Origin of the sequence: Kitasatospora sp. NPDC059160, from assembly GCF_042755465.1 — a bacterium.
Classification (GTDB): domain Bacteria; phylum Actinomycetota; class Actinomycetes; order Streptomycetales; family Streptomycetaceae; genus Kitasatospora.
Genome location: NZ_JBHZCN010000005.1, coordinates 1 through 114,282, shown reverse-complemented (window position 1 = coordinate 114,282; position 114,282 = coordinate 1). Strand labels below are relative to the sequence as shown.

Sequence of the window (114,282 nt, the reverse complement as noted above, 5' to 3'; positions counted from 1 at the left end):
TCCGGGGTGGTCGGCGTGCCGGTCTCCTGCTTGAGGACGGCGCGGGACAGCGACTGCACCCACATGGCGCGCGGGCGGCGGCGCGCCTCCCAGGCGGTGAGGGCGGCCGGGACGTCGGACGCCGCGTCGAGGCTCTCGGCGAGGACGAGGGCGTCCTCGACGGCCATCGCGGCGCCCTGGGCGAGGTGCGGGGTGGAGGCGTGGGCGGCGTCGCCGGCGAGGACGACGCGGCCGACGTGCCAGGGCTCCTCGACGGTGACCTGGGAGATCCGGGAGTAGACCACGGCGGCCGGGTCGGTGACCTGGGCGAGGGCCTCGGCGATGGGGCCGCCGAAGCCGGCCAGCCGCTCGTGGAGCTGCTCGTGGGCGCGCTCCGGGTCCGGGCGGAAGTCCTCGGCCTCGGCGAACACCGAGCCCAGGTACATGAGTTCCTCGCTGATCGGGGTGAGCAGCGCCTTGGCCTTCAGGTTGCCGGCGGACATCACCACGCCCTTGACCTCGGGCGAACGCGGCAGGGTGACGCGCCAGTTGGCGAAGCCGGTGTACTCGGGGGCGTACCGGTCGCCGTACAGGTGCCGGCGCAGCGGCGAGCCGATGCCGTCGAAGCCGACGACCAGGTCGTAGCGGCCGCCGTGGCCGTCGGTGAGGGTGACGTCGACCCCGGTGCCGTCGTCGGTGAGCTCCGAGATCGTGGTCCCGAAGCGGACCTCGGCGCCGGCCGAGGTGGCGGCGGCGGCCAGTACCCGGGCCAGGGCGGGGCGCGGTATGCCGTTGTTGGAGGGGGCGTCGCCCATCCGGGGCTGGGGGATCTGCGCGAGGGTGGTGCCGGCCGGGTCGCAGATGGTCAGCACCTCCCACTCGAAGCCGACGGCGAGGCACTCGTCCAGCACGCCGATCTCGCGCATCACGTGCAGGGCGTTGGACGGCTGGATGATGCCGACGCCCAGGGCCTCCAGCCCGTCGCGCAGTTCGGCGACGTCGACGTGGTGGCCGCGCCGGGCGAGGGCGGTGGCGAGGGTGAGGCCGCCGATGCCGCCGCCGTGGACGAGGACGCGCAGGGGTGTGGTCATGGAAGGGTGCTCCAGAGTACGGGGCTCGAGCGGGGGCTCGAACGGGCTCAGCCGACGGGGGTGGCGGCGAGGTCCATCAGGTGGTCGACCAGGGCGAGCAGCAGGTCGCGGCCGAAGCCGCGCTCGCGTACGTCGCCGATCAGCATCGGGACCTGCGGGTCGAGGTCGAGGGCGGCCCGGATCTCCTCCGGGGTGCGGGTGTTGTGGCTGTGGAAGCAGTTGATGGCGACCACGAACGGGATGCCGCGGCTCTCGAAGAAGTCGATCGAGGCGAAGCTGGTGTCGAGCCGCCGGGTGTCGGCGATGACGATGCCGCCGAGGGCGCCGTTGACCAGGTCGTTCCACATGAACCAGAAGCGCTCCTGGCCGGGCGTGCCGAACAGGTAGACCACCAGCTCGGGGCTGACGGTGATCCGGCCGAAGTCGAGGGCGACGGTGGTGGTGTCCTTCTGGTCGACGCCGTCCAGGTCGTCGACGCCGACGCTGGCCGTGGTCAGGTACTCCTCGGTGCGCAGCGGGGTGACCTCGCTGACCGAGCCGACCAGGGTGGTCTTGCCGACGCCGAAGCCGCCCGCGATCAGGATCTTGACCGCGGCGGGGGCGGCGGGGGCGGCGGGGGCCGCGGAGGCGGCAACGGGTGCGGGGGAGTGGGGTGTTGCCATGGTTCAGAGTCTCCGGAGTCCTTCGCGTACGGCCGTGAGCAGGCCGAGGTCCACGCCCCCGGCGGCGCGGGCGACCGAGAGGGGTGCCCGGGCCTTCAGCAGGCCCTGGGCGACGAGGTCGCCCAGCAGGATCTTGGTGACCGAGACCGGGAGGTCCAGGCCGGCCGCGACCTCGGCGACGGCGGCCGGGCGGCGGCAGCGGTCGAGGATCAGCCGGTGTTCGGGCTGGAGGCCGCGGGCGCCGGTGCGGCTGCCCCGCGCCAGGGCCGCGTCGGCCTCCTCCTCGGCCGTGGTGAGCACGGTGATCAGGGTGAGGTCGTCGCGCTCGGGCGCGGTCCGGCCGCGGGTGATGGTGTACGGGCGGACCATGACGCCGGTCTCGTCCTCGGCGTACGGTTCCTCCAGCTCGCTCCAGTGCGGCGTCCGGCCGCGGGCCCGCGGGTCCTCCTCGCCGGTGTGCGGCCCCACCCCGGTCAGCCCCGGGTCCGGGAGGCGAAGACGTCGAAGGACGCGGGGGCGCCCTCGGCGCGGGCCGGGGTGGTGAGCTTCTGGCCGACCTGCTGCACCAGGGTGTGCATGGCGACGGACATCACCTCGGCGTCGACCTCCTGGGAGGCGACCACGGCCAGGTGGGTGCCCTGGGCGGCGGCGATGACGAACAGCCAGCACTCGGCGAGCTCGACGATCACCTGGTGTACCGGCCCGCCGTCGAAGAGCTGGCCGACGCCCCGGGCGAGCGACTGCTGGCCGGTGGCCACGGCGGCGAGGCGCTCGGCGTCGGCGCGCTCGATGGTGCGGGAGTGGCTGACCACGAGGCCGTCGTCGGAGAGCAGGACGGCGTTGCGGGTCCCGGGCACCGAGTCGACGAGTCCGTCCAGCAGCCAGTCCAGGTCCTGGTGGGTGGCGATCGTGCGGTTCATCACTGGTCATCCGTTCGTGTGGTTCGGGGGTCCGCGGCCGGCAGGGCCCAGGGGGAGGGCGCCGACGCGGGGGCGGGGGGACCGGCGGGCGGAGCGGGGGGAGCCGGCGGGGTGGGGCGGGCGGGCAGCGGGTGTTCGCCGCTGTCCTGGGAGCGGGCGGCGCGGGACTGCCGCTGGAAGGCGCCGATGGTGGCGCCGGAACGGCGGACGGGCCGTTCGGCGCGCTCGGGGTACTCGGGACGCTCGGCGCCCTGGGGGTGCTCGGACGGGGCGGCGGCGGGCTGCCCGGCGCCGGGCAGCCCGGCCGCCGGGTCGACCCACTCCTGCCGGGTCGGCGGGGGCACCCGCAGCTCGGCGGCCAGGCTGGCCTGGCGGACGCGCTGGGGCAGCGGCGGCTGGCCGCCCTCGACCTGGCTCACCGGCACGGCGGAGGGGTACTCGCGGTGCCGGCGCCGCTCGGCCAGCCGGTAGTGGTCGGCCGGGCGGTACTGCTCGTCGGCGTACGGGGCCTCGGCCTCGGTGACCCGGGCGTAGGCGATGTCCGGGTAGGCGGGGGCCTCCGGCGCGGGGGTGGCGGTGCCGGTGGCGGGCTGCGCCCCGGCCGGTGCGGCGGCGTAGGCCGGGGCCGGGTCGACGGGGGAGCTGTGCTGGATCGGCTGCTCGTACGACGGCGCCTGCTCGTACGGCTGCGGCGACGCCTGCTGATGGGACTGCGCCGGGAACGGGGCCTCCGGGAACGGCGCTTCCGAGAACGGCGCTTCCGGGAATGCCGCTTCCGAGAACGGTGGTTCCGGGAGCGGGGCTTCCAGTGGCCCCGGCTCCTGGAAGGCCGGGGCGACGCACTGCGCCGGAGCGGCGGTCGCGACCGGTGCGCCGACGCCGGCCCCGAGGCCGACCCCGCCGACCCCGACCGGCAGCTGCTCGAAGGAATCCACCGGTGCGACCGGCGGCCCGACCGCCACGGCCGGCTGGGCCGCCTCGTCGGAGGCGGAGCGCACCGCCCGGCGGGAGCGCCGGACCAGCGGGATGGGTTCGACGGGGGCGGCGTCCGGGAGTCCGGCGTCGCCGTCGATGACCAGCTCGTCGGGGACGAGCACGACCACCCTGGTGCCGCCGAAGGCGGACGGCCGGAACTCGATCCTGAGTCCGGTGAGCGAGGCGAGCCGGGCGACGACGTGGAAGCCGAGCCGGATGTCGTCGGCCCGGGCGAGCACGTCGGTGCGCGGCGGGCGGCTCATCAGCTCGTTGGCCGCGTCGTACTGTTCCGGGTCCATGCCGAGGCCGCGGTCCTCGATCTCGACCGCGAGGCCGCGGCCGACCATGGCGGCCCGGACCTCGACCGGGGTGGGCGGCTTGGAGAAGGTGGTGGCGTTCTCCATCAGCTCGGCGAGCACGTGGGCGACCGGCCCGACGGCCCGTTCGGAGAGCCAGGGGTGGCCCTCGACGTCGATCATGATCCGCCGGTAGTCCTGCACCTCGCCCTGGGCGGAGCGCAGCACGTCCAGCAGCGGGACGGGCTTGCGCCAGCGCCGCTGGGGCTGGCCGCCGGCCATGATGACGAGGTTCTCCTCGTAGCGGCGCAGGCGGGCGGTGAGGTGGTCGAGGTCGAACAGGCCCTCCAGGACCTCCGGGTCCTCGTGCTTGCGCTCCAGTTCGTCGAGCTTGCGCAGCTGGCGCCCGATCAGCAGCTGGGTGCGGCGGGCGATGCGCTGGAGCAGTCGCTCGAAGCCGCGGTGCTGGTCGGCCTGCCGGACGGCGGCCTCCAGGGCGGCGGAGCGGGCCAGGTTGAGGGCCTGGCCGAGGCGGGCGAGTTCGTCGGTGCCGTTGCCGTGCTCGCCGGTGGTGACGGCGCGGCTCGCGGCCTCGGTGTCGACCTGTTCGCCGCGGCCGAGGCGGTCGACCACCTCGGGCAGGGTGCGCTCCATCTCCTCGGCCTGGGTGTGGAGTTCCTTGATGCGGCGGCGCAGCGAGCGGCTGAGCCGCCAGGAGGCGATGACCACCGCGATGACGGTGATCAGGCCGACCACGGCGGTCAGCACGACGCGGGTGAGCAGGCCGAGGATGGTGCCCTTGCCGACCTCGACGATGGCGCCGGTGCGGGCCTCGATGGCCTTGACCAGCTGGGGGTTGAGCTGGTCGACGGCCTGGCGCCACTGGTCCTGGGCGGCGGGCAGTTTGACGGTGCCGTTGGACTCGGCGGCGGTGGGCCGGGTGAGCTGCTGCTCGACGGCGGTCTTGGCCTGCCAGGCGGGGCTGTTCATCAGGTCGTGCCAGGCGGCGGCCTCGCCGTCCGGGACGTACGGGACGACCTGGACGGTGAACAGGTGGTCCTGGGCGCCGATCAGCTGCTGGACCTGCTGGTAGTCGGCGGTGCTGAGCCGGCCGGTGGGCCAGCCGCGGGCCAGGACGGCGTCCTCGCGGGCCAGCATCTCCTTGGCCCAGAAGGAGTTGACCAGGGTCTTGGACACCCAGGTGACCTCGCCCGCGTCGACGTGGCTGAGCGCGGTGAACAGCCGCAGGTCGACGGCGATGAGGTCGGTGTAGTACGTGAAGACGGCCTGCTGGTCGAGGGCGCCCTTGTCGACGGCGGCCCGTTCCTCGGCCAGTTTGCCCATGGCCTGCCGGGCTTCGGCGACGGCGGTGCGGACGTCGTCGGGGGCGTTGTCGGCGGTCTCGCCGGACAGCGCCTGGAACTGGCGCACCGCGTCGTCGGTCAGCTGCCGCTGGTGGCGCAGCTGGTCGGCGTTGCTGCCGGGCCGGGCGAGCGCCTCGGCGCTGAGCCGGCGCTCCTCCTGGAGGTTGTAGTAGACGATGTTGGACGGCTGGCCGGCCTTCTGGGCGAGCATGCCCTGGGCGGCCTGGCGCTGGAAGTCGAAGACGGTCTCACCGCTGGTCACCGCCCAGAGGGCGACCAGGGCCAGGCTGGGGACGACGGCCAGGACGAGCAGCGCCGTCCGCAGGGACAGGCGTGGACGCCTGCGGGGGGTCTTCGGCGTCGGGGGCCGCCGATTCGCACGCGCGCGCAGAGCAGACTCCTTGGGACTGGCGGCCGGCCGGTGAGGGGCGGGCCGTCCGGGCACGGGCTTTTGACGAAGCGATACTAGCCATATCGTGTGATTGGAGTGAAAGCCCGTGTGCCACCTGCGTGGTGCTTGTGCACCAGCCGGACACAATGTCACCCCCGCGTTGACCGTCTGTGTCCGAAGCAGCCGGGTTTGCTCCTGCCTGACACAGTGTCGTCCCCACTCCGGGCCGTTGGGTGGCCGCGGTGTGAAAACTGTGTGACGCCCCCTCCGGAAGACGGCCCGCGCCCTCCGGTGGGTTCAGCGAGGGCCGCCCGCCGGTGACTTCGAGGGGAGCATCCGCCGGTGGGTTCAACGGGGCCGCCCGCCGCTGGGTTCAGTGCGGGCTGAGCAGCCGCGAGCGCGTCGACTCCAGCTCCGCCGCCAGCACCCGCCCCGCCGCCGCCGGATCGCCCTCGTGCAGCGCCCGCACCAGCTCCGCGTGCGAGTCGTACCCCTGGTTCGGATCCCCCTCGCGCAGACCGAACAGTCCGACCAGGGCCACCAGGTGCTCCCGCAGCACCGGCGCGAACTGGGCGAAGAGGTCGTCCAGGACGGGGTTGTGGGCGGCGGCGACGATCGCCGTGTGCAGCGCGATGTCGGCGTCCACGAAGACCGCGTCGTCCGCGCCGCCGGCCGCCAGGCGTGCGGCCAGTGCGGCGTCCACGGCGGCCAGGTCGGTCTCCGTGCGGCGCTCGGCGGCCAGTCGGGCGGCCTGCACCTCGACCATCGTCCGCACCTCGTAGACGTGCGCCAGCTCGGCGGCCCGCAGCCGGGTGGCCCAGTCCCCGGCGGTCGGGCGGTCGGCCGTCACGAACACCCCGGCGCCCTGGCGGGCGTGCACCATCCCGGCCGCGGCGAGGGTGCGCAGCGCCTCCCGGACGGTGGAGCGGCCGACGCCCAGCTCCTTGGCGAGCGCGACCTCGCCGGGCAGTCGGCCGCCGACCGGCCACTCGCCCGACCGGATCCGCCGCTCGATCAGTTCGGCGGCCTGGGCGGCGAGGTGGGAGGGGCGGAGCGGGGGCATCGTCGTCACCTGTCAGGTTGTCTGAGGACTTCGGTCATGGTTACCCTACCCGGCATGCAGCCGTGGAGCGCTCTCCTTCTTGGTGGCCGCAGCGGGGCGTGACCTGACCGGCACCCCGCTGCGGGGCGCCGTCCTGCCGGTCCCCGGAACCAGAGCGCGGGAATCCGATCCCGGTCCGATCCCGATGATCCGGGCGCGATCCCGATGATCCGATCGTGATCCCGATCCCCGATGATCCGATCCCGCTGCCCGGCTCCGGCACCCGAGTCGAGGACCCCCGAGGACGCCCGATGCGATTCCCGACCCTGCACGCCCCCGCCGGCCCCACCCCGGCCGACGCCCCCGCCTGGAACCCCCAGCGCGGCGGCGCCATGCCCTCCCACCGCTACCGCCCCGCCCACGAGCGGGTCCAGGTGCCCGCCCTGCTGCGCCGCTGGCCCGGCCGCCGGACCGAGCGGGCCCCGCTCTGGGTGCCCGTCGACCTGCGCGACGGCAACCAGGCGCTCGCCGAGCCGATGGACCCGGCGCGCAAGCAGCGGATGTTCGACCTCTTCCTGGCCATGGGCTTCAAGGAGATCGAGGTCGGCTACCCCTCCGCCAGCCGCACCGACTTCGCGTTCGTGCGCCGGCTCGCCGAGACGCCCGGGGCGGTGCCGGAGGACGTCACCGTGGTCGTCTTCACCGCCGCCCGGGCCGACCTGATCGACCGCACCTTCGAGGCCGTCGAGGGCCTGCCGCGCGTCCTCGTCCACCTCTACACCGCCACCGCCCCGCTGTGGCGGGACGTCGTCCTCGGCAAGGACCGGGCCGAGCTGCGGGCGCTGATCACCGCCGCCGCCGAACGGATGGCCCGGCTCGGGGGCGACCGGGACGGCGTGCGGTTCCAGTTCTCGCCCGAGGTGTTCAACCTGACCGAACCGGACTACGTGCTGGAGGTCTGCAACGGCCTGACCGAGCTGTGGGACGCGAGTCCCGACCGGCCGGTGGTCCACAACCTGCCAGCCACCGTCGAGATCGCCACCCCCAACGTCTACGCCGACCAGATCGAGTACCTCGACCGCCACCTGGTCCGGCGCGACAGCGTGATCCTCTCCGTCCACCCCCACAACGACCGGGGCACCGGCGTCGCCTGCGCCGAACTGGCCGTGCTGGCCGGCGCCCAGCGGGTCGAGGGCTGCCTGTTCGGCAACGGCGAGCGCACCGGCAACGTCGACCTGGTCACCCTGGCGCTCAACCTGCACACCCAGGGCGTCGACCCGATGCTCGACCTGTCCGACATCGACACGATCCGCCGCACCGTCGAACACTGCAACCGGCTGCCCGTGCACGAACGCCACCCCTACGCGGGGGACCTGGTGCACACCGCCTTCTCCGGCACCCACCAGGACGCCATCAAGAAGGGCTTCGCCCGGCACGCGCGGACCGCCGCCGAACTCGGCCTGCCCGAACGGGAGGCGCCCTGGTCGGTGCCGTACCTGCCGATCGACCCGGCCGACCTCGGGCGCGACTACGAGGCGGTGATCCGGGTCAACAGCCAGTCCGGCAAGGGCGGCATCGCCTACCTGCTGCAGAGCGCCGCCGGACTGGAGCTGCCCCGGCGGCTGCAGATCGAGTTCGCCCGGGTCGTCCAGGAGGCCGCCGACGACAGCGGGCGGGAGGTGACCGGCGAGGAGCTGTACGCGCTGTTCCGGGGCGAGTACCTGGACGCCGGTGCCGCCCGCGCCTGGCGGGTCGACGGCGGCCGGGCCGAGGTGGACGGCCACCCGGGCCGCGGCGCCGGTCCGGTGGACGCCGTCGCGGACGCGGTGGGGGTGGAGGTGCTCTCCTTCACCGAGCACAAGGTCGGGGGCAGCCCGGACGCGATCGCCTACGTCGAGGCCCGGGCGGGCGACGGCGCGGTGGTCTGGGGCGTCGGACGCGACGCCTCGGTGCTCACGGCCGGCGTACGGGCGGTGCTCAGTGCCGCCGCCCGCGCGGCCGCCCGCGCGGCGTCCGGAACGGCGTCCGGGATGGCGTCCGGGGTGGCTTCCGGACGCGGAAAGGCATGATGGGGCGATGAGTTCACCCCTTCCCGCACGAAGCGTCGCGGTCGCCGAGGCACTGGCGGCCGCCGGCGTCACCGGTGAGATCCTCGTCCTGCCCGACTCCGCCCGCACCGCGGCCGAGGCCGCCGCCGCCCTCGGCTGCGAGGTCGGGGCGATCGCCAACAGCCTGGTGTTCACCTGCGACGGCGAACCCCTGCTGGTGATGACCAGCGGCGCCCACCGGGTCGACACCGCCCACCTGGCGGCGGAGTTGGGCGCGGGCCGGATCACCCGGGCCTCCGCCGACCAGGTCCGCGAGGCCACCGGCCAGGCCATCGGCGGCGTCGCCCCCACCGGGCACCCGGCGCCGCTGCGGACCGTCGTCGACACCGCGCTGCGGCAGTACGAGGTGCTGTGGGCGGCGGCCGGGCACCCGCACACCGTGGTGCCGATGACGTACCAGGAGCTGCTGCGGGTCACCGGCGGCGCGGCGACGGCCGTGGTGCCGCCGTCGGAGCCGAGCGCGGCGGCCGACGGCTGACGGCCGGTAGCCGGGCTCGCAACGGCCCACCGCCGTCCCGGCGGTGGGCCGTCGCCGTGCGGCGCGTCCCTGGGACGCCCGGGACGCCGGGGGCACCCGGGCCGCAGAGCGGTCCCGGGGCGGACGGCGTCCCAGGGACGGGGAAGCGCTAGCGGGACGCCGTCGGCGGCTCCTAGCGTCTCCCCACGGCGGCCGGTCGCGGCCGACGGCCGTCCGGCGCCGCCGATCCCCTCTCCTGCGCTCCGCGCTCAGTCAGTCAGTGAGGAACCGTCATGAAACGCATCTCGGCCATCGTCGCCGCGATGTTCGCCGCGCTGCTCGCGGCCGTGCTCGTCGCTCCGGCCGCCCAGGCCGCGAGCTGGCCGCTGGTCCGCAGCGGTGACCGCGGTGACAACGTCACCACCGTCCAGTACCTGCTGTCCGCCCGCGGCTTCGCGACCGGCGTCGACGGCGACTTCGGCCCCGGCACCGAGGGCAAGGTCAAGGCCTTCCAGCAGTCCGCCGGCCTGAACCCGGTCGACGGCATCGTCGGCGGCGACACCTGGTCCAAGCTGATCGTCACGGTCCGCAACGGCGACAACGGCGACGCCGTCAAGGCCCTCCAGGTCCAGCTGAACGCCCACGGCGCCGGCCTCGCCGTCGACGGTGCCTTCGGCCCCGGCACCGACGGCAAGGTGCGCGCCTTCCAGCAGAGCGCCGGCCTGAACCCGGTCGACGGCATCGTCGGCCCGGCGACCTGGGGCGCCCTGCTCGGCGGTGGCGGCAGCACCGGCGGTTCCGGTGGCGGCAGCGGTGACAAGCTCACCCAGTCGCAGGCCGCCTCGATCTTCTCGTCCGCCGGCATCACCTGGTCGTCCTCGGGCGGCTGCTCGGACCGCAACAACAGCAGCTGCACCTCCTTCGACGGCCTGCGCCGCGCCTCGGCCGACGGCGCCGTCAACTTCAAGCGGGCCAGCAACTGCGCGGTGAACATCACCGGTGGCACCGAGGCCGGCCACGCCAGCGGCACCTACAGCCACGGCACCGGCTACAAGCTGGACTTCGGCATCACGAGCTGCATCACCAACTACATCCACGGCAACTTCTCGCACAGCGGCACCCGCGGCGACGGCGCCGACCTGTGGACCGCCCCCTCCGGCAACATCTTCGCCAACGAGGGCAGCCACTGGGACGTCACCTTCATGAACTGACGCCTGCGGAGCGCTTCCTGAGCGGCGCACCCTGCTGGGGCAGGGCCACCGGAAACCCTCCGGTGGCCCTGCCCCGTCGCGTTGGGGGCGGCCTGGTACCCGGGCGCGGCCCGCCGGACCCCGCCCGCAGGGCGCCGTCCGCGACGGGGACACTGGGGTACGGGCCGTCCACCGGGCCGGCCCCTTCGCAGAGTTGACGAGGAGCCGACGTGCCCGCCCTGCTCATCCTGAACTACGACGTCACCGACCCTGAGCGCCTGGAGGCCTACCGCCAGGGCGCCGCTGCCGTCCTGCTGGGCCCCGCGGAGCTGGTCGCCAGCACCGACCGGACGGTCCACCTGGGCGAGGGCGGTCGCCCGCCCGGTGGCAGCCACACCGTGGTGCTGCGCTTCGCCGACGCCGAACAGGCCCACGCCGCTTACGCGTCGGACGCCTACCGGGGCCTGCTGGAGGAGCGCCTGGCGGCCACCGTCCCGTTCACGGCGATGATCGTGCCCGCCCTCTGACCCCGCCCCCCGACCCCTCCCTCCGTCGGGCACCGCACCGGGCACCGCGTCCGGTTACCGCACCCGGCGGACGACGGTGAAGCCGTCCCAGCCCTTGGCACCGACCGTCTGGAGCGCCGTGGCCTCCAGGCGGTCGTCCGCGGCGATGTCCGCGAGGACGGTGCGCACGCCCCGGACCCGGTCGTCGTCGCTGTCCGGGTCCGTGACGGCGCCGTTGCGCACCACGTTGTCGATGACGATCACGCTGCCGGGGCGGGTCAGCGCCAGGGAGGCCCTCAAGTAGGCCGGGTTGCTGGGCTTGTCGGCGTCGATGAAGACGAAGTCGTACGGCTCGGTGCCGGCCTCGACCAGCTGCTCGGCCGACTTGAGCGCGGGGCCGGTGCGGAGGTCGACCCGCTCGGCGACGCCCGCCCGGTGCAGGTTGTCGGCCGCGACCGCGGCGTTCTGCGGCTCCAGCTCCAGGGTGGTGACGTGGCCGTCCCGGCCGACGGCGCGGGCCAGCCAGATGGTGCTGTACCCGGCCAGCGTGCCGAACTCCAGCACCCGCCGGGCGCCGCTCATCCCGCACAGCAGGGCCAGCAGCTTCCCCTGGTTCGCCGCGACCTCGGCCTGCGGCATCGTCGTCGCCCCGCCGGACCGCCGGGCGTGCACCAGCGCCTCGTCCTCGGGGACGAGGGTGTCGACGAAGTAGGCGTCGACCTCGCGCCAGGCCTGTTCGGATGCGTACATGCCGTCGTTCCTCCCCAGCGGTGGTCCCGGCCGCTCGGGTCAGTCGGCGAGCCAGGCGAAGTCCTCAGGATGGCGCATCTGGTGCAGGCAGACCAACAGCCCGTTCCTCTCGTCGAGGTCCTCGACGGCGTCCAGCCAGGGGACGGCGGTGAGGAGTTCCACCAGGTCGTCGGTGACGGCGGTGTCGAGGAAGGCGTCGAGGTCGGCGGGTATCGGGTCGTCGGTCAGGCAGAGCCAGGCGAGGGCGGCGCCGACCCGGACCTCCGGCGGGCGGGCCTCGTCCCGCCACCAGGCGTGCAGGAGCGCGGTGGTGGCCGGATCGCCCGCTTCCCAGGCGAGTTGACCGAGCGCCAGGACGAGGGAGGCGCGCACTGCCGGGTCCTCCTCGACGGCGAGGCGCCCGTGCAGCACGGCCGCGACCACGGGCGCCGGGGGCGGTACGACCGCCGCGGCCTGGGCGACGGCGTGGCGGATCTCCGGGTCCGGGTCGTCCAGCAGGTGGAGCAGCAGCGCCGCGTCCGCGGCCACGGCCGAACGGGCCGCCTCGATCGACCGGTTGGCCAGGCTGCCGTCCTGCTCGTACCGGGGCCGGTCCGCCGGGAGGCCGACGCGCAGCAGGCCGCCACGCGTCCCGTCGCCCCACGGCATCCGGTGGGCCACCGACGCCGTCAGCCGCACCAGCGAAGCGCGGTGCCGGGGGTGCGCGAAGGCGATGCGCAGCAGGAAGGGGACGGCCAGGGCGCCGGCCGTGGAGGTGCCGCCCTGGTGGGCGAGGCGGTTCCACAGCGTGGCGAGGGCTCCCTCGGAGGCCCTCGCGTCACCCAGGCGGACGGTCTCCAGCAGGGCGGGGACGTCCTGGGCCGAGCCGTAGGCATGGTCGAACCGGGCCCAGGGCACCGCGTCGTAGCGCAGGTCGTCCTTGACCACCCGCGGTATCGCGGCCACGACCGGGCGCACGTCCTCACGCTCGGGCAGCGTGCCCGCCCAGCCCCTCGCGGCCGGTGCCGACGTCTCGGTCCCGATCCACCCCACAGCAGTTCCCCGTCCCGCAGACCAGTTGGTGCACACCCTTCCTCACATGTGCCACCGACAACCCGAAGGGCTGCCGGTGGCGAAGGTGGTGATGCTGGGGGATCGGGCGGCGTCAGGGCGCGGGCACCGGCTCCCGGTCGGTGGCCGGGGCGGTGCGCGGCGCCGGGGTCCGGGGCGGCGCCGGGCGGAGCAGGACGGCGCAGGCGAGGGCGGCCAGCAGGGCGAGCGAGGCCGCGACGACCAGGCAGAGCCGCAGGCCGTCCAGGAAGGAGCCGCTGAGCGCCGTCAGGGCCTGGCCGGTGGCCGGGCCGAGGTCCAGTCCGGCGACGGCGCCGAGGCCCTGCTCGCGGGCGACGTCGACGACGTGGCCGACAGTCGCGGCCGGCACCCCGGCGTCCGTGAGCCGGCCGGGCAGGGCGTCCACGGCCCGGGTGGTCAGCAGGGCGCCGAGCACGGCCGGGCCGAGGGCGCCGCCGACCTGGCGGAAGGCGTTGTTGCCGGCCGCGGCCATGCCCGCCAGGTGGTGCGGGACGGCGGAGACGGCGGTGGCGGTCATCGGGGTGAGCACGGCGCCCAGGCCGAGCCCGAGCAGCAGCAGCCGCCAGGCGATCGAGCCGAAGGAGGTGTGGGCGTCGAGGTTCGTCAGCGACAGCAGCGAGCCCGCCGTGACGACCAGGCCGGAGGTGATCAGGACCCGGGCGGACACCCGGTGCATCAGGCGCCCGACGGGCAGGCTGGCGGCCAGCGACGCCCCGGTCACCATGACCATCCGCAGGGCCGCCTGGAGGGTGGTCAGGTGCTGCACCAGGCCGAAGTACAGGCTGAGCGCGAAGAAGAAGCCGATCAGACCCAGGAAACTGATCATGGCGACCAGCGAGGTGGCGGTGAAGGCCGGGCTGCGGAACAGGGCGGGGTCGATCATCGGACTCGCGCTGCGCCGCTCCACGGCGACGAAGACGACCGCGGCGAGCGCACCCAGCACCAGGGCGGCCACCGTGGCGGGCTCGCCGAAGCCGTTCCCGCCGCCCTCGATGACGCCGTAGACCACGGCGGTGACGGCCACGGCCGCGCTGATCTGTCCCGGCCAGTCGAGCCGACGGCCGTGCGGGGCGCGCGAGTCGGGCAGCAGGAACGCGGCGACGGCCAGCACGACCAGCGACACCGGGACGGGCAGCAGGAAGATCCAGCGCCAGGCGACGTGGTCCAGCAGCACGCCCGCGATCAGCGGACCCACGGCCAGCGAGGCCAGCATGGACATCGCCCACAGCCCGATGAACCTCCCGCGCTCCCGGTGGTCGGGCACCGCGTGGCTGATCAGCGCCAGCGTGGTCGGCAGCAGCGCCGCCGCGCCGAGGCCGGAGGCGGCCTGCCCGGCCCACAGCACCTGGACGGAGCCGGAGCCCAGCGAGACCGCCGCGCCCACCGCGCACAGCGCCATGCCCGCCTGGAACACCCGCTTGCGGCCGTGGACGTCGCCGACCACGCCGGTGGTCAGGATCAGCGCGGCCATCGGCAGCACGAACGCGTCCGACACCCAGGACAGTTGGGCCGTGGTGGCGCCGAGCGCCCGCTGGATCGCGGGCAGGCTGACCGACACGGTGGTCACGGGCAGGTAGGCGACGAAGACGCCCAGGCAGGCCATGACGAGGGTGACGCCCCGTCCGGTCCTGGGGCCTTGCATCGTTGCGGAGTTCACGGAGGTCGTCCTTCGGGTGCGGAGGGTGCGGAGGGTGCGGAGTCGCCGACCAGCTTCACCCCGGCGGGTTCGGGATCCCCGAACGATCTCGGAGGACGTTCCGGAACATCCATTCCGGTGCCGACTGTGTGATGATTCCGCCATGCCCGACGCCCTGGACCGCACGATCATCCACGGACTCCACTACGGCCCGCGGGTCCCCTTCCGCCGCCTCGCCGAGGTCATCGGGGTGTCCGAGCAGACCGTGGCGCGCCGCTACACCGCGCTGCGCCGCAGCGGGGTCCTGCGCGTCGTCGGCCTGAGCTCCGCCGCCGCCCACGGCCGGGCCGAGTGGATCGCCCGCCTGCGCTGCCGACCCGACGCCGTGGGGCCGCTCGCCGACTCCCTCGCCCGCAGGCCCGACGTCGCCTACGTCGGCATCGCCTCCGGCGGTTCGGAGATCAACTGCATCATCCGCTCACCGGCCGGCACCGGCCGCGACGACGTCCTGCTGCGGCAGCTCCCCAAGGCGGCCTCCGTCCTCGACATGAGCGTCGACCTGCTCATCCACCCCTTCGGCCCCGAGCGCGCGGGCGGCTGGACCGGCGGCGAGGGCTCCCTCACCGAGGAGCAGGTCCGCCGGCTCGCCGGGGAGCGCCCCGCCCCCGTCGGCCCCCCGCTCACCCCGACCGACGAGGACCTCCCCCTGCTGGCCGCCCTGGCCGAGGACGGCCGCGCCTCCCACACCCGCCTCGCCGAGGTCACCGGCTGGTCCAAGCCCCGCGTCGCCCGCCGGATGGAGGCCCTGGAGTCCTCCGGCTCGCTGGTCTTCGACATCGACACCATGCCGGAGCGGCTCGGCTACGAACTCAACGCCACCCTCTGGCTCCAGGTCGACCTGTCCGGGCTGCACCGCATCGGCGAGGAGATCAGCCGGCACGACGAGGTCGCCTTCGCCGCGGCCGTCAGCGGCCGGCACAACATCATGGCCGTCGTGTTCTGCAAGGACACCCCGGACTTCTACCGCTACCTGAGCACCCGCCTCGCCCGCATCGAGGGCATCCGCGGCTACGAGATCAGCGTCCGCGTGCGCCGCCTCAAGCAGGCCGCCTCCCTGATCCACCACGGCCGGCTGATCCACCCGGCCCTGGCCTGACGGGCGGCCGGGAAGCAGGCAGTCGGAGTCGGGAGCCAGGGGCTGTCCGTGGCGCCTCCTAGGGTGCGCCGGTGAACGTTGATGATCTTCAGTGGCAGCTGAGCCACCACGGCGGCGTACCGCGGGAGCTCGTGGCGGCCCTGCTCGAACGGGGCTGTACGGAGCTGGTGGCGGCGGCGGCGCGGGAGCGCGGGGACTGGTGCTGCGCCGAGGGCGTGGTGCGGGAACTGTGCGCGGCCGGGGAGTTCGGGCGGGCCTGGGAGGTCGTCGAGCCGTTCGCGGCGACCGGGTGGCAGCCCGCGGTACGGGTGGGCGCGGACGTCCTGCTGCGGTGGGGGCGGATCGGGCGGGCGCTGGAGCTGGCCTGCCCCGCCGAGCCGGCCGGGGACGGGTTCGACGAGGCCCGGGCCTGGCGGGACTACGCCGAGGTGCTGGTCCGGGCCGGCGGATCGACGAGTTGCGCGAACACGCCGGCACGGACACCTTCGCCGCGCTGCGCCCGTACGTGCGGGGCTTGGAGGAGGCGGGCAGCCCCGGGGAGGCGGAGGCGTACCTGCGCGGCCGGATCGCCACCTCGACCTACGCGGGGCACTACGGGAACGCGCTGCTGGAACTCCTCGTGCGCCAGGGCCGGTTCGAGGACGCGGTGGCGGCGGTGGCGCACACCTTCGACAACCTTCACGACGGGAACCTGCTCCAGCCAGTGCTGCTTCTGCTGGCCGAACACGGCCTGCACGAGCGGGCGTTGGAGCTCACCGTGGGACGAAGTCCCGAATTCCACGCGGAGAACGACGAGTTCTGGCTCCGGTCCAACCGGTGGTGGCTGATGGGGGAGTCCGGCCGCAGCCGGGAGGCCATCGCCGAGATCGAGGCACTGCCGCCGGCGGAGGTTCACGACCGGGAGTCCACCATCGCCTGGCTGCTCGCCCGGGACGGGCGGCTGGACGAGGCGATCGCCCGGCTGCGCCCGCTGCTGCCCGGGAAGGGGGCCGCGCGGGACCTGGCGGGCCTGCTGGTGCGGCAGGGCCGGTACGCCGAGGCCCTCGCCGTCGTGCCGGGGGTGGCCGCGCAGCGGGAGGAGGCGCGGAACTTCTGGACGCGACGGGGCTGAGCGCGATGGCGCCGGCCTGCCGGTGGGCGCGGCGGGCCGGGGCCGGTCTGCGCTACTTCTCGTAGGCGGTCCACTGCTGGTTCTGGGAACCGACCGACAGCTCGGTGGTCACCCGCTGGTCCTGCCCGTTGGCCTGGAGGACGTAGTCCAGGTACTTCACGCTGGCGATGGCCGTGGCGTCCACGCTCGGTTCGACGATCCACCGCTGGGCGAGGTTGGTCGCGTCGCAGTTCTGCTGGGTGACGGCCTTGCCGGGGCCGGCGGCAGCGAGGCACTTGCCGTAGTGGGTGCCCTTGATGGTGAAGGTGCCGTTGCCGAGCGGAGTGAGGGTCCAGACCTGGTAGGTGAGGTTGGGGTCGCGGGTCCAGACCTCGCCGCCGAGGTACTCGTCCAGGTTGTTGAAGTCGCTCTGGACCTGGAGGGAAGCGGTGACCGGGACAGCGGCCGAGGCCGTTCCGCAGTTCAGGACGGCGCCGCCGGTGAGGGAGGCGGCCGCCACGAGGGTGGCGACGGCCTTCTGGGTGATGCGCACTGCTTCTCCTAGTTCGAGGGGTCGGCGAGCCCGGGGTGGGCCCGCCCGGCCGCGAAACTAGGGGTGCGAGGGAAGTCGTTTGTGGACGACTCGATGAGGGTAGGCCAACTGGTTCAGGCGTTTCGCTGGGACGGCGCAGCGGTGGCGGTCGCGAGGGTGAGGAGGGCGACCTCGACGGTGCGGTACCGGCCCGCCGCTGGGTGGCGGCGGACCGGTACCTGAAAGGGCGTCACTTCAAGTAGGGGGTCCACTGCTGGTTCGTGGTGCCGAGCGACAACTCGGTGGTGACGGGCCTGTCCAGGCCGTTGGCCTGGAGGACGGTGTCCAGGTACTTCGCGCTCGCGATGGCCGTGAAGTCCAGGCCCGGGTCGAGGTACCACCGTTGGGCGAGGTCGTTCGCGTTGCAGGGCTTCTGGGTGACGTTCGCCCCGAGGCCGTTGCTCGCGATGCACTTGCCGTAGTGGGTGCCCTTGATGGTGAAGCTGCCGTCGCCGAGCGGGGTGAGGGTCCAGTTCTGGTACGTGAAGCTGGGGTCGCGGGTCAGCACGGTGGTGCCGAGGTTCTCGTCCAGGTTGGTGCTGTCGCTCTGGACCTGGAGGGAGGCGGTGACCGGGACGGCGGCCGTGGCGGTCCCGGAGTTGAGGACGGTGAGGCCGGAGAAGGAGACGGCCGCCGCGAGGATCGCGACGGCCTTGTGGGTGATGCGCACTGCTGCTCACTCCTAGATCTAGGTAGTCGCGAGCCCGTTCGGTCGGGCCCGCTCAGCCGCGAAGCTAGGTGGGCGGCGGTGCGGTTCGGCCGCAGCTCGGGAGGTGTCGGCCCGAGTGGTCACGGTGTTTCACCTGGATGGGTCAGCCGATGCCGCCGCCCCCCGATGCCACCTGAACCCGGCCATAGCCGGACTCCCGGCAACTCGCACCCGTGAACCGCGAGGAGTGGGAAGTCGACGCTGCCGACTTCCCGTTCCTCCCGCGTGCCAGGGCCGCTACAGCGCGGCGCGGTACGCCTCCAGGCGCTCGGCCAGTTCCTCCGGGTGGCCGAGCATCGGCAGGTGGTCGCCGGGCATCTCGTCCGGCTCGATGCCGAGCCGCTCGACGGCCAGCCGCCGCATGAACTCCACCGGGAAGAACCGGTCACCGGCCGACAGCAGGACCTCGGTCGGCACCTGCGGCCAGGCGTCCAGCGGCCACGGGTCGCCGAACGGCGCAGCTGCTTGCGGTTGTTGGTGATGCGTCATCAGCTCGGCCGCGAGCTCCGCCGGGGTGTCGTGCAGGTAGAGGGTGACCGGGTCCTCCTCGGTGCCCTCGGGGACGCCCCGCCGCCGGTCGGCCTCCTGCCGGGCCCCGCCGTACCCGGTGGTGTCCCACCACGCGCCCGGCGTCTCGCCCTGGGCCGGGATCTGGGCCTGGAGCATGACCAGCAGGTCCACCGGCACCCGCGCGCACACCAGCGGCCCGGTGAAACCGCCGAACGAGTGCGCCACCAGGACGAGTTCGGACCGGTCGCCGATCGCCGCCACCACCGCGTCCGCGTACGCGCCGAGCCCGGCCGACTCGTCCCCGCACGGCAGGTTCGGTGCGATCACCTCGTGGCCCCGGCCGCGCAACTCGGCGGCCAGCGGCCCCCAGTACCACGCGTCCGCCGCCGCGCCGTGGATCAGTACGTACGTCGCCACCGTGCCCCACCTCCGTCTGCTCGGGAACTCGCCGCTCTCCGGCGCCGGGTGACCCCGTCACAAGCTACCCGCCCGCACCGGCCGCCCATCGGTTCCCACGACGGCCGGGCGGACGGCGGAACCTCAGGGCATGCCCGCCGGGCCACGTTCGGCGTCGGTGAGGTCGAGGGCGTTCAATCGTTGACGCCATCCGTCGACGCTTTCGGTCTCGTCCAACGCAGTGGCGAGCTCGATCAGCGTGGTGAGCGTCCGGGCCGTGTCCACGGGCGGTGCGGTGGGCCCGTGCCTACGCAGGGCGGTGGTGAGGACCCGCAGGGCGGCGCGGTCGTCGTTCTTGAACTCGCTGAGGATCCGGGCGTTGTCGAGGGCCCTGGCCAGCCCGGTGAGCTCCTTCGAGCCGCCGTACTCCAGCCCTGCGGGTTCGTCCCGCTGGATGAAGATGACCGAGTTCCCGGACGGGTCGACCATGGTGAACCGGCTTGCCCCCGGCCGGAACCGGGTGATGCGCGGCCTGCCCTTGGCCGGGACCTTCCCGTAGGCGGCGCGCAGGGCTCTGCTGAACTCGGCGTGGTAGGGCGCGACATCGTCGACCAGGATCAGGCAGCCTCCCACCTCCTCCTGGCCCGGGTCGGTGTTCTTCGGCGGTGTTCCGAAGTGCAGGGCGAAACCGCTCCACTCCAGTGCCAGGTAGAGGTAGGGCCGGGTCTGCTGGAAGGTGACCTCGAACCCCAGTGCCCGGTAGAACTCCAGCGTCTCCTCCACCGAAACGCACGGCATCACCGGCACCGTCGTCTCGTTGGCCCGTATCGTCGCTTCCGTCATGCCCGCCGCCTCTCGGTCTCCGCTCGGCACCACCGCTCCGAGCTTGCCGCAGATCGCGTTTTCGCGCCTATGGGGATCCCGGGGCGGCCGACGGGAAAGCCGGGTGCTCGAACGTCCCGGTCCCGCCTACGATCGCCCGCATGGAGCGACACGTGCCCCGTGGCCTCGGCCCCGTGGACAGTCATGCCGCCCGGTGCTGGGAGCGGGGCGACGCCGGGCACGAGCGGAGCATCCGCCTGCACCCGGTGCATCCCGAACGGAACCTCGCGCGGTACGTCGAGCGGATCGAGGCGGCGGGGTGGCGGCTGGTGGAGCGGACGTACCGGGACGACGGGGCCCACCGCCGGTGTTCGATGCGGTTCGCCCGTGGCGCCGGGTGAGCCCGGCCTCAGGTCAGGGTGCCCAGGGCCTGGAGGCCGGTGCGGCTGCTGCGGTAGACGGTGGAGCCGGCGGCGGCCAGCGAGACGTAGGTGTACCCGGTGCCGGAGCGGAGGTCGTCCGGGGCGTCCTGCCAGCGGGGGCTGCCGGTGGTGAGGTCGAAGGCGAACAGCCGGTCGTCGTTGGTGCCGACGTAGGCGACGCCGTTCGCGGTGGTCATCGAGCTCTCGCCGCGGCCCAGCCCCAGGGTCACGGTGGCCGTCCAACGCGGCTCGCCGGTCTCCGTGTCCATCCCGACCAGCTGCGTCCCGCTGAGGAAGCAGACCGTCCCGTCCGCGGCCGACAGCGGGTGGTTGGTCGCGCCGCGCTGCATGCGCTGCCAGCGCACCCGGCCGGTGGCCGCCTCCAGTGAGCCGACCCATGTGGTGGTCGCGGTCCCGCCGGCGTACGTGAGCAGGACGGCGCCCCGGTGGACGACGGGGGTGGTGTTGACGCCGGGGACGGTCTCCTGCACCCAGCGCTGCTCGCCGGTGCGCGCGTCGAAGGCGCGGGCCCCGGCCCCGCCGGTGTACACGGTGTCGCCGTCCGCGGCCAGGAAGTCCCCGGCACCCGACGCCTTGCTCCAGCGCGTTTCGCCGGTGGCCGGGTCGTGGGCGTGCAGTGCGCCCCCGTGGACCGCGAACACGAGGCCGCCGCCGACGGCGACCGGGGTCTGCTCGGCGGGGAGCTCGGCCCACTCCGGCACCGGCACCTGCCAGCGCACCTCGCCGGTGGTGGCGTCCAACGCCTGCAGCCCGGTCGAGATGGCCGTGTACACCGCGCCGTCGCCCACCGCCGACGGGCGGCCGCCCAGGTAGGCGGAGACGGCGTCGGGCGAGTCGACCGCCCGGCTCCAGCGGACGGCGCCGGTGCGGGGGTCGAGCGCGCGCAGGTTGCCGTCGGACCCGGAGACGTAGAGGTCCCGCTGCGGGCCGTCGGTCAGGATGAGCCGCCCGTTCGCGGCCGTCGTGCTCCAGAGCCGGGGGCCGTGCTCGGCGCTCCGGTCCGCCCACCAGCGGGCCCCGCCCGCGACGGCGAGCGCGCCGATACCGCCCGCCGCGCTCAACAGCAGCCGCCTGCGGTTGATCTGGTTGACCTGGGGGCGGGCCGGCGGGTTCTGGGCTGCTGCATCGGGATTCACTCCGTACAGGACTTCGTACCCGCTCGGATGGTTCCCGGCGCGCAACCCGGTGGCGGTCGGCGCGCAACCCGGTGGCGGCCGGCGCGGGAATCGGGGAGGCTCGGGCGCATGGTCTCGGTAGTGCAGAACGTGGCGGTCGACTGTGCGAACGCCTATGAGCTGGCCCGCTTCTGGAGTGAGGTGACGGGCCGACCGCTCGGCCCGGACGACGGGCCCGGCGACGAGGAGGTGGCGGTGATGCTCGCGGAGGGGCCGGTGCTGTACTTCAGTCAGGTGCCCGAGCCGAAAACGGCCAAGAACCGCCTCCACCTGTGCCTGCGCCCGGAGGGCCCGCGCGACCAGGAGGTGGCACGGCTGCTGGAGCTCGGCGCCACCCTCGTCGCCGACCGCCGCGAGCCGGACGGCACCGGGTGGGCGGTGCTCGCGGATCCCGAGGGCAACGAGTTCTGCGTGCTCCGCAGCGCCGCCGAGCGGGCCGCCACGGAGGCGGGGGCCTGAGCCGCCGTTCGACCGCGGCACTACGGGTGTCGTACGGGCGACTACAGGTGCAGTGTCGCCAGTTCCTCGGCCGTCAGCACGAGCCCGGCCGCGGCGGCGGAGTCGCGGACGGAGGCGGGGCGGCGGGCACCGGGGATCGGCAGGACGCCGGGGGACTGGGCGAGGTGCCAGGCCAGGCAGATCTGCTGGGGGCTGACGCCCCGGGCGCGGGCGAGGGCGTGGAACGGGGTGTCGGTCGCCGGTGCGGCGGCGCCCGGGTCGTCGACGGCGCTGGTGGAGATGCCGCCGAGGGGGCTCCAGGGGAGGAAGGCCAGGCCGAGTGCGGTGCACAGGTCGAGGGTGTCGCGGGTGGCGGTGTACGCCGGGGAGAAACGGTTCTGAACGGAGACCAGGTGCGGGCCGAGGATCTCCCGGGCGGTGCGGATCTGCGCGCAGTCCACGTTGGAGATGCCGACCAGCCGTACCGTCCCCGCGTCCACCAGCTCGCGCAGCGCGCCGACCGAGTCGGCGAAGGGCACGGCCGGGTCGGGCTTGTGCAGCTGGTAGAGGCCGATGGCCTCGACGCCCAGCCGCGCGGCCGAGGCCCGGGCGGCCCGGCGCAGGTGGCGCGGGTCGCCGTCGACCGTCCAACTGCCGTCCCCGGGGCGGCCCCGCCCGCCCTTGGTCGCCACCAGGACGTCGTCGGTGCCGCCGCCGTACGTGGCCAGGGCGCGGGCGACCAGGCGCTCGTTGTGGCCCACCTCGTCCGCGTGCCAGTGGTAGGAGTCGGCGGTGTCGATCAGCGTCACGCCCGCGTCCAGGGCGGCGTGGACGGTGGCGACGGCCTGCTCCTCGGCCGGGCGGCCCTCGACCGACAGGGGCATCGCGCCCAGGCCGATCGCGCCGACGCCGAGGCCGCCGATCCGGCGGGTGGCGGGAGTCGTGGGGAGCGTGCTCATGCGTGGGCCTCCTTGACGGCCTGGGGCAGCCAGTCGGTGACGGGGGAGAAGCGGAAGCCCTGGTGGGCCGCCCGGCCGGTGTCCATCGCGTAGCAGTGGTCGAAGGAGAACGGGGAGTGCGGCCCGCCCGCACCGGCGACGGCCAACTCCGGCTCCCGGCCGACCACCTGGCCGACCACGGCGGACAACTCCCGTACGTCCAGGGCCTCCGGGGAGGCCGCGTTGACCGGGCCGGTGAAGTCCGCCTGCGCGGCCCAGGCCAGGAACCGGGCGATCTCCGGCGCGTGGACGAAGGACGCGCGCTGCGGCGACGGGTGCACGGCCACCGGCAGGCCGCGCCCGATCCGCTCCACGTAGTGCGCCAGCCGACCGGTGAAGTCGGCGCCGCCGAGGACGTGCGCGGTGCGGACGGCGACCAGGTCGAAGGGGGCCAGCCGGGTGAGCAGGGCCTCCGCCTGGCGCTTGCCCTCGGCGTAGTTCTCCGACCGGAACTCCTGCTCGGACCAGGGGAGTCGCAGGTCCACCCGCTCGGCCGACAGATCGAGCGCCTGCTCCGGCAGCGGTGCGCCGCCGGGGCGGCCGAGGTGGGCGTAGACCTCGACGGTGGAGGTGAGCAGGTAGCGCGGGGTGCGGTCGGCGAACACCCGCGCGGCGACGGCCGCCTGGACGGGCGTGTAGCAGACCTGGTCCACGACGGCGTCGAAGCGCCGGTCGCCGAGCGCGGCGTTCAGCGCGGCCTCGTCGTTGCGGTCGGCGCGCAGGTGGGTCACGCCGTGCGGGGCGGGGACCGAGCCGCGGTTGACCACCGTCACCGCCGCGCCCGCGTCGCGGAGCTCCTCGATCAACTGCCTGCCGAAGTAGCGGCTCCCGCCGATCACGCACACGTCCATCGTTCGGATCCCCTCTGTCCGGCCCGGTTCCGTACCGTGCCGTCCCATGCCGTGCTGTCCCGCACCGTGCTGTCCCGCACTGTGCCGCCCCGCCCTCTGCGGGTCGGCTTCGGTGGTCAGCCTGCCGCGCACTGGGCGACAGCAGTAGTGTCGAGCTGGAGCCCTCGTCATAAGGAGAACTGTTGATCGACGTCCAGCGGCTGGCCGTACTGCGGGAGGTCGCCCGCCGCGGCAGCTTCAACCAGGCGGCGCAGGCCCTGCACTGCACGCCCTCGGCCGTCTCCCAGCAGGTCGCCGCCCTCGAACGCGGCCTCGGCGCGCCCGTCGTGGAGCGCTCCACCCGGGGTGTCACCCTCACCGACGCGGGCCGCCTCCTGGTCGAGGCGGCCGACGCGATCGCCGCCGAACTCGCCGACACCCGGCAGCGCATCGACCGGCTGACCGCCGAACGGACCGCCCTGACCGTCGCCACCTTCGCCAGCGGCGGCCGCCGCCTGCTGCCCGCGGCGCTCGCCGCCTTCGCCGCCGACCACCCCGAGGTGGAACTCACCGTCCTGGAGGCGGAGCCGGAGGAGAGCCTGCCCGCCGTCCGCGAAGGCCGGGCCGACCTCGCCCTCGCCTACCACCTCGACGGGCCGCCGCCCAGCCGCCCCGGCGACCGCTCCGGCCTGGACTGGACCCCGCTCGGCGCGGACCCGCTGCGGGTCGTCCTGCCCGTCCGGCACCCGGCCGCGATCCGCTACCGGGACCGGCCCGAGCCGCCGCACCTGGCCGAACTCGCCGACCAGCGCTGGATCCTGGGCTGTCGCAAGTCCGCCGGCCAGCTCACCCACCACGCCGCCCTGGCCGGGGTCGAGCTGCGGATCTGCTGCACCGCGACCGACTACGAGTTCGCCCAGTCCCTCGTCCGGGGCGGGATCGGCATCGCCCTCATCCCCGAGATCGGCCTCGCCCCGCACCCCGACCTGGTCGCCCTCCCCCTCGCCGAACCCGGCCCCCGCCGCCACCTCGGCCTCGCCCTCGCCCGCCGCCGCCGGGGTCATCCCGCCCGCCTGGCCGAAGACCTGGCCGCCCACCTGACCGGCCGAGGATCAGGCGGGTCCTGACGCGACGGGCCCTCGCGGCCCGTCGACCCGAGGGAGCCGTTCCCGGCGGCGGGGGCCGTCCACGGCGCAGCCCGCCGGGCTGGAATGCGGTGGCCCGGGGGCGGTGGGCGCGCCAGAATGCCGCCATGCAGGCGATCACCGAGCACATCGAGCACATGGCGGCCCGGCTGGCCGAAGTTCCGGGCGTGGTGGGGGTGATGCTCGGGGGCAGCCGGGCGCGGGGGGAACACCGGCCGGAGTCCGACTGGGACCTCGGGGTGTACTACCGGGGCGAGTTGGACCTCGCCGCCCTGGGGGAGGTGGCGGGCCCCGGGGTCGAGGTCGCCGGGCCCGGCGGCTGGGGGCCGTGGGTGAACGGTGGGGCGTGGCTGCGGGTCGGCGGGGTCGCCGTGGACTGGATCCTGCGGGACCTCGACCGGGTCGAGCGGGTGTGGGCGGACTGCCGCGCGGGCCGCTACGAGGTCGGCGTGCAGGCCGGGCACCCGCTCGGGTTCTGGTCGCCCTGCTACGTCGGGGAGCTCGCGCTCGGTCGCGTACTCGCCGACCCGGCAGGGGAGTTGGCGACCCTGCGGGCGCAGGTCGCGGACTATCCCGAACCGCTGCGGGCGGCCCTGACGGCCGGGGCCTGGGAGGCGGAGTTCCTGGTCGGTGCGGCCGCGAAGGGTGCGGGGCGGGGCGACGTGCTGTACGTGTCGCTCTGCCTGTCCCGGGCGGTCGGCGTGCTGGTGCAGGCGCTGTACGCGCGGGACCGGCGCTGGTGCCTGAACGAGAAGGGCGCGCTGGCCGTCGCCGGTCGACTCGACGGTGTGCCCGTCGACTTCGAGGCCCGGGTGCGTCGACTGCTCGGCTCCGCCGGGGAGACGCCCGAGGCGCTGGCCGCGACGGTGGACCGGGCACGGCAGTTGGTCGGGGAGGTGGTGGCGGTCCTGCGCGGATGACCGCACGCGCTTCCCGCCACTCTCAAGCTATAGCGCACGGGGGGTCTTGCCGCAAGGCCCCGGTCGTGCCGCAGAATCTCCCCCTCCAGGGTCGTCCCTGGGGAGAACGGGAGGAATGTCAGGATGCGTGTGGTGCTCTCCACCTACGGTTCGCGCGGTGACGTCCAGCCGCTGGCGGGACTCGCGGTGAAGCTGCGGGAACTCGGCGTGCCGGTGCGGGTGTGCGCTCCGCCGGACGAGGAGTTCGCCCGGCGGCTGGCCGTCGACGGGGTCGAGCTGGTCCCGGTCGGACCGGACGTGCGGGCAGCGGTGCGGGCGGCCGTGAACGGGGCGCCGCCCGCGCCCGGGGACTTCCCCCGGCGGGTGGCCACGATGGTCGGGCAGTTCCACGAGGCCGTCGCGGCGACCGCCCGGCCGGGGGGCACAGTGGTGGCCACCGGGCTGTACCCGGCGGTGGCCGGCGCCCGGTCGGCGGCCGAGACGGTCGGCGCCCGCTTCCGGTACGTCGCCCTCCAGCCGACCATGCTGCCCTCCCCGCACCACCCGCCGTTCGAGTACCCGGGCCACCCGCACCCGCCGGGGGTGACGGACAACCGGGAGCTGTGGCAGGAGAACATCCGCACCATGGACGCGCTGTTCCGCGAGCCGGTCAACGCCCACCGGGCCTCGGTGGGCCTGCCCACCGTGGACCGTGTGCGCGACCACATCCTCACCGACCGCCCCTGGCTGGCCACCGACCAACTCCTCGGCCCGTGGCCGGAGTTCGCCGGGAGCACGGTCGTGCAGACGGGGGCCTGGCTGCTGCCCGACCACCGCCCGCTGCCCGCTGCCCTGTCCGCCTTCCTGGACGCCGGGGAGGCCCCGGTGTACGTGGGCTTCGGCAGCATGCCGATGCGCGGCGCGCCCGACGCGGCGCGCGACGCGGTGACGGCCGCGCGGGCCCTGGGGCAGCGGACGGTGCTCGCCCGGGGCTGGGCGGAGCTGGCCCTCGCCGACGGCGGGGGCGACTGCTTCGCCGTCGGCGAGGTCAACCAGCAGGCGCTGTTCCCCCGGGTCGCCGCCGTCGTCCACCACGGCGGCGCGGGCACCACCACCGCGGCCGCCCTGGCCGGGGTCCCGCAGGTGGTGGTCCCGCAGATGGTCGACCAGCCCTACTGGGCGGGCCGCGTCGCCGAGTTGGGGATCGGCGTGGCCCACGACGGGGCCGTCCCCACCGTCGATTCGCTGACCACCGCGCTCCGAGCGGCGCGGGCCCCGGAGGTCGCCGCGCGGGCGACGGCGCTCGCACGCGAGATCCGCACGGACGGGGCGGAGGTGGCGGCGGGGCTGCTGCTGGGCTGACGGCCCGGGCGGAGCCAGGAGGCCAGGGGCCAGGGCGCCAGGAGGTCAGGAGGTCAGGAACTGCGACCCCGAGTCCGGGAGCTTGGCGCCGTTCCGGTCGAAGAACTCCCACAGCTTGGCCGTCTTGCCCGCCGGCCGGGCCACCACGGCCTGGCGCAGCGGCAGGTCGCCCACGGTGACGATGGTCGGTTCGGTGACGCTCCCGTCCGTCCAGGTGACCTTCACCCGGGCGATGTCCGGCCCGAGGCTCAGCGCGACGATCTCGCCCGGCGCCACGGTGTCGCCCTTGCCGCGGGCGCCCTGGAGGCCGCCGGCGATGTACGCGCCGCTGCGGGGGTCGAGCTTGCCGGGGGCAGGGGTGATGCCCTCGGAGTCGTGGCTCTGCCGGACCCCGTCGACCGTGAAGTAGGTGTTGATGACGTCGGAGCCGGCGTCGTAGTACTGGTCGACGTACTCCGGGGTGGGCTTGCCGACCGCCGAGTCGTACGGGCTGCGCTCCTGCCACACGGCGAGGGCCTGCTCGTACGCCCGGTCCCTGGGCGCGGTCGGCCACACCGCCTGCCACAGCTTCCACTCCTTGCCGTCCGCCGTGGTGCCCTGCCCGAGCACCACCCGGAGCGGGGTGAACGGGTCCCGCGCGGACGGGGTGGTGGGCGTGCCCGCCGTGGGGGTCGGCGGGCCGCCGGTGCCGGAGCCGTGGCCGGTGCCCGCGGCGACCAGCGGCTGGGAGGCGGCCGGGGCCGGCCGCAGCTGGCTGATCGCCCCGCCCGCCAGCAGCACCGCCGAGGCCAGCGCCACGGCGCCGACCGCCGTCCGGCGACGGCGCCGGATCCGCCGGCCGCCCGCCACGATGTCCGCCACCGGCACCGGTCCGATCCGCGCCGTCGACGCCGCCTCGGCCAGGCCCAGCCCGACCCACAGATCGGTGTCCTTGCCCGCTTCCGGGTTCTCCATGGTCATACCGCCCCTCCGATCTCAGTCCTGTCCATCGTCTCCACCAGCGCCGGGACCAGCCGCAGCTTCGCTATGCCCTTCGCCGCGTGGCTGCGCACCGCGCCCACCGAGCAGCCCATCGCCAGTGCCGTCTGGCTGTCGCTCAGGTCCTCCCAGTGGCGCAGCACCACCGCCTCGCGCTGGCGCGGCGGCAGGGTGGCGAGCGCGGCCAGCAGTGCGCCGCGCTGGTCGGAGCGGGCGAAGCCGTCCTCCGGCCCGGCCGCGTCCGGCACCGCGTCGACCAGCAGCTCCGGCGGCCGGCGGCGCCAGCGGCGGGCGTGCTGGTTCACCAGGATCCGCCGCACGTAGGCGTACGGATCGTCGGCCCGGCGCACCTTCGACCAGGCCGCGCAGGCCTGTTCCGCCGCCGACTGCACCAGGTCCTCGGCCGCGTACTGCTCGCCGGCCAGCAGGAACGCCGTCCGCACCAGCCGTGGCCAGGCCGCGACGATGAACGTCTGGAACTCCTCGTCCCGTGTGTTCTTCGGTTCTCCCATGAGCACCTCCTCGCCCACCAAGAGCCCACCCGGGGCCGGAAGCGCTTACTCCGCGGAGAAAAGGTTCGCGCCCCACCCTTCCCACGGCTACCATCCGCCGCATGATCCTCTCCCATGACGACTCAGGTGCCGGTCCGGCCGTCCTCCTGCTCCACTCCGCGGTGTGCGACCGGCGGATGTGGGACGCGCAGTGGCAGGCCCTGCTCGACGCCGGCCACCGCGTCGTCCGCTGCGACTTCCGCGGCTTCGGCGGGACGCCGCTCGCCGACGGGCCGTACGCCGCCGGCGCCGACGTCCTCGCCCTGCTCGACCACCTGGGCATCGAGTCCACCGCGGTGGTCGGCGCCTCGTACGGCGGGCGGACGGCCCTGACGGTGGCGGCGCTGCGCCCGCAGGCGGTCACCGCCCTGGCCCTGCTCGGCGCCGGCCGGCCGGGCCACCAGCCCTCCGAGGCCCTGCGGGCCTTCGGCGCCGAGGAGGAGGCGCTGGTGGAGGCGGACGACCTCGACGGCGCCGTCGAGCTCAACGTCCGCACCTGGCTGGGCCCGGAGGCCGACGAGGAGACCCGCGCGTTCGTCCGCCGGATGCAGCGCCACGCCTTCGAGGTGCAGTGGGACGCGACGGGCGGTCCGGAGCAGGAGGAGACCGACCTCGCCCGGATCACCGCCCCGACCCTGGCCGTCGCGGGCGCCCACGACCTGCCGGACTACCGCGCGATCGCCGCCGAACTGCCGGGCCTGCTGCCGAACGCCCGGCACGTCCGCCACCTCGAACTGCCCTGGGCCGGCCACCTGCCGAGCCTGGAGCGCCCGGCGGAGGTGACGGCACTGCTGACGGACTTCCTGCGGGAGTCCTCGGCGGCGCGGTAGCAGGGCGCCGGCCGGGCGGTGGCGGCGCGTCGGCGGGGCCGCGGCGGCGCGGCGGCAGTGCGGTGGTGCGTGTGCGGCGGTCCGGGCCGGGGCGGCTCCGGCGAGTATCGGCCAGGGGGTGGAAAGGCCGGACTCGAACGTGCGTCGGGGGCCATCATGGACGGGTGCACTTCACCTCGGAGACCAGCTCGGACGGCGTCCTGGAACGCCCTTTCGTCCTTGACGGCGTACCCGGCGTGCTCTGGCAGCCGGACGGCTCCGGCCCCGACGACGGCCCTCCCGGCCCCGACGGCCCTCCCGGCCCCGACGGCCCTCCCGGCCCTGACGGTACGGGCCCCGGCGCGCGGCCGCTGGTGCTGCTCGGGCACGGGGGCGGGGGCGGGCAGGGCCGCTGGGGGCCGCGGGAGCGGGCGCTGCGCTGCGCGCGGCGGTACGGGTGGGCGACGGTGGCGATCGACGCGCCCGGGCACGGCGAGCGGGCGCGCACCGCGCAGGACGAGCGGTTCGCCACCGAGATCGGGCAGTTGCTGGCGGCCGGGCGTCCGGTCAGCGCGTGGGTGGCCCGGCACACGGCGGCGCTCGCGGAGCGGGCCGTGCCGGAGTGGCGGGCGGTGCTGGACGCCCTGGCGGACGCGACGGGGGAGGGCCTGGGGCCGGTCGGCTACTGGGGGTTGTCGCTCGGCACGGTGATCGGCGTCCCGCTCGCGGCGGTCGAACCCCGCATCGTGGCGGCGGTGTTCGGCCTGGCGGGGAACGCCGCGCTGGCGGAGGCGGCCGGGCGGGTGACCGTGCCGGTGGAGTTCGTCCTCCAGTGGGACGACGAACTCCAGCCGCGCGAGGGCGCGTTGGCGCTGTACGGGGCGCTGGGCTCGCGGGAGAAGACGCTGTACGCCAACGCCGGGGGCCATCTGGCGGTGCCCGACTTCGAGGCGGCGGCCTCGGAGGGCTTCCTGCTGCGCCACCTCGGCGGCGGGGGGCCGGCGGCGGCCTGACCGGAGCCGTGTGCGCCGGCGTCCCGATCCGACCACACTTCCGCCACATCCACCCGGCGCTTCACAGCTTTCCCACAGCTTTCCCATGGTTTCCGCTGTCCGTATTGCCGGGATCGGCGGAATTTGTCAAGAATTACTTGACATGGTCATATTCCGGCGCTTGTCGAGGGCGAGTAAAACTTCGCAAAGAATTGCCCTCCTCAACCACTCTGTCGGACGTTGATTTCAACAGAATGTTGCAGCTCAGCGGCCCTGCCGTCACCCACCGTCGATTTGGCGTGACCCACCGCGCCCATCCCGCTCCGCAATCCGCAGGAGTACGGTTCCCAACGAATCGCCGAACGGGCTCCCGAGTAATCTCCCGAGCCCCCTCGGCCGTACCGGGGAATTGGTGCGCCGCATGGGTCTGCAAAAGGGTGGGGAAGGAGTCCCGGAAGGGGTTCCGCCGGTGGTCCGTCCGCTATCCGTCAAGTTGGTCGTCGAAGTCCTGCGCGGTGTCGCCCAGGTCGATTTCATGCCGTCCGCCGTGTGCGGACTCCTCTTCGTCGTCGCACTGTTCGCCGCCGGCTGGCAGTACGGCGTCTACGGCCTGCTGGGCAGCGCCGTCTCCACCGCCGCCGGGTACGCTCTCCGGCTGCGGCGGGACACCGTCGAGGCGGGGCTGACCGGGTACAACGGGTGCCTGGTGGCGCTCGGTTGCGCGGTGTTCCTCGACCCGGGCGATCCGGCCACGGTCGTGGTCGCGGTGCTCGGCGCGGTGGTCGCCGTGGTGGTGACCGCCGGGCTCGGGGTGCTGCTGGAAGGGCGTGGACTGCCCGCGCTGACCGCGCCGTTCTGCCTGGTCGCGACCGCCGTCACGGTGGCCGCGCCCGGGTTCCGGCGGCTGTGGCCGGAGGGCGGCAGCCCGGCCGCGCTGCCCGCACCGGCCACCGGCGGCACCGGCCTGAGCTGGGAACACCTCTGGCACGGGTTCTTCGCCAACATCGGCCAGGTCTTCCTCATGCCCCAGTGGTACGTCGGCCTGCTGTTCCTGGCCGGGCTGTTCGCGGCCGGCCGGCTCGCCGGGCTGATGGCCTGCGTCGGCAGCGCCACCGCACTGCTCACCGCCCGGGTGTTGGGCGCCCCGGCGGAGGCGGTCGAGCAGGGGCTGCTCGGCTACAGCAGTGTGCTGGTGGCGCTGGCGCTGTGCGGGGTGTTCATCGCCCCGGACGGCTGGAGCGCGGCCTACGCCGTGCTCGGTGCGGCGGCCGCCACCGTGCTGACCCCGGCGCTCGGCGCGGTCACCGCGCCGTTCGGCGGCCACGCCTTCACCTGGCCGTTCGTCCTGACCACCCTGCTGTTCCTGGCGGCGGTGCCGGCGATTCCCCGGCTGCGTCGGATCTGAACCCGTAGTCGCCCTAACCTGGTATTCCGTCGGCCAACTCCCCTGCAATTCCTATGACTTGCATTTCGTCGGATTCTCGGAAAGGAGAAGTGGTTCCGATGAACCTCTCCCCGCGTGAGATGGACAAGCTCTACATCTACGTCGTGGCCGATCTGGCCCGCAAACGCCGCGACCGCGGCGTCAAGCTCAACTACAGCGAGGCCTGCGCGCTGATCAGCGAGGCCATCATGGAGGGGGCCCGGGACGGCCGCACCGTCGCCGAGTGCATGGAGATCGGCAAGCAGGTCGTCAGCAACGCCGAGGTCATGCCCGGCGTCCGCGAGATGCTGCCGCTGCTCCAGGTCGAGGCCGCCTTCCTGGACGGCACCAAGCTGGTCTCCTGTCACGACCCGGTCGGTGCCTGACCCATGACCGCACCACAGTCCGCCACGGTCGTGCTGGCCGGCGGGCACGAGAGCGACGGCGGCCGCGACCTGGCCGCCCTGGTCGGGCAGGGGCGCGGGCAGGGGCACGGGTACGCCGGGCACGCGGCGGCCGCCGCCGGGCGCCCGCTCGCCGAAGCCGTCCGGTCCGCCCTGGCGGCCGGGGACGGGCCGGTGTGCGTCGTCCCGATGACCCTCGGCCGCGACCCGAAACTGATCGCCGACACCGCCCGCGCGCTGCGCTGGCTCGCCGCCGGCGAGGGCCGCGGACGGCTCGCGCTCACCGCACCCTTCGGCGCCGCCGAGCACCTGATCGGCTGGCTGCGCGCCGCCGCGGCCACGGCCGGCGACGGGGACGCCGTCCTGGTCACCGCCCCGGCGGCCGGGCCCTTCGAGGACGCCGAACTGTTCCGGATCGCCCGGCTGGTCCGCCAGTACGGGCGCCACCACCGGGTCGAGGTCGCCTTCACGGGCGGCGACCCCGACCCGGCCGAGGGCGTCGAACGCTGCCGGCTGCTCGGCGCCGGGCGGGTCACGGTCGTCCCGGCCTCCTTCGGCACCGCGCTGCCCCCGGGCCCGACCGGCGAGGGCGTCCGGGACGGCGGCCCGCTGCTGCGCCCGGCCGCGATCGCCGGAGTGGTCGCGGCCCGCACGGCGGCGGCGCTGCACCTGCTCGGCCACGGCGAGGACGGCATCCTGGCCGGCCTCGACGCCGAGCACGGCCACGGCTACGCCCACAGCCACGGCCCGGGCGAGGCGCACCACCACCACGGCCACCCGCACGCCCCCACGCACCCCCACCCCCGAGCACCTGCACACACCCCCCACTGAACCGGCAGAGAGGAAGGCCAGCCATGTCCGGTGGCGCTGCGTACCTGTACGGCGACGACCCGGTGGAGATCAACGCCGGCCGCGCCAAGGCCACGATCACGGTCAGCAACACGGGCGACCGCGCGATCCAGGTCGGTTCCCACTACCACTTCTTCGAGGCCAACCGCGCCCTCGACTTCGACCGCAACGCCGCCTTCGGCAAGCACCTCGACATCCCGGCCGGCACCGCCGTCCGCTTCGAGCCGGGGGACACCAAGGACGTCACCCTGGCCGAGTTCGGCGGGCACCGCCGCCTGGTCGGTTTCAGCAACCTGGTGGACGGCGGCACCACCGCGCGCGACACCCGTGCCCGGGCCATCGACCGGGCCATCGCGCGCGGCTTCAAGGGCACCAACCTCGACCTCAAGGACGACGACCTGCACGGCAGGGACTTCCACACCCGGACCCACTCGGAGGGCGACCGCTGATGGCCATGCTGTCCCGCAAGCAGTACACCGACCTCTTCGGCCCCACCGTCGGTGACCGCTTCCACCTGGCCGACACCAACCTCGTGGTCGAGGTCGAACAGGACTTCAACCAGGGCCACTACGGCGACGAGGCCGTCTACGGCGGCGGCAAGGGCATCCGCGACGGCATGGCCCAGGACCCGGCCGCCACCTCGGCGCAGGGCGCGCTCGACCTGGTGATCACCAACGTCGTCGTGCTGGACCCGGTGCTCGGCGTGGTCAAGGGCGACATCGGCGTCAAGGACGGCTTCATCACCGCCGTCGGCAAGGCCGGCAACCCGCACACCCAGAGCGGGGTGCACCCCAAGCTGGTGATCGGCCCCGGCACCGAGGTGATCTCCGGCGAGCACCTGATCGCCACCGCCGGCGGCATCGACACCCACATCCACTTCATCGCCCCGCAGCAGGCCCAGGAGGCGCTGAGCAACGGCATCACCACCCTGATCGGCGGCGGCACCGGCCCCTCCGACGGTACCAACGGCACCACCTGCACCCCCGGCCCGTGGAACATCGGGCGGATGTACCAGGCGGTCGAGGACCTCCCGGTCAACGTCGGCCTGCTCGGCAAGGGCAACGGCTCGCTGCCGGGCGCGCTGCGCGAGCAGGTCGAGGCCGGGGTGTGCGGGCTCAAGGTGCACGAGGACTGGGGCAGCACCCCGGCGGCCATCGACAGCGCGCTGCGGGTCGCCGACGAGTACGACGTGCAGGTGGCCATCCACACCGACACCCTCAACGAGTCCGGCTTCTTCGAGGACACCCTGTCCGCGATCGACGGCCGCACCATCCACACCTTCCACACCGAGGGCGCGGGCGGCGGCCACGCCCCCGACATCATGCGGATCGCCGGTGAGCCCAACGTGCTGCCGTCCTCCACCAACCCGACCCTGCCCTACACCGTCAACTCGGTGGACGAGCTGCTCGACATGGTGATGGTCTGCCACCACCTCAGCCACGACATCCCCGAGGACGTCTCCTTCGCCGACTCCCGGGTGCGCGCCGAGACCATCGCCGCCGAGACCGTGCTGCACGACGAGGGCGTCATCTCGATCTTCTCCTCCGACTCGCAGGCCATGGGCCGGATCGGGGAGTCCTTCACCCGCGCCTTCCAGACCGCCCACCACTGCAAGGCGCAGCGCGGCAAGCTGGACGGCGACAGCGAGCGCAACGACAACGTCCGGGTGCTGCGCTACCTCGCCAAGCTCACCATCAACCCGGCGATCGCCTCCGGCACGGCCGAGTACATCGGCTCGCTGGAGCCCGGCAAGCTCGCCGACATCGTGCTGTGGCCGATCAACTCCTTCGGCGCCAAGCCCAAGCTGGTCATCAAGGGCGGCCTCATCAACTGGGCGCTGATGGGCGACCCCAACGCCTCGCTGCCCACCCCGCAGCCGGTCTACTACCGGCCCATGTACGGGGCGCTCGGGCGGGCCAGGCAGGCCACCCGGATCACCTTCATGTCCCAGGCCGCCGTCGACCTCGGGGTGCCGAAGGAACTCGGCCTGGACAGCCGGGTGCTGCCGGTGCGGCACTGCCGCTCGGTCGGCAAGCAGCACATGGTGCGCAACGACGCGCTGCCGAGGATCGCGGTCGACCCGGAGACGTACAAGGTCACCCTGGACGGCGAGCCCGCGACCATCGAGCCGGCCCGCGAACTGCCGCTCAACCACCTGTTCTACCTCGCGTGAGCGGCGCCGACCCGGGGCCCGCCGACGCCGGGCTGGACGCCCTGCTGGTCAGCCTCCAGCTGACCGACTCGGCCTTCCCCAGCGGCTTCTACACCCTCTCGCACGGCCTGGAGGGCTACGCCCAGGCCAAGGCCGTCACCGCCGACACCATGCCGGTGCTGCTCGCCGACCTGCTGCGGCACAGCGTCGGACCGGCCGACGCCACGGCGCTCGCCCTGGCCCACCGGGCCGCCGGCGCCGGGGACTGGGCGCTGCTCGCCGAGACCGACCAGCGGCTGCACGCCACCAAGCTCAACCGCGAGCTGAGGCTCGCCGCCACCCGCACCGGGCGCCAACTCCTGGACATCGCCCGGGAGTCGGTGGGCGGCGAGCCGCTGGAGCGGTACGCCGCCCTGGTCGCCGACAAGCGTGCCCCCGGCTGCCAGGCGGTGGCCGCCGGGGTCGCCTACGCCTCGGCCGCCGTCCCCGTCGAACAGGCCGTGGCGGGCGACCTGTTCGCCTTCTGCACCAGCTTCGTCGGCGCCGCGCTGCGGCTGCGGCTGACCGACCACCGCAAGGCGCAGGTGGTGCTGCGGGCCACCGCCCCGGTCATCCGCGAGGTCGTGGCGGCCGCGCTGGAGCGGGAGTCGGCGGAACTCGGCGGCTGCGTACCGGTCGCGGACGCGATGTCCGGACGGCACGAACGGGCCGAGGCCCGGCTCTTCGCGAGCTGAACACCCGCTGAACGCTGGACACCCCTACGAATGGAGGAGGACCCCATGACCGAGAACGTGCTCCGGGTGGGCATCGGCGGCCCGGTCGGCTCCGGCAAGACGGCGCTCATCGAGGCGCTGGTGCCGGTGCTGATCGAGCGCGGCCACCGCCCCGCGGTGATCACCAACGACATCTACACCCAGGAGGACGCCCAGCACGTCCGCCGCACCCTCGCCGGGGTGCTCGACCCGGAACGGGTGGTCGGCGTCGAGACCGGCGCCTGCCCGCACACCGCCGTGCGCGACGACCCGACCATGAACCTGGCCGCCGGGGCCGAGATGCTGGAGCGCTTCCCCGACGTCGACACCCTGCTGTACGAGTCCGGCGGCGACAACCTGACCCTGACGTTCAGCCCGGTGCTGGTCGACCTCTTCCTGTTCGTCCTCGACACCGCCGAGGGCGAGAAGATGCCCCGCAAGCGCGGCCCGGGCATCACCGAGTCGGAGCTGCTGGTCATCAACAAGACCGACCTCGCCCCGTACGTGCGCGCCGACCTCGGCGTCATGGAGTCCGACGCCCACCGGGTCCGCGAGGGCGGGCCGGTGGTGCTCACCAACTGCCTGACGGGGGAGGGGCTGGAGGAGATCGCGACCTTCCTGGAGACCTTCCGCAAGGTCCCGGCGTGACGGTGGCCGCGCGGGCCCCCGAGGGGCGGCGGCCGGTGCCCCGGCTCGACCCCCGGCACTACGAGCCGGCCCGGGTCCCGCAGGCGGTCCGCCGGTACGCCGCGACGCCCGACACCCTCGCGGTCGGGCGCCCCGGCAAGGTCGGGCTGCTGGAGCTGGCCTTCGAGCGGATCGGCGGGCGCACCGAACTCACCGGCCACTACCAGAAGTCGCCGCTGCAGATCATGCGCCCGCTGTACTTCGACCCGGCCCGCCCCGACCTCGCCGTCACCCTGCTGATGTCCACCGGCGGCGGCATCCTCCAGGCCGACCGGCTGCGCACCGACATCCGCTGCGGGGCCGACACGGCGGTCCACCTGACCACCCAGGCGGCCACCAAGGTCTACCGGATGGAGTACGACTACGCGACGCAGCTGGTCAATCTGGAGGCCGGGCCCGGCGCCTACGTGGAGTACCTGCCCGAGCCGGTGATCCCCTTCGTCGACTCGCGCCTCTACCAGCGCACGGTGCTCACCGTGGACCGGGGGGCGACCGTCCTGGCGGGCGAGACCGTCCTCGCCGGCCGCCTCGCCCGGGGTGAGCGCAACGCCTACCAGGTCTTCGCCTCGGACCTCGAAGTTCGGCGCCCCGACGGCGAGTTGGTGGCCCTGGACACCGTCCGGCTGGAGCCCGCCGGGGCCGGCGTCACCGGCCCCGCCGTACTCGGCGGGCACGACGTGATGTCCAGCCTCTACGTGCTCAGCCCGCTCGCCCCCGCCGCCCGGATCGCCGACGCGCTGCACGAGGCCCTGGCCGACCGCGGCCTGCTGTACGGGGTCAGCGTGCTGCCGCAGGACAGCGGTGCCTGGCTGCGGCTGCTCGACTCCGACACCCGCGTCTGCGCCGCCGCCCTGCGGGCCGCCTGGGACGCCGTCCGCCGGCTGCTGATCGGGGCGCCGGCGCCGGAGCTGCGCAAGACCTGACGGGGCCGGGGGCCGGGGGCCTGGTCGGGCGGGGGAGGCCTGGTCGGGCCCGGAGTCCTGGCGTCCCTAGGAGTCCCGGTCGCCCCCGGGGCGCAGGTCCGTGTCGGCGAGGCGGGCGATCTGCCGGTGGCTGAGTTCGACCGTGCGGTTCATGTGCCGGAGCAGGAAGGCCAGCTCGTCCTCGCTGTCCTCGGCGAAGATCGCGGCCCAGTCGCCGCCGAGCTCGCGCCAGACCTCCCCGAAGCGCGCCAGTGCGTCGGGGAGGACGGCGACCAGCACCCGGCGGCGGTCGGCCTCGTCCCGCTGCCGGGCCACCAGGCCCGCCTTCTCCAGGCGGTCGACCAGTCGGGTCGCCGAGCCGCTGGTCAGTCCGGTCAGCTCGGCGACCCGGCCGGTGGTGACGGGGCCGTCCTCCAGGGTGAGCAGGTTGAGGCACTGGACGTCGGTCGGGTGCATGCCGAGGTGGTCCGCGACGGCCTGGTTGAACAGCACGTAGGAGGCCAGGTAGCGGCGCGAGAGCGGCCAGAGCCGGGCCAGCAGTTCGTCGCGGTGGGGGGTCATGGGGCCAGGGTAACCGGCAGGCCGTTAATCATTTGCGTCACGCAGAGATCTCTTCGTATGTTGTCTGCATGACGCAGATAATATCTCGACCCCCCGTCGCCGTCACCGGAGCCACCGGCGCCCAGGGCGGCGCCACCGCCCGGGCCCTGCTCCGGGCCGGCCGCCCGGTCCGGGCCCTCACCCGCGACCCCGGCTCCCCGGCCGCCCGCGAACTCGCCGCCCTCGGCGCCGAGCCGGTCCGTGCCGACTTCGACGACCCGGCCTCGCTCGCCGCCGCCCTCGACGGCGCCGGGAGCCTCTTCGCGATGTCCACCCCGTTCGGGACGGACCTCGACACCGAGGTCCGCCAGGGCATCGCCCTGCTCGACGCCGCCCGCGCCGCCGGCACCGTCCGGCACGTCGTCCTCACCTCCGCCACCAACGCCGACCGCTCCACCGGCATCCCGCACTTCGACTCCAAGCAGCGCATCGAACAGCACCTCGCCGGCCTCGACCTGCCCTGGACGGTCATCGGCCCGGCGGCCTTCCTGGACAACTACGCCAACGACTGGACCCTCGCCTCGCTGCGCGAAGGGGTCTTCCCGCTGCCCATGCCCCCCGGCGTCCCCCTCCCGGTGATCGCCGCCGAGACCATCGGCGACTTCGCCGCCCACGTCCTGGCCCACCCGGACGACTACGCGGGGCGGCGCATCGACATCGCCTCCCAGTGGTGCACCGGCGAACAGATCGCCGCCGCCATCACGGCGGCGGCCGGCCGGCCGGTCCGCTGCCAGGAGGTGCCGCTGTCCGTCGTCGAGACCTACTCCCAGGACCTCGCCGCGATGTTCCGCTACTTCCAGGAGGTCGGCCTGGAGATCGACACCGACACCCTGCACGCCGAGACCCCGGCCGTGCAGTGGCGCACGCTGGAGTCCTGGGCCGCCGGGCAGACCTGGGACCTCTGACCCGCTCCGCCCCGGCGGCGCCGGCCCGCCCCGTCGGCCAGGCCGGTGCGGGACTGCCGGTGTCACCGATGACGGACCGCGCCCCTACGATGACCGTCATGAATTCTGGGGGGCCGGGGCTCCAACTCATCGACGGACGCTTCGAACTGGTGGAGCGGCTGGGCGGCGGCGGCATGGGACTGGTGTGGCGGGCACGCGACACCCTCCTGGAGCGCGAGGTGGCCCTGAAGGAGGTGCGCCCGCCCGACCCGGCCGACCTCGCCGGCGACCCGGGCGCGGCGGCGGTGCTGCGCGAGCGGGTCCTGCGGGAGGCCCGGTCGCTGGCCCGGCTCAACCACCCCCATGTGGTGACGATCCACCACATCGTCGACCGGCCCGAGTACCCGCACCCCTGGCTGGTCATGGAGCTGGTGACCGGCGGCTCGCTGCACGAGCGGCTCGCACGCGGCCCGATGACGCCCCTGGAGGCGGCCCGGCTCGGCCGCGGCGTGCTGTCCGCCCTGAGCGCCGCGCACGCGGCCGGCATCCAGCACCGCGACGTCAAGCCCGGCAACGTCCTGCTGCGCCCGGACGGCACCCCGGTCCTCACCGACTTCGGCATCGCCGCGCTGTCGGAGGCGCCCAGCCTGACCACCACCGGCGCCCTGATCGGCTCGCCCGAGTACATAGCCCCCGAGCGGGTCCGCGGCGAGGAGGGCAACCCGGCCTCCGACCTGTGGTCGCTCGGCCTGATGCTGTACGTCGCGGTGGAGGGGCAGCACCCGCTGCGGCGCGCCACCACCCTCGCCACGCTGGCCGCCGTGCTGGACGAGCCGGTACCGGCCCCGGTGCGGTCCGGGCCGCTGGGCCCGGTGCTCGCCGCCCTGCTGGTGCGGGACACGGCCGCGCGCCCCGACGCCTGGCAGCTCGACCGGCAGCTCGCCGACGCCGAGGTCGCGGCGGCGGCCGAGGCCCAGGCCGGGGCGGTCGGCACGGTCCGCCTGCTCCCGCCCGCGGCCGCCACGGCCACGGCCACCGGCCCGACGGCCACGGCCACCGCCCCGCCGCCGACCGGGTACGCCACGGGGCACCCCACCGGGCAGGCCTACGGCCCGCCGCAGACCCTCGGCCAGGAGCCGCGCGACGCGACGCCCCCGCCCCGGCCCGGCAGGCTGCGCGGCGCGCTGCGCACCGGCTACCTGGTGCTGGTCCCGGTGCTGATGGTGAGCATCGGCTTCGCCGTCCAGCACTTCGCGGCCCGGGGCGGCGACAGCACCGCCACCCCGCCGGCGGCCTACCCGGGCCTGCTGACGCCGACGGGCGCGCGCGGCGCCGTCCAGTCCATGAGCCAGAAGTCGGGCGGCCGCCCCTTCCTGGAGTTCACGCTCCGGCAGGACTCCGGCGACGCCCTCGTCGCGACCGCCGCCAACCCGAACCTCTACGACAGCCTCTCCTACCGCGACGGCAAGTCCACGCCCGGCATCCGCTCCGGCACCGTGGCCTTCGGCGAGAAGCCGCTGGACCTCCGGTCCGTCAACTGGGACGCCCTCCCCGCGCTGCTGCAACGGGCCGACGCCGAACTCGGCATCACCCACCCGACCAGCCACTACGTGTTCCTGCACGACGCCCAGGGGATGGGCGACACCGAACCGTCGCTGCTGGTGTACGTCGCGGACGCCTACGGCGCCGCCTACCTCAGGGCGGACTTCGACGGCACGGTCGTGAAGGCGTACCCGCGCAGCTGAGGACCGGTCAGTCGCCGCAGGACCGGTCAGTCGGTCGAGGGCCGGGCCCAGCGCTCCACGAACTTCCGCTGCCAGGGCGTCTCCACGGCGTGTCGGCCGTAGTGCTCCCGCACGTACCCGACCGCCTCCGCCGCCGGCACGCCGTCCAGCACGGCGATGCAGGCCAGGGCCGTGCCGGTGCGCCCGCGGCCGCCCGCGCAGGCGAGTTCGACCCGCTCGCCGGTGCAGCGCTCCCAGGCCTCCCGGAAGGCGTCGGCGGCGTCCGTGCGGTCGGCGGGCAGCCGGAAGTCGGGCCAGCGCACCCAGCGGCTCTCCCAGGGGAGCGGCTTCGGTTCGCGCCCCAGCAGGTAGATGCCGAAGTCGGGGCGCGGGCCCGGCGGCAGCGGGTTGAGGACGCCGCGGCCGCGCAGCAGCCGCCCGGAGGGCAGGCGCAGCACGCCCGGGGCGTCGGGGGCCCAACTCGTGCGGGGGTGCTCGGTCATGTCGTTGATGTCGCCTTTCAGAGGTCGGCGTGCCCGACGAGCTTCAAGCAGCGCTCCCACAGCTCGGCCCGGGCCCGCAGGTCGTAGGCCTGGCGGTTGGCGCGGGCCTCGCGCAGCCGGTCGTAGTAGCGGCCGGTGGTGCCGGCCAGGGCCGGGTCGGTGACCAGCCGGTGGGTGGCGGTGACGCCGTCCTCCAGGCTGTCGATGCTGTGGCCGATCTCCCGGAGCACCATCTTGGTGGGCATGTACGTCGACGGGTGGAGGCTGTTGACGGTCACTTCGGCGGCCGGCGCCCGGGCGGCGAGCTCCATGCCGCAGGCGATCTGGGCGAGCTTGCTGCGGCAGTACGCGCTGGTGCCGTCGTAGCCGTTCTCCAGCATGAGGTCGTCGAAGTCGATCTCCTGCTGTCCGGCGGAGGCGACGTTGACGATCCGGGCGGGCGCGCAGGCGCGCAGCAGCGGCAGCAGTTCGAGGCTGAGCAGGAAGCCGGCCAAGTGGTTCACGGCGAAGCGCAGTTCGTGGCCGTCGGCGCTGGTGCGGCGGGTGCGGCCGTCAGGTTCGCCGGCGCCTATGCCCGCGTTGTTGACGAGGACGTCGAGCCGGCCGGTGGTGGCGCGGACCTCGGCCGCGAGGGCGCGGACCTGCTCCAGCTCGGCGAGGTCGGCGAGCAGGGTGGCCGGGCGGGCCGTCCCGTGGGCCTCGGCCACCTCCCGGGCGGTGCGGTCGAGCCGGTCCCGGTCGCGGCCGTGCAGCAGGAGGGTGGCGCCCTCGGCGGCCAGGCGGTGGGCGAGGGCGCGGCCGAGGCCGTCGGTGGAGCCGGTGATGAGAACGGTCCGCGGTGGGGTGGGCGTGGTCATCGGGACTCCTGTCAACGGGTGTGGCGGCGGATCCGGTTCAGGATGCCACGTGCAGCCGCGCGCCGCCGGGCATCCCGGCGCGGTGGGCGAGGGCGGCCGCCTCGCCGCGCGAGCCGACACCCAACTTGGCCAGGATGTTGGCGACGTGGAACTTCACCGTGGACTCGCTGATGTGCAGCTCCGCGGCGATGTCCCGGTTGCGGCGGCCCTGGGCGAGCTGGTCGAGCACCTCCAGTTCGCGCGGCTGGAGCCCGTCCAGCGGGTCGGTGACGGCGGTCGGCGAGGGCATGCCGAGCGGCAGCTCCACCGTCACGGTGGTGCCCCAGTTGGGGACGGACTCGACCTCGTAGCGGCCGCCGAGGGCGGTGATCCGGTCGGCGGTGCGGTGGACGGCGAGGGCGTCCGCGGCGAGCACCCCGAGGCCGTCGTCGCGCACCACGGTGCGCAGCGCGCCGTCCGCCGTGAACTGCCAACTCAGGTGCAGCCGACCGGGCTTCTCCTGCTCCATCATCAGCATGACGGCGCACTGCACGGCGGCCCGGGCGGTGTGCGCGGTGTCCGCGGGGATGGACCGGGTGGCGTCGGACGGCGGCGCGAGGTCGAGCCGGACCCCGGTGTGCCGCAGCAGCGGGCGCAGTTCGCGGGCGAGCCGGGCGAACGCGGCGTCGGCGGGCTCCTCGCTGAGCTCGCGGTCCAGGTCCGCGGCCCGGCGCAGGTCGAGCAGGGCGGTGACGGCCAGGTCGGTGGCGGCCCGGCGGGCGGCGCGGTCGTCCAGGTCGGCCGAACGCAGCGGCGCCAGGACGGCGGTCAGCGCGGCGCTGTGGGTGCCGGTGAACTCGGCGATGGTCCGGGCCCGGGTGACGGCCGCGGTACGGGAGATCATCGCCTGACCGGGCGCGGCGTCGGTGGCGCGGTGCTCGGAGTGGGCGATCACCAGCTCGCACACCTGCTGGAGGACGGCGAGCGCACCGGCCGGCACCGGCGCGGCGTCGCCGCGGACCAGGACCAGCAGCACCTCCTTGTCGTCGGCCGGAGCGGCGATCACCACCACCGGCCGGGTCCGGCCCGCCAGTTCGGCCTCGCCCTGCCAGGGGCGGCCGGCCGAGGTCGTCCCGGCGGCCTGCTCGGCGAGCCGGGCCAGCTCCAGCCCGGAGAGGCCGCCGACCAGCTCGCGCGGGCCGTGGGCGTTGGCGGGGGAGTAGGCGCAGACACCGCTCAGGTGGGCGATCGCGACGTGCGGGACGAGCGTGCGGACCACCGCCGACAGCCGCGGCACCACCTCGGGCCGGGGCGCGCGCAGCACCTCGACGGCCCGCGCCAGCGCGTCCTCGGGGCGGCCCCAGTACTCCCGCCAGGCCTCGTCGGGGCCGGGGCCGTCCACCGCGTCCATGCCTTCGTGCGACTCCATGCCTGCGTCCATGCCCTTCACCCTAGTTCCGGGGCCGCCCCCGGCCGCCCCTCCCTTCGGCCAGGTGGAACTGTCCGAACGGCCGGCCGGGGGCCTGCGGCCGGCGCCGCAGGATGGAGCCGTCGGAACGAACAACCCCCGGACGGACAACGCCCGGACGAACCGAGGATCTTCCATGACCAAGGCCATCGCTTTCCCCCGGTACGGCGACGCGGACGTGCTGCGCCCGATCGAGCTCGACCTGCCCGCCCCCGGGCCCGGCCAGGTGCGGGTCGCGGTCCGCGCGGTCGGCGTCAACCCGCTGGACCACAAGGTGCGCAGCGGCGCGTTCGACGGCATCATCCCGGTCACCTTCCCCGCCGTGCCCGGCTACGAGGTCGCCGGGGTGGTGGAGGCGGTCGGCGCGGAGGTCACCGCCTTCGCCCCCGGCGACGAGGTGTTCGGCGCCCTGATGGGCGGCGGCTACGCCGAGCACGCGCTGCTCGACGCCGACCAGGTGGTGGCCAAGCCCGCCACCTTGAGCTGGGAGGAGGCCGCGGCGATCCCGGTCGCCGCCGAGACCGCCGAGCGGGTCCTCGACATCCTGGGCGTGCGCTCCGGGGAGACGCTGCTGGTGCACGGCGCCGCCGGGGCCGTCGGCACCCTGCTGCTCCAGTTCGCCCGGGCCCGCGGCATCACCGTGATCGGCACCGCGAGCGAGGCCAACCACGCCTACCTGCGGGAGCTGGGCGCGATCCCGGTGACGTACGGCGAGGGCCTGGCCGAGCGGGTGCGGGCGGCCGCGCCGGGCGGGGTCGACCGCGTCCTGGACGCGGCGGGCAAGGGAGTGCTGCCGCTCTCCGTCGAACTGGCGGGCAGCGCCGAGCGGGTGCTGACGATCGCCGACATCCCCGGCGCGCAGGAGCACGGCATCCGTTTCAGCGGCGGAGCCGAGGGCGGCGAGTCGTACCACGGGCGCGCCTTCGCGGCCGCCCTCGCCCTGCACCGGGCGGGCACCCTGCGGCTGCCGCTGCACCGGGTGCTCCCGCTGGCGGAGGCGGCGCAGGCGCACCGGATCAGCGAGGACGGGCACGTGCGGGGGAAGATCGTCCTCACGGTCTGAGCGGCCTGAGTGGCCTGAGTGGTCCGAGTGGTCCGAGCGCTGCCGCCGTCCGAGCGCTGCCGCCGTCCGGGCCGGTCCGCCGTCCGGGCCGGTCCGCTGTCGGCCCGGGCCCGTCGGGCGGAAGTCCGGCCCCGCGCCGCCGCGCTCGGTAGAGTCCCGCCATGGTGACTCTGAACGCGGCGGGGCGGCTGGCCGGCCGTTCCTGCGTGGTGACCGGCGCGGCCAGCGGCATCGGCCGGGCCGTCGCGGAACGCTTCGTCCGGGAGGGCGCGTCGGTGGTGGCCACCGACCTGGACGCCGAGGGGCTGGACCGGCTGGCCGGGCGGTTCCCGGAGGCCGTCGGCACGGTGGTCGGTGACGTGTCCGTCGACGCGGACGCCCGCCGGATGGTCGCGGCGGCCGTCGAACGGCACGGGCGGATCGACGTGCTGGTGGCCAACGCCGGGGTGATCCCGCTGATGGACATCACCGAGGCGAGCGCCGAGGACTGGGACCGGGTGATGGCCGTCGACGGCCGCGGCATGTTCCTCACCTGCAAGTACGCGATCGAGGCGATGCTCGCCCAGGAACGGCCGGGCGGCTCGATCGTCTGCCTGTCCTCCATCTCGGGCGAGGCCGGCCAGCGCGGCCAGGCGGTGTACGGGCCCGCCAAGTTCGTCGCCTCCGGGCTGACCAAGCACCTCGCCGTCGAATGGGCGGACCGCGGCATCCGGGTCAACGCCGTCGCCCCCGGCACCATCGGCACCGAGCGGGTCGCCCGGCTGCGGGACGAGCCCGGCGGGCCCGAGTACCTGGCGGCGATCGAGAAGCTGCACCCGATGGGCCGTCTCGGCGACCCGGCCGAGGTCGCCGCCGCCGTCCTCTTCCTCGCCTCCGAGGAGGCCTCGTTCATCACCGGCGCCGTCCTGCCGGTCGACGGCGGCTACCTGGCGCAGTAGCGGGCGGGGCGCGGGGCCGATCAGGCGCCGCCCGCCGTTCCGACGTCGCGGACCCAGACGGGCAACGGCGGGAGGGGCGGCCCCGGGACCCAGTTCCCGTCCGCGGCCAGGACGTCCCCGTCGTTCGGGGGTTCGTCGAGGTCGCCGATGTCCACCAGTTCGGTGCGCAGGACCGTGCCGGGCTCGTCGTCGGCGAGGTGGTCCGCGACGATCGGGCCGAGGTCCGTGGTCGGCAGGTAGTTCCCGCGGAACGGCAGGTCCCGCGGCCCGACCGAGCCGGTCGAGCAGCGCAGTTGCCCGGCCAGCACGTCGTGCCAGACGTAGAAGGTGGCCGGCCCGTGGTGGCCGAGTGCCCGGACCCGCTCCAGGAGCAGGGCGGCGGTGCGCTCGAAGGCGTCCACCACCTGCTGGACGGACAGCGTCCGCCGGTCCTCCTCCTCGGCGGTCATCCACCAGGTGTTGGTCCGCTGCTCCGCCGGACGGTCGTTCGGGTCCAGTATCAGCGGGTCGTCCGCGAGTTCGGCGATCCACGTGAGCAAGGGCATGGCGGCAGTATCCCAGCCGCCGCGCCCGCCCGCGCCGGGCGGGGGCGTTCGTGGGCGGGCCGCAAAAGCGGTGGCGCCCGGCCGTCGCGGCGTGCTGGAGTGGTCGGATGGATCGTGATCATGTACTCGCCCTGTTCGACCAGCGGATCCGGCGCGACGCGCGGCCGGACGGCCCCGACGTCCGGGTCGAGCGCGACGGCGCCGTGGTGCGCCAGGTGGGGGGCGAGCACGCCTGGAACGGCATCGTCTGGTCCGGACTGGACGAGGCCGGGGCGGACGCCGCGATCGCCGCGCAGGTCGCCCACTTCACCGGGCTGGGCCTGGAGTTCGAGTGGAAGACCTACAGCCACGACCGCCCCGCCGACCTCGGCCGGCGGCTGCTCGCGGCCGGGTTCACCGCCGAACCCGACGAGGCGCTGATGATCGCCCGGATCGCGGACCTGCCCACCGACGCGGCCCTGCCCGAGGGCGTCCGGCTGGAGCCGGTGACCGACGAGGCCGGGGTGGACCTCATGGTGACCGCCCACGATCTGGCCTTCGGGGCCGCATCCCCGACCCTGCGCGGGCGCCTGCTCGACCACCTCCGGCACGACTCGGAGACGCTGCTCCTGGTCGTCGCGATGGCCGGCGACCAGCCGGTGAGCGCCGCCCGGACGGAGCTCACCCCGGGCACCGGCTTCGCCGGCCTGTGGGGCGGCGGCACCGTCCCCGGCTGGCGCGGGCGCGGCATCTACCGCGCTCTGGTCGCCCACCGCGCCCGCCAGGCCGCCGCACTCGGCTACGAGTACCTCCAGGTCGACGCGAGCGACCAGAGCCGCCCCATCCTGGAGCGGCTCGGCTTCGCGCGGCTCAGCACCACCACGCCGTACGTGTACCAGCCGTAGGGCCCGGGCGCCGGGGGCGTCACGGCGTGGGCGTGAACCGCCCCGGCAGTGCCTCCCCCGGCTCGCCCGAGAACACCACCTCACCCCGGTGCAGCACGTGCACCGCCGCCGCCCCCGCCAGCGAGCGCGGCAGGGACTGCACGGCCAGCACCACCGTACGGCCCCCGGCCGCCCCGGCCAGCAGCACCGCGTGCAGCCGCGCCGCCACCGCCGGCGCCAGCCCGCGCTCCGGCTCGTCCAGCAGCAGCAGATCGGGCCGCGCCCCCAACGCCCGCCCCACCGCCACCAGTTGGCGCTGACCGCCGGACAGCGTGCCCGCCCGGCGGGGCAGCAGCGCGGACAGCTCCGGGAACGCCTCCAGCACCTCCGCCGGCACCTCCGCCCGCCCCGCACCGCCCAGGCCCAGGTTCTCCGCCACGGTGAGCGAACCGAACACCCCGCGCTCGGCCGGCACCAGCGCCAACCCCAGCCGCACCCGCCGGTGCACCGACAGCCCGGTGACGTCCCGCCCCCGCCAGCACACCCGCCCACCGGACAGCGGTACCACCCCCGCCAGGGCGTGCAGCGCACTGGTGCGCCCCGAACCGTTGCGGCCCAGCAGGACGGTGACGGCGGCGGCCGGAAAGGCGAGGTCCACACCGTGCAGCGCCTCCAGCGGCCCGTACCGGACCCGGACGCCGCACAGGGCCGCGGCTACCGGCATGCGATCACCCCGGCGGCGTCCAAGCAGGGCTTCCCGTAAGGGAGTTCGGCACTCACGGGCGGCCACCCCAGGCCTCGGCCACCCGGGCGTCCGCCAGCACCGCCGCCGTCGGCCCGGCCGCCACCACCCGGCCCTGCGCCATCGCGTAGACGGCATCGGCGAGTTCGGCCACCAGCTCGGCATCGTGCTCGACCAGCAGCAGCGCCATCCCACGCCCCGCGAGAGCGCGCAGTACCGCCACCAGACGGCCCGTCTGGGCGGCATCGAGCCCCGCCGCCGGCTCGTCCAGCAACAGCACCCGGGGCTCGCCCGCCAGCGCCCGCGCCAACTCCACCAGCCGCAGCACCCCGGTGGGCTGCACCCCCGCCGGCTCGTCCGCGACACCCCGCAACCCGAGCAACCCCAGCGCCCGCTCCGTCCGCTCCGCCGCCCCCCTGCCCCCTCGCTGCTCCGCGCCCACCCGCACGTTGTCGGCCACCGAGAGGGTCGGGAAGACGGCGATCTGCTGGAACGTCCGCGCCAACCCGAGCCGCACCCGCCGGTGCGCGGCCACGGCGGTCACGTCCCGCCCGCCCAGCAGCACCTGCCCGGCATCCGGCCGCACCGTCCCCGCCAGACAGTCGAACAGGGTGCTCTTCCCCGCCCCGTTCGGCCCGATCAACGCCGTGATCCGCCCACCCGGAGCCACCAGGTCCACCCCGCCCACCGCCACGATCCCCCCGTACCGCCGCACCACCCCCCGCACGGTCAACCGCGCCGCCGTCACGACGCCCCACCGGGGGGCGTCGTCCAGCTGAACAGGCCTACGGGGAAGGTGAGGTGGCTCGTCGTCCGCCGTCTCCGGCCGGCAGGGGCCTCGGCTCCTGCCCGCGGTCGTAGGGCGTCGGGTCGGGCCGCACCCGGCAGGGTGGTGGCGCGGGGGAGTCGGTGGTGGATCCGGCCGCAGTGTCGGGCGGGGGGCGAGGATCTGTTCAACGGGCCTTCCTTCGCAGGGAGTTCGGGTGGCGCCGGTGCTCCGTTCACGGGCGGCGGTTCAGGGTGGCGCGGAGGCGTCGGCCGGTGGGGGTGAGGCGGCCGGGCGGGAGGTCTGGCGGGGGGTCGCGCCGTGCGGTGGGGAGGGCGGCGAGGCCGCCGGGGAGGCGGCCGATGGCGGCGGCGAGGACGCCGACCGCGACGGCCGAGACGCCGGTGACGGTGCCCGCGTCGAGGCCGATCAGCAGGGCGGCGGCGAGGACGGCGCCGAGGGCGCTGTCGGCGCCGGCGACGACCACGGCGGCGAACCAGAGCAGGCCGCGGACCGGGTCGAAGGACGCCGCGTCGAAGGCGCGGCCCGCGAGGCCCATCAGGCCGCCGCCGAGGGCGGCGAGCGCGGCGCCGACCACGAAGGCGAGGAGTTTGAGGCCCGGTACGTCGACGCCCGCCGCGACCGCACCGGCCTCGTGGTCGCGCATGGCGGTGAGGGCGCGGCCGAGGCGGCCGCGGTGGAGGGCGCGGACGGCGAGCAGACCGAGGCCGAGCAGGAGGAGTTCGGCGAGGTAGAAGGCGCGGTCGCCATCGAGGAGGGCGGGGCGGTCGAGGGTGAGTCCGGTGGTGGCGTAGGGCTGCTGGAAGACGAAGCGGCTCAGCGCGGTGCCGAAGGCGAAGGTGACGAGGGCGAGGGCGAGTCCGCGGCGGCGGATCGCGGGCCGGCCGGTGAGCAGGCCGAGCGGGGCGGTGGCGAGGACGGCGAGCAGCAGTGCGGGGACGGCCGGGAGGGCCGGCAGGCCGGGGACGCGACCGCTCATCAGCAGGGCGGTGCCGAGCGCGCCGAGGCCCGCGTACCCGGCCTGGCCGAGGGAGGTCTGCCCGCCGTAGCCGGTGACGACGACGACGGACAGCAGCACCAGGGCGAGGGCGGGGACGAGCAGGGCGCTGCGCAGGTCGTTGCCGCGGAAGCCGAAGGGCAACAGGAGCAGCACCAGGCAGACCGCGCCGGCCGACCGCCCGCCGCCGCCTCCTCCTCCTCGCCCTCCTCCTCGTCCTCCTCCGGGTCGGTGGCTCCGGGAGGTGAGCGGCGCCCCGCCGTCCGGGGCCCGGCCCCCGGTGATGCCGGGCCCCGCGAGCAGGGCGGCGGCGAGCAGCGCGATCACGAACAGGTTGGACTGCACCGCCTGGACCAGCGGCAGCAGTTGGCCGGACGGGCGGAGCCGGGTGAGTTCGGACTGGGCGATGCCGAGTCCGAGTCCGGTGGCGACGGCGACGGGGATGCTGCGCAGCCGGGCGGCGACGGCGACGGCCATGGTCTCCATGACCAGCAGCGGCAGCCCGTACGGGTCGAGCAGCAGGTAGGGCGCGAGGGCGACGCCGACGAGTCCGGCGGTGAAGGTGCCGAAGGCCCAGCCGAGGGCGGAGACCCGGTCGGCGTCGACGCCGGTGAGGGCGGCGAGCCGGCGGTCGTCGACGACGGCGCGCAGGTGGAGGCCGAGGCGGGTCCAGCGGGTGGTGGCGGCGACGGCGAGGCCGAGGACCAGGATCGCGGCGAGCTGGGCGACGGTGTCGGGGCGCAGGGTGTGGCCGCCGGGCAGCCGGATCGGGGCGCCGCCGAACGGGCTGGGCGCGCCGGCCAGCGGGGCCGGTCCCCACAGCAGGACGGCGACTCCGATGAGCAGCACGAACACGCCGAGCCCGGCGACCATGGTCTCGGCCGGTCCGGCGCCGCGCCGTTGCAGCGGGCGGTGCACGAGGACGTCGAGGAGCACGCCGAGGGCGGGCGCGACCACCAGCAGGCAGCAGGCGAGGGCCGGCCAGACCGGCCAGTGCCGGACGACCACGAGGTCGCGCAGCAGGTAGGCGACGGCCATGGCCTGGGCGCCCTGGGCGATGTTGAGCACGCCGGTGGCGCGGTGGCAGACGACCAGTCCGATGCCGCTGAGCGCGGCGGCACTGCCGACGGTGAGCCCGGCGAGGGCGAGGTCGAGGGTGAGGCCGAACGAGTCGGGCGCGGCGAGCAGGACGGTCATCGGTTCAGCCGCTCGGCGGGGCGGCTTCGCCCGGACGGGTGGCGGGCCTGCTCGGGGCGTCCGGGGTGTTCGGGGGGTTCGGGGTCTCCGGGAGCCCCAGGGCGTCCGGGGCCCCGGGGGCGTCCGGCGAGCAGAGCGGGCAGGGCGTCAGACCCCGCTCCCGTACGGCGGCCGCGTCCACCGGTGCGGCCGTCGCCTTGCCGGTGACCAGTGGGCAGTCCGGCCGGTGGTAGCGGGTGCCCTCGGGGACGGCGAGCGGCCCCGACCGGTGCGCCGGGGCCGGATCAGGCCCCGGCCCCGGCTCGGCCCCGGGCTCCACCAGCAGGTCGTACAGCCGCTCGACCCGCCGGTCGGTCAGTTCCCCCAGGCGCCCGCGCGGGGGCGGCGGCCGCAGCGCGACCAGGACGGCGCCGGCCACGATCAGGGCCGCGCCGGGGACGGTGGCGGAGGCCAGGTAGGGGACCTGCTGCTCGACGAAGCGTTCGCCGGAGACCCCGTACCAGCCGAGCACGCACAGCACGGCCCCGACCGCGAGGAGCAGCCAGCCGGCCCGGTCACGCCCGGCCCGCTCGCGCCCGGCCCGCTCGCGCGCGCTCCGGAGGCTCTGCGGCAGGCGGGCACCGCGCCGGACGGGGGAAACCCTCGGGGCGTTACGGGTGATTTCTCCGTCGGATTGCGATGCGTCCATGGATCCGCCTTCATGGTGTCACCTGAGACGTTTCCAGGATCGGCCTGGAACAGCATCCGGGGATCCGCGACCGGCCGGGCGCAGTCCGGGCGGCGCGGTCGAGAGGGAACACCATGCGCGTGACGCGAAGCGGCACCTCCCGGGGCGGCAGCGCCCTCCTGCGGACGGCGGGCGGGCTGCTCGCCCTGCTGCTGGCGGGCACCGCGGCCGGGTGCGGCAGCACCAAGTCCGGGTCCGGGTCCTCGGCCTCCTCCCCGGCCGCGACCGCGAGCGTCACCGCCGGTGCGAGTGTCACCACCGGCGCCGGCGCCGGCGCCGGCGCCAGTGCCACCGCCCCCGCCGACCCGGCCGCCGCCCAGGCGGAGGTCACCGCCAACTGGGAGAAGTTCTTCGACCCGGCCACCCCGATCGCCGACAAGGCCAAGCTGCTCCAGGGCGGCGACACGCTGCTCCCGGTGCTCCAGGGCTTCTCCCAGGACCCCCGGGTGGGCCAGGTGAAGGCCACGGTGGGCGGGGTCGCGTTCACCGACGCCGCCGACGCGACCGTCACCTACGCGCTCTCCCTCCAGGGCACCGTGGTCGCGCCGGCCGCGACCGGGCAGGCCGTCCTCGACAACGGCACCTGGAAGGTCTCCCGCTCGACCCTGTGCGGGCTGCTCACCCAGGCCGGCGGGGCCAGTGCCACCCCGGTCCCCGGATGCGGCTGACCGCACCTCGGCGGCACCTGACCGCACTGCCGCACGGCCGCGGGCCGACGCCCGTCCTGCGTCCGGTCCTGGTCTCGGTCCTGGCACCGGTCCTGGCCCTGCTCCTGGCCCTGCTGCCGTTGCTCGCCGGCTGCGGCACCCGGCTGCCGGACGGCGCCTTCACCGCCCGCGCCACGCCCGCCCCGGGGGCCGGCGGCAACCCGTCCTTCGACACCGGCGTGTCCGCGACCGCGATCCGGATCGGCATCGTCACCTCCCTGACCAGCCCGGTCGGCAGCGAGGTGTTCAGCGGCCCCCGGTACGGCGCCCAGGCGTTCTTCCAGGCCCTCAACGACCGCGGCGGCCTGCACGGGCGCACGGTCGAGGTGGTGACCTGCGACGACGGCGGCAGCGGCATCGGCAACCAGGACTGCGTGCACCGGCTGGTCGACCAGGCGCACGTCTTCGCCCTCGTCAGCGGCAGCGTCCTGGACTACGCGGGCGCGCCGTACGTGAGCGGCAAGGCGGTGCCGGACGTCGGCGGCCAGCCGATCGGCACGGCGTACGACCGCTGGCCGCACCTGTACGGGATCTACGGCAGCGCCGCCCCGCGCGACGGCCGGGCGGTCGGCTGGAACGGCACCCTGTACCAGAGCACCGAGGTGTTCCGTTTCTTCAAGCAGCGCCTGGGCGCCGACAGCGCCGCCGTGGTCGCCTACAACCAGGCCGACTCGGCCCGCTACGCCGGACAGCTCAAGGCGGGGCTGGAGGCGGAGGGCTACCGGGTGCTGCTCCAGACGGTGGACTTCGCGCTGCCGAACTTCCAGGCGGTGGCCGCGGCCGTGCGCGCCGACGGCTCGCAGCTGCTGTTCGACGCGATGGACTCGCGCGGGAACGCGGCGCTCTGCCGGGCGCTGGACGAGGCCGGGGTGTCGGTCGCGGCGAAGGTGACCACGGTGCAGAACTGGTCGGAGTCGGTGCGCACCGACTACGCCGCCTCGCCGAACTGCCGCAACGCGCTCTGGGCGACGTCCTCCAGCCAGAACTACGAGGACGAGCAGCACCCGGCCGTGCACGACTTCCGCGCCGCGATGGCCCGCTCCTACCCGGACCGGGCCGACCGGCTGTCCGCGTGGGAGCTGGAGGGCTGGGCGGGCGCCCAGTGGCTCGCCGACGCCCTGGACTCCTGCGGCGCCGCACCGACCCGGGTCTGCGTCGAGGCCTTCCTGAACCGCGCCGAGCCCTACGACGCGCACGGGCTGATCCTGCCCGCGTCCTTCGTGCCGCAGCCGCCGCCGAGCGGGCCCACCCGGGCCTGTCTGAACGTCGCCCGCTGGCAGGACTCCGCCGGGGGCGGGCGGGGCGGCTGGGTCACCCAGGTGCCGGCCATGACCACGGACTGCTTCGACGTGCCGCAGCTGCCGTACCGGCCGTGACCGACGGCGGGTCCCGTGGCCGAAGACGGGTCCCGGCGAGGGGCGGACGCGTCCTAAGGGAGCCGCTCCACCATCACCATCGCCGCGTCGTCGTCCAGCCGGCGGCCGACGTGTGCCAGCAGGTCGCGGCGCAGGCGGCTCAGCAGGACGCCGGGGCGCTCGGCCTGCCAGGCGGTGACCCGTTCGGTCAGCGGGTAGAAGCGGCGCTGGGCGTCCCGGGCCTCGATCACCCCGTCGGTGTAGATCAGCAGCCGGTCGCCCGGGTGGAACGGGAAGGTCTGCACCTGGTACGAGACCGGGGCGAGTTCGCCGAGGCCGAGCGGCGGTGCCGGGTTGCGGGTGGTGAGCGTGGTGACGCCGTCCGGGCGCAGCAGCAGCGGGGGCGGGTGGCCGCAGTCGATGAGGTGGACGTGCGAGCCGTCGTCGGGGATGTCGATCAGCACGGCGGTGATGAAGGACTCGCCGCCCTCGTCCGGCGCCTCCTCGGCCGGGCGCTGGTGCCGGGAGCGTTCGGCCCGCCGGGCCTCGGCGAGCTGGGCGAGGTCCCAGCAGACGCTGCCGTCCAGGTACTCGGCCAGGCCCGGCAGGTCGGCGTGCAGGTGGGCGGCGGCGCGGAAGGCGCCGAGCAGCAGGGCCGCGTCGCCGAGCGAGGACAGCCCCTTGCCGCGGACGTCGCCGACCAGCAGCCGGGTGCCGTCGGTGGTCCGGGCGGCCGCGTACAGGTCGCCGCCGACCTGGGCCTCGGCCTCGGCGGCCAGGTAGAAGGAGGCCAGGTGCAGTGGTCCGATCCGCTCCGGCAGCGGGCGCAGCAGGACCCGCTGGGCGGCCTCGGAGACCGAGCGCACCCGGGCGAGCTCGCGTTCGTGCCGGTCGCGCAGCACCCGCAGGCCGACGATCAGCGCCGAGACGACCACCTGGGCGCTCAGCTGGGTCTCGATGTTGGCGCTGGTCAGGCCGTCCCGGACGGCCCCGATGGCGGTGAGCGCGGCGAGGGCCAGCAGGGCGACCCCGGCGGTGGCCCGCGGGCCGGCGAAGGAGGCGGTGAGGGCCGGGGCGACGATCAGCAGCGGGCCGAGGTGGATCGACGGCGGGGAGAGGATGTCGACGACGGTGATCACGACGATCAGTGCGAGCGGCAGTGCCGTCATCACTCGGCGGTCGGGTCGCCAGGAGCGGCGGCGGGCGCGGGGACGGGGGTCATCGGGACGCTGCCGGAGGGGCACCTCTCCTCTGTACACCGTGGGGGCGGTGGGGCGCACCCCGGGGCGGGCGGGGCCGGGGGCGGAGGCGCTGGGGTGAGGAGGGGCCGGCGAGAGGCCGGAGAGGGGGGCCGGCGAGGGGGCCGGGGCGCGGGTGCGGGCCCGGTCAGTCCTCCTGGCCGTAGCGGGCCAGGTACGCGGCGAAGCGGGCGACGTCCTCGTCGGACCATTCGGTGAAGCGGGCGGTGAAGGCCGTCCGGCGCTGCTCGTTGGCGTCCCGCAGCAGGGTGAGGCCGCCCTCGGTGGCGCGCAGGATCTGGCCGCGCTGGTCGTCCGGGTCGGTCTCGCGGCGCAGCAGGCCGAGCTTCTCCAGCGCGGTGACCTGGCGGCTGACGGTGGACTTGTCGAGCATGAAGTACGCGGCCACGTCGGCGGCCCGGCAGCCGCCGCGCTCGGTGATCAGGTCGAGGATGCTGTACGTGACCAGGGAGAGGTCGGGGTGCAGCTGGGAGGCCTTGTGCCGGGCACGGCGGGCGAAGGCGGTCAGCTCGCGCTGGATGGTGTCGATGGACGACTCGCGGCCGGGCACGGCGTTCCTACCTCCTCGGGATTTGTTGCACTATACAACGGATTTACCCCGGGGTCGCGCGTCTCTCCGCCGCCGGGCCGCCGTTCGCGGGGTCCGGCGGGTCCTGCCCTACCCGCCCTGCCTGCCAGGCGCGGGCCGCCGCGATCCGGCGGGTCGCACTCGGGTGAGTGGCGAACAGTAGCTCAAGCAGCCTCGGCGGGTCGACATCCGAGACGTTCACCACCGCCAGTCTGCGCTGCATCGCCACGAACTGCTCGGCGTCCCCGGTCAGTTCGAGGGCGTGCCGGTCCGCCCTGGCCTCGATCCGGCGGCTCACCGCACACTGCACCGGCCCCGACAGCGCGCCGATCAGCGCCGCCGACGCGGCCAGCAGGGGCAGCGCCCGGGGATCCGCCGCGTCCGCGGCTCCGGCCGCCGCCAGCAGCGGCCGCCAGTTCGCCAGCAGGCCCAGCAGTACCACCGCCACTGCGGCACCCAGCGCCCCGAGCGCCGTACCGACCGGCACGTCCCGGTGCTTGACGTGCCCCAGTTCGTGCGCCACCACCAGCTCCACCTCGCGCGGCTCGGCCGCCGTCAGCAGGGTGTCGTACGCGACGATCCGGCGGGTCGCGCCGAACCCGGAGACGTACGCGTTCAGCGCGGTGGTCCGCCGGGAGGCGTCCGCCACCAGGACGTCCCGCACCCGCACGCCGTCCCGCTCGGCCAGCGCCAGCAGTGCCGTCCGCAGCTCGCCCGGCGGCATCGGGGTGAAGCGGTTGAACACCGGCTCGATCAGCAGCGGGTGGAGGAAGGACAGCGCGGCCGTCAGCAGCGCCGCCGCCCCCGCCGCCGGGAGCCACCAGTGCCGCGGGGACCACCCGGTCAGCGCGAACAGCCCGAGCACCAGCGGCAGGACCAGCAGCAGGGTCAGCCCGAGCGAGCGCACGGCGTCCAGCGCCCAGCCCGCCCAGCTCTGGGTCACCAGGCCGAACCGGGCCCGGACGGCCCGCGCCCCCGCCCCGAACGGCAGTTGCAGCGCCTGGCCCAGCACCACCAGGGCAGCCGCGCCTGCCAGCACCCCGGCCGTCCGGGAACCGCCGAACCAGCGGCCGGTGGCGGTCACCAGCGCGGCACCGGCCGGGGTCAGGCCCAGCACCAGGGTCAGCGCCAGGCCCGCCAGGCGGCCGCCGAGTGCCCACGGCAGCTGGGCGCGGCGCAGCGCGCGGCCGCGGGCGCGCTCGGCGGGGGTGAAGTCGGGTGCGGGGGTCGCGCCGGGGGTTGGGGCTGGCGCTGGGGTGGGCTCGGGCGTCGTCATCGGCGGGGTGGCTCCGGCGGGGGTGAGGGTGGGCGGGTCCAGCATGTCCTACCGCAGGCGGCGGGCGCCCACGCGTCGCGCGCGTTCGCGCGGGGTCGTCGCTTGTCGGCCCGCTGGTGTCCTCCTGTGTCCGGAATGTTGTGGATGCGGGCACAAGCGGTGCCGATTCGGTGGCGTAGGCTGACCGCTTGCATCGACCTCGGGGGGAACCACTCATGCGCCGTGCCGCGGCTGCCGTCGCCGTGCTCGTCGGCCTGACCGTCGCCACCGCCTGCGGGCCGGACGACCCGGCACCCGGTTCGGCGTCGACCGCCGCGCCCGCCGCGGCGCCCCCGGCCTCCGCCGCCGCGACCACCGGTACGGCCCCCGCAGCCGCCCCCACCAAGGGCGGCGCGCCCCGCCCGGACGGCACCATCACCGTCGCCTTCGCCGGAGACGTCCACTTCGAGGGCCGGACCGAGCCCCGGCTGTCCGTCCAGCCGCCCGAGCAGGCCCTCGGCCCGATCTCCCGCACCCTCGCCGACGCCGACCTCTCCGTGCTCAACCTGGAGACCGCGATCACCGGGCGCGGCGCACCCGAACCGAAGACCTACACCTTCCGCACCACGCCCAAGGCGCTGTCCGTGCTCAAGGACTCCGGCGTGGACGTCGTCTCGATGGCCAACAACCACGCCGTCGACTTCGGCGCCGACGGCCTCACCGACACCCTGGCCGCCAAGGACTCCTCACCCGTCCCGGTGATCGGCGTCGGGCACAACGCCAAGGAGGCGTACGCCCCGTACGTGACCACCGTGCGCGGGGTGAAGGTCGCGGTGGTCGCCGCCAGCCAGGTCGAGGACATCACCAACCAGAAGTGGCGGGCCGGCGCGAACAAGCCCGGCATCGCCTCCGCCCTGGACGTCCCCGCGCTGGTCGCGGCCGTGCAGGCGGCCAAGCAGCAGGCCCCGGTCGTCCTCGTCTACCTGCACTGGGGCGAGGAGGGCAAGGCCTGCCCGACCGCCGCCCAGACCGCCGTGGCCAAGAAGCTCGCCGCCGTCGGCGCCTCCGCGGTGGTCGGCACCCATGCCCACACCATGGTCGGCTCGGGCATGCTCGGCAACACCTACATCGGGTACGGCTTCGGCAACTTCCTCTGGTACGGCACCTCCAACTACGCCTTCTCCAACGAGACCGGCGTCACCACCCTCACCCTCGCCGCCGACGGCAAGGTCAAGGGCGAGGCCTTCGCCCCGGCCACCATCGACGACAAGGGCATCCCCCAGCCGGTCACCGGCGCCGCCGCCGAGGCCGCCCTCAAGCGCCGCGACGGCCTGCGCGGCTGCGCCGGACTCACCCCGCCCCCGGCCGCCCACTGACGACGGCCGTCCACCGGCGACGGCTGCCCACTGACGACGGCCGCCCACTGACGACGGCCGTCCACTGGCGACGGCCGTCCACCGAGACGGCGGTCCGTACATCAACGGGTGAGCGGTCAAATGGAACTGACCACCCGTAGAGCATCGTTGCGACGCCCGGTCGAGGGCGGCATCGACGCGAACCCCTTAGGGCCCGTGTTCGGACTCCCGCAGACGGGAGTCCGAAGGCGGGCCCTGGAGCCCCTGAGGCCGCTCGTCCCGTCGTCGGGGCGGGCGGCCTCTTCGCGTGCCCGGGCGGATCGGGACGCAGCAGGACGGCCTGGCGGATTGACGACGGCCCAGGTGTCGGAATCTGTCGAACGGGCTATCGGCGTAGGCGAACAAATGTGTTAGGTTAGGCTTGCCTAACATTGCTGGTCGGAGGGGAAGTCCTGTGGAACGGTCCGAATTCGCCGGTGTCGTCGCGATGGTCACCGGGGCCGGACAGGGCATCGGCGCGGCCGTGGCCCGGGCGCTGGTCGCCGAGGGAGCCGTCGTCGCGGCGGTGGACCGGGAGGCCGGCCCGCTCGCCGGGGTCGCGGCGGAATCCGAGGCGCTGCACCCGTACGCCCTGGACGTCTCCGACGCCCGAGCGGTCGACAGCGCAGTGGAATTGATGGAGCGTCAACTCGGCCCGATCGGCGTACTGGTGAACGTCGCCGGAGTGCTGCGCCCCGGCCCGGTCGTCGAACTGTCCGACGCCGACTGGGCGGAGACCTTCGCCGTCAACAGCACCGGGGTGTTCCACACCGGCCGGGCGGTCGGCCGCCGGATGGCCGAGCGGGGGCGGGGCGCCGTCGTCACGGTGGGCTCCAACGCCGCCGGGGTGCCGCGGGCCGGGATGGCCGCCTACGCGGCGTCCAAGGCGGCGGCCACCATGTTCACCCGCTGCCTCGGCCTGGAGCTGGCCCGCTCCGGGGTGCGCTGCAACGTCGTCTCGCCCGGCTCGACCGACACCCGGATGCAGCGCGGGCTGTGGGGTGAGGACGCCGAGGCGGCCGAACAGCGCCTGATCGAGGGCGACTTGGCGTCCTGGCGGGTCGGCATCCCGCTCGGGCGGATCGCCGAGCCCGCCGACATCGCGGAGGCCGTGCTCTTCCTGGCCTCCGACCGGGCCCGGCACATCACCATGCACGACCTGTACGTCGACGGCGGCGCGACCCTGCGCGCCTGAGGCACCCCCGGGCATCCGCCGACCGCAGACCGTAGACCCGTCCCAGACTGGAGAGACCACCGTGACCACGGTGCACCACGCCCCGCCGACCCCCACCGACGGCGGCCCCGACCGAACCGCCATCGGCGCGGCCAGCGGCCTGCTCGGCCAGTACCGGGCCGCCGACGACGAGGCGTTCCTCGCCTCACCGACCCGCACCCTGCTCGCCGCGGGCGTGCACGCCCGGGTGCCGCAGGACGCCCGCCCGCTGCCCGTCCGGGTCGCCGAGACGCTGGCCGGGGCACGCCGCGACGGGGTCGAACGGCCCCTGGTGGTCGGTGCGGTGGCCTTCGACCACGGCGGCCGGGACGAACTCGCCGTCCCCGCCCGGGTCCGGTCCGCCGGGGCGCTGCGCGACGACCCGCTGATCGCGCTGCCCGCACCGCGGGCCGCGCAGGCCGGTTGGCGGATCCGCTCGGTCCCGGAGCCGGAGGCGTACGGTGCGGGCGTCGCGGCGGCCGTCGAGCGGCTGCGCGGCGGGGAGTTGAGCAAGGTGGTGCTGGCTCGCACGCTGGAGCTGACCAGCGACCGGCCGCTCGACCTGCCGGCCGTGCTGCAGCGCCTGGCCCGGCGCGACCCCGGCGGCTACACCTTCGCCGTCCCGGCCGGCGCCGGCAGCACCCTGATCGGCGCCAGCCCCGAACTCCTGCTCTCCCGCCGGGGCACGGCCGTGCTGGCCAACCCGCTGGCCGGCTCGGTGCCGCGCAGCGAGGACCTCGGCGAGGACGTCCGGCGCGCCGCCGCGCTGCTGGAGTCGCCCAAGGACCTGCACGAGCACGCCGTGGTGGTGGACGCGATCCGCGCGGCGCTGGCGCCCTACTGCCGGAACCTGGACGTGCCGGAGCGGCCCACCCTGGTGCGGACGGCGGCGATGTGGCACCTGGCCACCACGATCAGCGGTGAGCTGGCCGACCCGGCCGTCTCCGCCCTGGAGCTGGCCTGCGCGCTGCACCCGACCCCGGCGGTCTGCGGCACGCCGACGGACGTCGCCCGCCGGGTGATCGGCGAGATCGAGCCCTTCGAGCGGGGCCTGTACACCGGCATGGTCGGCTGGGGCGACGAGAGCGGCGACGGCGAGTGGGTGGTGACCATCCGCTGCGCGCAGGCGCAGGACCGCACGCTGCGGGTGTACGCGGGCGCCGGGGTGGTCGAGCAGTCCCGGCCGGAGGCCGAACTCGCCGAGACCAGCGCCAAGTTCCGCACCTTCCTGGAGGCCGCGGGGGTGGCGCTGTGACGCCCCTGGACGAGGTGCTGGACGGATTCACCCCGTACCCGGCCGACTTCGCCGAGCGCTACCGGGCGGCCGGCCACTGGCGCGGCGAGACCTTCGGGCGGATGCTGCGCGAGCGCGCCGCCGCGCACGGCGACCGGATCGCCGTGGTCGACCCCGGCGGCCACTCGGTGGCGGCGGGCGAGCGGCGCTGGACGTACGCCGAACTCGACCGCCGGGCCGACCGGATGGCCGCCGGGCTGCTCGCCCGCGGGCTCCGGGCCGGGGACCGGGTGGTGGTCCAACTGCCCAACGCCGCCGAGTTCTTCGAGGTGGTCTTCGCCCTGTTCCGGATCGGTGCGCTGCCGGTCTTCGCGCTGCCCGCGCACCGCTACGCGGAGATCTCGCACTTCTGCGCGTTCACGGGCGCCGTGGCGTACGTCGTCCCGGGCGTCGAGGGCGGCTTCGACCACCGCGAACTCGCCACCCGGGTACGGGAGGAGAACCCGGACCTGCGGCTGGTGCTGGTGGCCGGCGAGGACCCGGGCGAGCACCTGCGGCTGGCGGACGTGGCCTGCGACGGCCCCGGACCCGCGCGCGAACCCGAGCCCGGGGACGTCGCGTTCCTCCAGCTCTCGGGCGGCAGCACCGGGGTGCCGAAGCTGATCCCGCGCACCCACGACGACTACATCTACTCGCTGCGCGGCTCGGTCGAGCTGTGCGCGCTGGACGGGCGCAGCGTCTACCTGTGCGTGCTGCCCGCCGCCCACAACTTCCCGCTCAGCTCGCCCGGTTCGCTCGGCACGCTGTACGCCGGCGGCCGGGTGGTGCTCTGCCCGCAGCCCAGCCCCGAGACGGCCTTCCCGCTGATGGCGCGCGAGGGCGTCACCGTCACCGGGCTCGTCCCGCCGCTCGCGCTGCTGTGGCTGGACGCCGTGGAGCGCGGCGCCCGCGGCCACGAGAGCCTGGAGGTGCTGCTGGTCGGCGGCGCCAAGTTCAGCGAGGAGGCGGCCCGGCGGGTCGGCCCGGTGCTGGGCTGCACGCTCCAGCAGGTGTTCGGGATGGCCGAGGGTCTGGTCAACTACACCCGGCTGGACGACCCGGAGGAGCTGATCGCCACCACCCAGGGCCGGCCGATCTCCGCCGACGACGAGGTCCGGGTGGTCGACGACCAGGACCGCGACCTGCCCGACGGCACCACCGGGCACCTGCTCACCCGGGGCCCGTACACCATCCGCGGCTACTGGAACGCCCCCGGGCACAACGCGGCCTCCTTCACCGCGGACGGCTACTACCGCACCGGGGACCTGGTCCGCCGGCTCCCCAGCGGCCACCTGGTGGTCGAGGGCCGGGCCAAGGACCAGATCAACCGGGGCGGCGAGAAGGTCGCCGCCGAGGAGATCGAGAACCACCTGCTCGCCCACCCGGCCGTGCACGACGCGGCGGTGGTGTCGATGCCCGACCCGTACCTCGGCGAACGCACCTGCGCGTACGTCGTGCTCCGCGCCGAACACCGCGAACAGCCGCCGAAGGGCGTCGAGTTGAAGCGCTTCGTGCGCGGGCGCGGACTGGCCGAGTACAAGGTGCCGGACCGGGTGGAGTTCGTCGACGCCTTCCCCGCCACCGGGATCGGCAAGGTCAGCAAGAAGGACCTGCGGGCCGCCATCGCGGCCTCCCTCCCCGCATCGTGACAGCCCCCCGTCTACCCCCCATCACCCCCGTGAATCCGAGGAGTTCGACCATCGTGGGCCTGCCCCGCATTCCCTCCTACCCGCTGCCCACCGCCGGGGAGCTGCCCGCCAACCGGGTCTCCTGGACGGTGGACCCGGCCCGCGCCGTGCTGCTGGTGCACGACCTGCAGAACCACTTCCTGGACGCCTTCCCGGGCGACGCCGCGCCCCTGCCCGAACTCCTGGCCAACGTCGCCGCGTTGACCGCCGCGGCCCGCGCGAGCGGGGTGCCGGTCCTCTACTCGGCGCAGCGCGGCGGGCAGAGCCCGGCCGAACGCGGACTCCAGCAGGACTTCTGGGGCCCCGGCATCCCCGACGACCCGCGCGCCACCGCGGTCGCCGACGCCGTCGCCCCGGCCGAGGGCGACACCGTCCTCACCAAGTGGAAGTACAGCGCCTTCGTGCGCACCGAGTTGGAGCAGCTGCTGCGCGAGCAGGGCCGCGACCAGCTGGTGATCACCGGGGTCTACGCCCACATCGGCGTGCAGGCCACAGCCTGCGACGCCTGGATGCGGGACGTCCGGGCCTTCGTGGTGGCCGATGCGGTCGCCGACTTCGGACCGGACGAGCACCGCGCCGCACTGGAGTGGATCGCCGGGCGGTGCGGGGCGGTCACCACCGCGGACGTCGTACGCGCGGCGCTGGAAGGGACGGACGGGAAGTGACGGGCGTGGACGCGACCGGTTTCACGGTGGAACGGATCCGGGGCGAGGTCGCCGACCTGCTCGGGGAGGACCCGGCGGACATCCCGCTGGACGAGAACCTGGCCGACTGGGGGCTGGACTCGATCCGGCTGATGACCCTGGCCGAGCGCTGGCGGGCCGAGGGCGCCGAGGTGGAGTTCGTACGGCTGGCGGAGCGGCCGTCCGTCGAGGCCTGGGCCGAACTGCTGGGCGTGGCCTGATGGAGGCGGTCGTACGGGAGGCGGGCGCGGGCCCGGCCGGCGCGGGGGGCCCTTCCGTGGAGGAGGGCCCGGCCGGGCTGCTCGCGGCGGAGGGGCTGGTCCTGCCGGAACCGGTGCGGTCCGGTCCGGCGGTCGAGTACCCGGCCACCACCGTGGTCGGCCCGGTCGAGGCCCAGGCGGCCCGGATGCCGCAGGCGCCGGCGCTGGTGCTCGCGGACGGCGGGGTGGTGACGTACCGGGAGCTGAACGCCTCGGCCAACCGGCTGGCCCGGGCCCTGGCCCGGCGCGGCGCCCGGCCGGGTGCGGTGGTCGGGCTGACGCCCGCCGGCCGTCCGGAGGAGCAGCTGACGGCGGTGCTCGCGGTGGCCAAGTCCGGGGCGGCGTGGCTGTCGTTGGACCCGGCGGACCCGCCCGGGCGGCGGGACTGGCTGCGCGCCGAGAACGAGCTGGTCTGCGTGCTGGGGGAGGGGACACCGGGTGCACCGGGCGGCCTCGACACCACCGGCGAGCTGGACACCGACCCGCCGCGCGCGCTCACCCCGCAGCACCTGCTCAGCGTCGGGTACGGCCCGGGCGGGCGCCCGGCCGCCGTCCGGCTGACCCACGCCGAGGCGGACCGGCGGGTGCGCGAGCTCCAGGCCGCCCACCCGCTCGGGCCGGGCGACCGGGTGCTGCAACTGCGGCTGCCGCACTGGGGCTTCCTCTGGCCGCTGCGGACGGGCGCGGCGGTGGTGCTGGCGGGCGGCGGCTGACGGATGACTGCGAACAACTTTCAGCGAACAGATGATGAAAGATGAAATCTGTTCGCTGAAAGTTGTCATCTGTTATCTGTCGGCTGTTGTCCGTCAGCTGTCAGTCATCAGCCGTTGGCCGTCAGCTGTCGGCCGCCCCCCGCCGCCAGGTCCATCGCGGTCCATGCCATCGCCACCGCGCCGTCCAGCAGGGCCCGTTCGGCCTCCGCCCCGAGCGCGGCCTCGGCGAAGGCCGCCTCGTGCGGTGCGCAGGAGCCCCCGGTGATGTCCAGGACCGGATGGATGGAGGGCACCACGTGCGAGACGTTCCCCATGTCCGTGCAGGCGAACGGCGCGCGCTCGACCGGTTCCGGCCGGCCCAGCGCCGCCGCGTTGGCGCGCCAGTGGGTGAGCAGGGCCGGGTCGGAGCGCATGTCCAGGTAGTCCGGCTCGGGCCTGGTCAGCTCCACCTCGCAGCCGGTGGCCAGCGCTCCGGCCCGGAAGCAGTCCTCGACCCGCGCCCGCAGGTGGGCGAGGTCCTCGGCCGCCGAGGCGCGGATCTCGTACTCGGCGCTCGCGCTGTCGGGGATCAGGTTCGGGGCCGTCCCGGCCGCGGTGGTGATGCCGTGCACCCGCCACTGGGGCGGGAGTTGCTGCCGCAGCAGCCCGAGCGCGACCTGCGCGACGGTGAGCGCGTCGGCGGCGTTGCGGCCCTCGTGCGGGTTGAGGCTGGGGTGGGCGGCGCGCCCGGTGTAGCGGACGGACAGGGTGCCCAGAGCGAAGGAGCGGAAGTCGGCGACCTCGACCGGGCAGGGGTGCACCATCATCGCCGCGTCCACCCCGTCGAAGGCTCCGGCCTCCAGCAGCAGGGCCTTGCCGGCCCCGCGCTCCTCGGCCGGTGCGCCGATCACCCGTACGGTGAGCCCGAGTTCGTCCGCGTACGGGGCGAGCCCGAGCGCCGCGCCGACGCCGGCGGCGGCGATCAGGTTGTGCCCGCAGGCGTGCCCCAGGCCGGGGAGGGCGTCGTACTCGCAGACCAGCGCGACGGTGACCGGCCCGCTGCCGAGGCTCGCGGTGAACGCGGTGGCCAGGCCGTGGGCGGGTGCGGTGACCGAGTAGCCGTGGGAGCGCAGCAGTTGGGCGCACCAGGCGGCCGCCCGGTGCTCCTCGAAGGCGGTCTCGGGGTGGGCGTGGATGCGGTGGCTGAGCGCCAGCAGGTCGGCCGTGTGCGCGTGGACGCGTTCGCGGACGGCCTGCTTGGCCGCGCTCGGCGCCTGGTTCTCGGGCTGATTCCGAGGCTGGGTCATGGGCGTCTCCGGGATGTCAGGGGCGCGGCCGCACGAGGCCGTTGACCAGATCGTATGAAGTTAGATTAGGCTAACCTAAGTAAGGCGTTCCGGATCCCCCGAGGAGCTCTCCGCACCATGCCCGCCGTCGAAACGCAGCCCGCCGATCAGCAGCCGGCCGATCAGCAGCCCGTCGATCAGCAGCCCACCGGGGCCCGGTCCGCCGACGTCCCGCTGCTCGCCGCCCAGGCCGCCGTCTGGTACGCCCAGTCGCTCGACCCCGCCAGCCCGGTCTACAACACCGGCGACGCCGTCGAGATCACCGGACCGCTCGACGAGGAGGCCTTCGAGGCGGCCCTGCGGCAGACCGTGGACGAGGCCGAGGCCCTCGGCGCGGTCGTCGTCACCGGCCCGGACGGCACCCCGCACCAGCGCCTGACCCCCGGTCACCGCTGGCCGCTGCACCGCCTCGACCTGCGGGCCGCCGAGGAGCCGTCCGCAGAGGCCGAGGCCTGGATGCGCGCCGACCTCGCCCGCCCGGCCGACCTCACCACCGGCCCGCTGTTCACCCAGGCGCTCATCCGGCTCGCCGACGACCAGCGGATCTGGTACCGCCGGATCCACCACCTCGCCGTCGACGCCTACGCGTTGACCCTCCTCGGCGACCGCGTCGCCGCCCACTACACCGCCCGCACCACCGGCGCCGACCCCGGCCCCAGCCCCTTCGCCCGCCTCGCCGAGGCCGCCGCCGAGGAGGCCGCCTACCGCGCGGGCGAGGACTACCGCACCGACCGCGCCCACTGGTCCGCCCACCTTGCCGGCGCCGACGCCCCGGCCGTCCTGCCGGGCACCCCCGCCGTGCATCCCGGGGCCGAGCACTCCGGGGCCGAGCGCTCCGGGCGGCCCGGGGCCGAGTCGACCCCGCTGCGGCTGACCGCCACCCTCCCCGCCGGAACCCGCGAGCGCCTGGAGCGTGCCGCCACCGCGGCCCGCGCCACCTGGGCGGAGCTCCTCCTCGCCGCCACCGCCGGCTACCTGCACCGCCTGACCGGCGCCCAGGACGTCCTGCTCGGCCTCCCGCTCGCCAACCGCCGCGGCCCCGCCGCCCTGCGCACGCCCGTCGCCGCCGCCAACGTGCTGCCGCTGCGCCTGGCCGTCCGCCCCGCCGACACCGCCGAGGACCTGCTGCGCCAGGTGGTCCGCGCCTTGCGCACCGCCCGCCGCCACCAGCGCTACCCGCTGGAGGACCTGCGCCGCGACCTCGGCCGCACCGGCGGACGCCGCGCCCTGTTCGGCCCGATGGTCAACATCAAGGCCTTCGAGGCCGACCTCGACCTGGCCGGCCTGCCCGGCGTGGTCCGCAACCTCGCCGCCGGACCGGTCGACGACCTCGCCGTGAACGTCTCGCCCGGCCCCGACGGCGGCCTGCGCCTGCTCCTCGACGCCGACCCGGCCCGCCACGGCGCCGACTCGCTGGCCGCCCACCGCGACGGCCTGCTGCGCTACCTCGACGCCCTCACCGAGCTGCTGCTCACCGACCCGACGACGCCGATCGCCCGGATCGACCTGCTGGACGCCGACGCCCTGCGCCGCGCCACCGAGGGCCGCACCGAACCCCCGGTCGAGCGGACCGTGCCCGAGCTGTTCTCCGCCCAGGCCGCCCGCACCCCGGCCGCCGTCGCCGTCCGCTGCGGCGAAACCGCCCTCACCTTCGGCGAGTTGGAGAGCCGGTCCGACCGCCTCGCCCACCGGCTGCGCGGCCTCGGCGTCCACGGCGGCGCGCCCGTCGCCCTTGCCCTGCCGCGCAGCGCGGACACCCTGGTCGCGATGCTCGCCGTGCTCAAGGCCGGCGGCGCCTGCGTCAGCCTCGACCTGGCCCACCCCCGGCAGCGGCTCGCCGCCGTGCTGGCCGACGCCCGCCCGGTCTGCGCCGTCGGCACCCCCGAGGCGCTCGCCGACCTCGACCTGCCGCCCGGCCTGCCCACCGTACGGCCGTCCGACGCCGAGGCCCCCGGTGCCACCGCGGCCCCCGGTGCCACCGCGGCCCCTGAGGCCCCCGGGAGCCCCGAGGCGCCCCTGCCGGCCCCGCGCCTCCACGACGCCGCCTACGTGCTGCACACCTCCGGCTCCACCGGCCGCCCCAAGGGCGTGGTCGTCACCCATGCCTCGTTCGCCAACCTGCACGCCGGCCACGGCGAGGACCACATCGCCCCCGCCGTCCGCCGCACCGGCCGCGAGCGCCTGCGCATCGCCCACAGCGCCTCCTTCGCCTTCGACGCCTCCTGGGACCCGGTGCTGTGGATGGTCCACGGCCACGAGCTCCACCTGCTCGACGACGCCACCTACCGCGACCCGGCCGCCCTCGCCGCCCACCTCCACCGCGAGCGCATCGACTACCTCGACCTCACCCCCTCCTACCTCGAAGTCCTCCTCGCCGAAGGCGTGCTGGACGAGGACCGGCACCGCCCCTCGGTGCTCGCGGTCGGCGGCGAGGCCACCCCGCCCGCCCTCTGGCAGCGGCTCGCCGCCGTCCCCGGCCTGCACCCGATCGACCTCTACGGCCCCACCGAGACCACCGTCGACGCCTACGCCTGGACCCCGGGCCCGGACGGCGCCCCGACCGGCAGGGTGGTGCGCGGCTCCCGCGCCTACGTCCTGGACGGCTCGCTGCGCCCCGCGCCCGACGGCGTGACCGGCGAACTGTACGTGGCCGGTGCCTGCCTGGCCCGCGGCTACCTCGGCCGCCCCGACCTCACCGCCGAACGCTTCCTCGCCGACCCCTTCGGCCCGCCCGGCGACCGGATGTACCGCACCGGCGACCTCGCCCGCCGCCGCCCCGACGGCACCCTGGAGTTCCTCGGGCGCGCCGACGACCAGGTGAAGATCCGCGGTTTCCGGGTCGAACCCGGCGAGATCGCCGCCGTCCTCGCCCAACTGCCGGGCGTGGCGCAGGCCGTGGTGATCGCCCGGCCCGGGCCGCAGGGCAAACGACTGCTCGGCTACGTCGTCCCCGCCACCGGTGAACTCCCCGCCATCGGCGACCACCCCACCGGTGCCGTCCCCGACCCCGAGGCCCTGCGCGCCGCGCTCGCCGCCCGCCTGCCCGCCCACATGGTCCCGGCCGCCGTCCTGCTGCTGGACGAACTGCCGCGCACCGCCCACGACAAGCTGGACCACCGCGCCCTCCCGGAGCCCGCCGCCACCACCCCCGGCGCGGCCGCCGCCACCCCGCAGGAGGAACTGGTCTGCGGGCTGTTCGCCGACGTCCTCGGCCTGCCCGCCGCACCCGGCCGGGAGGAGTCCTTCTTCGACCTCGGCGGCCACTCCCTGCTCGCCGGTCGGCTGGCCGCCCGGCTGCGCGAGACCTTCGCCGCACCGGTCGCCTTCGCCGACGTCTTCCGCCACCCGACCCCGGCCGCCCTCGCCGCCCTGGTCCGGCCCGCAGTGCAGGACGGGCCCCCCGAGGCCGGGCCCGCCGAACCCCGCCCGGCCCTGGTGCCCGTGCCCCGCACCGAGCGGATGCCGCTCTCGCCCGCCCAGCGCGGCCTCTGGTTCCTGCACCGGCTCGAAGGCCCCAGCCCCACCTACAACATCCCGCTCGCCCTCACCCTCACCGGCCCGCTCGACCGCGCCGCCCTCACCCTCGCCCTCGGCGACCTCACCGCCCGGCACGAAGTCCTGCGCACCGTCTACGGCGAGGAGCCGGACGGCACGCCGTACCAGCGGATCCTGCCGCCCGCGCCGGTCGAACTCCCGGACGTCGAGGGCGAGCTGTCCGAGGCCGTCCGGTACGCCTTCGACCTCACCGCCGAACCCCCGCTGCGCGCCACGCTGTTCGGCCACGGGCGCGAGCGGCACACCCTGCTCCTGCTGCTCCACCACATCGCCGGCGACGGCGCCTCCACCACCCCGCTGCTGCACGACCTCGCCGCCGCCTACACCGCCCGGCAGGCCGGGCGCGCGCCCGAACTCGCCCCACTGGACGTCCAGTTCGCCGACCACGCGGCCTGGCAGCGACAGCTGCTCGGCACCGTGGACGCACCCACCCCGCTCGCCGTACGGCAGACCGAGCACTGGCGCACCGCCCTGGCCGGCCTGCCCGACCAGCTCGACCTGCCCACCGACCGCCCCCGCCCGCCGCTGGCCGGACACGACGGCGCCACCGTCCCCTTCGCCCTCGGCGCCGAGGCGCACACCGCCCTCGCCGCGCTCGCCCGCGCCACCGGCGGCACCGTGTTCATGGCCGTCCAGGCCGGCCTCGCCGCGCTGCTCACCCGGCACGGCTGCGGCACCGACATCCCCGTCGGCACCCCGCTCGCCGGGCGCGAGGACGAGCGGACCGCCGCCCTGGTCGGCTACTTCGTCAACTCCGCCGTGCTGCGCACCGACACCGCCGGCGACCCGTCCTTCCGGGAGCTGCTCCGGCGCGTGCGCGGCACCGTGCTGGCCGCGCACGAGCACGCCGACCTGCCCTTCGACCGCCTGGTCGAGGAGCTCAACCCGGCCCGCTCGCTCGCCCGCCACCCGCTGTTCCAGGTGATGCTCGCCTGGCAGAGCCGCGCCGACGAACCCCTCGCGCTCGGCGGCGGCCTGACCGTCGAGATCGCCGCGATCCCCAGCGGCACCGCCAAGTTCGACCTCACCCTCAATGCGGGGGAGCGGCCCGGCGGCGGCATCGGCGGCTTCCTGGAGTACCGCACCGACCTCTTCGACCCCGCCACCGCGACCGCCCTCGCGGACCGCCTCACCCGGCTGCTCACCGCCGCCGCCACCGCCCCGGACACCCCGATCGGCCGGCTGCCGCTGATCAGCGCGGAGGAGCGCCGGCGCGCCCTGGTCGAGTGGAACCTCACCCCGTCCGCCGCAGCCGTGCCGACGGCGCCCGTGCCGGCGGCCACCGACCCGACCGCCACCCTGCCCGAGCTCTTCGAGGCCGCGGCCGCCGCCAACCCGCGCGCCGTAGCGGTCAGTTGCGGCGACGACCGACTCGACTACACCGAACTCTCCGCCCGCGCCGACCGCCTGGCCCGCCTGCTGGCCGCCCACGGCATCGGCCCCGGCACCATCGTCGCGCTCGCCCTGCCCCGCTCGGTCGACCTGGTCGTCGCCCTGCTCGCGGTCGCCAAGTCCGGCGCCGCCTACCTCCCGCTCGACCCCGACTACCCGGCCGACCGCCTCGCCTACATGCTGGCCGACGCCACCCCCGCCGCCCTGCTCACCGACCGGGCCACCGCCCCCCGGCTGCCCGTCCACGACGTCCCCCGACTCCTGGTCGACGGGCCGGAGTCGGCGCGGTACCCGGCCACCCCGCTCGCCCAGCACGAACGCACCCGTCCGCTGCGCGCCGAGGACACCGCGTACGTCATCTACACCTCCGGCTCCACCGGCCGGCCCAAGGGCGTGCCCGTCACCCACCGCAACGTCGCCCGGCTGTTCAGCTCCACCGACCACTGGTTCGGCTTCGACGCCCAGGACGTCTGGACGCTCTTCCACTCCTACGCCTTCGACTTCTCGGTCTGGGAACTGTGGGGCGCGCTGCTGTACGGCGGCCGGCTGGTCGTCGTCCCGCACCTGGTCAGCCGCGACCCGGCGGCCTTCCTCGACCTGCTCGCCCGCGAGCGCGTCACCGTGCTCAACCAGACCCCGTCCGCCTTCTACCAGCTCAGCGCCGCCGACCGCGACCGTCCCGGCAGCGAACTCGCCCTGCGCTACGTGGTGTTCGGCGGCGAGGCGCTCGAACTCGGCCGCCTCGACGACTGGTACTCCCGGCACCCGCAGGACGCCCCGACCCTGGTCAACATGTACGGCATCACCGAGACCACCGTGCACGTCTCGTACATCGCCCTCGACCGGGCGAGCGCCGCCGCCACCAGCAGCAGCACCATCGGCGTCAACATCCCCGACCTGCGGGTCTACGTCCTCGACCAGCACCTCCAGCCCGTCCCGCCCGGCGTCACCGGCGAGATGTACGTCGCCGGGGCCGGCCTGGCCCGCGGCTACCTCGGCCGCCCCGAACTCACCGCCACCCGCTTCGTCGCCGACCCGCACGCCGAGCTGTTCGGCGAGCGGGGCACCCGGATGTACCGCTCCGGCGACCTCGCCCGCCGCCGGGCGGACGGCGTGCTGGAGTACTTCGGCCGCGCCGACCAGCAGGTGAAGCTGCGCGGCTTCCGGATCGAACTCGGCGAGATCGAGGCCGTGCTGGCCGCCCACCCGGCCGTCGCCGACGCCGCCGTGGTGGTCCGCGAGGACACCCCCGGCGACAAGCGCCTGGTCGGCTACGTCGTGGGCACTTCCCCCACGGCCCCCACCGCCCCCACTGCCTCCACCGCCCCCACCGCCCCCGCCACCCCCACCACCCCCGCCGCCTCGCCCGAGGACCTGCGCGCCCACGCCGCCGCCGAACTGCCCGCCCACATGGTGCCCTCCGCCGTGGTCCTGGTCGACCGGCTGCCGCTGACCGCCAACGGCAAGCTCGACCGCCGGGCCCTGCCCGCCCCCGAGGCCCCCGCCGCCGGAGCCGGCCGCCCGCCCCGCAGCCCGCGCGAGCAGCAGCTCTGCCAGCTCTTCGCCGAGGTCCTGGGCCTGGAGGCGGTCGGGGTCGAGGACGACTTCTTCGCGCTCGGCGGCCACTCCCTGCTGGTGGTCCGGCTGGCCGGCCGGATCCGCGAGGTGCTCGGCCTGGAGGTCGGCATCGGCGCGCTGTTCCAGGCCTCCAGCGTGGCCGCGCTCGACGCCGCCCTGTCCGAGGGCGCCCCCGGCGCCGACGCCCTGGACGTGCTGCTCCCGCTGCGCCCCACCGCCCCCGGCCGCCGGGCCCCGCTGTTCGCGATCCACCCGGCCGGCGGCCTCAGCTGGTGCTACACCGGCCTGATCCGCCACCTCCCGGCCGACGTCCCCCTCTACGGCCTCCAGGCCCAGGGCGTCGGCGCCGCCACCGTCGGCGAACCGCTGCCCGCGACCATGGAGGAGCTGGCCGCGCACTACGCCGACCGGCTGCGCGAGGTCCAGCCCGAGGGGCCGTACCGGCTGCTCGGCTGGTCCACCGGCGGGATCATCGCCCACGCCGTCGCCGTCCGGCTCCAGGAGCTCGGCCAGCGGGTCGAACTGCTCGCGATCCTGGACGCCTACCCGGCCGAGGGCTTCCGCGAACTGCCCGTCCCGGACCAGGCCGAAGCCCTGGAGGCGCTGCTCACCATGGGCGGCTTCGGGCCCGACGACCTCGCCGGGCAGCCGCTCGAACTCGACTCCGTCATCGAGCTGCTGGGCCGCGAGGGCAGCCCGCTGGCCGGGCTGGACCGGTCCACCGTGACGGCGCTCAACGAGATCTACCTCAACACCAACCACCTGGTGCGCGGCTACGACCACCGCCCCTTCCACGGCGACGTCCGGTTCTTCCGCGCCACCGTCGACACCATCGACGAGACCCTGGTGCCCGAACTCTGGGCCCCCTACGTGACCGGCCGGATCGACAACACCGACGTGGCCTGCTCGCACAAGGACATGACCCTGCCCGCCCCGATCGCGCACATCGCGAGCGTGATCGCCGACCACCTGGAGAACCCCGACCATGAGTGACGCCCCCGCCAACCCCTTCGACGCCGACGGCGAGTTCCTGGCCCTCGTCAACGGCCAGGGCCAGCACTCCCTGTGGCCCGCCTTCGCCGCCGTCCCGCCCGGCTGGGGCGTCGCCCACGGCCCCTGCGCCCGCCCCGACGCCCTCGCCTGGATCACCGCGCACTGGACCGACCTGTGACCCCTCCCGCCGTCGCGTCCCCAGCGCGCCCCCTGCTCGCGGGGCGCGCCGCCGTGGTCGTCGTGTACACCGCCGCGATGTGCATGAACGGCCTCGACTCGACCATCGTCAACCCCGCGCTGTACCGGATCGCCGAGGACTTCGGCCGGCCCGTCCCGGCGGCCAACTCCGTCGAGACCGCCTTCCTGATCGGCCTCGCCCTCGGCCTGCCGGTGGCGGGCTGGCTCGGTGACCGGTACGGCGTGAAGCGGGTCTTCCTCGGCGCGCTCGCCGTCTTCACCCTCGCCTCCGCACTCTGCGCCGCCGCCCCCGGCCTCGGCGCCCTGGCCGCCGCCCGCGCCGTCCAGGGCGTGGCGGGCGGCCTGCTCACCCCGGTCGGCATGACCCTGCTGTTCCGCGCCTTCACGCCGGAGGAGCGCCCGCGCCTGGGCCGGATCCTGATCGTGCCGACCGCCCTGATGCCCGCCCTCGGACCGCCCCTCGGCGGCTTCCTCACCGAACACCTCTCCTGGCACTGGCTGTTCCTGGTCAACCTGCCGGTCGGCATCGCCGCCGTGGCACTCGGCCTGGCCGCCCTGCGGACCGAACCGGAACCCCCGGCCGGCCGCTTCGACACCCGCGGCTTCCTGCTCGCCACCCCGGGCCTCGGCCTGCTCACCTACGCCCTCGGCTTCGGCCCGGCCCACGGCTGGACGGCACCGGCGGTCTGGCTCGGCGGCCTCGCCGGAGCCGCCCTGCTCGGGCTCGCGGTACGCAACCAGCTCCGCTCGCCCGAACCGCTGGTGGACCTGCGGCTGCTCGCCGACCGCTCCTACGGCGCGGCGAGCTGGCTGGCGCTGCTCACCTCGGCCGGTCTGATGGGCGCCCTGTTCGTGCTGCCGCTGCTCTACCAGGCCGCCCGCGGCGCCACCGCCCTGGACGCCGGGCTCAGCGTCTTCCCCGAGGCGATCGGCCTGATGGCCGCCTCCCAGGTGGTCGACCGGCTGCTGCCCAGGCTCGGCCCGCGCCGCCTCGCCCTGCCCGCCCTGCTGCTGGCCGCGGCGATCCTCGCCGCCCTCGGCCTCGCCGAGAACCCCTGGGCCGTACGGGCGTTGATGTTCGCCGTCGGACTGGTGCTGGGCACCGCCGTGCTCACCGTCCAGATCGCCGGCTTCGCCGACGTCCCGCCGCCCGCCATGGGCAGGGCGATGGCCCTGTTCACCATTCTGCGCACCCTCGGCGGCGCCATCGGCATCGCCGCCACCGCCGCCCTGATCGGCGCCCTCGGCGACGGCGCCGACCCCGCCCCCTACCGGCTCGCCCTGGCCCTCACCGCCACCTTGGTCGCCGCCGGAGCCCTCCTCGCCCGCCGCCTCCCGGCCCAGGGCCCACCCCCGCCCCCGGAGGGCTGAGGGGCCCGGAACGCGGCTGCGCCGCAGGTCAGTCCTGGTGCATCATCGGGGGATGACGAACGCTGCCTCCTTCCGCGAGCCCGGCAACTGGCTCGGCGGGTTCTACGAACTGGCCATCGAGGTCGGCCCCACCGGTGACGACGACCGGCTGGCGGCCGCCCTCGCCGCCGTCTGGACCGCAGCGGGCGTCGAGGGCTGCGTCACCGGCCGGGACGCCGAACCCGAGGAGCAGCCGGAGGCCCCGTGCACCCTCGCCTCGCTGGCCGGGACCGGCCATCTCCAGGGCCGGGTCCGGCTGCCGGAGGGGCAGTTGGTGGTGTGCGGGTGCATGGTCGTCCGGGAGGAGGACGGCAGCGACTGGCTCGACTTCTACGTCCCGACCGGCGCCCTGGACGCGGCCGGGGTGCCGGCCCGGGCCGGTCTGATGTCCTACCGGTCGGCCGCCCTCGACGACTGGCTCGCCGCCGTCGCCACCGAGGCCCACCGCACCGTGTCCTTCCCCCTCGCCCTGGTCGGCTGGGAGGTCTCCGGCAGCACCGACGCCGCCACCCTCGCCGGCCGCCCACCGGCCCACCGCACCGTCGGCTACCTCCTCCCGCAGGGCGGCAGCCTCCATTACGCCCAGGCCAACGCCTGACCCCGGTCCGGCTGGAGGCCCGCCCGTCCGCTCGGCCCGCCGCCGTACGGTGGCCGGAAGTCGGTGCTGTCCGCAATCCCGACCTGACCTACCTGCCGGAGGGCGTCATCGACCTGGCAGGCCACACCATTCCGGCCGAGCTCGCGCTGATCGCGGTCGAGGTCGTCTCCCCGTCCAACCCCGAGAACGACTGGACGGGGAGGGTCCGGGACTACCCGCGGATGGGCTTCCCGCTCTATCTGATCATCGACCCGCGTCAGAAGACCGTCACCCTGTTCTCGGAGCCGAACCGCGACCGCTACCACACCCGTACCGAGCGGGAGTTCGGCGAGACGATCCGGATCCCCGAGCCGTTCGGCTTCGAGCTGGACCTGGCGCGGCTGGTCCCGTACCGGGACTGAGAGGCTTCACCCGTTGGCGGGAACTTGGCACGGTGGTGCCGCGCGGCGGGCGGGGTGATACTGCATTGGGCTGACACCTTGCAGGCTGACGCCCGGACCCCGGGCCACCCCTTGGAGGTACCTGATGACCGTTTCGCTTCCCGAGCTCACCGGGGACTACGTCCTCGACCCCGCGCACTCCCGGATCGGCTTCGTCGCCCGGCACGCCATGGTGACCAAGGTGCGGGGCGCGTTCGGGCAGTTCGAGGGCACCGCGCACCTGGACGGTGCCGATCCGACGCGGTCGACCGGCCAGGTGGTGATCAAGGCCGAGAGCATCGACTCCGGAGTCGAGCAGCGCGACCAGCACCTGCGCACCAACGACTTCCTGGACGCCCCCAACTTCCCGGACATCACCTTCCGTTCGACCTCGGTCGAGGCCAAGTCCGACACCGACTACCGGGTCACCGGTGACCTCACCATCAAGGACACCACCCGCCCGGTGGCCATCGACTTCGAGTACACCGGCAACGCGGTGGACCCGTACGGCAACTTGCGGGTGGGCCTGGAGGGTTCGGTGACGATCAGCCGCAAGGAGTTCGGCGTGACCTGGAACGCGGCGCTGGAGGGCGGCGGCGTGCTGGTCGGCGACAAGGTGGTGCTGGAGTTCGACATCTCCGCGATCAAGCAGAGCTAGCGAGGCGGAGAGAGGCGAGGCGAGCCGGCGCTCCCTCCCGAACACCGTCCGGGAGGGAGCGCCGACTCAGTTCCGAGCCGGAGCCGCCGCGGCTTCGGCTCAGCCGAAGAGGGTGTCGTGGACGGTGGCCATCCGCGCCTGGGCGGGGTGCCTCTTGACCCAGTCCGTGATGTTGTTCACCGCGACGTCGGTGTCGGTCTCCTTGCGGTAGTCCGAGAGCCGGGATCCGGCGATCACGCCGTTGACCCCGATCTCGCCGAGCATCCGTGCCGCGCAGTCGGCACCGTCGGGTGAGGAGCCCATGGTCCAGGCGAAGACGCCGGCGATGTTCCCCGCCTCACGGTTGGCGACGCTGTCCCTGAGCCCCGTGACCTTGTCGCCGTTGGTCTTCATGCAGGTCCCGGTCAACGTGGCGAAGACCGCCGAACCGTCGGTGGCGAACCGGTGCCTGGCGGGGATTCCGCCGCCCTCCCTGGAGAAGGTGTCGCGCACCTGCGCGTAGGTGCCGGTCACGGCCGTCGACTCCAGGGGGTCCAGGTTCTGCTTGAGCGCGTTCCAGGCGGCGTCACTGCTCGACGAGTAGGGCACCTCGTACATCACCCTGATCCCGGCGGCCAGCAGTTTGTCGCGGACCAGGCCTCGCAGGGTGCTGATCTGGGCGGGCTGGTCGCCGTCGGTGGACGACTTGATGTCGACCCACACGGCCGCGAGGTTCTTGCCGCTGCGCCGGGCGTTGGCGAGTGCGTCGAATACCGCGCCGGTGCGTTTCCGCTTGATGTTGACCGGGTCGACGCTCTCCGACGCCGGGTTGCCGGGGTCGCAGGAGACCCACTGCCTGGTGCCGCCGCACGCGCCGGAGACGTTGAACGCGGCATCGACCTCGACGCCGTTGTAGCCGGCGGCGAGGGCGTTGTCGACCTGGTCGGCGGAGTTCAGGTTGTGGGCGAAGACGTAGATCGGGCGCGGGGGATGCGGGGCGGCCGGGGCCGAGGTCACGGGCATCGCGGTGAGGAGGACCGCGGTGATGCCGACCGTGGCGTGGCCACCACCCCGGAGGCGGCGCAGGCTGCGGGAGACCCGCTCGGATCGTGCCATGAGAGGACACTCCTTCCTGAGGGGTATACGTCCTGTTCATGTCAAGTTCGGGAGTGAACGGCTCCGCGGGATGTGCTCGGCGGGATGTGACGCAACTATGCCGAGCGGTCGTCAGGCGTGCAAGACCACCGATACGGGCCAGCCGTCAGCACCCGCGCCGGCCCACCTGGGCCGGCGTGACCGCCCGGCCCCTCAGTCGTTGGGGCAGAGGATCAGGTCGTCCAGCGCGTGCCGCCGCGGCCGGTCACCGAGTTCGGCGAGGGCGGCGCGGATGCGGTGCAGGTGGTCGACGGTGAGCTGGAGCGGGGGTTCGTCGGGCTGGTGGGTGGTGCGGATCGGGTAGTCGACGCCGGGTTCGCGGGTCATCTCGATGTGGCAGCCGAGGACGTACGTGACGGGCCGCTCCCGGGTGAACGCGATCAGGCGCTCGATGCTGCGGCCGAAGGCGGGCCAGTCGTCGATGTAGAGCCGGCCGGGGTAGACGGTGTCGCCGGTGAGCAGGAAGCCCGTCCACGGGTCGTAGTAGGTGACGGCGGCCGGGTGGTGGCCGGGGGTGGCCAGGCATTCCAGGACCCGCCCGCCGCCGAGGTCGACGCGGGCGGTGGCCTCCGGGTCGTGGTCGAAGCCGAAGTACGCCCAGGCGGTGGGCCGGTCGGCGCCGACCAGGGCGGTGTCCGGCCGGTCGCCGAACTGCCCGTCACCCGCGACGTGGTCGCCGTGCGGGTGGGTGTGCAGGACCAGCAGCGGGTATTGGTCGCGGGGGTTGCGGGTGAGCCACTGCGCGATCAGCCCGTCGACGGTCGCCCGGAGCGGGAAGTACGCGGGCTCGGCGGTCGCTCCGGTGTCGATGAGGACGGCCCGGTCCGCCCCGAAGAGCAGGAACAGGAACGGCGCCTCGTAGTGCACCGCCTTGTTCTGCCGCAGGATGACGGTGTTCTCGTCGTACGGGTGGACCTGGATCTCCGGGTCCGTGTCGTGCTTCGCGGACGGCGAGCCGTGGATCCACGGCACGTCCAGCGGACGGGCGATCGGTGCGTCGGCGGCGGTCATGACGACTCCCTGGGTGTGCGTCGTCTTGGCGGGCCGGGTACGGCGCACATCTCGTCCGGGGCGGGCGCCGTCGCGCTGCCGTCGGCGACGCTAGCACGGGTCGTTCGCCGACGCCCGGCTCAGCAGGTGCGCCAGTCCGTCGGCGAGGCCGCCGCGCCAGCAGGCGTAGTCGTGGCCGCCGTTGAACTCCTGGTAGTGGAGGTCGTAGCCGCGTGCCGTGAGCACGTCGCGCAGGTGGCGGTTCTGGGTGAGGAGCATCCACTCCTGGAGGCCGACCTCGATCCAGAACCGGGCGTCCCGGTGGGGTTCGGCGGCGAAGCGGCGGGTGAGCCACTCGCTGCCGGCGTCGAACTCGGTCTCGTCGGGCCACCAGAAGGAGCCGGACTGGGAGAGGGCGTTGCCGAAGCGGTCCGGGCGCCGGAAGGCGGCGTAGGCGGCGGTGAGGCCGCCGGCGCTCTGGCCGGCGATGACGGTCCGGCGCGGGTCGTCGGTGGCGTCGAACTCCGCTGCGGCCCAGGGCAGGAGGCGGTCGGCGAGGAGGTCGACGAAGGCCGGGTTGCAGCTCAGGTCGTCGGGGCGGCCGGGGCCCATGGTGTGCACCAGGAGGGCGACGGTGGGCGGGATCGCGCCGTCGGCGGTCAGGTTGTCGAGGGTGTCGCCGACGGAGAGCACCTCGCCCCACATCTCGCCGTCGAGCAGTACCGCGACCGGGTACGGGCCGAGGCCGGGTCCGTACCCGGCGGGGAGGTGGACGTCGACCCGCCGCCCGGCCACCGTACGGGGGAGCGTGCGCCCGCGCGGCACGTCCTCGCGCCGCCGGGCGTAGGGCTGGGCGGGGGCCTGCGGCAGGCTGAGCACGGAGGCGGGGTGGCGGCCGTCGCGGGCGGGCAGGCGGGGTTCGGTGTCGTGGGGGTCGGGGCGGGCGTGGTCGAGGACGTGCAGCCAGTCGGCGCGGGTGGTGCCGGGGGGAGCGCCGTGGAAGGGGTGCAGCTGGTAGGAGGCGCGGTGGTCGGCGCGCAGCCGGTAGGTGATCTCCCAGCGGCCGCCCCGGCGTTCCATCAGGTGGGGGGTCAGGTCGCCGGCGTGCCGGTCCTTGTCGGTGACGGTGTGGACGAGGGCGAGCACGCCGTCGCAGTCCTGTTCGGTGGAGATGAAGGTGACCAGCCGGTACGCGGCGTCGTCCGGGTCGGGTGCGATCAGCGGGAAGGCGTTCAACGTCTGTCTCTCCAGGATCAGTTGGTACGGCGCCCGAGCAGCACCCAGAGCAGGAAGGGGCCGCCGAGCACGGTGGTGACGATGCCGACGGGGATCTCCACCCCGCCGATCAGCACCCGTCCGAGGGTGTCGGCGAGCACGACGAGCAGGGCGCCGGTGAGCGCGGAGCCGAGCACCGGCACCCGGGTCGGTCCGGCGAGCCGGGCGGCGAGTACGGGTGCGGCGAGGGCGACGAAGCCGACCGGCCCGCAGATCCCGACGGCGAGCCCGGCGAGGGCGACGGCGAGCAGCAGGCAGGCGAGCCGGACCCTCCCGGGGTCGACGCCCAGCGAGGCGGCCACGCTGTCGTCGAAGCGCAGCACCGCCAGCCGTCGGGCCACCACCAGGGCGGTCGGCACCAGGACGGCGAGTCCGAGGAGCGCGGGCGTGGCGATGGCGTAGTCCCGGCCGTTGAGGCTGCCGGAGGTCCAGACGTACAGCGAGCCGGCGGAGTTGAGCGAGCGCCGGGCGAGGGCGACCTGGATGACGGCCGAGGCGAGCGCCGACATGGCGAGTCCGACGACCAGCACCCGGTAGCCGCGGGCGCCGAGCCCGCCGGAGACGAGGGTGACGACCAGGACGGCGGCCAGCGCGCCGAGCGGTCCGGCCCACCAGGCGCCGAAGGTGCCGGAGGCGGTGGCGGAGATCAGTACGGCGGCGGTGGCGCCGTCGTTGACGCCGAGGAGTTCGGGGGTGGCGAGCCGGTTGCGGGCCAGGGTCTGGGTGAGGCAGCCGGCGAGTCCGAGGGCGGCTCCGGCGGCGAGTCCGGCGACGATCCGGCCGAGGCGGAACTTCTGCACCAGCAGGACGTCCAGCCGCTCGCCGTAGCCGAACACGGCCTGGAAGGTCTTGCCGAGGCCGAGTTCGCTCTGTCCGGCGTGCGCGGAGACGACCACGACGGCGAGCAGGGCGGTGGCGAGGCCGAGTCCGGCGAGCAGCGGCCGGCGCGGCACCAGCAGGGACCAGGCGCCGTACCGCAGGGCCGGGTCCGGCCGCGCCGGGCGCGGTTCGGCGCGCTGGACGGGCGGGGCCTCGGCGGCGGGGTCGCCGATCGCCAGGGCGGCGGAGCGGCGGGAGCGGACGATGGCGATCAGCGCGGGGGCGCCGACCAGGGCGACGATCACCGAGACCGGCGCCTCGAAGGGCCGGGCGACCACCCGGGCGAGCACGTCCGCGCCGGTGAGCACGGCGGCGCCGAACAGCCCGGCGAACAGGGTGAGTCGGCCGATCCGGGGCCCCGCGAGGGCGCGGGCCAGGAAGCCGGCGAGCAGGCCGAGGAAGGAGATCGGCCCGGCCAGGGCGACGGCCGAGGCGGTGAGCAGGGTGACGGCGGCGGCGACGGCGGCGCGGGTGGCGCCGGGGCGGTGGCCGAGGCCGCGGGCGAGGTCGTCGCCGAGGGCGAGGGCGGTGAGCGGCCGGGTGGTGAGCAGGGCGAGCAGGAAGCCGGCGCCGAGGACGGGGGCGAGTTGGCCCAGGGTCGTCCAGCCTTCCACCCCGGCCAGCGAGCCGAGCACCCAGACCCGGTAACGGTCGTACGCTTCGGGTGAGTTGACGATGAGCACGCCGGTGATGCCGCCGAAGGTCGCGCCGACGGCGGAGCCGCCGAGGACCAGCCGCATGGGGGAGCCGCCGCCCCGGCTGCCGGCGATCAGCAGGACCAGGGTGCTGGCGAGGACGGCGCCGCCGAAGGCGAAGGCGAGGTACCCGTAGGAGGTCTGCACGCCGAGCACGGCGATGCCGAGGACGACGCCGAGCGAGGCGCCCGCGTTGACGCCGAGCAGGCCGGTCTCGGCCAGCGGGTTGCGGGTGACCGACTGGAGCTGGGCGCCGGCGACGCCGAGGGCGGCGCCGACCAGCAGCGCCGTCAGGGTGCGGGGCAGCCGCAACTCGCCGACGACGAGGGCGAGTCGGCTGTCGGCGCGGGCGCCGTCGCGGTCGAGCAGGTAGTCCAGGACCCGTCCCGGCCCGACCTCGCCGGCGCCGACCGAGAGCGAGAGCGCGGTGAGCGCGAGCAGCACCGCGACCGCCCCGGCGGCGACCGGCCAGGCGCTGTCCCGGAGGGGGCGGGCCGGTGGGGGAGGGGCGCCGGGCGCGGTGACGGCGGGCGCTTCGGGGGCGCCCACTTGCGACGATGTCATAAGGTAAGGCTAACCTAATGGCCGGAGCGTCCCGCCGGCACCGCCGTCGTGCCGGGCTGCCCGGACGCCCCCAACTCCCGTACCACCCCCGCCCCGGAGGCACCCATGCCGTACGCCCAGAGCCCGCTCCACCCCGTCCGCCGCCGCGCGGCCCAGGCGCTGGCCGTCACCGGGGCGGCCGCCCTCCTGCTCACCGGGTGCGGCTCCTCCGGGTCCTCGTCCACGTCCGTGGACCCCTCCAACTCCGCGTCCGCCGCCCCGGGCAGCGCGGCGGACGCGGCCGACGGCGGCAAGCGCACCGTCAAGGACGCCACCGGCAAGGCCGTCGAGGTCCCCGCCGAGCCCAAGCGGATCGTCACCCTCACCCAGGAGGACCTCGACGCGGTGCTCGCCCTCGGCCTCAAGCCGGCCGGCATCACCAACGGCCAGGGGCTCAACGAGCCGCCCGCGTACCTCAAGGACAAGGTCCAGGGCGTGCCGGTGGTCGGCAACCTGCTCCAGCCGGTGATGGACAAGGTGATCGCCGCCAAGCCCGACCTCATCCTGGCCGGGGACATGCAGGACGAGCAGGTGCTCAAGCAGCTGCGCGAGATCACCCCCGCCACCCTGGTCACCATGGCGCCCACCGACGACTGGAAGCTCGCCTTCCGGGGCATCGGCAACGCCGTCAACAAGCTCGACCAGGCCACCAAGGTGATCGACGACTACCAGGCCAAGGCCACCAAGGCCGGTGCCGACCTCGGCAAGAACAAGGGCGCCGCCGTCTCCATCGTCCGCTGGAACCCCACCGGCCCCAGCTGGATGGAGAAGAAGCAGTTCGCGAGCGGCGTCGCCCTCGACATGGGCCTCACCCGCCCGGCCGCCCAGGACAAGGACGGCAACGCCCACAGCCCGGCGCTCAGCCTGGAGAAGCTCGCCGAGATCGACGGCGACTGGCTGTTCCTGTCCACCCTCACCGACGACGGCAAGGCCGCCCTCAAGGACGTCCAGTCCAAGCCCGCCTACCAGCAGTTGAACGCGGTGAAGAACAACCACGCCGTCACCGTGGACGGTTCGGTCTGGTCCACCCGGGGCGGCCCGCTGGCGGCCGACGTCGTCATCGGCGACCTCGGCAAGGCCCTGTCCGGTTCCTGAGCGCGCGGAACCGGGGGCTGAGAGATGGAGTTGACGATCCAGGGCGTCACCGCCGGGTACCGCCCCGGCCGCCCGGTGCTCGGCGGCATCGACCTCACCGTGCCCGCCGGGCAGGTGGTGGCGGTGGTCGGCCCGAACGGCTGCGGCAAGTCCACCCTGCTGCGGGCGGTGGCCCGGCTGCACAGGCCGGACGGCGGGCGGATCCTGGTCGGCGGCGAGGACATCTGGCGGTTGAGCCCGCGCCGGGCCGCCCACCGGGTCGCGCTGCTCCCGCAGAGCCCGCAGGCCCCCGAGGCGGTCACCGTGACCGGCCTGGTCCGCTACGGGCGCCACCCGCACCAGGGACTGTTCCGCCAGTGGTCGGCCGACGACGAGCGGCTCACCGCCGAGGCCCTGCGCGCCACCGGCGTCGACGCCCTCGCCGACCGCCGCCTCGACCAGCTCTCCGGCGGCCAGCGGCAGCGCTGCTGGCTCGCCATGGTGCTCGCCCAGGACGCCCCGGTGGTGCTGCTGGACGAGCCGACCAGCGCGCTCGACCTCGGCCACGCGGTGGAGGTGCTGGAACTGGTCCGTACGGTCGCGGCCGGCGGGCGCACGGTGGTGATGGTGCTGCACGACCTCGCGGCCGCTGCCCGCTACGCCGACCTGCTGGTCGCCCTGCGGGACGGCGCGGTGGTGGCCTGCGGGCCGCCCCGGGAGGTGGTGGACGCGCCGCTGGTGCGGGCGCTGTACGACATCGACAGCCACGTCCTGGCGGCCCCGGACGACGGCGCCCCGGTCATCGTCCCGCGGGCGCCGACGGGCTGAGGGGCCGGTCGGCCGTGAAGGCGGCGCCACCCGGACGGGGTGGGGCCGCCATCACGCGGGCGCAGGGCCCCCGGCACTGCGCCCCGGGGGCCCCGCGGGGGGGGGGGGCGGGGCGCCCGTTCCGGGGCCCCCCCCCGGCGGGGGGGGCGCCGCCTTCACGCGTCCGCAGGGCCGCGGATCGGTCCTGCGTACCCGATCGACCACCCGTTCGAGTGGTTTCAACTCGTCCGCTCCCCGGCCGCCTCCCCCCGCCCGTCGCGTTGTCAGTGACCCTCGCTACGTTCCTCGCATCGCTGGTCAGCGGGGCGATCCGAACGACGTTCCCCGGTGGGAGGAGTACGGCTGTGGCATGGGTGGAAACGGGCGCGGGAGGGTACCGCGTCACGCTCGACGGAGAGGGCCGGGTGGTGTGCCGCAACGCGGCGGGCCGCCCCCTCAAGTCCGTCCCGTCGAAGCTCGGTGACGACCCGGTGGTCGCCCAGCTCAAGCAACTCGCCGAATGGCTCGCCGCGCACGAGCGGCGCTGCCAGGAGGACGTCGAGCGGTGGATGGTGCGCTCGCTGCCGGTCCCCGCCGCCGTGCTCGCCGCCGTCTGGCCCGACGAGGCCTGGCAGTCCGTCCTGCGGGACGTCGTGGTCACCGGCGCGGACGGCGCCGTGGCCGGCTTCCTGCGCGACGCCGACGCCGAGCGCGGCCTCGGCCTGGTCGACCTCGACGGCGACACCGTGCGCCTGACCGACGGCCAGGTGCTGATACCCCACCCGGTGCTCCTCCCGGACCTCGACGACCTGCGCGAGTTCGCCGTCGAGCTCGGCGTCTCCCAGCGCGTCCAGCAGCTCTACCGCGAGGTCTGGCACCGCCCCGAGGAGCCGGCCGCGGGCACCGAGGTCCACACCTACGCCGGCGGCCGCTACCGCGAACTGCGCGAGCTGGTCGGGCGCTGCACCCGGCTCGGCTGCCGGGTCCGCGGCGGCTCCGCCGTCCAGCCGATCACCGAGGGCGGCCGCACCGTCGAGGCCCGGGTCTGGGTCGGCGACTACTACGAGTACGACGCCTGCGAGACGGGCGCGCTCAGCTGGGCCGGCCCCGACGGCCGGTCCCTGCCGCTCGCCGAGGTCGGGCCGGTCGCCTGGTCCGAGGGCATGAGGATGGCCGCCGCGCTCCACGCGGGCCGCACGATCGAAGGGGAGGACGCCGCATGACCACCGGCCCGATGACCACCACCGTCCCGCAGCAGCGCGCCGCGGAGCCCGAGGCACTGCTCGACGCCGGCGCCGTCCTGCCGCCCGGCACCCTGGCCGACGCCGGCCGCCCCGACAGTGCCGCCGACGTGCTGACCGCGCGCGGCTACACCCACCCCGCGCTGGACGGCCGCCGGATCGTCCGGCTGGTCCCCGGCGCGCTCGGCCCCGCCGAGGACCTCGCCCTGGACTTCCTCGGCCTCGCCCCCGAGGGCGCGCCCGCCGAGGTCGGCCAGGTCCGCCAGGAGGCGCTCGGCTTCCCGGCCTGGGCACTCGTCCACGACCCGGCCAACGGGCACCACGCGCTCGCCCTGGTCAAGGAGCTGGAGCGGCTGGCCCGCCAGGCCCGGTCCAAGCCCGGCGCCGCCAAGGACGGCTTCGACGAACTCGCCACCCGGCTCGGCCGCGCCGTCCCGCACTTCCTGCCCACCTTCTGCGAGGAGGTCGGCCGGATCTTCCTCACCCACGGCAACCAGACCTACGCCGCCGCCTGGTTCGGCAAGGCCCGCGAGGCCGAGCGCACCCACAACCTGGCCGTCGACGAGGAGCGGCTGCGCGCCGTCTTCCTGGAGTTCGCCCTGGCCGGCGCGCTCACCGTCAAGTCCCTGCGCCAGTACGTCAAGGAGCTCGCCCGGCGGCTCGACCCGCAGACCGCCTGGCTGCGCTTCCGCCAGCTGTGCACCGAGCGCTCCGCGGCCGGCATGGCCCCGTACGCCGGGGTCGCCGAGGACGCCCGCGCGCTGATCCGGGCCGCCGGGCTGGACCGCGCCGCGCACGAACGGGCGCTGCTCGCCGAGCTGCTGGAGTCCCCCGCGGTCAACCGGGCGCCCGCCGCGTTCTGGAAGTCCTGGCACGGCGCCCTGGTCGAGCTCGGCAGCGACGACGCCGCGGTCCGCACCCGGCTGCTGGAACTGCTGCCCGACCCGGCCGCCGGCGGCACCGACGCCGCCGCCCAGGACTCCGCCTGGCTGGCCGTCCTCGCCGCCACCGGCGCCGAGGACCTGCTCACCGGCCCGCGCGCCGAGGGCGCCGAGCCCGCCGCGCAGTGGCTCCAGCGCTGGTGCAACCACCTCGGCCGCGGCTGGCGCAACCGGCCCGGCTGCCCGGCCACCCTCGCGCTGGCCGGCCGGATGGTCGAGCGGCTGCGCGCCGACGCCGTCCCGGTCGACCTCTTCACCGGCATCAGCGGCAGCCTCACCCGGCTCGACCTGCTGGAGCTCCTGCTGGCCGAGGGCGTCCCGGTGGCCGACCCGCCGGCCGGCCTGGGCTTCGACCTGCGCGAGTGGGTCACCCAGAGCCGCCCGGCCGCCGCCGACGCTCCGACCGACGCTCCGACCGGCGCTCCGAGCGCCGCGACCGACGGGGCCAGGACCATCGGCGGCTCGCTCGCCGCCGTCGCCGCCGACGCACGCTTCCGGCCGCTGCTGCGCCGCTCCGCCCCCGGCGCCTGGGCGCAGGCCGTCGAACACCGCTGTGCCGCGCTCCCCCTGCTGAACGAGCTGTTCCGGGAGTGGGCCGAGGAGCGCGCCGAGGAACTCACCGCCGTCCGCGGCCTGGCCGGCGCCGTCGACCTGGTCCGCTCGCTGACCCCGCACCGCACCGCCATCCGCACGGTCGCCCCGGCCGCCGCCGAGAAGATCGCCGCGCTCGACGTCGCCGGGCTGCTCGCCGGCGCCCTCGCCGCCGGGATCCTGGACGAACTCGGCTGGCCCGCCCTGGAGGAGGCGCTCGCCCGGCTCGCCGACCCGCCCGCCGCCGACGCCCTCCCGGACACCGCCCCCGGACACCGCCCCCGCGGCCTGAACGACCTGACCGTCGAGGACGCCTGGCCGTACCTCGTCCTCGCCCGCCACGACCGGGCCCTCGTGGTCGGCCCGGACGCCATCCTGCTGGAGCACACCCTGCGGGTGCCCCCGCTGCCGGGCGTGCGCAACCGGCCCCGGCTGCGCCTGGTCGACGGCGAGCTCCTCGTCGTCTGGTACGAGGGCAACGAGCAGAAGGCCTACTGGTCCGGCCGCCCGGACCAGACCTTCGAACTGACCGGCCGCACCATCGCCGGCTACTACTACGGCGAACGCCACCCGGACGACACCTCCCTCCCGCTGCCCGGCGGCGGCCGCACCACCGGCGCCCGCCCGCTGCACCCCGGCGACACCCGGCTGCCCGAGGAGCACCCCGTCCTCGGCGACGGCACCGGGTACTGGACGCTGCGCCACGCCCCGGACGGCACCCCCGTCCTGCGCGAACTCGACCCGGCCACCGGCACCCTGGGCCGGGCCGCCGAACCGCCGGTGATCGCCGCCACCGCAGCGGCCGGCCGGCTCGTCACCGGCAGCACCGGCCTGCTGCCGCTGCAGCCCGGCCTGGAGGGCACCCCGCTGGGCACCGACGGCACCGTGCTCGGCAGCTGGGTCCGGCACGACCCCGGGCGCGCCGTCACCACCTTCACCGCCGACGGGCAGCGCATCGTCCTGCCGCTGAACGAGCGCACCGACACCCACATCCTCCCGGTCGGCCGGCTCGCCCTGCCCGGTGCGCGGGGCCCGGTGGTCAGCCGCACCGGCGAGTTCCTCGACCTCGGCCTGCCCGACCTGGCCGAGCGCTCCGACCGCACCGCCGACCTGCGCTCCTGCCGGTCGGGCGAACTCTCCGCCGCCGGTACCGCCCTGGTCCCGCCGTACGACCACTGGCACGCCCTGAGGCCCCGTGACGAGGCCGGTTCCCGGGTGCTGCGCGCCCTGACCGCCGAACAGGCCGCCCGGCTGGTGGACCTCGCCTGGCCGGTCGACGCCGAGCCCGTCCCCGCGGACGAGCAGCGCTGGATCACCGTCCAGGGCGTACGGCGCCCGCTCGCCCAGCGCGGCGAGGCCCGCAACAGCCTGCCGGTCGAGGCGGTCGGCGCCGCCCTGCCCGCGATCACCCACCCGCTGCTGCTGGCCGGCGTCGCCGGGTTCGCCCGCACCGCCGCCGACCTGCTCGACCGGATCGCCCGGTTCCTCCCGCAGCCGGAGGCCGAGCGGCCCAGCAAGGCCGAGGCCGCCGAGTGGCGCCCCGAGCACGGCCGCGACCACCAGCTGCGCGACGCCGTCAGCGCCGTCCTGCCCGGAACCCCGGGCCTGGGCAACAACTGGGGCGACTCCGAGCAGTACTGGGTGCTCAACAACCTGCGCGCCGTCACCGCCGCGTTCACGGCCTCGACCGCCTCGACCGCCTCGACCGCCTCGACCGCCCCGACCGCCCCGACCGCTGAGGCTGCCGCGGCCGCTGCGGCCGTCCCGACCGCCGTGGAGGGCGAGGGCTGGACCGCCCAGGGCACCGTCACCCTGCGCGGTGGCGAGGCCCACCACGGCTGGCGCAACCTGCTCGGCCGGGTGGACGTCCTCGCCCACGCCATCGCCGACCCGCTCACCCCGCCGGCGCACCGCTCCACCCTGGTCCTGCTGCTCGGCGAGCTCACCAAGGGCCCGCTCGCCGACCGCGGCGCCACCCTGCGCGAGGTCGTCCTCGGCGAGACGGACGAGCGCGCCAAGGGCCGCCGGCCGGAGGCCTACCGCCAGGGCGAGGTGTTCCGCCGCGGCGACCGCACCGTGGTGATCCTCGACTACCGCCACCAGCAGGAGGACGGAACGGCGCACTGGCGGGCCGTCGACCACGACCCGAGCGGAGAGTTCGGTCCCGTCGCCCACTTCACCACCCTGGAGGAGCGCCGCACCGAGGAGCGGGTGAACACCGCCTGGACCGAGAAGTTCCGGCGGGTCGCCGCCCTGCGCGGCAGCGTCCCCTGGCAGAGCGAGCACGCCGCCGCCTTCGCCGAGCTCACCGGCATCGGCACCGCCCGCGCCACCCTGCTGCTCTGCCCGCCCCCCGGCCTCCTGAACTGGGGCAACGTCGAGGTGCCCGCCGAACACGGCCTCAAGACCGCCGAGGTCAGGGCCGCCCAGGCCTGGCTGCGCAACCACGACCACCACGCGATCGCCGACGTCTGGGGCGCCCTGCTGCCCCTCGACGACCCGAAGCGGCTGTGGACGGAGGGCCCCGACACCGCCGCCGCGGCCGAGGCCTGGATCCGGCACTTCGGACGCCTCGTCACCCTCCCCGAGGACGCCCTGGCCGGCGTCCAGGGCGTGCCCATCGGCACGATCGAGGAACTGCTCAACCCCGGCCGCACGCCCTGGCTCACCCGCACCACCGCCTACCGGCTGACCACCGGCAGCCGGGCCGCGCTCCAGCTGGAGCCCGCGGACGCCACCGCCGCCCCCGGCCCCGGCACCCTCCCGGGGGCGATCGACGCCCTGCGCTGGCTCGGCTACCACCTGCCCGCCGACAGCCCGCTGCGCCCGCTGCTGCCCACGGCCGCCGCCGCGCTGCGCACCCGGCTCGCCGACCCCGAACTGCTGCTCGGATTCGGCCTGGTCAGCACCACCCAGGGCACCTCGGTGTCGACCGTCCTGCGCGCACACTTCGGCCGGCCCGCCGAGGGCGGAGCCGACCCGGACGGCCTGGTCCGCTGCGGTCCGGCCGTCGTCCTCAGCCCCTACCGCACCGAGTACGAGCAGATCTGGCTGCGCCCCGCTGGCCTCACCGGCCCGGACGACCCGCTGATCGACCTGCTCATCGGGCTGACCGACGGCTACTGGTCCGGCTCCGACCTGGCCGCCGTCCGGTCGATCCTGGGCGGCGAACCGGAACGCCTGGCCGCGGGCGCCCCAGCCGTGCCGGCCGCCGACGAGGGCCCGGCCTGGCTGCAGAACCCGCAGCTCAGCGCCCCCGAGCTGGTCGCCGAGGCGGCCCGTACCCACGGCCTGGGCGAGGACGCGGCCGCGCTCTACCTCCAGCTGCTCGCCCTGCCCGACCCGACGGACCGCAACGCCGCCCGCTGGACGGGCTGGAAGCCCGCCCGGCTCAAGCGCGCCCGCGCCGAACTCGCCGCCGGCGCACTGGTGCTGGAGGCCAAGCGGGCCCGGGCCGGCCGCAGCCTCTTCCTGCCCGGCGGCTGGCAGGAGGCCAAGGCCCCCGCCCTGCCGGTGGAGACCTGGAAGGCGGGTCTGTACCAACTGTCCACCCACCGGCCGGTGCTGCCGCACCTGCCCGTGCCCGAACTGTTCGCCCGCGCCTGGCAGCGCACCCTCGACGGCGACACCCCCGGCTACGAAGAGCTCCGGACCAGCAAGCGCAGGAAGGCCCGCCGATGAGCGCCACCGACACCACCGCCACCGGGACCACCGCCACCGGGACCACCGCCACCGACTCCCCGGTACGGCAGATCGTCCCGCCCGAGGAGAAGCACGCCGCCGAACTGGAGTTCCTCGCCGCCCACGACAGCGGCCCGCGCCCGCCCGGCTGGCGCCTCACCCCGCGCGCCGTGGTCACCTTCGTCATGGGCAGCGGCGGCGAGAAGCTCAAGGCCGGACGCCGCAGCCTGGCCGTCGAGCCCAAGTTCGTCGGCGAGCGCGCCCTGGTCGAACGCTGCGTCGTCACCCTCGCCGGGGAGCGCGGCCTGCTCCTCGTCGGCGAACCCGGCACCGCCAAGTCGATGCTCTCCGAACTGCTCGCCGCGGCCGTCTGCGGGACCAGCGCGCTCACCGTCCAGGGCACCGCCGGCACCACCGAGGACCAGCTCAAGTACGGCTGGAACTACGCCCTGCTGCTCGCCAAGGGCCCCAGCCGCGAAGCCCTCGTCCCCTCCCCGGTGCTCACCGCGATGACCACCGGGGCCGTCGCCCGGGTCGAGGAGGTCACCCGCTGCCTGCCCGAGGTACAGGACGCCCTCGTCTCCCTGCTCTCCGAACGGCGCATCGCCGTACCCGAGTTGGCCGGCACCCCGGACGGCCAGCTGCACGCCGCGGCCGGCTTCACCCTGATCGCCACCGCCAACCTGCGGGACAAGGGCGTCAGCGAGATGTCCGCCGCCCTCAAGCGGCGGTTCAACTTCGAGACGGTCGGCCCGATCGGCAGCCTGGCCGCCGAGGTCGAGCTGGTCCGCCGCCAGTCCACCGTCGCCGTCGCCCGGGCCGGCGCCGGCTACGCCGTGGACGACGCCGTCCTGGAGGCCCTGGTCACCGCCTTCCGCGACCTGCGCACCGGCCGCTCCACCGAGGGCTGGGAGGTCGAACGCCCCTCCACGGTGATGAGCACCGCCGAAGCCGTCTCCGTCGCCACCGCACTCGGCGTCACCGCCGCCTACCTGCCGGACGGCGGCGACCTCCTCGGCCGGCTCCCCGGCCAACTCCTCGGCGTGGTCCGCAAGGACGACCCGGCGGACGCGGCCCGGCTGCTCGGCTACTGGGACGGCCCGGTCCGCCGCCGGGCCGAACAGGGCGCCGCCACCTGGCGCACCCTGTGGGACCTCCGCCCGGCGCTGGAGGCCTGACGATGACGAGCAGCGCGGTGAGGACCACCACCCCGGACGACCCGGCCGTCCGCCCCGGCCCCGGCGCCGTATGCGGCCACGGCACCGATCCCGGTGCTGACCTCGGCACGGCCCCCGGTACCGATCCCGGCACCGACCCCGCGGTCCGGGCCGAGACGGCCCGGCTGGCCGGCTCCGGCACCGACCGTCCCGGGCCGTACCTGATCGGTGTGCGCCACCACGCGCCCTCCCTCAGTGCGGTCCTCCCCGCGCTGCTCGACGCCGCCCGGCCCGAGGCCGTCCTGGTCGAACTGCCCGCCGAGTTCCAGCCCTGGCTCGACCACCTCGCCGACGAGGCCACCGAGGCCCCCGTGGCCCTCGCCGCCGCCCCGGCCGGCGGGGACGATGCGGACGGGGACGACGCGGGCGCGGCCCCCGGCGGGCTCGCCTTCTACCCCTTCGCCGACTTCTCCCCGGAGCTCGTCGCCCTGCGCTGGGCCCGGCGCAACGGCGTCGAAGCCATCGCCTGCGACCTCCCGCTCGCCCACCGCACCGGCCCCGTCGGCCCGCGCGGCCGCCGCCCCGTGGCCGGCCCCGACACCCCCGGCGTGGCCGACGCGCTGCGCCACCGCCTCACCGGCCGTGCCACCGACGACGACCTCTGGGACCGCCTCGTCGAGACCGCCGCCCCCGGCTCCGGCCCGGAGGCCGTCCGGCGCGCCGCCCTCCTGGTCGGCTGGGCCCTGCGCCACGACGCCGGAACCGGCCCCGGCGTCGACCCGTACGACCTGCGCCGCGAAGCCTGGATGCGCGCCCGCATCCGGGCCGCCTCGGCGGGCGGACGCCGGACCGCCGTGGTCGTCGGCGCCTTCCACGCCCCCGCCCTGCTCGACGGGCCCACCGCCCCCGAGGAGCCGCCCCGCCCCGACGAACCCGGGCACGTGCTCTCCCTCATCCCGTACACCTACCCGCTGCTCGACGCCCGCTCCGGCTACCCGGCCGGCATCCGCGACCCCGAGTGGCAGCACACCGTCCTCGACGCCGGCGGCGACCCCGAGCGCCTCGACGAGGCGCTCACCACCACCGCCGTCCGGATCTGCGCCGCCCTGCGTGCCCAGGACCACCCCTCCGGTCCCGCGGACGCCCGCGAGATCGTCCGCTTGGCCGGCGACCTCGCCCGACTGCGCGGCCACGCCGCCCCCGGGCGCGGCGAACTCGTCGAAGCCGTCCAGTCCGTGCTCGCCCAAGGCGAGCCCCTCGGCCGCGGCCGGGCCGTCGCGCGCGCCCTCGAACAGGTCCTGGTCGGCACCCGCACCGGGCGCCCCACCCCGGCCGCCCCGCGCAGCGGCCTCGGCCCCGCCGTCGAAACCCTGCTCGCCGACCTGGGCCTCCCCGGCCCCGCCGACCCGGGCCCGCGCGAACTGCGCCTCGACCCGCTGCGCAGCCCCCTCGACCGCCGCCGCGAGATCCTCCTCCACCGCCTCACCGCCTGCGGCGTCCCCTACGCCGACCCCGTCCCCACCACCGGCCCCGGCGGCACCGAAACCCTCGGCACCCGCTGGCGCCTGCACTGGACCCCCACCGTCACCGCCCTGCTCACCGTCGCCGGCACCCGGGGCGTCACCCCCGCCCAAGCCGCCGAGGGCGCCCTCCGCAGCCGCCTCCCCGACGACCCCACCCCGCGCGAGATCATCGACGGCCTCACCGCCGCCGCCTCCTGCGCCCTCCCCATCCTCACCGCCACCCTCCTCACCCGACTCACCGCCACCCTCCCCACCACCGCCACCCTCCCCGACCTCCTCGCCGCCCTCGCCCTCCTCGACCGCCTCACCGCCGGCCACCTCCCGGTCACGGCCCCCGGGGAAGCACCTGCGGGTGCGGCCGGTCCGGCGGAGTCAACGACTCCGTCCTCCAAGGGTGTTGACAGTCGGACCGGCCCCGGACTGCCGCTGCGGGCGGCGATGGACCTGTTGACCGCCGTGGCGGTGCGGCAGGTGGAGGGGTTGGGGGGTTCGGACGATCCCGCGGATGCGCGGGCGTTGGTGGAGCTGGCCCGGCGGGCGGACCAGCTGGGCGGGGTGCGGCTGGGGTACGCGCTGGGGGAACTCGCCGAGCGGGGGAGCCCGTTGGTGCGGGGCGCGGCCGGGGCGGTGCGGGTGCTGCTCGGGCAGGAGTCCGCGCAGGTGTTCGGCGGGCGGGCCGCGTCCTGGGTGGACGGGGCGACCGACGTGCGGGCGCGGCAGGTGCTCGGACGGTTGCTGGTCGGGTTGTTGACCGCTGCCGAGGGCCTGTTCGACAGTGCGCCCGAGGCGCTCGAACCGGTGCTGGAACGGGTCGGTTCGCTCTCGGACGCCGCCTTCCTGGACCGGCTGCCCGCGCTGCGCGGTGGCTTCGACACGCTCAGCCCGGCCGCCCGTGACCGGCTGCTGGTCTCCGTCGAGGACCGCCTGGGCACCCGCCTGGCGGCCCTGCCGGAGCAGACCGACCCCGCTCTGGTGGCCCGTTGGGTCCGCGCGGACCTGGCGGCCCGCCGGGTGCTCGCCGGGAGAGGCCTGCTGCCGGCCGCTCCCCGGACCGCCGACCAGGTGTCCGAGCCCGAGCCCGGGTCCGAGCCCGGGTCTGGGTCCGAGCCCGAACCCGGGCCCACGACGGCGACCGGCCCGGCACCCGCCCCGTCGCCCGCTCCCGGGCGCGTCCTCACGCCCGCCGAGCGCTGGCGCCTGCTGCTGGGCCGCCCGGGCACGGGCGGCCTGTCCGGCCGCAGCGCCCGACTCGCCACCGCGCTGGACGAGTTGTACGGCAGCGGCCACGGCGAGGGCTCCGGCCCCGGCCTGGACGACCGGGGTGGCAGGGGCGGCAGCAGGGGCGGCCGCGAGGCGCCGTTCCCCGGAGTGCGGGAGTGGGCCGAGGAGTTGGAGGCCCTGTTCGGTCCGGGCGTCCGGGAGGAGGTCCTGGCGGCAGCCGTCGCCCAGGGCCGTACGGACGTGCTGGAGGCGATCGACCCGTCCGCCGTCCGCCCGTCGGTGGACCTGCTGCGCGCGGTGCTGGACCACGCGGGCGGTCTGCCCGAGGCCCGGGTGGCCAAGCTGCGTCCGCTGGTGCGCCGCATGGTGGACGAGTTGAGCCGCGAGCTGGCGACCCGGCTGCGCCCGGCGCTGACCGGGATCAGCGTGCCGCGCCCGTCGCGGCGCCCGGGCGGCGGGCTGGACCTCCACCGGACGATCCGGGCGAACCTGGCCACGGCCCGCCCCGGGCCGGACGGTTCGGGCACCGTGATCGTGCCGGAGCGCCCGGTGTTCCGGACCAGGGCGCGGCAGGCCAACGACTGGCGGCTGATCCTGGTGGTGGACGTGTCGGGGTCGATGGAGGCGTCCACGGTCTGGGCGGCGCTCACCGCCTCGATCCTGGCCGGGGTGCCCTCGTTGAGCACCCACTTCGTGGCCTTCTCCACCGAGGTCCTCGACCTGACGGAGCAGGTGGCGGATCCGTTGAGCCTGCTGCTGGAGGTGAGCGTCGGTGGCGGTACCAGCATCGCGACCGGCCTGCGCTACGCCCGGGAGCTGGTGACGGTGCCGTCGCGGACGCTGATCGCGGTGGTCAGCGACTTCGAGGAGGGCGGCCCGGTCAACGCGCTGCTCGCCGAGACCCGGGCCCTGGTGGACTCCGGCGTGCACCTGCTGGGCTGCGCGGCGCTGGACGACTCCGGGACGGCCCGCTATTCGAAGGCGGTCGCCGGCCGACTGGTCGCGGCCGGGATGCCGGTGGCGGCGCTGAGCCCGCTGGAACTGGCCCGCTGGGTGGGGGAGAAGGTGCGATGAACGCCACGACACAGACAGAGCGGGCTTCACAGACCGGGAGCAGCTGGCCGGGGGTCCGGCCGGAGGTGGTCGCCGAGGTGGTGTCGGCGCTGAGCGCCCGCCTGCAGAAGCGGTTGGACGGCGCGGCGGCGAAGCTCGCCGAGCGGCCGCTCAGCCGGGAGGGCGACGAGTGGCGGGTGCAGGTGGACGAGGAGGTCCTGCTCGTCCTGCACGCCCCGGGCGGGGTGGTGGCCGGCCCGTCCGACGTCCGGTGCGGCTGTCTGCTCGCCCCGGCCTGCGTCCACCGGGCCGCCGCCGTCAGCCTCTGCCCGCTGGCCGAGGCCGAGGCCGAGGCCGACGATCCGGGCCTCGGGACCACGCCGGCCGAGGCGCCGGGAACACCTGCCGCGACCACCACCACAACCCCGCCCGAGCCCGGATCCGAACCCCGCCCTGGACCCCGACTCGAACCCGGACCCGAGTCGGGACCGGAACCCGGACCCACCGCCCTCACCCCGTCCGAACGCGGCGCCGCCCGGCACCTCCACCGCGCCGCCTGCGCACTGCTGGCCGCCGGGGTGAGCGGGGCGGGCGCGGTCGCCCAGGCGGAGCTGCTGCGGGCCGGCCACGGGGCGCGGGTCGCGGGGCTGTACCGCCCGGCCGCGGCGGCGGTCGCCGTGGTGACCGGGATCCGGGCGGCGCGTTCCGGTGCGCCCGACCACCGGCTGGCGGACCTGGTGGCGGCGCTCCGCGAGCTGCTCGGCCTCACCACCGCCCTGAACACCCTGACTGCCGTGACCACGCCGACCGCCCCGGTCGCCCCGGTCGGCGCCCCGACCCCGCCCGCCGCCCCGACCCCGCTCGCCGCCCTGCGCGGCACCGCCCGCCAGGCCTACGCCGAGGAGGGCGGCCTGCGGCTGTACGGGCTGTTCGCCGAGCCGGTGCTGACCGCGACCCACGCCGGGGCGGTCAGTTGGGCGGTGGACGCGGGTGGCCGGCTCAGCACGATCGCCGAGGTGACCCCGCACGGCGATGTCACGACCGCCGCCCCGCTGGCCGTCGCGGCGGGCAACCGGACGGTCCGGCTGGGCGATGCGGCGCTGAGCCACCGTGAGTTCAGCCGCGCGGGGCTGGCGGTCCAGGGCGCGACCAGGTCCACCGGCGGGCGGCTGGGCGCGGGTGCCTCGGTGCGGGCGGTCCGCGCGGCGGGCGCGGCCTGGACGGCGGAGCCGGTGGCCCGGCTCTGGGCCGAGCCGCCCGCCGCCCAGGTGGCCCGGGCACTGGCGGCGCAGGAGCTGCCGTACGGGAGTCGCCCGGCGGGGAGCGACCTGTTGTTCCTGGACGTCGTCCTGCTGGGCACGGCCCCGACCGGTCCGGGCGGGGCGCTCCAGCTGCTCGCCCGTCCGGTCGGTGGCGACACGGTGGTCGCGCTGCGCCCGGGGCACGAGCACCCCGATCTGGCCTTCCGGGCCAATCTGGCCCTGCTCGCCACGGCCCCGGGCCTTCGGCTGCGGCTGATCGGACGGTTGGAGCGCGCGGACCGTCCGGAACTGCGGGTGCTGGCGATCGGCACGCCCTGGGACGGCTCCGACCACGACGGCCACGACGGCCACGACCGCCTTGCCCTGCCCGCCGACCGGGCGGACCGGGTCAACCTCGGCCTGGAACGCCTGCAGACCGCTGACCTGCCCGCCGGCCCGTCCACCGGGCCATCCGCCGATCTGCCCGCCGGGCTCCCGGCCGAGCTCCCCACCGCGCCGCCGCTCGGCCCGCCGGTGCACGTGCTCGGCCGCCGGGTGGAGCAGACCGTCACCACCGGCCGGTCCGCGCCGGCGCCCGGCGCGGCCACGGCGGCGGCGGACCGGGCCCTGCTGCGGGCGTCGGGGCTGGCGACCGCCGCCGAGCTGCTGGACGGCCTGCGGGCGGCTGCCGCGGACCAGCGGCGTGACGTGTTCGGCCGGATCGTCGCGGACGACCACGACGCCTTCGCCACCGCCTGGCTGGCGGCCGCCGACTACACCGAGGCGCTGGCGACCGCGCTCTGCTCCGCCTCCTGGGGCGGCGAGCAGGACGACTCGGAGGACGGCCCGGAGGACGGCCCGAAGAACGGGACGGAGGACGGGAAGGAGCTGTGAGCCGATTTATTTGCAGAGACCGATAATCGGCGCCGAATGGCATACTTGTACGAGAGGGGACAGCTCAGGACGCACAGGTGAACGTGAAGGGAAGGCGAGCCATGGCCATCCGCGACGACGCGGCCGAGGTCCGGGCCGGTGGCTGGCGGACGCTCGCCGCCCTGCACGGACTGATCGACGCCGCGCTGGAGAAGGCGCTCCAGGCGGAGCACAAGCTCTCGGTGGTGGAGTACACGGTGCTGGAGGCGCTCTCCCGGCAGGACGGCTGGCACATGCGGATGCAGCAGCTGGCCCGTGCGGCGGCGCTGAGCAGCAGTGCCACCACCCGGCTGGTGAGCCGCCTGGAGGACCGGGGCCTGCTCAGCCGCTACCTCTGCGCGGACGACCGGCGCGGCATCTACACCGAGCTGACCTCCGAGGGCCGCGCCCTGCTGGAGGCCGCCCGCCCGGTGCACGACGCCACCCTGGAGGCGACCCTGGCCCAGGCCGCGGAACTCCCCGAGCTGGCCCCGCTGGTCGACGCGCTCGCCGAGCTCAGCCCGACGAAGGCGTGATCCCGGCCCAGGCGTGACCCGGGCGGCTACCGCCGCCCGGCCGCCTCAGCGCCGCCTGGTCGCCTCACCACCGCCTGGCTGCCTCAGCGCCGCCCGACGGCCAGCGCGTCCCGGTGCACCCGGTCGAGCAGGGCGAGCAGCAACTCCTTGCTGGACGCCCGCTCCCGGACGTCGCACAGCACCACCGGCACCTCCGGCCCGAGGTCGAGGGCCCGGCGGACGTCCTCCGGGGTGGCGTCGCGGCGGCCGTGGAAGCAGTTGACCCCGATGGCGAAGGGGATTCCGCGCTGCTCGAAGAAGTCCACGGCGGCGAAGCTGGATTCGAGCCGCCGGGTGTCGGCGAGGATGATCGCGCCGAGGGCGCCGAGGGCGAGGTCGTCCCACATGAACCAGAAGCGGAACTGCCCGGGCGTGCCGAAGAGGTAGAGCACCAGGTCCTCGCGGACGGTGATCCGCCCGAAGTCCATCGCCACCGTGGTGGTGGACTTGCCCTGGACGCCTTCGAGGCTGTCGACCCCGATGCTGGCGCGGGTCATCCGCTCCTCGGTCTGCAGCGGTTCGATCTCGCTGACCGAGCCGACCATGGTGGTCTTCCCGACGCCGAAGCCGCCGGCGACGAGGATCTTGACCGCGCCCGGCACCAGGCTCTGGGTCGTCAATTCGGGTCTCCTGGGGAGGAACTGTGGGGATGCTGCGGGTGCGATGGATGCGGTGGACGCGACGGGTGCGGCGGATGTCACGGACGCGGCAGCCGGTCAGAGTCTGCGGACGCCTTCGATCACGGCCTGGATCAGGGAGATGTCCGGTGCCTCGGCGAGCTGGACCGGGGCCCGGGTGAGGATCAGCCGGGCCTCCGCCAGGTCGTCCAGCAGCACCTTGACCACGCTCACCGGCAGGTCCATGGTGGCCGCGATCTCGGCCACGGCCAGCGGGCGTTCGCGGCACAGGTCGAGGATCGCGGCCGGTTCGGGGGTCAGCCGGCTGGTGTCGGTGCGCGGGTCGGCGGTGACCACCAGGGTGATCAGCGCGAAGCCGTCACGGACCGGGCCGGTGCGCCCGTTGGTGATCGCGTAGGGGCGGACCAGGTGGCCGGCGTCCTTGTCGTAGAACCAGCCCTCGTCGGCGTCGGCGCTGGTCACGCACCGCCACCCGCGCCGGGTCGGCCCGCGTCGCTGCGCGGCGCCGCGGTGAGGTACTGGCCGACCTGCTTGACCAGCATGTTGATCTCGTAGGCCATCAGTCCGGCGTCCACCTGCTCGCTGGTGAGGACGGCGAGCCGGGCGCCCTGTCCGGCGGTGGTGACGAACAGGAACAGCTGGTCCATCTCGACCACGGTCTGCCGGACCCGTCCGCCGTTGAAGCGGTGTCCGGCGCCGCGGGCCAGGCTCTGCAGGCCGGAGGCGACGGCGGAGAGGTGCTCGGCGTCGGCCCGGTCGAGGCCCTGGGACGTGCCGACCAGCAGTCCGTCCTCGGAGAGGACGATGGCGTGCCGGGTCTCGGGTACCCGCGCCACCAGCTGGTCCAGCAGCCAGTTGAGGTCGCGCTGGGTCTCGGTGTGCTGCGTCATCACTGCTGTTCCTTGGCTTCCTGAACGGCGGGGGCTTCCGCGGTGCCCTCGGGGGCGGAAGGTGCGGCCGGGTGGGGGGCGATGGCGGGCGCGTCCGGTCCGGTACCGGTCGCGCGGGCGCTGCGGGTGCCGCGCTGGATGGCGGCCATGGTGGCGCGGGACCGCGTCGGCGAGGGGTCGTCGGCCTCGCCGAACCGGGGGCCGGCCGGGGCGGGGCGGGCCCCGTACGGCGAGGACGGCGTGGTCGGGGTGGACGGCGGCATCATGGTGCCGGGCGCGTTGGCCTCGCGGAGCTGCTCGGCGAGGCTGGCGTTGCGGACCCGCTGCGGCAGGATGCGCGGGGTGCGCAGTTCGCCGTCCGGGCCGTGCTCCACGCTGTCCTCCTGCGGGCGTTCGTGGGTGGGCGTCGACCGGTCGGCGGGCACCCCGTCGAGACCGCCCGCCGAGTCCACGACGGCCGGATCGACGACCGCAGGATCGACGACGGCCGGGTCCGCCTGAGCCCCGTCCACAGGCCCGGGGGTCGCGCCGGCGCCCGGGTCGAGTGGTGCGGCGAGCTGTGCGGCGAGTTCCGCCGACGGCCCGGTGGGCAGGTCGTACGGGCGCGGCAGCACGGGCCGGGGGACCACCACGGCCCCGGGCAGCCCGGGGATCTCGGCACCGACCGTCAGCCCGGCGTTGTCGAGGACGGGCCCGCCGTCCTCACCGTCCGGTCGGGCGAACTCCTGCGGCCCGAAACCCTGTTGGCCGAACTCCTGCGGCCCGAAGCCCTGTTGGCCGAACTCCTGCGGTCCGAACTCCTGCCGCGCGAGCAGCTCGCCGAGGATCACCCCGCCGTCGGCCCCGCCGCCTGCCGGCTCCGTCGGTGCCGTCGGCACCGCCGGGGAACCGACGCCACCGATCCCGTCGACCCCGCCCGAGGTGTTGCTCGTCAGCCCGTTGAGCACCCCCGCCAGCGCGCCGGACAGCTCGTCGTCGACCACGCCGAAGTCGCCGTCGGACGGCCGCGGTTCAGGCACCGGGGTCCGGGTGACCCGTGCGCCGGACGGCAGCCCGGGCACCGTGGCCGGCTGCTCCGCCTGCTCCAGCAGCACCGAGGGCACCAGCACCACGGCCCGGGTGCCGCCGTACGGCGAGGGCCGCAGGGTGACCTGGATGTCGTGCCGGGCGGCGAGCCGGGCGACGACGAACAGGCCGAGCCGCAGGTCGTCGCCGAGCGCGGAGACGTCCAGCTCGGGCGGGTTGGCCAGGTACTCGTTGAGCCGCTCGTACTCCTCCTCGGTCATGCCGAGGCCGCGGTCCTCGACCTCGACCGCCAGGCCCTTGGGGACCTCCTGGGCCGAGACCTGCACCTGGGTGTACGGCGGGGAGAAGGTGGTGCCGTTCTCGATCAGCTCGGCGATCAGGTGGATCACGTCGGCGACGGCCTGCCCGCTGAGCGAGGCGCGCGGCACGCCCTGGACGACGACCCGGGCGTAGTTCTCGGTCTCGGAGACGGCGCTGCGCAGCACGTTGACCACGGGCACGGCGTTGCGCCAGCGCCGGGCGGGCAGTGCGCCGCCGAGGATGACCAGGTTCTCGGCGTTGCGCCGCATCCGGGTGGCCAGGTGGTCGACGGCGAACAGTTCGCGCAGCAGCTCGGGTTCCTCGTGCTCGCGCTCCAGCGCGTCGAGCATGCTGATCTGCCGGTGGATCAGGATCTGGGTGCGGCGGGCGATGTTGAGGAAGACCTTCTTCGTCCCCTCGCGGCCCTGGGCCTGGTGGACGATGGCGGCGACGGCGGCCTGCCGGACGGCGGCCAGGCCGTCGGAGGTCTGCTGGACCTCGTCGCCGACCCGCCGGGACGGTGCCCAGGTGGGCGGGGTGGGCACCGGCTCCCCGGCGCGCAGCCGGCCGACGATCTCGGGGATCTCGTGCTGGGCGAGCGCGAAGGTGTCGCCGCGCAGTCCGGCGAGCCGGGCGGACAGCGACCGGGCGGCCCGGATGCCGCGGACCAGGCTGACCAGCAGCACCAGCGCGACGGCGGCGGTGCCGGCCAGCAGCGCGGTGCGGTTCGCGGTGTCGCGCAGCAGGTAGGCGGCGTAGCCCCAGGCGGCGGCGAGGCCCAGGCTGGGGACCAGCACGAGGGCGAGGAGCGAGCTGCGGAGGGAGCCGGACCGGCCGGCGCGGTGGCCCGTGCGGGGGGCCGATATGCCTGGCATCTGATTCCTTGTTGCAGGGCCGAGTTGCAGGCCGGGTCTCGGGTCCGGACGGTGGGTCGGCCCGAGCGGACCGGACCGGGCGTCAGGGAGCCGAGGCCCGGGGTCGCCGGACGGGGTGACGCGGTGTCACCGTCCGTGCGGGTGCAGCTCGGCCGCCGACGGCAGGAAACCTATCAGTCCCAGGTGGCCCCATCGCAACATCAACTGACGATATGTGAACGGGCGATGGCAGGAACGGCCAGTTCCGGTCGGAGCGTTCGCCGACGGATCGTCGCAGCTCAGCGCGGTCGGTGCGGAGCGGGGACGGCTCCTCGGGAGGTCGGTGGGCCTCTCGGGGAGCCGTCAGGAGCAGGTCAAATCGTCGTCATACCGAAAGTTCGCCACCATCCGGGCGGCGGCTGCGGATCCGGCGCTCCCGCCGCGCGGCTCGGTCCTCCGCGCGGCTCGGTCCTCCGCGTGGCTCGGTCCTCCGTGCGGATCACCCCGCCGCGCGGCTCACCCCGCCGCGGAGAGCGGCACCACGCGAGCGCTCCGGACGCCCCGGACCCCGCGCGGGCTGTACCCGTACAGCTCCTCCGCCGGGGAGACCCCGGCGGCGCGGGCGGCCCCGGAGGCCCCGGACTCCAGCGCGTTGAGCTCGGTCCACGCCCAGCTCGCCAGGTCGGCCAGCTCGGCCGACCACTGCTTGCCGTAGGTGCCCGTCGCGACCTGTCCGAGCCGCAGCTTCTGCACGTCCGAGGTGCCGGCCGGGGCGTAGATGTGGGTGGCGTCCCGCAGGTAGCGGATGATGTTGTGCTCCTCCTGGGTGCCGCGCGCCGCGAAGATCTCCATCGCCTGACGTGCCGAGTCCATCGCGTTCTCGGTGTTGATCAGCTTGGCGTTCATCAGCTCGGCGTCGCAGGCCTTGCCGTTGTCGAGCAGGTGCGAGGCGTGGTAAGCGGCCAACTTGGCCGTCATCAGCCGGGACTGCATCTCGCCGAGCTTGAGGGCGATGCTGTTCAGCTGGTTGATCGGCTTGCCGTAGAGCACCCGCTCCTCGGCGTAGCGCACCGTGTCCTCCACCACGGCGACGTGGATGCCGAGCGCGACGGCGCCCAGGTTCAGCCGGCCGTACAGGGTGGAGGAGGAGTAGGCGACGTCGAGGCCCTGCCCCTCCTCGGCGAGCCGGTTGCCGACCGGGACGCGGCAGTCCTCGAAGACGAGCTCGCCGAAGCTGAACCCGTGCAGGCCGCCCTGGGTGCCGACGGTGCCGGTGCGGAAGCCGGGCCGGTCGCTCTCGACCAGGAAGGCGGACAGCCCCTTGCTGCCCCGGCCGGTACGGAAGACCACGCCGTGGACGTCGCCGATGTGCGAGTTGCCGACGAACACCTTGCGGCCGTTCAGCACGTACTCGTCACCCTCGCGACGCGCGGTGCCGCCCATGCCGAGCACATGGCCGCCGGACTCCGGCTCGGTGACCGCGATCGTCGGCAGGCACTCCCCGGAGGCGAACTTCGGCAACCACGACCGGCGTTGGGCGTCCGAACCGAAGTGGATGACCTTGGCGACGCCGAGCTGGGAGGCCTGTGCCATCGCGCCCATCGCACCGCTGACCCGCGCCAGCTCCTCGACGATCACGGTCTTGGCGAGGTGTCCCAGGCCCAGGCCGCCGAACTCGCGCGGGATCGTGACGCCGATCCAGCCGCGGCGGGCGATCTCCCGCGAGAGCTCGAACTCGATCTCCCGGTCGGCCTCCATCCGGGCCACCTGAGGACGCACCTCCTTCTCCGCGAACTCACGCACCTCGGCCCGGAGGCTCTCGTGTCGTTCGTCGGTGAAGTAGTCCATCGCCATGCTTGGTCCTCTCATTCCGGTGGGTGTCGTGCCTCCCGTTCATGCCGTAGATGCCGCTCCGGCCGCTCCCCCTGAGGGTTCGGGTGGGGGTGTGGAGGTGTGGCGGTGCCGATCGCTTCCAAGCCATCGGTGCATGCGGACCTGGGGTCCGTCTTCGAACTCCCGTCTGCGGGCCGACGCCGGGGCACGCACCTCGCCGCGTTGTCGTCGGTCGCCAATGCGCTGCATTGGGCTCCCTCCTCCGCCTTGCGATGCACGCACCCCAACGCCGCCCCGCCCGCCCTCCGGGCGGACGACGGGAGTTTGAAGACGGACCCTAGGGGCGGCGCTCCCGTGGGGCCCGGGGAACTACCGTCCGTGTCTTCGGCAGGGCTCATTGTCATATGGGCACATGGGATCCACACATAGTGGATCTTGGAATGGCGGGATTCGGCCCGTCCGCTTCGGGGCGGGTTTTGCCAGGGGGTCGGGAGGGGATTGACCTTCCCCCCTCGGCCGGAGCGCCCGTGGTCGCTCACATGCTGCTTTGACTGTCCATCAGCAACGTCGGTGGCCGGTACCGGTAGCACCGCGGCGCCCGGATGTCTGATTACATGTGCGCCATGACTGATGTGATGAGCACTCAAGGCCAGTTCCCGAGTGCTGCCGGGGAATCCGAGCGGACCCGCAGGCTGCGCAGCCTGGGTCTCAACGAACCCTCCGCGGACGAGGCCTTCGACCGCTTCGCCCACCTGGCAGCCAGCATCACCCGCGCTCCCATCGCGATGGTCAACTTCATCAACGACGAGCGCCAGATGTTCCGGGGGCTCTACATTCCGCCAAATTCCTCCGACCTGGCGGCCGAAGAAGGCGCGTCCTGGGCGGATCGGGGCATCGCCTTCGACCTCCCCACCCGACAGATGCCGATGAGTCACGGTTTCTGCCCGCACGTGGTCGCCCAGCGCTCACCCCTCGCACTGGACGACATCCTCGCCTACCCCCGGTTCGCCGGTAACCCGGTCGTGGACGAACTCGGCGTCCGGGCCTACCTCGGCGCCCCGCTCGTGGACGACACCAACACCGTCATCGGCACCGTCTGCGTCCTCGACCGGGAACCCCGGCAGTGGGGACGCGAGCGGCTGCGCGACATCCAGCACCTCGCCGAGGCGCTGCTCTCCGAGATCCGGCTGCGCGACAACCTGCTCGCCCAGCAGCAGGAGATGTTCGCCGCCTTCGACGGCTCCCCGTTCCCCATCATGCTGACCGACGGCCCCGGCCAGGAGATCCGCTACGCCAACGCCCAGCACGCCGACACCTTCGGCGCCCCGGTGGCGTACGGCTCGATCGGCACCGCCTACCCCCAGCTCGGCGCGGCCGGCCTCCAGCAGGCCGTCGCGGAGGCCTTCCACACCGGACGGGCCACCGTCCTCAACGACGTCCGGATCCAGTCCGGCCGTCCCGAGGCACAGCGCATCCAGCAGATCTTCAGCTTCACCTGCACCCCGCTGCGGACCGCGCGCACCGGCCAGGTCAACGGCGTCCTCACCGTCGGCATGGACGTCACCGCCCAGTCCCGCACCGAGGAGGAACTCGGCACCCTGGCGGCCCTGCTGGTCGATCGGCTCCAGCAGAACGGCGCGGCCACCGCGACCGGCCGACCGGGCATCGCCGGCGGCACCGGACTCGTCCTGCCGAGCTGAGCGGCCGACCGTCGCTCGTGCGCGGCAGCACGGCGCCCGGGCGCAACCGGCCACCGCACCAACCGAACCACTCGCACCACTCGCACCACTCGTATCGACGGCGCCAACCGCGCCAACCGCGCCAACCGCATCAACCGCACCGCCCATCGCACCACCCGCACTGCCCACCACTGTGGCGGGGCGCCTCTCACCCCCGAGGAGAGGCTCCCCGCCACAGTGCTGTCCCGGCCGGACCCGCTGTCCCGGCCGAGACCGCTGTCCCGGTAGGGCCCGCCGTCCCGGCCGGGCCGCAACCAGCGAGCCGCCGTCCGCCGCCGGTCCGCCGGTGGTAGGCATGGGCCGCATGGACTGGATGAACTGGTTCGCCGCCCCCGACTACTGGCTGAGCCGACTGCTCGTCCAACGCCTGCTCGCCGGCCTCTACCTGATCGGATTCCTCAACGCGGCCGCGCAGTTCCGCGCCCTCATCGGCACCGACGGCATGCTCCCGGTGCCCCGCTTCACCGCCCGGGTCCCGTTCCGCCGCTCGCCCGGCCTCTTCCACCTCCACTACAGCGACCGCTTCTTCACCGCCGTCGCCCTGACCGGCGCCGCACTGGCCGCCGCGGTGGCGGCCGGCCTCGGCGACGTCCTCCCGCTCTGGGCCTCGATCCCGGTGTGGGCGGTGCTCTGGGCCCTCTACCTCTCCATCGTCAACGTCGGGCAGACCTGGTACTCCTTCGGCTGGGAGTCGCTGCTGCTCGAAGCGGGCTCGCTCGCCGCCTTCCTCGGCAACGCCGACACCGCCCCGCCCACCCCCGTGCTCTGGCTGATGCGCTGGCTGGTCTTCCGGGTCGAGTTCGGCGCCGGGCTGATCAAGCTGCGCGGGGACAGCTGCTGGCGCGACCTGACCTGCCTGCGCTACCACCACGAGACCCAGCCCATGCCCGGACCGCTCAGCTGGTTCTTCCACCACCTGCCCGACCCGCTGCACCGGGTCGAGGTGGCGGCCAACCACGTCGTCCAACTCCTCGTCCCGATCGGCCTGCTGCTCCCGCAGCCCGTCGCGAGCTACGCCGCCTGCGCCGTGATCGCCACCCAGCTGTGGCTGATCGCCTCCGGCAACTTCGCCTGGCTCAACTGGCTGACCGTCGTGCTCACGCTCGCCGCCGTCGAACCGGCCCGCCTCGGCCTGCCCGTCCGCGCCCACACCGTCCCCGACGCCCCCGTCTGGTACCAGGCGGTGGTCATGGCGGTCACCGCCGCCGTCCTCGTGCTCAGCTACTGGCCGGTGCGCAACCTGCTCTCCCGGGGCCAGGTGATGAACCGCTCCTTCAACCGGCTGCACCTCGTCAACACCTACGGCGCCTTCGGCAGCGTCAACCGCCTGCGCCGGGAGGTCGTCGTCGAGGGCACCGACGAGGCCGTCGTCACCCCGCACACCGTCTGGCGCGAGTACGGCTTCAAGGGCAAACCCGGCGACGTGCGCCGCCTCCCGCGCCAGTACGCCCCCTACCACCTGCGCCTGGACTGGCTGATGTGGTTCGCCGGCATCTCGCCCGCCTACGCCCGGCCCTGGTTCCTGCCCTTCGTCGCCCGCCTGCTGGCCGGCGACCGGGCGACACTGCGGCTGCTGCGCCACAACCCCTTCCCCGACGCCCCGCCGACCCACGTCCGGTCGACCCTCCACCTCTACCGGTTCACCGGATGGCGCGAACTGCGCGAAACCGGCGCCTGGTGGCACCGCACCGCGCTCCACGCCTACCTCGCGCCGGTCGACCTGGCCGCCCTCGGCCGGGCCGGCCACCACCCGCCGCCCACCCGGCCCGGCCGCGGCCTGCGCACCGTCCCGCTCGACCGGCTCCGACGGTCCGCTCCACCCGAGCCGGGCCCGCCCCGGACGGAGCACCCCGGCCACCCGTCCGGACCAGCACCGGGCCACCCGGGTGGCCCTCCCGAGTAGCGGCCAGGCGGGCGGTACGGCATACGACACCAGTCCGTCCGGCGGTGGGTGCGTGCAAGGCTCGAACGGGCACCCGTATTCTGGGCCTCCACAACCGGCGGTCCGACCCGCACGCCCCCCGGTCCCGCCCCAGGGGCCCCGTGCACCCGGGCCGCCGCCCCCTCGCCGTCAGCCCCGCCGTCGTCGCCCAGAACCGGACCTCACATGACAGTGCTTCACTCGCGCAACGCCGACGCAGCCGACCCGGCGGACGTCGCCGACGCCGCAGACGTCAAGGACCCCCAGGACGCCGCTGCGGAGCCCGACCTCCGCGAGGACCTCGGCCGCTACGCCGAACTCGGGGCCTTCACGCTCAGCGCCGACACCCACGCCTGGTACGCGGCCGTCGACACCGTCGCCACCCCCGAGGACGCCCGCGCCGCCTCCACCGCGCTCGCCGAACTCCGTGGCAGCGACCTCCAGCAGACCTGGGAAGCCGTCACCGCGATGGCCGCCGAGGTCAAGCTGGACGAGCCCGACACCGTGGCCAAGACCGCGCTGCTGGTCGAGATGCTCCAGCGGGTCCGCCGCACCTCCGCCACCCTCACCGACGCCGCGTACGACGCCGACCTCGTCGCCCTCGCCGCCGCCACCGCGGACAGCACCTGGCGCCGCGAGAACGGCGTCAAGCTGTCCTGGCTGCGCGGCCGCTCGCTGCGCAAGCAGGCCGCCGCCCTCGCCCACGACCGCAAGGTCCGCCGCGAGGACCTGCACGAGGCGCTCACCTCCGCCGAGATCGAGCGCCGCGCGTGGGCCGCCGTCGCCCCCGCCGGCACCCTCCCGCGCGTGCCCGCCGACGGCAGCCTGGTCGAGCGCACCGCCCAGGCCTTCGAGCCGATCAACACCGGCCTGCGCGGCCTCGCCCGACTGCTGCCCGAGCACGACCTCGACGGGCTCGCCTTCGCGGAACTGGCCGACCTGGTCGAACGCCTCGCCGCCGACGAGGGCACCCTCTACCGCCTGCCCACCATCCGCGGCCTGCGCGCCACCCTGGAGGAGGCCGGCCTCGCCGACCTGCTCGCCGAACTCACCGCTGCCAAGGCCGACCGCCGCGCCGCCGAGGCCGCGTACGCGGCGCGGCAGGCGCTCGCGGGCGGGCAGCGGGACGGGCTGGCGGGGTCGTCGGCCGCGGAGCCGGTCGTCGCGGAGCCGGTCGTTGCGGAGCCGGCTGCCGAGGAGCTGGACACCGGGGAGACGGACACCGAGCTGCCCGAGGCCGAGGTTGAGGCCCAGGTCGAGGCCGAGGCCGACCCCTCGGCGGAGGCCGTGGACGAGTTCCAGGCCGAGGCGGACGTCGAGGCCGAGTCGGCTGCGGTGGAGGAGGAGAAGGAGGAGGCTCCGGTCGCCGTGGTTTCCCTCCCGGCGCCCTCCCCGGCCGCTGACGACCTGGTGGCCGCCGCCACCGCCGCCCTGGCCGAGGCCGCAACGGCGGACGAGGTCGCGGAGGAAGCGGACGAGACGAAGGCAGAGTCGGTCGAGGTCGAGGAGCCTGCCGCCGAGGTCGAGGTCACTGCCGAGGCCGAGGCCGTCGAGGTCGCGATCGCCGTCGAGCCGGAGGTGATCGCGGAAGCACCCGTCGAGGTCGCCGAGCCCGAGGCCGCTGAGCCTGAGGTCGCCGAGCCCGAGGCCGCTGAGCCTGAGGTCGCCGAGCCCGAGGCCGCTGAGGTCGAGGAGTCGCCGATCGAGGTCGACGCCGTCGAGGAGGCTCCGGCCGTAGCGGAGGAGGAGGCCGAGGCTGTTGCCGAGGCGCCCGCCGTCGAGGTCGCGCCCGAGATCGCCGTCGAGGTCGAGGCCGTCGAGGAGCCCGCTGTCGAGCCGGAGGCCGTGGTCGAGGCCCCTGCCGTCGAGGTCGTTGAGGTCGTCGAGCCGGTGGCCGAGGTCGAGGTCGTTGAGGAGGCTCCGGTCGTAGGTGCCGAGGCCCCTGCCGTCGGGGCCGTCGCCGAGGTCGAGCCCGAGGTCGTCGCCGAGGTGGCCCCTGAGGTCGAGGCCGTGGTCGAGGCGGAGCCCGAGCCCGAACCGGCCGTCGAGGTCGAGCCCGAGCCCGAGCCCGTCGCCGAGGCGGCCACCGGCCGTCCCGCGAAGCCGGACTTCACCCCCGGCCGCCCCGTGACCGCCTACTCGGCGGACGAACTGCTCGCCGTCGTCCGCTGGATCGACGCTGACGGCACCGGGCGGAGCGACGAGGAGCTGCTCCGTGCGGCCATGAAGGAGCTGGGCTTCGCCCGCCTCGGCCCCCGGATCAAGGAGGCGCTGGGCGCCGCCGTCACCGCCGCGCGCGGCTGACGTCCGGGCGGCAGCCGGACACGCAGGGCCCGGGACGCGATCGCGTCCCGGGCCCTGTGCCGTGTCTGCCGGTCCTGCTGCGAAGGGGCGGTCAGCCCGCCTTGTTCCAGGGCTGGCTCGCCATCAGCGCCTTCACGTTGGCGACGTACTTCGGGTTCGGTATGTCGAGGCTGCCGACGACCTCGCCCGAGGTGGGGTCGGTGACGGTGGTGTAGTGCACGTTGCCCGCGCCCGCGTTGTACGCGGAGATGACCAGGTCGAGCAGCGGTGTCTTGCCGGTGGCCGGGTCGGGGGAGAGGTCGTACTTGCCGCCGAAGGAGGAGTCGCCGTAGTAGGCGACCAGCCAGTCGATCAGCTGGGTGCCGAGCTGGACGTTCCCGGTGAGGGTCTTGGGGTCGGAGCTGGTGCCGTACTTGCCGTTCATCCAGCTGACGGTGTTGGGCATGACCTGCATGGTGCCGATCCCGCCGTCGCAGGCGAGGATGCCGGACTGCCAGCCGCTCTCCTGCCAGGCGATCGCCTTGACCAGGTTGACCGGCAGCGGCGGGAGCCTGTCGGTGCCGCCCGAGCTGAGGTTGAGCACCCGGGACTGGCCGGCGGCCGTCGTGAGCGCCGCGGCGACCGCGGGCTTGGCCTCGTCCGGCTGGGGCTTGCTGGGCTGGCAGCCGCTCTGCGCCGGGGGCACGTGGCCGGCGGGCGGCGCGGGCGGTGCCGGGAGGGCGACGGCGCCGGGCTTGGCGGTCGGTACGGGCGCCGGGATGGCGGGCTTCTCGACCGGCGGCTGGGTGGCGGGCGCGCCGGCCGCGGTGCCGCCGCTGCCCTTGGCGTTCCCACTCTGGGCGTTGCCGCTCTGGGTGGTGGGCGAGGCCTTTGCGGCCTTGCTCGGGCCGGCACTCGGGCTGTGCGAGGCGTCGGGGCTCGCAGAGGCGGAGGCGCTCGGCGTCGGGGTGGTGCTCGCGGACGGGCTCGCGCTCGACGTGTCGGTCGGCGCGGCGGAGGCCGCGGTGAGGGTGGTGCCGGATCCGGCGCTCGGGTGCTTGTCACCGCTCTCGGTGCCGCAGCCCGCCAGGACGGCGGTCGACACGGCGACGGCCGACACCAGGACGGTGGCCCGCCGGGTGGTGCGCAACTTCATTGGTGGTCCCCCCACTCGTCGCCGGTGATCCCGTGATCCCGGCGAGTGGCGGTCATCCTATGGTGCGGTCGTCTCCCCCTGGACGAACGGGTGCTCGATCGCCCGCCGGAGGACGGCCGGGGCCTCCGCGAGCGAGGGCCCGTACCAGGTCAGGTGCCGTCCGCCGACCAGCGCGACCGGGATGTCGGGGAAGGCCTCCGGGCCGTCCTCGGCGGTGAAGCGGTACGGCTCGTCCGGCAGCACCACCAGGTCCGGCCGGTCGGCGAGCAGTTCGGGCAGCGGCACGGCCGGGTAGCGCTCGGGGTGCTCGGCGTGGACGAGCCGCAGGCCGAGGCGGCGCAGCAGGTCCCCGGCGAAGGTGTCGCGGCCGAGCACCATCCACGGGCGGCGCCAGATCGGCACGACCGCCCGCGGGCCGCGGTCACCGCTCGGCCGGACGTCCCGCCACGCCTCCTCCGCCTCGTCCAGCCAGGCCGGGCGCGGCAGTCGGCAGGCGACGGTGAGCAGCCGGTCCAGCGAGCGGAAGGCGTCGTCCAGGGTGCGGATGTCGGTGACCCACACTGGAACCCCGGCCGCCCGCAGCGCCTCCAGGTCGGGGCGGCGGTTCTCCTCGTCGTTGGCGATCACGAGGTCCGGGCCGAGCGCGAGGACGCCCGGCACGTCCGGGTTCTTGGTGCCGCCGATCCGGGTGACGGCGAGTTCGGCGGGGTGGCTGCACCAGTCGGTGGCGCCGACCAGCAGGCCGGGCGCGGTGGCGGCGACGGCCTCGGTCAGCGAGGGCACCAGCGAGACCACCCGGCGGGGCGGCAGCGGCCCGAGCCGTACGGGCAGGCCGAGGTCGTCGCGCGGGTCGGTGAGGTCTGCCACCCGGCCACCCTATGCGCGACCACTGGGTACGGGGGCCTCCGGAAGCTCCGGAAGTCCCGGAAGTCCCGGGAACCCGGTGCGGACCCCGCCCGACTACCTGGTCCGGGTCCGCAGCGCGGGCCCTCAGCACGATCACCGACCAGGAGAGTCCTCATGCGCCCTCGCGTCGTCTGCGGTATCGCGGCCGCCGTCGCCCTGTTCGCCACGGCCTGCGGAAGCGGCGGTGGCGGGAACGGTGGCGGTGGCAGCGCCGCCCTCACCGCCCAGGCCACCCCCGCCGGGGCCGCCTACCCCGTCACGGTCGCCGACTGCGCGGGCAAGGAGACGACCATAGCCAAGGCCCCGACGAAGATCGTCACCAGCAACGCGTCGAGCCTGGAGCTGCTGCTCCAACTCGGCGCGGGCGACCGGGTGATCGGCACCGGCTTCCCGCCCGGCAAGGGCACCCTGCCGGCCGCGCTCGCCGAGCAGGGCGCCAAGGTCCCGGTGCTCGGCGACAAGACCATCCCCAAGGAGAAGCTCCTCGACTCCGGCGCCGACCTCTACGTCGACACCTTCGGGGCGATGCCGATGATGGGCGGGGGCGCCACCGGGCCCAGCGAGGCCGAGTACGCCGCGGCCGGCATCCAGCACGTCTACCTGCTCTCCACCGCCTGCGCCGGCACCCCGAAGGCCGCCAAGGCGCCGCGCACCGACCTCGCCGGGATCGAGGAGGACATCCGCCGCCTCGGCGCCGTCACCGGGACCGGCGCCCGGGCCGAGGAACTCGTCACCGGGATGGAGAAGCAGATCGGCGGGGTCCGCACCGCGCTCGCCGCCGTCCCGGAGGACAAGCGGCCGAGCTACTTCGTCTTCGACTTCGACGCCGGGACCAAGCAGCCGGTCGCGGTCTGCGGCCGGCAGGTGGCCAACGCCGTCATTACCCAGGCCGGTGCCCGCAACGTCTTCGCCGACTGCGACGCCGACTTCAAGCCCGGCTCCTGGGAGGACGTGGTGGCCAAGAACCCCGACTGGATCCAGCTCGCCGTGCGCAACCGCGGCAGCGAGCAGGACACCCGCAAGGCCTTCGACGACGCCGAGGCGTTCCTGCGCGGCTTCCCGGCGACCCAGGGCCTCAAGGCCGTCCAAGAGGGGCACTTCGTCCGGCTCGGCTCCGAGGTGACCACCATCGCGGGTGTGCGCAACGCCGACGCCGTCCGGCAGATCGCTGCCACCGTCCACCCCGACCTCGTCAAGAACGGGCAGTAGGCGGTGACTTCGGCCGACCTCGCCGAGGCCCCGGACAACCGGAGCCCGGACAATCGTGGCCCGGACAGCCGGAGCCCGGGCCACGGGAGCCCGGACAGTGAGCGCCCGGACAGCCGGCGCCCGGCCCGCACCCTGCGGGCCGGGCCGCTGGCCGCCGCGCTCGCCGCCGCCCTGGTGCTCGCGCTGACCGCCGCCGTCTCGCTCGGCTCGGTGGACATCCCGCCCGGCGAGGTCTGGTCGGTGGTCGCCCACCACCTCACCGGCCGGGCCCCCGAGCCCGGCACCCGCGACCTCATCGTCTGGCAACTGCGCGTCCCACGCGCCCTGCTGGCGGCCGTGGTGGGCGCCGGACTCGGCCTGGTCGGCACCGCCGTCCAGGCCCTGGTCCGCAACCCGCTCGCCGACCCCTACCTGCTCGGCATCTCCTCCGGAGCCTCCCTCGGAGCGGTCGCCACCCTCGTCCTCGGCACCGCCTTCGGGCTCGAACTCTCCCTCGGCAGCGGGCTCGGCCTCACCGTCTCCCTGGCCGCCTTCGCCGGGGCGCTCGCCGCGTTCTCCCTGGTCTGGCTGATGGCCCGGCGCGGCGGCGGCTTCTCCCCCCTGCGCCTGGTGCTGGCCGGCATCGGCATCGCCCAGTTCCTCGGCGGCATCACCAGCTACCTCGTCCTGCAGACCAGCGACGAACAGCAGACCCGGGGCGTGCTGTTCTGGCTCATGGGCAGCCTCGGCGGCGCCGTCTGGTCCCAACTCGCCGTCCCCGTCGCCGCCGTGGCACTCGGCCTGGCCCTGCTCCAGGCGCGGGCCCGCGGGCTCAACGCGATGCTGATGGGGGACGAGACGGCCGCCGGACTCGGCGTGGACGTCACCCGGCTGCGCCGCGAGGTCTTCGTCGTCACCAGCGTCCTCACCGGAGTGCTGGTCGCCGTCTCCGGGGCGATCGGCTTCGTCGGGCTGATGGTCCCGCACGTCTGCCGACTGCTCGTCGGCGGCGACCACCGGCGCCTGCTGCCGCTGTCCGCCCTCACCGGGGCCGTGCTCCTGGTCGTCGTCGACACCGTGGCCCGCACCGCCCTGGACGGCCAGGAACTGCCGATCGGCGTGGTCACCGCCGTACTCGGCGCCCCCACCCTGCTCTACCTGCTGGACCGACGACTGGAGCGCAGTTGAGGATCGCCGTCGAGGACCTGAGCGTCGCCCTGGCCGGGCGCACCGTGGTGGCCGGAGTCCACCTGGTCGCCGAGGAGGGCGAGATCGCCGGACTGGTCGGGCCCAACGGCAGCGGCAAGTCCAGCCTGCTGCGCACCGTCTACCGGCACCTGCGGCCCAGCGCCGGCCGGGTCCTGCTGGCCGGGCGGGACCTGGCGGAGCTGCGGCCCGCCGAGTCCGCCCGGTACATCGGGGCACTGCCCCAGGAACGCGGCGGGGACTTCGAGTTGAGCGTGCGCGAGGTCGTCGCGATGGGCCGCACCCCGTACAAGCGGGCGTTCGCGGCCGACGACCCAGAGGACCACCGGATCACCGCCGAGGCCCTGCACCGGGTCGGCATGTCCGGGGCCGCGGACCGCCGCTTCGCCCAGCTCTCCGGCGGTGAACGGCAGCGGGTGCTGCTCGCCCGCGCGCTCGCCCAGCAGCCGGACGTCCTGGTGCTGGACGAGCCGACCAACCACCTGGACGTCCGCCACCAGGTCGAACTCCTCGCCCTGCTGCGGGAGCAGCGCCGCACCACCCTGGTCGCGCTGCACGACCTCAACGCCGCCGCCTCGGTCTGCGACCGTCTGCACGTGCTGCACCGCGGCGCCCTGGTGGCCTCCGGGGCGCCGCGCGAGGTGCTGACGGCGGAGCTGCTGGCCGAGGTCTTCGGCGTCCGGGCCGCGGTGGTCGAACACCCGCTGACCGGGGATCCGTTGATCGCCTTCGACCACCGCGCCCCGGCCGGTGCCGACCCGGCGGGGGGTGTCCCCGCCCGGTCAGCCCCCCCCCGGGGCGGCGTGCCCCGGCGGGGCCCGGGGCCGGGCGCGGGGGGTATAAACAAAAACCAACCCC

At 75.1% G+C, this 114,282-nt stretch carries 96 protein-coding genes, 2 pseudogenes and 1 riboswitch (1 of these 99 only partly in view); of the genes and pseudogenes, 56 read left to right on the top strand and 42 right to left on the bottom strand.

Translation table 11 applies throughout. The annotated features are described in order from the left end of the window. From ACFXOZ_RS03595 to ACFXOZ_RS03570, 6 genes are all read right to left on the bottom strand, one after another. Positions 1-1,070, bottom strand: partial view of an FAD-dependent monooxygenase gene (locus tag ACFXOZ_RS03595; protein WP_380587038.1) — the 5' portion only. Its footprint begins 64 nt before the window's first position; the window shows 1,070 of its 1,134 coding nt (coding positions 1-1,070); it begins with the start codon at positions 1,068-1,070; the stop codon falls past the left edge of the window. Between the two features lie 47 nt (positions 1,071-1,117). Then, complete coding sequence (locus ACFXOZ_RS03590) at positions 1,118-1,732, bottom strand: ATP/GTP-binding protein (protein WP_380523097.1); 615 nt, start codon at positions 1,730-1,732, stop codon at positions 1,118-1,120. Between the two features lie 3 nt (positions 1,733-1,735). After that, on the bottom strand, positions 1,736-2,101 hold the full coding sequence (locus ACFXOZ_RS03585; RefSeq protein WP_375895482.1) for a DUF742 domain-containing protein: 366 nt from the start codon (positions 2,099-2,101) through the stop codon (positions 1,736-1,738). Between the two features lie 104 nt (positions 2,102-2,205). Beyond that, complete coding sequence (locus ACFXOZ_RS03580; RefSeq protein ID WP_375895420.1) at positions 2,206-2,652, bottom strand: roadblock/LC7 domain-containing protein; 447 nt, start codon at positions 2,650-2,652, stop codon at positions 2,206-2,208. After that, positions 2,652-5,549, bottom strand: a complete 2,898-nt coding sequence (locus ACFXOZ_RS03575) for a nitrate- and nitrite sensing domain-containing protein (protein WP_380587035.1) — start codon at positions 5,547-5,549, stop codon at positions 2,652-2,654. Before ACFXOZ_RS03575 ends, ACFXOZ_RS03580 begins: the two co-directional genes overlap by 1 nt. Before the next feature lie 502 nt (positions 5,550-6,051). Then, positions 6,052-6,741, bottom strand: coding sequence for a FadR/GntR family transcriptional regulator (locus ACFXOZ_RS03570; RefSeq protein ID WP_380587095.1), 690 nt, complete (start codon positions 6,739-6,741; stop codon positions 6,052-6,054). 290 nt (positions 6,742-7,031) lie between these two features. On the opposite strand from ACFXOZ_RS03570, the gene ACFXOZ_RS03565 reads away from it, so the two are divergent. The 5 genes and pseudogenes from ACFXOZ_RS03565 (at position 7,032) to ACFXOZ_RS03545 (ending at position 11,002) form a co-directional block, all read left to right on the top strand. Then, positions 7,032-8,789 carry a 2-isopropylmalate synthase gene (locus ACFXOZ_RS03565; protein WP_380587032.1) on the top strand — a complete coding sequence of 586 codons (1,758 nt, stop codon included), beginning with the start codon at positions 7,032-7,034 and terminating at the stop codon, positions 8,787-8,789. Positions 8,790-8,796: 7 nt separating this feature from the next. After that, positions 8,797-9,306, top strand: a complete 510-nt coding sequence (locus tag ACFXOZ_RS03560) for a YbaK/EbsC family protein (protein ID WP_380523101.1) — start codon at positions 8,797-8,799, stop codon at positions 9,304-9,306. 272 nt (positions 9,307-9,578) lie between these two features. After that, positions 9,579-9,995, top strand: a pseudogene (locus ACFXOZ_RS03555) (peptidoglycan-binding protein); the annotation flags it as partial. A gap of 12 nt (positions 9,996-10,007) precedes the next feature. Then, positions 10,008-10,496, top strand: a complete 489-nt coding sequence (locus ACFXOZ_RS03550; RefSeq protein WP_375892119.1) for a peptidoglycan-binding protein — start codon at positions 10,008-10,010, stop codon at positions 10,494-10,496. A gap of 209 nt (positions 10,497-10,705) precedes the next feature. Then, positions 10,706-11,002, top strand: a complete 297-nt coding sequence (locus ACFXOZ_RS03545) for a DUF1330 domain-containing protein (RefSeq protein WP_375892109.1) — start codon at positions 10,706-10,708, stop codon at positions 11,000-11,002. Between the two features lie 54 nt (positions 11,003-11,056). On the opposite strand, the gene ACFXOZ_RS03540 is transcribed toward ACFXOZ_RS03545, so the two are convergent. The 3 genes from ACFXOZ_RS03540 to ACFXOZ_RS03530 form a co-directional block, all read right to left on the bottom strand. After that, on the bottom strand, positions 11,057-11,731 hold the full coding sequence (locus ACFXOZ_RS03540) for an O-methyltransferase (RefSeq protein ID WP_380587030.1): 675 nt from the start codon (positions 11,729-11,731) through the stop codon (positions 11,057-11,059). A gap of 39 nt (positions 11,732-11,770) precedes the next feature. Then, on the bottom strand, positions 11,771-12,676 hold the full coding sequence (locus ACFXOZ_RS03535) for a HEAT repeat domain-containing protein (RefSeq protein ID WP_380587027.1): 906 nt from the start codon (positions 12,674-12,676) through the stop codon (positions 11,771-11,773). A gap of 199 nt (positions 12,677-12,875) precedes the next feature. After that, complete coding sequence (locus tag ACFXOZ_RS03530) at positions 12,876-14,444, bottom strand: MFS transporter (protein ID WP_380587092.1); 1,569 nt, start codon at positions 14,442-14,444, stop codon at positions 12,876-12,878. Between the two features lie 157 nt (positions 14,445-14,601). On the opposite strand from ACFXOZ_RS03530, the gene ACFXOZ_RS03525 reads away from it, so the two are divergent. Then, complete coding sequence (locus tag ACFXOZ_RS03525; protein WP_375892104.1) at positions 14,602-15,594, top strand: Lrp/AsnC family transcriptional regulator; 993 nt, start codon at positions 14,602-14,604, stop codon at positions 15,592-15,594. 457 nt (positions 15,595-16,051) lie between these two features. Then, positions 16,052-16,705, top strand: coding sequence for a hypothetical protein (locus ACFXOZ_RS03520; RefSeq protein ID WP_380587024.1), 654 nt, complete (start codon positions 16,052-16,054; stop codon positions 16,703-16,705). Positions 16,706-16,757: 52 nt separating this feature from the next. Here ACFXOZ_RS03520 and ACFXOZ_RS03515 read toward each other — a convergent pair whose 3' ends face one another. From ACFXOZ_RS03515 to ACFXOZ_RS03500, 4 genes are all read right to left on the bottom strand, one after another. Next, complete coding sequence (locus tag ACFXOZ_RS03515) at positions 16,758-17,237, bottom strand: RICIN domain-containing protein (RefSeq protein ID WP_380523104.1); 480 nt, start codon at positions 17,235-17,237, stop codon at positions 16,758-16,760. 229 nt (positions 17,238-17,466) lie between these two features. Then, complete coding sequence (locus ACFXOZ_RS03510; RefSeq protein WP_380587021.1) at positions 17,467-17,946, bottom strand: RICIN domain-containing protein; 480 nt, start codon at positions 17,944-17,946, stop codon at positions 17,467-17,469. 276 nt (positions 17,947-18,222) lie between these two features. Beyond that, entirely contained in the window at positions 18,223-18,912 is a 690-nt protein-coding gene (locus ACFXOZ_RS03505) for an alpha/beta fold hydrolase (RefSeq protein WP_380587019.1), read from the bottom strand. Positions 18,913-19,035: 123 nt separating this feature from the next. Continuing rightward, positions 19,036-19,734 (bottom strand): glyoxalase, encoded by a 699-nt coding sequence (locus ACFXOZ_RS03500; protein WP_380587016.1) that lies wholly within the window; start codon positions 19,732-19,734, stop codon positions 19,036-19,038. A gap of 140 nt (positions 19,735-19,874) precedes the next feature. On the opposite strand from ACFXOZ_RS03500, the gene ACFXOZ_RS03495 reads away from it, so the two are divergent. Next, the gene (locus tag ACFXOZ_RS03495; RefSeq protein ID WP_380523108.1) at positions 19,875-20,114 is read left to right on the top strand and encodes a hypothetical protein; all 240 of its coding nucleotides are present in this window, start codon (positions 19,875-19,877) and stop codon (positions 20,112-20,114) included. Between the two features lie 8 nt (positions 20,115-20,122). On the opposite strand, the gene ACFXOZ_RS03490 is transcribed toward ACFXOZ_RS03495, so the two are convergent. Next, positions 20,123-21,292, bottom strand: coding sequence for a PQQ-binding-like beta-propeller repeat protein (locus ACFXOZ_RS03490; RefSeq protein WP_380587013.1), 1,170 nt, complete (start codon positions 21,290-21,292; stop codon positions 20,123-20,125). 108 nt (positions 21,293-21,400) lie between these two features. On the opposite strand from ACFXOZ_RS03490, the gene ACFXOZ_RS03485 reads away from it, so the two are divergent. Beyond that, the gene (locus ACFXOZ_RS03485) at positions 21,401-21,790 is read left to right on the top strand and encodes a VOC family protein (protein WP_375892092.1); all 390 of its coding nucleotides are present in this window, start codon (positions 21,401-21,403) and stop codon (positions 21,788-21,790) included. A gap of 41 nt (positions 21,791-21,831) precedes the next feature. On the opposite strand, the gene ACFXOZ_RS03480 is transcribed toward ACFXOZ_RS03485, so the two are convergent. Both ACFXOZ_RS03480 and ACFXOZ_RS03475 read right to left on the bottom strand, forming a co-directional pair. After that, complete coding sequence (locus ACFXOZ_RS03480) at positions 21,832-22,728, bottom strand: aldo/keto reductase (RefSeq protein ID WP_375892090.1); 897 nt, start codon at positions 22,726-22,728, stop codon at positions 21,832-21,834. Then, the gene (locus tag ACFXOZ_RS03475; protein WP_380587010.1) at positions 22,725-23,618 is read right to left on the bottom strand and encodes an NAD-dependent epimerase/dehydratase family protein; all 894 of its coding nucleotides are present in this window, start codon (positions 23,616-23,618) and stop codon (positions 22,725-22,727) included. The genes ACFXOZ_RS03480 and ACFXOZ_RS03475 overlap by 4 nt, the downstream gene beginning before the upstream one ends. Before the next feature lie 182 nt (positions 23,619-23,800). Between ACFXOZ_RS03475 and ACFXOZ_RS03470 the strand changes: the two genes are divergently transcribed. The 3 genes from ACFXOZ_RS03470 to ACFXOZ_RS03460 all read left to right on the top strand — a co-directional run bounded on the left by ACFXOZ_RS03470 (position 23,801) and on the right by ACFXOZ_RS03460 (position 27,003). Then, positions 23,801-24,724: a LysR family transcriptional regulator gene (locus ACFXOZ_RS03470; protein ID WP_375892086.1), complete on the top strand. Its 924-nt coding sequence runs from the start codon at positions 23,801-23,803 to the stop codon at positions 24,722-24,724. A 125-nt stretch (positions 24,725-24,849) separates the two neighbouring features. Beyond that, positions 24,850-25,662: a nucleotidyltransferase domain-containing protein gene (locus ACFXOZ_RS03465; protein WP_380587007.1), complete on the top strand. Its 813-nt coding sequence runs from the start codon at positions 24,850-24,852 to the stop codon at positions 25,660-25,662. Positions 25,663-25,785: 123 nt separating this feature from the next. Then, positions 25,786-27,003: a glycosyltransferase gene (locus tag ACFXOZ_RS03460; protein WP_380587004.1), complete on the top strand. Its 1,218-nt coding sequence runs from the start codon at positions 25,786-25,788 to the stop codon at positions 27,001-27,003. 45 nt (positions 27,004-27,048) lie between these two features. Here ACFXOZ_RS03460 and ACFXOZ_RS03455 read toward each other — a convergent pair whose 3' ends face one another. Both ACFXOZ_RS03455 and ACFXOZ_RS03450 read right to left on the bottom strand, forming a co-directional pair. Continuing rightward, positions 27,049-27,963, bottom strand: a complete 915-nt coding sequence (locus tag ACFXOZ_RS03455; protein ID WP_380587001.1) for a hypothetical protein — start codon at positions 27,961-27,963, stop codon at positions 27,049-27,051. Beyond that, positions 27,960-28,493, bottom strand: a complete 534-nt coding sequence (locus ACFXOZ_RS03450) for a SigE family RNA polymerase sigma factor (RefSeq protein ID WP_375892080.1) — start codon at positions 28,491-28,493, stop codon at positions 27,960-27,962. The genes ACFXOZ_RS03455 and ACFXOZ_RS03450 overlap by 4 nt, the downstream gene beginning before the upstream one ends. A 101-nt stretch (positions 28,494-28,594) precedes the next feature. Between ACFXOZ_RS03450 and ACFXOZ_RS03445 the strand changes: the two genes are divergently transcribed. The 10 genes from ACFXOZ_RS03445 (at position 28,595) to ACFXOZ_RS03400 (ending at position 37,523) form a co-directional block, all read left to right on the top strand. Further along, on the top strand, positions 28,595-29,362 hold the full coding sequence (locus tag ACFXOZ_RS03445; RefSeq protein WP_375892079.1) for an alpha/beta fold hydrolase: 768 nt from the start codon (positions 28,595-28,597) through the stop codon (positions 29,360-29,362). A 164-nt stretch (positions 29,363-29,526) separates the two neighbouring features. Further along, complete coding sequence (locus ACFXOZ_RS03440; protein ID WP_380586998.1) at positions 29,527-30,354, top strand: alpha/beta hydrolase; 828 nt, start codon at positions 29,527-29,529, stop codon at positions 30,352-30,354. Between the two features lie 448 nt (positions 30,355-30,802). Continuing rightward, positions 30,803-31,738 (top strand): urea transporter, encoded by a 936-nt coding sequence (locus ACFXOZ_RS03435; RefSeq protein WP_380586995.1) that lies wholly within the window; start codon positions 30,803-30,805, stop codon positions 31,736-31,738. Positions 31,739-31,836: 98 nt separating this feature from the next. Next, positions 31,837-32,142, top strand: coding sequence for an urease subunit gamma (locus tag ACFXOZ_RS03430; RefSeq protein ID WP_188310190.1), 306 nt, complete (start codon positions 31,837-31,839; stop codon positions 32,140-32,142). Positions 32,143-32,145: 3 nt separating this feature from the next. Beyond that, on the top strand, positions 32,146-32,991 hold the full coding sequence (locus tag ACFXOZ_RS03425; protein WP_380523118.1) for a sirohydrochlorin chelatase: 846 nt from the start codon (positions 32,146-32,148) through the stop codon (positions 32,989-32,991). 23 nt (positions 32,992-33,014) lie between these two features. Then, positions 33,015-33,458 carry an urease subunit beta gene (locus ACFXOZ_RS03420; RefSeq protein WP_375892073.1) on the top strand — a complete coding sequence of 148 codons (444 nt, stop codon included), beginning with the start codon at positions 33,015-33,017 and terminating at the stop codon, positions 33,456-33,458. Beyond that, a complete protein-coding gene (gene ureC, locus ACFXOZ_RS03415) occupies positions 33,458-35,182 on the top strand; it encodes an urease subunit alpha (protein WP_380523120.1) in 1,725 nt (574 codons plus the stop codon). Before ACFXOZ_RS03420 ends, ureC begins: the two co-directional genes overlap by 1 nt. Further along, positions 35,179-35,895 carry an urease accessory protein UreF gene (locus tag ACFXOZ_RS03410; protein ID WP_380586991.1) on the top strand — a complete coding sequence of 239 codons (717 nt, stop codon included), beginning with the start codon at positions 35,179-35,181 and terminating at the stop codon, positions 35,893-35,895. The genes ureC and ACFXOZ_RS03410 overlap by 4 nt, the downstream gene beginning before the upstream one ends. Before the next feature lie 45 nt (positions 35,896-35,940). Further along, the gene (ureG, locus tag ACFXOZ_RS03405) at positions 35,941-36,561 is read left to right on the top strand and encodes an urease accessory protein UreG (protein WP_380586988.1); all 621 of its coding nucleotides are present in this window, start codon (positions 35,941-35,943) and stop codon (positions 36,559-36,561) included. Then, entirely contained in the window at positions 36,558-37,523 is a 966-nt protein-coding gene (locus tag ACFXOZ_RS03400) for an urease accessory protein UreD (RefSeq protein WP_380586985.1), read from the top strand. Before ureG ends, ACFXOZ_RS03400 begins: the two co-directional genes overlap by 4 nt. Before the next feature lie 66 nt (positions 37,524-37,589). Here the strand turns inward: ACFXOZ_RS03400 and ACFXOZ_RS03395 are convergent, their stop codons facing one another. After that, on the bottom strand, positions 37,590-38,084 hold the full coding sequence (locus ACFXOZ_RS03395; protein ID WP_380523123.1) for a MarR family winged helix-turn-helix transcriptional regulator: 495 nt from the start codon (positions 38,082-38,084) through the stop codon (positions 37,590-37,592). A gap of 68 nt (positions 38,085-38,152) precedes the next feature. On the opposite strand from ACFXOZ_RS03395, the gene ACFXOZ_RS03390 reads away from it, so the two are divergent. Both ACFXOZ_RS03390 and ACFXOZ_RS03385 read left to right on the top strand, forming a co-directional pair. Then, the gene (locus ACFXOZ_RS03390) at positions 38,153-39,028 is read left to right on the top strand and encodes an NmrA/HSCARG family protein (RefSeq protein WP_380523124.1); all 876 of its coding nucleotides are present in this window, start codon (positions 38,153-38,155) and stop codon (positions 39,026-39,028) included. Between the two features lie 98 nt (positions 39,029-39,126). Continuing rightward, positions 39,127-40,752: a serine/threonine-protein kinase gene (locus ACFXOZ_RS03385; RefSeq protein WP_380586982.1), complete on the top strand. Its 1,626-nt coding sequence runs from the start codon at positions 39,127-39,129 to the stop codon at positions 40,750-40,752. Positions 40,753-40,778: 26 nt separating this feature from the next. Here ACFXOZ_RS03385 and ACFXOZ_RS03380 read toward each other — a convergent pair whose 3' ends face one another. From ACFXOZ_RS03380 to ACFXOZ_RS03370, 3 genes are read right to left on the bottom strand one after another with little or no spacing between them, the layout of a single operon-like run. Next, complete coding sequence (locus tag ACFXOZ_RS03380) at positions 40,779-41,234, bottom strand: protein phosphatase (protein WP_380523126.1); 456 nt, start codon at positions 41,232-41,234, stop codon at positions 40,779-40,781. 17 nt (positions 41,235-41,251) lie between these two features. Further along, complete coding sequence (locus tag ACFXOZ_RS03375; RefSeq protein WP_380586979.1) at positions 41,252-42,091, bottom strand: SDR family NAD(P)-dependent oxidoreductase; 840 nt, start codon at positions 42,089-42,091, stop codon at positions 41,252-41,254. Positions 42,092-42,128: 37 nt separating this feature from the next. Then, entirely contained in the window at positions 42,129-43,511 is a 1,383-nt protein-coding gene (locus ACFXOZ_RS03370) for a LuxR C-terminal-related transcriptional regulator (protein ID WP_380586976.1), read from the bottom strand. Between the two features lie 163 nt (positions 43,512-43,674). Here ACFXOZ_RS03370 and ACFXOZ_RS03365 point away from each other — a divergent pair, with 163 nt between their 5' ends. Both ACFXOZ_RS03365 and ACFXOZ_RS03360 read left to right on the top strand, forming a co-directional pair. Next, the gene (locus ACFXOZ_RS03365; RefSeq protein ID WP_380586973.1) at positions 43,675-44,601 is read left to right on the top strand and encodes an NADP-dependent oxidoreductase; all 927 of its coding nucleotides are present in this window, start codon (positions 43,675-43,677) and stop codon (positions 44,599-44,601) included. Between the two features lie 161 nt (positions 44,602-44,762). Further along, positions 44,763-45,539 carry an SDR family NAD(P)-dependent oxidoreductase gene (locus ACFXOZ_RS03360; protein ID WP_380586970.1) on the top strand — a complete coding sequence of 259 codons (777 nt, stop codon included), beginning with the start codon at positions 44,763-44,765 and terminating at the stop codon, positions 45,537-45,539. 20 nt (positions 45,540-45,559) lie between these two features. On the opposite strand, the gene ACFXOZ_RS03355 is transcribed toward ACFXOZ_RS03360, so the two are convergent. After that, positions 45,560-46,084, bottom strand: coding sequence for a hypothetical protein (locus tag ACFXOZ_RS03355; RefSeq protein WP_380586967.1), 525 nt, complete (start codon positions 46,082-46,084; stop codon positions 45,560-45,562). Positions 46,085-46,191: 107 nt separating this feature from the next. On the opposite strand from ACFXOZ_RS03355, the gene ACFXOZ_RS03350 reads away from it, so the two are divergent. Beyond that, on the top strand, positions 46,192-46,968 hold the full coding sequence (locus ACFXOZ_RS03350) for a GNAT family N-acetyltransferase (RefSeq protein WP_380523132.1): 777 nt from the start codon (positions 46,192-46,194) through the stop codon (positions 46,966-46,968). 19 nt (positions 46,969-46,987) lie between these two features. On the opposite strand, the gene ACFXOZ_RS03345 is transcribed toward ACFXOZ_RS03350, so the two are convergent. From ACFXOZ_RS03345 to ACFXOZ_RS03330, 4 genes and pseudogenes are all read right to left on the bottom strand, one after another. Further along, positions 46,988-47,671, bottom strand: a complete 684-nt coding sequence (locus tag ACFXOZ_RS03345) for an ABC transporter ATP-binding protein (RefSeq protein ID WP_380586963.1) — start codon at positions 47,669-47,671, stop codon at positions 46,988-46,990. Between the two features lie 52 nt (positions 47,672-47,723). Then, complete coding sequence (locus ACFXOZ_RS03340) at positions 47,724-48,416, bottom strand: ABC transporter ATP-binding protein (protein WP_380587089.1); 693 nt, start codon at positions 48,414-48,416, stop codon at positions 47,724-47,726. 274 nt (positions 48,417-48,690) lie between these two features. Next, positions 48,691-50,670, bottom strand: a complete 1,980-nt coding sequence (locus ACFXOZ_RS03335) for an ABC transporter permease (protein ID WP_380586960.1) — start codon at positions 50,668-50,670, stop codon at positions 48,691-48,693. Between the two features lie 124 nt (positions 50,671-50,794). Beyond that, positions 50,795-51,211 (bottom strand): annotated as a pseudogene (locus ACFXOZ_RS03330) (hypothetical protein); the annotation flags it as partial. A gap of 260 nt (positions 51,212-51,471) precedes the next feature. Here ACFXOZ_RS03330 and ACFXOZ_RS03325 point away from each other — a divergent pair. After that, the gene (locus ACFXOZ_RS03325) at positions 51,472-52,065 is read left to right on the top strand and encodes a hypothetical protein (RefSeq protein ID WP_380586957.1); all 594 of its coding nucleotides are present in this window, start codon (positions 51,472-51,474) and stop codon (positions 52,063-52,065) included. Then, positions 52,056-53,480: an ABC transporter substrate-binding protein gene (locus ACFXOZ_RS03320; RefSeq protein WP_380586954.1), complete on the top strand. Its 1,425-nt coding sequence runs from the start codon at positions 52,056-52,058 to the stop codon at positions 53,478-53,480. The genes ACFXOZ_RS03325 and ACFXOZ_RS03320 overlap by 10 nt, the downstream gene beginning before the upstream one ends. 53 nt (positions 53,481-53,533) lie before the next feature. Here the strand turns inward: ACFXOZ_RS03320 and ACFXOZ_RS03315 are convergent, their stop codons facing one another. The 3 genes from ACFXOZ_RS03315 to ACFXOZ_RS03305 form a co-directional block, all read right to left on the bottom strand. Further along, the gene (locus tag ACFXOZ_RS03315; protein WP_380523139.1) at positions 53,534-54,628 is read right to left on the bottom strand and encodes a PP2C family protein-serine/threonine phosphatase; all 1,095 of its coding nucleotides are present in this window, start codon (positions 54,626-54,628) and stop codon (positions 53,534-53,536) included. 217 nt (positions 54,629-54,845) lie between these two features. Further along, positions 54,846-55,268, bottom strand: a complete 423-nt coding sequence (locus ACFXOZ_RS03310; protein WP_375892035.1) for a MarR family winged helix-turn-helix transcriptional regulator — start codon at positions 55,266-55,268, stop codon at positions 54,846-54,848. Between the two features lie 43 nt (positions 55,269-55,311). After that, a complete protein-coding gene (locus ACFXOZ_RS03305) occupies positions 55,312-56,607 on the bottom strand; it encodes a M48 family metalloprotease (RefSeq protein WP_380523140.1) in 1,296 nt (431 codons plus the stop codon). A gap of 170 nt (positions 56,608-56,777) precedes the next feature. Between ACFXOZ_RS03305 and ACFXOZ_RS03300 the strand changes: the two genes are divergently transcribed. The 7 genes from ACFXOZ_RS03300 to ACFXOZ_RS03270 all read left to right on the top strand — a co-directional run bounded on the left by ACFXOZ_RS03300 (position 56,778) and on the right by ACFXOZ_RS03270 (position 63,765). Beyond that, positions 56,778-57,917: a CapA family protein gene (locus ACFXOZ_RS03300; RefSeq protein ID WP_380586951.1), complete on the top strand. Its 1,140-nt coding sequence runs from the start codon at positions 56,778-56,780 to the stop codon at positions 57,915-57,917. A gap of 466 nt (positions 57,918-58,383) precedes the next feature. Continuing rightward, entirely contained in the window at positions 58,384-59,130 is a 747-nt protein-coding gene (locus ACFXOZ_RS03295; protein WP_380587086.1) for a 2,3-dihydro-2,3-dihydroxybenzoate dehydrogenase, read from the top strand. 61 nt (positions 59,131-59,191) lie between these two features. Beyond that, positions 59,192-60,403, top strand: coding sequence for an isochorismate synthase DhbC (gene dhbC / locus ACFXOZ_RS03290; protein WP_380586948.1), 1,212 nt, complete (start codon positions 59,192-59,194; stop codon positions 60,401-60,403). Next, positions 60,400-62,070: a (2,3-dihydroxybenzoyl)adenylate synthase gene (locus tag ACFXOZ_RS03285; RefSeq protein WP_380586945.1), complete on the top strand. Its 1,671-nt coding sequence runs from the start codon at positions 60,400-60,402 to the stop codon at positions 62,068-62,070. Before dhbC ends, ACFXOZ_RS03285 begins: the two co-directional genes overlap by 4 nt. Before the next feature lie 53 nt (positions 62,071-62,123). Next, the gene (locus tag ACFXOZ_RS03280; RefSeq protein WP_380586943.1) at positions 62,124-62,774 is read left to right on the top strand and encodes an isochorismatase family protein; all 651 of its coding nucleotides are present in this window, start codon (positions 62,124-62,126) and stop codon (positions 62,772-62,774) included. Positions 62,775-62,779: 5 nt separating this feature from the next. After that, positions 62,780-63,013 carry a phosphopantetheine-binding protein gene (locus ACFXOZ_RS03275; protein ID WP_380523144.1) on the top strand — a complete coding sequence of 78 codons (234 nt, stop codon included), beginning with the start codon at positions 62,780-62,782 and terminating at the stop codon, positions 63,011-63,013. Positions 63,014-63,069: 56 nt separating this feature from the next. Continuing rightward, positions 63,070-63,765 carry an AMP-binding protein gene (locus ACFXOZ_RS03270; RefSeq protein WP_380586940.1) on the top strand — a complete coding sequence of 232 codons (696 nt, stop codon included), beginning with the start codon at positions 63,070-63,072 and terminating at the stop codon, positions 63,763-63,765. A gap of 107 nt (positions 63,766-63,872) precedes the next feature. Here the strand turns inward: ACFXOZ_RS03270 and ACFXOZ_RS03265 are convergent, their stop codons facing one another. Further along, positions 63,873-65,051, bottom strand: a complete 1,179-nt coding sequence (locus tag ACFXOZ_RS03265; RefSeq protein WP_380586937.1) for an amidohydrolase — start codon at positions 65,049-65,051, stop codon at positions 63,873-63,875. 117 nt (positions 65,052-65,168) lie between these two features. Between ACFXOZ_RS03265 and ACFXOZ_RS03260 the strand changes: the two genes are divergently transcribed. The 6 genes from ACFXOZ_RS03260 (at position 65,169) to ACFXOZ_RS03235 (ending at position 75,891) form a co-directional block, all read left to right on the top strand. Further along, complete coding sequence (locus tag ACFXOZ_RS03260) at positions 65,169-72,608, top strand: amino acid adenylation domain-containing protein (protein ID WP_380586934.1); 7,440 nt, start codon at positions 65,169-65,171, stop codon at positions 72,606-72,608. Beyond that, the gene (locus ACFXOZ_RS03255; RefSeq protein ID WP_375892016.1) at positions 72,601-72,786 is read left to right on the top strand and encodes an MbtH family protein; all 186 of its coding nucleotides are present in this window, start codon (positions 72,601-72,603) and stop codon (positions 72,784-72,786) included. The genes ACFXOZ_RS03260 and ACFXOZ_RS03255 overlap by 8 nt, the downstream gene beginning before the upstream one ends. A 53-nt stretch (positions 72,787-72,839) precedes the next feature. Then, entirely contained in the window at positions 72,840-74,177 is a 1,338-nt protein-coding gene (locus ACFXOZ_RS03250; RefSeq protein ID WP_380586931.1) for a DHA2 family efflux MFS transporter permease subunit, read from the top strand. Between the two features lie 52 nt (positions 74,178-74,229). Beyond that, complete coding sequence (locus ACFXOZ_RS03245) at positions 74,230-74,814, top strand: hypothetical protein (protein ID WP_375892013.1); 585 nt, start codon at positions 74,230-74,232, stop codon at positions 74,812-74,814. Next, a complete protein-coding gene (locus ACFXOZ_RS03240) occupies positions 74,811-75,215 on the top strand; it encodes a Uma2 family endonuclease (protein WP_380587083.1) in 405 nt (134 codons plus the stop codon). Before ACFXOZ_RS03245 ends, ACFXOZ_RS03240 begins: the two co-directional genes overlap by 4 nt. Before the next feature lie 124 nt (positions 75,216-75,339). Continuing rightward, on the top strand, positions 75,340-75,891 hold the full coding sequence (locus ACFXOZ_RS03235; protein WP_380586928.1) for a YceI family protein: 552 nt from the start codon (positions 75,340-75,342) through the stop codon (positions 75,889-75,891). A gap of 99 nt (positions 75,892-75,990) precedes the next feature. Here the strand turns inward: ACFXOZ_RS03235 and ACFXOZ_RS03230 are convergent, their stop codons facing one another. From ACFXOZ_RS03230 to fhuB, 4 genes are all read right to left on the bottom strand, one after another. Then, positions 75,991-76,986 carry a hypothetical protein gene (locus tag ACFXOZ_RS03230; RefSeq protein ID WP_380523151.1) on the bottom strand — a complete coding sequence of 332 codons (996 nt, stop codon included), beginning with the start codon at positions 76,984-76,986 and terminating at the stop codon, positions 75,991-75,993. 192 nt (positions 76,987-77,178) lie between these two features. Further along, positions 77,179-78,036, bottom strand: a complete 858-nt coding sequence (locus ACFXOZ_RS03225) for an MBL fold metallo-hydrolase (RefSeq protein ID WP_380586925.1) — start codon at positions 78,034-78,036, stop codon at positions 77,179-77,181. 14 nt (positions 78,037-78,050) lie between these two features. Next, positions 78,051-78,110, bottom strand: a riboswitch (guanidine-III (ykkC-III) riboswitch). 16 nt (positions 78,111-78,126) lie between these two features. Continuing rightward, entirely contained in the window at positions 78,127-79,251 is a 1,125-nt protein-coding gene (fes, locus tag ACFXOZ_RS03220) for an enterochelin esterase (RefSeq protein ID WP_380586922.1), read from the bottom strand. A gap of 17 nt (positions 79,252-79,268) precedes the next feature. Further along, positions 79,269-81,428 carry a Fe(3+)-hydroxamate ABC transporter permease FhuB gene (fhuB, locus tag ACFXOZ_RS03215; protein WP_380586919.1) on the bottom strand — a complete coding sequence of 720 codons (2,160 nt, stop codon included), beginning with the start codon at positions 81,426-81,428 and terminating at the stop codon, positions 79,269-79,271. 105 nt (positions 81,429-81,533) lie between these two features. Between fhuB and ACFXOZ_RS03210 the strand changes: the two genes are divergently transcribed. From ACFXOZ_RS03210 to ACFXOZ_RS03175, 8 genes are all read left to right on the top strand, one after another. Continuing rightward, positions 81,534-82,562 carry an ABC transporter substrate-binding protein gene (locus ACFXOZ_RS03210; protein ID WP_380586916.1) on the top strand — a complete coding sequence of 343 codons (1,029 nt, stop codon included), beginning with the start codon at positions 81,534-81,536 and terminating at the stop codon, positions 82,560-82,562. Between the two features lie 24 nt (positions 82,563-82,586). Next, positions 82,587-83,369, top strand: coding sequence for an ABC transporter ATP-binding protein (locus ACFXOZ_RS03205; protein WP_380586913.1), 783 nt, complete (start codon positions 82,587-82,589; stop codon positions 83,367-83,369). 344 nt (positions 83,370-83,713) lie between these two features. Further along, complete coding sequence (locus ACFXOZ_RS03200) at positions 83,714-84,571, top strand: DUF4132 domain-containing protein (RefSeq protein WP_375891999.1); 858 nt, start codon at positions 83,714-83,716, stop codon at positions 84,569-84,571. After that, positions 84,568-89,802 carry a hypothetical protein gene (locus ACFXOZ_RS03195; RefSeq protein ID WP_380586910.1) on the top strand — a complete coding sequence of 1,745 codons (5,235 nt, stop codon included), beginning with the start codon at positions 84,568-84,570 and terminating at the stop codon, positions 89,800-89,802. Before ACFXOZ_RS03200 ends, ACFXOZ_RS03195 begins: the two co-directional genes overlap by 4 nt. After that, complete coding sequence (locus ACFXOZ_RS03190) at positions 89,799-90,980, top strand: AAA family ATPase (RefSeq protein ID WP_380523159.1); 1,182 nt, start codon at positions 89,799-89,801, stop codon at positions 90,978-90,980. Before ACFXOZ_RS03195 ends, ACFXOZ_RS03190 begins: the two co-directional genes overlap by 4 nt. A gap of 2 nt (positions 90,981-90,982) precedes the next feature. Beyond that, positions 90,983-94,777, top strand: a complete 3,795-nt coding sequence (locus tag ACFXOZ_RS03185; protein ID WP_380586907.1) for a DUF5682 family protein — start codon at positions 90,983-90,985, stop codon at positions 94,775-94,777. Then, positions 94,774-96,891, top strand: coding sequence for a hypothetical protein (locus ACFXOZ_RS03180; protein WP_380586904.1), 2,118 nt, complete (start codon positions 94,774-94,776; stop codon positions 96,889-96,891). The genes ACFXOZ_RS03185 and ACFXOZ_RS03180 overlap by 4 nt, the downstream gene beginning before the upstream one ends. A gap of 101 nt (positions 96,892-96,992) precedes the next feature. After that, complete coding sequence (locus tag ACFXOZ_RS03175; RefSeq protein WP_375891991.1) at positions 96,993-97,445, top strand: MarR family winged helix-turn-helix transcriptional regulator; 453 nt, start codon at positions 96,993-96,995, stop codon at positions 97,443-97,445. 83 nt (positions 97,446-97,528) lie between these two features. Here ACFXOZ_RS03175 and ACFXOZ_RS03170 read toward each other — a convergent pair whose 3' ends face one another. From ACFXOZ_RS03170 to ACFXOZ_RS03150, 5 genes are all read right to left on the bottom strand, one after another. Beyond that, entirely contained in the window at positions 97,529-98,104 is a 576-nt protein-coding gene (locus ACFXOZ_RS03170) for an ATP/GTP-binding protein (RefSeq protein ID WP_375891989.1), read from the bottom strand. A gap of 96 nt (positions 98,105-98,200) precedes the next feature. Then, a complete protein-coding gene (locus ACFXOZ_RS03165) occupies positions 98,201-98,584 on the bottom strand; it encodes a DUF742 domain-containing protein (protein WP_207813170.1) in 384 nt (127 codons plus the stop codon). Beyond that, a complete protein-coding gene (locus ACFXOZ_RS03160; protein ID WP_375891987.1) occupies positions 98,581-99,012 on the bottom strand; it encodes a roadblock/LC7 domain-containing protein in 432 nt (143 codons plus the stop codon). Before ACFXOZ_RS03160 ends, ACFXOZ_RS03165 begins: the two co-directional genes overlap by 4 nt. Continuing rightward, positions 99,012-101,213 carry a sensor histidine kinase gene (locus tag ACFXOZ_RS03155; protein WP_380586901.1) on the bottom strand — a complete coding sequence of 734 codons (2,202 nt, stop codon included), beginning with the start codon at positions 101,211-101,213 and terminating at the stop codon, positions 99,012-99,014. The genes ACFXOZ_RS03160 and ACFXOZ_RS03155 overlap by 1 nt, the downstream gene beginning before the upstream one ends. A gap of 495 nt (positions 101,214-101,708) precedes the next feature. Beyond that, positions 101,709-103,046, bottom strand: coding sequence for an acyl-CoA dehydrogenase family protein (locus ACFXOZ_RS03150; protein WP_380586898.1), 1,338 nt, complete (start codon positions 103,044-103,046; stop codon positions 101,709-101,711). A 602-nt stretch (positions 103,047-103,648) separates the two neighbouring features. Between ACFXOZ_RS03150 and ACFXOZ_RS03145 the strand changes: the two genes are divergently transcribed. The 3 genes from ACFXOZ_RS03145 to ACFXOZ_RS03135 all read left to right on the top strand — a co-directional run bounded on the left by ACFXOZ_RS03145 (position 103,649) and on the right by ACFXOZ_RS03135 (position 108,989). Further along, entirely contained in the window at positions 103,649-104,725 is a 1,077-nt protein-coding gene (locus ACFXOZ_RS03145) for a GAF domain-containing protein (protein ID WP_380395852.1), read from the top strand. A 352-nt stretch (positions 104,726-105,077) separates the two neighbouring features. Beyond that, complete coding sequence (locus ACFXOZ_RS03140; RefSeq protein ID WP_380587081.1) at positions 105,078-106,667, top strand: lipase maturation factor family protein; 1,590 nt, start codon at positions 105,078-105,080, stop codon at positions 106,665-106,667. 204 nt (positions 106,668-106,871) lie between these two features. Then, a complete protein-coding gene (locus tag ACFXOZ_RS03135) occupies positions 106,872-108,989 on the top strand; it encodes a hypothetical protein (RefSeq protein WP_380586895.1) in 2,118 nt (705 codons plus the stop codon). A gap of 91 nt (positions 108,990-109,080) precedes the next feature. On the opposite strand, the gene ACFXOZ_RS03130 is transcribed toward ACFXOZ_RS03135, so the two are convergent. Together ACFXOZ_RS03130 and ACFXOZ_RS03125 are read right to left on the bottom strand one after the other, a co-directional pair. Further along, positions 109,081-110,124, bottom strand: coding sequence for a transglycosylase SLT domain-containing protein (locus ACFXOZ_RS03130; protein WP_380586892.1), 1,044 nt, complete (start codon positions 110,122-110,124; stop codon positions 109,081-109,083). A gap of 57 nt (positions 110,125-110,181) precedes the next feature. Next, a complete protein-coding gene (locus ACFXOZ_RS03125; RefSeq protein ID WP_380587078.1) occupies positions 110,182-110,934 on the bottom strand; it encodes a helical backbone metal receptor in 753 nt (250 codons plus the stop codon). A 210-nt stretch (positions 110,935-111,144) separates the two neighbouring features. Between ACFXOZ_RS03125 and ACFXOZ_RS03120 the strand changes: the two genes are divergently transcribed. The 3 genes from ACFXOZ_RS03120 to ACFXOZ_RS03110 form a co-directional block, all read left to right on the top strand. Beyond that, positions 111,145-112,239 (top strand): ABC transporter substrate-binding protein, encoded by a 1,095-nt coding sequence (locus ACFXOZ_RS03120; protein WP_380586889.1) that lies wholly within the window; start codon positions 111,145-111,147, stop codon positions 112,237-112,239. A gap of 132 nt (positions 112,240-112,371) precedes the next feature. Continuing rightward, positions 112,372-113,406, top strand: coding sequence for a FecCD family ABC transporter permease (locus ACFXOZ_RS03115; protein WP_380532389.1), 1,035 nt, complete (start codon positions 112,372-112,374; stop codon positions 113,404-113,406). Beyond that, positions 113,403-114,282: ABC transporter ATP-binding protein (locus ACFXOZ_RS03110; protein ID WP_380586886.1), on the top strand; the 880-nt coding region annotated here is incomplete at its 3' end. The genes ACFXOZ_RS03115 and ACFXOZ_RS03110, both read left to right, overlap by 4 nt.

Coding starts and splice junctions, on each gene's coding strand:
- ACFXOZ_RS03590 (WP_380523097.1), bottom strand. CDS start 1,732: ATGGCAACACCCCACTCCCCCGCACCCGTTGCCGCCTCCGCGGCCCCC.
- ACFXOZ_RS03585 (WP_375895482.1), bottom strand. CDS start 2,101: ATGGTCCGCCCGTACACCATCACCCGCGGCCGGACCGCGCCCGAGCGC.
- ACFXOZ_RS03580 (WP_375895420.1), bottom strand. CDS start 2,652: ATGAACCGCACGATCGCCACCCACCAGGACCTGGACTGGCTGCTGGAC.
- ACFXOZ_RS03570 (WP_380587095.1), bottom strand. CDS start 6,741: ATGCCCCCGCTCCGCCCCTCCCACCTCGCCGCCCAGGCCGCCGAACTG.
- ACFXOZ_RS03565 (WP_380587032.1), top strand. CDS start 7,032: ATGCGATTCCCGACCCTGCACGCCCCCGCCGGCCCCACCCCGGCCGAC.
- ACFXOZ_RS03560 (WP_380523101.1), top strand. CDS start 8,797: ATGAGTTCACCCCTTCCCGCACGAAGCGTCGCGGTCGCCGAGGCACTG.
- ACFXOZ_RS03540 (WP_380587030.1), bottom strand. CDS start 11,731: ATGTACGCATCCGAACAGGCCTGGCGCGAGGTCGACGCCTACTTCGTC.
- ACFXOZ_RS03530 (WP_380587092.1), bottom strand. CDS start 14,444: ATGCAAGGCCCCAGGACCGGACGGGGCGTCACCCTCGTCATGGCCTGC.
- ACFXOZ_RS03525 (WP_375892104.1), top strand. CDS start 14,602: ATGCCCGACGCCCTGGACCGCACGATCATCCACGGACTCCACTACGGC.
- ACFXOZ_RS03500 (WP_380587016.1), bottom strand. CDS start 19,734: ATGACGGAAGCGACGATACGGGCCAACGAGACGACGGTGCCGGTGATG.
- ACFXOZ_RS03495 (WP_380523108.1), top strand. CDS start 19,875: ATGGAGCGACACGTGCCCCGTGGCCTCGGCCCCGTGGACAGTCATGCC.
- ACFXOZ_RS03485 (WP_375892092.1), top strand. CDS start 21,401: ATGGTCTCGGTAGTGCAGAACGTGGCGGTCGACTGTGCGAACGCCTAT.
- ACFXOZ_RS03480 (WP_375892090.1), bottom strand. CDS start 22,728: ATGAGCACGCTCCCCACGACTCCCGCCACCCGCCGGATCGGCGGCCTC.
- ACFXOZ_RS03475 (WP_380587010.1), bottom strand. CDS start 23,618: ATGGACGTGTGCGTGATCGGCGGGAGCCGCTACTTCGGCAGGCAGTTG.
- ACFXOZ_RS03465 (WP_380587007.1), top strand. CDS start 24,850: ATGCAGGCGATCACCGAGCACATCGAGCACATGGCGGCCCGGCTGGCC.
- ACFXOZ_RS03460 (WP_380587004.1), top strand. CDS start 25,786: ATGCGTGTGGTGCTCTCCACCTACGGTTCGCGCGGTGACGTCCAGCCG.
- ACFXOZ_RS03455 (WP_380587001.1), bottom strand. CDS start 27,963: ATGACCATGGAGAACCCGGAAGCGGGCAAGGACACCGATCTGTGGGTC.
- ACFXOZ_RS03450 (WP_375892080.1), bottom strand. CDS start 28,493: ATGGGAGAACCGAAGAACACACGGGACGAGGAGTTCCAGACGTTCATC.
- ACFXOZ_RS03445 (WP_375892079.1), top strand. CDS start 28,595: ATGATCCTCTCCCATGACGACTCAGGTGCCGGTCCGGCCGTCCTCCTG.
- ACFXOZ_RS03430 (WP_188310190.1), top strand. CDS start 31,837: ATGAACCTCTCCCCGCGTGAGATGGACAAGCTCTACATCTACGTCGTG.
- ACFXOZ_RS03425 (WP_380523118.1), top strand. CDS start 32,146: ATGACCGCACCACAGTCCGCCACGGTCGTGCTGGCCGGCGGGCACGAG.
- ACFXOZ_RS03420 (WP_375892073.1), top strand. CDS start 33,015: ATGTCCGGTGGCGCTGCGTACCTGTACGGCGACGACCCGGTGGAGATC.
- ureC (WP_380523120.1), top strand. CDS start 33,458: ATGGCCATGCTGTCCCGCAAGCAGTACACCGACCTCTTCGGCCCCACC.
- ureG (WP_380586988.1), top strand. CDS start 35,941: ATGACCGAGAACGTGCTCCGGGTGGGCATCGGCGGCCCGGTCGGCTCC.
- ACFXOZ_RS03395 (WP_380523123.1), bottom strand. CDS start 38,084: ATGACCCCCCACCGCGACGAACTGCTGGCCCGGCTCTGGCCGCTCTCG.
- ACFXOZ_RS03390 (WP_380523124.1), top strand. CDS start 38,153: ATGACGCAGATAATATCTCGACCCCCCGTCGCCGTCACCGGAGCCACC.
- ACFXOZ_RS03385 (WP_380586982.1), top strand. CDS start 39,127: ATGAATTCTGGGGGGCCGGGGCTCCAACTCATCGACGGACGCTTCGAA.
- ACFXOZ_RS03380 (WP_380523126.1), bottom strand. CDS start 41,234: ATGACCGAGCACCCCCGCACGAGTTGGGCCCCCGACGCCCCGGGCGTG.
- ACFXOZ_RS03375 (WP_380586979.1), bottom strand. CDS start 42,091: ATGACCACGCCCACCCCACCGCGGACCGTTCTCATCACCGGCTCCACC.
- ACFXOZ_RS03370 (WP_380586976.1), bottom strand. CDS start 43,511: ATGGACGCAGGCATGGAGTCGCACGAAGGCATGGACGCGGTGGACGGC.
- ACFXOZ_RS03365 (WP_380586973.1), top strand. CDS start 43,675: ATGACCAAGGCCATCGCTTTCCCCCGGTACGGCGACGCGGACGTGCTG.
- ACFXOZ_RS03360 (WP_380586970.1), top strand. CDS start 44,763: ATGGTGACTCTGAACGCGGCGGGGCGGCTGGCCGGCCGTTCCTGCGTG.
- ACFXOZ_RS03355 (WP_380586967.1), bottom strand. CDS start 46,084: ATGCCCTTGCTCACGTGGATCGCCGAACTCGCGGACGACCCGCTGATA.
- ACFXOZ_RS03350 (WP_380523132.1), top strand. CDS start 46,192: ATGGATCGTGATCATGTACTCGCCCTGTTCGACCAGCGGATCCGGCGC.
- ACFXOZ_RS03345 (WP_380586963.1), bottom strand. CDS start 47,671: ATGCCGGTAGCCGCGGCCCTGTGCGGCGTCCGGGTCCGGTACGGGCCG.
- ACFXOZ_RS03335 (WP_380586960.1), bottom strand. CDS start 50,670: ATGACCGTCCTGCTCGCCGCGCCCGACTCGTTCGGCCTCACCCTCGAC.
- ACFXOZ_RS03325 (WP_380586957.1), top strand. CDS start 51,472: ATGCGCGTGACGCGAAGCGGCACCTCCCGGGGCGGCAGCGCCCTCCTG.
- ACFXOZ_RS03320 (WP_380586954.1), top strand. CDS start 52,056: ATGCGGCTGACCGCACCTCGGCGGCACCTGACCGCACTGCCGCACGGC.
- ACFXOZ_RS03315 (WP_380523139.1), bottom strand. CDS start 54,628: ATGACGGCACTGCCGCTCGCACTGATCGTCGTGATCACCGTCGTCGAC.
- ACFXOZ_RS03305 (WP_380523140.1), bottom strand. CDS start 56,607: ATGCTGGACCCGCCCACCCTCACCCCCGCCGGAGCCACCCCGCCGATG.
- ACFXOZ_RS03300 (WP_380586951.1), top strand. CDS start 56,778: ATGCGCCGTGCCGCGGCTGCCGTCGCCGTGCTCGTCGGCCTGACCGTC.
- ACFXOZ_RS03295 (WP_380587086.1), top strand. CDS start 58,384: ATGGTCACCGGGGCCGGACAGGGCATCGGCGCGGCCGTGGCCCGGGCG.
- ACFXOZ_RS03265 (WP_380586937.1), bottom strand. CDS start 65,051: ATGACCCAGCCTCGGAATCAGCCCGAGAACCAGGCGCCGAGCGCGGCC.
- ACFXOZ_RS03260 (WP_380586934.1), top strand. CDS start 65,169: ATGCCCGCCGTCGAAACGCAGCCCGCCGATCAGCAGCCGGCCGATCAG.
- ACFXOZ_RS03255 (WP_375892016.1), top strand. CDS start 72,601: ATGAGTGACGCCCCCGCCAACCCCTTCGACGCCGACGGCGAGTTCCTG.
- ACFXOZ_RS03245 (WP_375892013.1), top strand. CDS start 74,230: ATGACGAACGCTGCCTCCTTCCGCGAGCCCGGCAACTGGCTCGGCGGG.
- ACFXOZ_RS03235 (WP_380586928.1), top strand. CDS start 75,340: ATGACCGTTTCGCTTCCCGAGCTCACCGGGGACTACGTCCTCGACCCC.
- ACFXOZ_RS03230 (WP_380523151.1), bottom strand. CDS start 76,986: ATGGCACGATCCGAGCGGGTCTCCCGCAGCCTGCGCCGCCTCCGGGGT.
- ACFXOZ_RS03225 (WP_380586925.1), bottom strand. CDS start 78,036: ATGACCGCCGCCGACGCACCGATCGCCCGTCCGCTGGACGTGCCGTGG.
- fhuB (WP_380586919.1), bottom strand. CDS start 81,428: ATGACATCGTCGCAAGTGGGCGCCCCCGAAGCGCCCGCCGTCACCGCG.
- ACFXOZ_RS03210 (WP_380586916.1), top strand. CDS start 81,534: ATGCCGTACGCCCAGAGCCCGCTCCACCCCGTCCGCCGCCGCGCGGCC.
- ACFXOZ_RS03205 (WP_380586913.1), top strand. CDS start 82,587: ATGGAGTTGACGATCCAGGGCGTCACCGCCGGGTACCGCCCCGGCCGC.
- ACFXOZ_RS03195 (WP_380586910.1), top strand. CDS start 84,568: ATGACCACCGGCCCGATGACCACCACCGTCCCGCAGCAGCGCGCCGCG.
- ACFXOZ_RS03190 (WP_380523159.1), top strand. CDS start 89,799: ATGAGCGCCACCGACACCACCGCCACCGGGACCACCGCCACCGGGACC.
- ACFXOZ_RS03185 (WP_380586907.1), top strand. CDS start 90,983: ATGACGAGCAGCGCGGTGAGGACCACCACCCCGGACGACCCGGCCGTC.
- ACFXOZ_RS03180 (WP_380586904.1), top strand. CDS start 94,774: ATGAACGCCACGACACAGACAGAGCGGGCTTCACAGACCGGGAGCAGC.
- ACFXOZ_RS03175 (WP_375891991.1), top strand. CDS start 96,993: ATGGCCATCCGCGACGACGCGGCCGAGGTCCGGGCCGGTGGCTGGCGG.
- ACFXOZ_RS03160 (WP_375891987.1), bottom strand. CDS start 99,012: ATGACGCAGCACACCGAGACCCAGCGCGACCTCAACTGGCTGCTGGAC.
- ACFXOZ_RS03155 (WP_380586901.1), bottom strand. CDS start 101,213: ATGCCAGGCATATCGGCCCCCCGCACGGGCCACCGCGCCGGCCGGTCC.
- ACFXOZ_RS03150 (WP_380586898.1), bottom strand. CDS start 103,046: ATGGCGATGGACTACTTCACCGACGAACGACACGAGAGCCTCCGGGCC.
- ACFXOZ_RS03145 (WP_380395852.1), top strand. CDS start 103,649: ATGACTGATGTGATGAGCACTCAAGGCCAGTTCCCGAGTGCTGCCGGG.
- ACFXOZ_RS03140 (WP_380587081.1), top strand. CDS start 105,078: ATGAACTGGTTCGCCGCCCCCGACTACTGGCTGAGCCGACTGCTCGTC.
- ACFXOZ_RS03135 (WP_380586895.1), top strand. CDS start 106,872: ATGACAGTGCTTCACTCGCGCAACGCCGACGCAGCCGACCCGGCGGAC.
- ACFXOZ_RS03130 (WP_380586892.1), bottom strand. CDS start 110,124: ATGAAGTTGCGCACCACCCGGCGGGCCACCGTCCTGGTGTCGGCCGTC.
- ACFXOZ_RS03120 (WP_380586889.1), top strand. CDS start 111,145: ATGCGCCCTCGCGTCGTCTGCGGTATCGCGGCCGCCGTCGCCCTGTTC.